The sequence below is a fragment of the Paludibacterium sp. B53371 genome, from assembly GCF_018802765.1.
GTDB lineage: Bacteria > Pseudomonadota > Gammaproteobacteria > Burkholderiales > Chromobacteriaceae > Paludibacterium.
The window spans coordinates 2502497-2616143 of the sequence record NZ_CP069163.1 but is presented as its reverse complement, the minus strand read 5'-3'; the positions used below and the strand labels follow the sequence as shown (position 1 = coordinate 2616143).

General features: G+C 60.8%; 104 protein-coding genes, 4 tRNA genes and 1 pseudogene (2 of these 109 cut by a window edge). 52 read left to right on the top strand and 57 right to left on the bottom strand.

The genetic code is table 11. The features are described 5' to 3' along the window. The 11 genes from JNO51_RS12505 to JNO51_RS12455 form a co-directional block, all read left to right on the top strand. A protein-coding gene (locus JNO51_RS12505) for an N-acetyltransferase (protein WP_215777712.1) crosses the window boundary here: on the top strand, positions 1 to 257 show its 3' portion. It extends 232 nt beyond the left edge of the window; only the last 257 of its 489 coding nucleotides appear in the window; the start codon falls outside the window, past its left edge; it ends in the stop codon at positions 255 to 257. Between the two features lie 69 nt (positions 258 to 326). Further along, positions 327 to 737, top strand: coding sequence for an NUDIX domain-containing protein (locus JNO51_RS12500; RefSeq protein ID WP_215777710.1), 411 nt, complete (start codon positions 327 to 329; stop codon positions 735 to 737). A 543-nt stretch (positions 738 to 1280) separates the two neighbouring features. Continuing rightward, complete coding sequence (locus JNO51_RS12495; protein WP_215777707.1) at positions 1281 to 2471, top strand: porin; 1191 nt, start codon at positions 1281 to 1283, stop codon at positions 2469 to 2471. Between the two features lie 254 nt (positions 2472 to 2725). After that, positions 2726 to 3259 (top strand): polymer-forming cytoskeletal protein, encoded by a 534-nt coding sequence (locus JNO51_RS12490; protein ID WP_215777705.1) that lies wholly within the window; start codon positions 2726 to 2728, stop codon positions 3257 to 3259. Further along, the gene (locus tag JNO51_RS12485; protein WP_215777703.1) at positions 3256 to 4533 is read left to right on the top strand and encodes a polymer-forming cytoskeletal protein; all 1278 of its coding nucleotides are present in this window, start codon (positions 3256 to 3258) and stop codon (positions 4531 to 4533) included. Before JNO51_RS12490 ends, JNO51_RS12485 begins: the two co-directional genes overlap by 4 nt. 95 nt (positions 4534 to 4628) lie before the next feature. After that, complete coding sequence (locus JNO51_RS12480; protein WP_215777701.1) at positions 4629 to 5411, top strand: ABC transporter substrate-binding protein; 783 nt, start codon at positions 4629 to 4631, stop codon at positions 5409 to 5411. 244 nt (positions 5412 to 5655) lie between these two features. Further along, entirely contained in the window at positions 5656 to 6267 is a 612-nt protein-coding gene (locus JNO51_RS12475; RefSeq protein WP_215777698.1) for a porin family protein, read from the top strand. Positions 6268 to 6608: 341 nt separating this feature from the next. Further along, positions 6609 to 8003, top strand: a complete 1395-nt coding sequence (locus JNO51_RS12470) for an amino acid permease (protein WP_215777696.1) — start codon at positions 6609 to 6611, stop codon at positions 8001 to 8003. A gap of 175 nt (positions 8004 to 8178) precedes the next feature. After that, on the top strand, positions 8179 to 8922 hold the full coding sequence (locus tag JNO51_RS12465) for an ABC transporter substrate-binding protein (RefSeq protein ID WP_215777693.1): 744 nt from the start codon (positions 8179 to 8181) through the stop codon (positions 8920 to 8922). A 340-nt stretch (positions 8923 to 9262) separates the two neighbouring features. After that, positions 9263 to 11140 (top strand): methyl-accepting chemotaxis protein, encoded by a 1878-nt coding sequence (locus JNO51_RS12460; protein ID WP_215777690.1) that lies wholly within the window; start codon positions 9263 to 9265, stop codon positions 11138 to 11140. Positions 11141 to 11255: 115 nt separating this feature from the next. Further along, a complete protein-coding gene (locus JNO51_RS12455) occupies positions 11256 to 12293 on the top strand; it encodes an aldo/keto reductase (RefSeq protein WP_215777687.1) in 1038 nt (345 codons plus the stop codon). Positions 12294 to 12300: 7 nt separating this feature from the next. Here JNO51_RS12455 and JNO51_RS12450 read toward each other — a convergent pair whose 3' ends face one another. The 8 genes from JNO51_RS12450 to JNO51_RS12415 are packed head-to-tail and all read right to left on the bottom strand — an operon-like array spanning position 12301 to position 19563. After that, a complete protein-coding gene (locus tag JNO51_RS12450; RefSeq protein WP_215777685.1) occupies positions 12301 to 12552 on the bottom strand; it encodes a hypothetical protein in 252 nt (83 codons plus the stop codon). Continuing rightward, positions 12549 to 13466 carry a polysaccharide deacetylase family protein gene (locus JNO51_RS12445; protein ID WP_215777683.1) on the bottom strand — a complete coding sequence of 306 codons (918 nt, stop codon included), beginning with the start codon at positions 13464 to 13466 and terminating at the stop codon, positions 12549 to 12551. Before JNO51_RS12445 ends, JNO51_RS12450 begins: the two co-directional genes overlap by 4 nt. After that, on the bottom strand, positions 13466 to 14512 hold the full coding sequence (locus JNO51_RS12440) for a bifunctional UDP-4-keto-pentose/UDP-xylose synthase (protein ID WP_215777681.1): 1047 nt from the start codon (positions 14510 to 14512) through the stop codon (positions 13466 to 13468). The genes JNO51_RS12445 and JNO51_RS12440 overlap by 1 nt, the downstream gene beginning before the upstream one ends. A gap of 21 nt (positions 14513 to 14533) precedes the next feature. Beyond that, positions 14534 to 15457 (bottom strand): formyltransferase, encoded by a 924-nt coding sequence (locus JNO51_RS12435; RefSeq protein WP_215777678.1) that lies wholly within the window; start codon positions 15455 to 15457, stop codon positions 14534 to 14536. Then, positions 15454 to 16395, bottom strand: coding sequence for a glycosyltransferase (locus tag JNO51_RS12430; RefSeq protein ID WP_215777676.1), 942 nt, complete (start codon positions 16393 to 16395; stop codon positions 15454 to 15456). The genes JNO51_RS12435 and JNO51_RS12430 overlap by 4 nt, the downstream gene beginning before the upstream one ends. A 6-nt stretch (positions 16396 to 16401) precedes the next feature. Next, the gene (locus tag JNO51_RS12425) at positions 16402 to 17526 is read right to left on the bottom strand and encodes a DegT/DnrJ/EryC1/StrS aminotransferase family protein (RefSeq protein ID WP_215777674.1); all 1125 of its coding nucleotides are present in this window, start codon (positions 17524 to 17526) and stop codon (positions 16402 to 16404) included. 13 nt (positions 17527 to 17539) lie between these two features. Then, complete coding sequence (locus tag JNO51_RS12420) at positions 17540 to 17911, bottom strand: SMR family transporter (RefSeq protein WP_215777671.1); 372 nt, start codon at positions 17909 to 17911, stop codon at positions 17540 to 17542. After that, a complete protein-coding gene (locus JNO51_RS12415; RefSeq protein ID WP_215777669.1) occupies positions 17908 to 19563 on the bottom strand; it encodes a glycosyltransferase family 39 protein in 1656 nt (551 codons plus the stop codon). Before JNO51_RS12415 ends, JNO51_RS12420 begins: the two co-directional genes overlap by 4 nt. A 121-nt stretch (positions 19564 to 19684) precedes the next feature. On the opposite strand from JNO51_RS12415, the gene JNO51_RS12410 reads away from it, so the two are divergent. Beyond that, on the top strand, positions 19685 to 20161 hold the full coding sequence (locus tag JNO51_RS12410; protein ID WP_215777667.1) for a WbuC family cupin fold metalloprotein: 477 nt from the start codon (positions 19685 to 19687) through the stop codon (positions 20159 to 20161). A 118-nt stretch (positions 20162 to 20279) separates the two neighbouring features. Beyond that, positions 20280 to 20726 carry a universal stress protein gene (locus JNO51_RS12405; RefSeq protein WP_215777664.1) on the top strand — a complete coding sequence of 149 codons (447 nt, stop codon included), beginning with the start codon at positions 20280 to 20282 and terminating at the stop codon, positions 20724 to 20726. A 104-nt stretch (positions 20727 to 20830) separates the two neighbouring features. Here the strand turns inward: JNO51_RS12405 and JNO51_RS12400 are convergent, their stop codons facing one another. Beyond that, on the bottom strand, positions 20831 to 22471 hold the full coding sequence (locus JNO51_RS12400; protein WP_215777662.1) for a methyl-accepting chemotaxis protein: 1641 nt from the start codon (positions 22469 to 22471) through the stop codon (positions 20831 to 20833). Positions 22472 to 22614: 143 nt separating this feature from the next. On the opposite strand from JNO51_RS12400, the gene JNO51_RS12395 reads away from it, so the two are divergent. Further along, positions 22615 to 23253 carry an alanyl-tRNA editing protein gene (locus tag JNO51_RS12395; RefSeq protein WP_215777659.1) on the top strand — a complete coding sequence of 213 codons (639 nt, stop codon included), beginning with the start codon at positions 22615 to 22617 and terminating at the stop codon, positions 23251 to 23253. 83 nt (positions 23254 to 23336) lie between these two features. On the opposite strand, the gene JNO51_RS12390 is transcribed toward JNO51_RS12395, so the two are convergent. Continuing rightward, complete coding sequence (locus tag JNO51_RS12390; protein WP_215777657.1) at positions 23337 to 24635, bottom strand: tetratricopeptide repeat protein; 1299 nt, start codon at positions 24633 to 24635, stop codon at positions 23337 to 23339. 344 nt (positions 24636 to 24979) lie between these two features. Between JNO51_RS12390 and JNO51_RS12385 the strand changes: the two genes are divergently transcribed. The 13 genes and pseudogenes from JNO51_RS12385 to greB all read left to right on the top strand — a co-directional run bounded on the left by JNO51_RS12385 (position 24980) and on the right by greB (position 37382). Continuing rightward, positions 24980 to 27697: a hypothetical protein gene (locus JNO51_RS12385; RefSeq protein ID WP_215777654.1), complete on the top strand. Its 2718-nt coding sequence runs from the start codon at positions 24980 to 24982 to the stop codon at positions 27695 to 27697. Between the two features lie 134 nt (positions 27698 to 27831). Beyond that, a complete protein-coding gene (locus JNO51_RS12380; protein WP_215777652.1) occupies positions 27832 to 28824 on the top strand; it encodes an asparaginase in 993 nt (330 codons plus the stop codon). Between the two features lie 592 nt (positions 28825 to 29416). Next, positions 29417 to 29818 (top strand): hypothetical protein, encoded by a 402-nt coding sequence (locus JNO51_RS12375; protein ID WP_215777649.1) that lies wholly within the window; start codon positions 29417 to 29419, stop codon positions 29816 to 29818. Between the two features lie 511 nt (positions 29819 to 30329). After that, the gene (locus JNO51_RS12370; protein ID WP_215777647.1) at positions 30330 to 30884 is read left to right on the top strand and encodes an AAA family ATPase; all 555 of its coding nucleotides are present in this window, start codon (positions 30330 to 30332) and stop codon (positions 30882 to 30884) included. Between the two features lie 199 nt (positions 30885 to 31083). Beyond that, positions 31084 to 31305 (top strand): RNA-binding S4 domain-containing protein, encoded by a 222-nt coding sequence (locus JNO51_RS12365; RefSeq protein WP_215777644.1) that lies wholly within the window; start codon positions 31084 to 31086, stop codon positions 31303 to 31305. After that, positions 31298 to 31483: an oxidoreductase-like domain-containing protein gene (locus tag JNO51_RS12360; RefSeq protein WP_215777641.1), complete on the top strand. Its 186-nt coding sequence runs from the start codon at positions 31298 to 31300 to the stop codon at positions 31481 to 31483. The genes JNO51_RS12365 and JNO51_RS12360 overlap by 8 nt, the downstream gene beginning before the upstream one ends. Continuing rightward, positions 31476 to 32330: a 3',5'-nucleoside bisphosphate phosphatase gene (locus JNO51_RS12355; protein WP_215777639.1), complete on the top strand. Its 855-nt coding sequence runs from the start codon at positions 31476 to 31478 to the stop codon at positions 32328 to 32330. The genes JNO51_RS12360 and JNO51_RS12355 overlap by 8 nt, the downstream gene beginning before the upstream one ends. 10 nt (positions 32331 to 32340) lie before the next feature. Next, positions 32341 to 32964 (top strand): L-threonylcarbamoyladenylate synthase, encoded by a 624-nt coding sequence (locus JNO51_RS12350; RefSeq protein WP_215777636.1) that lies wholly within the window; start codon positions 32341 to 32343, stop codon positions 32962 to 32964. Between the two features lie 71 nt (positions 32965 to 33035). Further along, positions 33036 to 33692: a site-2 protease family protein gene (locus JNO51_RS12345; protein WP_215777634.1), complete on the top strand. Its 657-nt coding sequence runs from the start codon at positions 33036 to 33038 to the stop codon at positions 33690 to 33692. Positions 33693 to 33695: 3 nt separating this feature from the next. After that, a complete protein-coding gene (locus tag JNO51_RS12340) occupies positions 33696 to 34517 on the top strand; it encodes a ScpA family protein (RefSeq protein ID WP_215777632.1) in 822 nt (273 codons plus the stop codon). A gap of 95 nt (positions 34518 to 34612) precedes the next feature. Then, the gene (gene scpB / locus JNO51_RS12335; protein ID WP_215777629.1) at positions 34613 to 35200 is read left to right on the top strand and encodes an SMC-Scp complex subunit ScpB; all 588 of its coding nucleotides are present in this window, start codon (positions 34613 to 34615) and stop codon (positions 35198 to 35200) included. A gap of 678 nt (positions 35201 to 35878) precedes the next feature. Beyond that, positions 35879 to 36748, top strand: a pseudogene (gene rluB / locus JNO51_RS17405) (23S rRNA pseudouridine(2605) synthase RluB); the annotation flags it as partial. A gap of 76 nt (positions 36749 to 36824) precedes the next feature. Beyond that, on the top strand, positions 36825 to 37382 hold the full coding sequence (greB, locus tag JNO51_RS12325; RefSeq protein WP_215777625.1) for a transcription elongation factor GreB: 558 nt from the start codon (positions 36825 to 36827) through the stop codon (positions 37380 to 37382). Between the two features lie 75 nt (positions 37383 to 37457). Here the strand turns inward: greB and JNO51_RS12320 are convergent, their stop codons facing one another. Genes JNO51_RS12320 through minC form a run of 4 tightly spaced genes read right to left on the bottom strand, consistent with a single transcriptional unit; the run spans position 37458 to position 40246 of the window. Further along, the gene (locus JNO51_RS12320) at positions 37458 to 38402 is read right to left on the bottom strand and encodes a LysR substrate-binding domain-containing protein (RefSeq protein WP_215777623.1); all 945 of its coding nucleotides are present in this window, start codon (positions 38400 to 38402) and stop codon (positions 37458 to 37460) included. A 5-nt stretch (positions 38403 to 38407) separates the two neighbouring features. Continuing rightward, entirely contained in the window at positions 38408 to 38674 is a 267-nt protein-coding gene (gene minE, locus JNO51_RS12315; RefSeq protein WP_215777620.1) for a cell division topological specificity factor MinE, read from the bottom strand. 3 nt (positions 38675 to 38677) lie between these two features. After that, positions 38678 to 39490 (bottom strand): septum site-determining protein MinD, encoded by an 813-nt coding sequence (minD, locus tag JNO51_RS12310; protein WP_215777618.1) that lies wholly within the window; start codon positions 39488 to 39490, stop codon positions 38678 to 38680. Between the two features lie 27 nt (positions 39491 to 39517). After that, the gene (gene minC, locus JNO51_RS12305; RefSeq protein WP_215777615.1) at positions 39518 to 40246 is read right to left on the bottom strand and encodes a septum site-determining protein MinC; all 729 of its coding nucleotides are present in this window, start codon (positions 40244 to 40246) and stop codon (positions 39518 to 39520) included. 346 nt (positions 40247 to 40592) lie between these two features. Here minC and JNO51_RS12300 point away from each other — a divergent pair, with 346 nt between their 5' ends. Continuing rightward, positions 40593 to 41168, top strand: coding sequence for a phasin family protein (locus JNO51_RS12300; RefSeq protein WP_215777613.1), 576 nt, complete (start codon positions 40593 to 40595; stop codon positions 41166 to 41168). 62 nt (positions 41169 to 41230) lie between these two features. Here JNO51_RS12300 and JNO51_RS12295 read toward each other — a convergent pair whose 3' ends face one another. Next, positions 41231 to 41980, bottom strand: coding sequence for a 6-phosphogluconate dehydrogenase (locus tag JNO51_RS12295; RefSeq protein ID WP_215777612.1), 750 nt, complete (start codon positions 41978 to 41980; stop codon positions 41231 to 41233). A 123-nt stretch (positions 41981 to 42103) separates the two neighbouring features. Next, on the bottom strand, positions 42104 to 42631 hold the full coding sequence (gene ppa / locus JNO51_RS12290; RefSeq protein ID WP_215777611.1) for an inorganic diphosphatase: 528 nt from the start codon (positions 42629 to 42631) through the stop codon (positions 42104 to 42106). Positions 42632 to 42781: 150 nt separating this feature from the next. On the opposite strand from ppa, the gene coq7 reads away from it, so the two are divergent. Next, positions 42782 to 43402 (top strand): 2-polyprenyl-3-methyl-6-methoxy-1,4-benzoquinone monooxygenase, encoded by a 621-nt coding sequence (coq7, locus tag JNO51_RS12285; protein ID WP_215777610.1) that lies wholly within the window; start codon positions 42782 to 42784, stop codon positions 43400 to 43402. Here coq7 and JNO51_RS12280 read toward each other — a convergent pair. From JNO51_RS12280 to JNO51_RS12255, 6 genes are all read right to left on the bottom strand, one after another. Then, a complete protein-coding gene (locus tag JNO51_RS12280) occupies positions 43374 to 44309 on the bottom strand; it encodes a LysR family transcriptional regulator (RefSeq protein WP_215777609.1) in 936 nt (311 codons plus the stop codon). The genes coq7 and JNO51_RS12280 overlap by 29 nt on opposite strands. Positions 44310 to 44362: 53 nt before the next feature. Continuing rightward, complete coding sequence (locus JNO51_RS12275; RefSeq protein ID WP_215777606.1) at positions 44363 to 45439, bottom strand: alanine/ornithine racemase family PLP-dependent enzyme; 1077 nt, start codon at positions 45437 to 45439, stop codon at positions 44363 to 44365. Between the two features lie 147 nt (positions 45440 to 45586). Continuing rightward, a tRNA-Glu gene (locus tag JNO51_RS12270) sits at positions 45587 to 45661 on the bottom strand. Positions 45662 to 45668: 7 nt separating this feature from the next. Further along, positions 45669 to 45745: transfer RNA gene (locus JNO51_RS12265), tRNA-Arg, on the bottom strand. A gap of 5 nt (positions 45746 to 45750) precedes the next feature. After that, positions 45751 to 45825 (bottom strand) — tRNA-Glu (locus JNO51_RS12260). Between the two features lie 10 nt (positions 45826 to 45835). Beyond that, a tRNA-Arg gene (locus JNO51_RS12255) sits at positions 45836 to 45912 on the bottom strand. Between the two features lie 143 nt (positions 45913 to 46055). Here JNO51_RS12255 and JNO51_RS12250 point away from each other — a divergent pair. Next, positions 46056 to 47450, top strand: a complete 1395-nt coding sequence (locus JNO51_RS12250) for an exonuclease domain-containing protein (RefSeq protein WP_215777604.1) — start codon at positions 46056 to 46058, stop codon at positions 47448 to 47450. Positions 47451 to 47498: 48 nt separating this feature from the next. On the opposite strand, the gene JNO51_RS12245 is transcribed toward JNO51_RS12250, so the two are convergent. From JNO51_RS12245 to flhB, 6 genes are read right to left on the bottom strand one after another with little or no spacing between them, the layout of a single operon-like run. Beyond that, positions 47499 to 48248, bottom strand: coding sequence for a flagellar motor protein (locus JNO51_RS12245; protein ID WP_215777603.1), 750 nt, complete (start codon positions 48246 to 48248; stop codon positions 47499 to 47501). Between the two features lie 59 nt (positions 48249 to 48307). Next, the gene (locus JNO51_RS12240) at positions 48308 to 49066 is read right to left on the bottom strand and encodes an RNA polymerase sigma factor FliA (protein WP_256444946.1); all 759 of its coding nucleotides are present in this window, start codon (positions 49064 to 49066) and stop codon (positions 48308 to 48310) included. Beyond that, on the bottom strand, positions 49066 to 49938 hold the full coding sequence (locus tag JNO51_RS12235) for a flagellar synthesis regulator FleN (RefSeq protein WP_215777601.1): 873 nt from the start codon (positions 49936 to 49938) through the stop codon (positions 49066 to 49068). Before JNO51_RS12235 ends, JNO51_RS12240 begins: the two co-directional genes overlap by 1 nt. Beyond that, positions 49935 to 51347: a flagellar biosynthesis protein FlhF gene (gene flhF, locus JNO51_RS12230; protein ID WP_215777599.1), complete on the bottom strand. Its 1413-nt coding sequence runs from the start codon at positions 51345 to 51347 to the stop codon at positions 49935 to 49937. The genes JNO51_RS12235 and flhF overlap by 4 nt, the downstream gene beginning before the upstream one ends. A 6-nt stretch (positions 51348 to 51353) precedes the next feature. Beyond that, on the bottom strand, positions 51354 to 53438 hold the full coding sequence (gene flhA, locus JNO51_RS12225) for a flagellar biosynthesis protein FlhA (protein ID WP_215777597.1): 2085 nt from the start codon (positions 53436 to 53438) through the stop codon (positions 51354 to 51356). Positions 53439 to 53444: 6 nt separating this feature from the next. Continuing rightward, the gene (gene flhB / locus JNO51_RS12220) at positions 53445 to 54611 is read right to left on the bottom strand and encodes a flagellar biosynthesis protein FlhB (protein WP_215777595.1); all 1167 of its coding nucleotides are present in this window, start codon (positions 54609 to 54611) and stop codon (positions 53445 to 53447) included. A gap of 175 nt (positions 54612 to 54786) precedes the next feature. Between flhB and JNO51_RS12215 the strand changes: the two genes are divergently transcribed. Together JNO51_RS12215 and JNO51_RS12210 are read left to right on the top strand one after the other, a co-directional pair. Beyond that, the gene (locus tag JNO51_RS12215) at positions 54787 to 55581 is read left to right on the top strand and encodes a thymidylate synthase (RefSeq protein WP_215777593.1); all 795 of its coding nucleotides are present in this window, start codon (positions 54787 to 54789) and stop codon (positions 55579 to 55581) included. After that, positions 55578 to 56072 (top strand): dihydrofolate reductase, encoded by a 495-nt coding sequence (locus tag JNO51_RS12210; RefSeq protein WP_215777591.1) that lies wholly within the window; start codon positions 55578 to 55580, stop codon positions 56070 to 56072. Before JNO51_RS12215 ends, JNO51_RS12210 begins: the two co-directional genes overlap by 4 nt. 57 nt (positions 56073 to 56129) lie before the next feature. Here the strand turns inward: JNO51_RS12210 and JNO51_RS12205 are convergent, their stop codons facing one another. The 3 genes from JNO51_RS12205 to JNO51_RS12195 all read right to left on the bottom strand — a co-directional run bounded on the left by JNO51_RS12205 (position 56130) and on the right by JNO51_RS12195 (position 59078). Beyond that, on the bottom strand, positions 56130 to 56804 hold the full coding sequence (locus tag JNO51_RS12205) for a GntR family transcriptional regulator (protein ID WP_215777589.1): 675 nt from the start codon (positions 56802 to 56804) through the stop codon (positions 56130 to 56132). A gap of 253 nt (positions 56805 to 57057) precedes the next feature. Further along, a complete protein-coding gene (ubiG, locus tag JNO51_RS12200; RefSeq protein WP_215777587.1) occupies positions 57058 to 57759 on the bottom strand; it encodes a bifunctional 2-polyprenyl-6-hydroxyphenol methylase/3-demethylubiquinol 3-O-methyltransferase UbiG in 702 nt (233 codons plus the stop codon). Continuing rightward, a complete protein-coding gene (locus tag JNO51_RS12195) occupies positions 57756 to 59078 on the bottom strand; it encodes a TRZ/ATZ family hydrolase (RefSeq protein WP_215777586.1) in 1323 nt (440 codons plus the stop codon). The genes ubiG and JNO51_RS12195 overlap by 4 nt, the downstream gene beginning before the upstream one ends. Before the next feature lie 249 nt (positions 59079 to 59327). On the opposite strand from JNO51_RS12195, the gene JNO51_RS12190 reads away from it, so the two are divergent. Next, positions 59328 to 62141, top strand: coding sequence for an EAL domain-containing protein (locus JNO51_RS12190; RefSeq protein ID WP_215777585.1), 2814 nt, complete (start codon positions 59328 to 59330; stop codon positions 62139 to 62141). Between the two features lie 13 nt (positions 62142 to 62154). Here JNO51_RS12190 and JNO51_RS12185 read toward each other — a convergent pair whose 3' ends face one another. The 4 genes from JNO51_RS12185 to arfB form a co-directional block, all read right to left on the bottom strand. Next, a complete protein-coding gene (locus JNO51_RS12185; RefSeq protein ID WP_215777584.1) occupies positions 62155 to 63450 on the bottom strand; it encodes a GGDEF domain-containing protein in 1296 nt (431 codons plus the stop codon). A gap of 112 nt (positions 63451 to 63562) precedes the next feature. Then, entirely contained in the window at positions 63563 to 67189 is a 3627-nt protein-coding gene (locus tag JNO51_RS12180) for an ATP-binding protein (RefSeq protein WP_215777583.1), read from the bottom strand. A gap of 120 nt (positions 67190 to 67309) precedes the next feature. Beyond that, positions 67310 to 68995, bottom strand: coding sequence for an acid phosphatase (locus JNO51_RS12175; RefSeq protein ID WP_215777581.1), 1686 nt, complete (start codon positions 68993 to 68995; stop codon positions 67310 to 67312). Between the two features lie 178 nt (positions 68996 to 69173). Next, positions 69174 to 69575 carry an alternative ribosome rescue aminoacyl-tRNA hydrolase ArfB gene (arfB, locus tag JNO51_RS12170; RefSeq protein WP_252346080.1) on the bottom strand — a complete coding sequence of 134 codons (402 nt, stop codon included), beginning with the start codon at positions 69573 to 69575 and terminating at the stop codon, positions 69174 to 69176. A 133-nt stretch (positions 69576 to 69708) separates the two neighbouring features. On the opposite strand from arfB, the gene JNO51_RS12165 reads away from it, so the two are divergent. After that, positions 69709 to 69921, top strand: coding sequence for a hypothetical protein (locus JNO51_RS12165; protein WP_215777576.1), 213 nt, complete (start codon positions 69709 to 69711; stop codon positions 69919 to 69921). A 74-nt stretch (positions 69922 to 69995) separates the two neighbouring features. On the opposite strand, the gene JNO51_RS12160 is transcribed toward JNO51_RS12165, so the two are convergent. The 4 genes from JNO51_RS12160 to JNO51_RS12145 form a co-directional block, all read right to left on the bottom strand. Continuing rightward, positions 69996 to 70562 carry an N-acetyltransferase gene (locus JNO51_RS12160; RefSeq protein WP_215777574.1) on the bottom strand — a complete coding sequence of 189 codons (567 nt, stop codon included), beginning with the start codon at positions 70560 to 70562 and terminating at the stop codon, positions 69996 to 69998. Positions 70563 to 70702: 140 nt separating this feature from the next. Continuing rightward, positions 70703 to 72205 carry a lysine--tRNA ligase gene (gene lysS / locus JNO51_RS12155; protein ID WP_215777572.1) on the bottom strand — a complete coding sequence of 501 codons (1503 nt, stop codon included), beginning with the start codon at positions 72203 to 72205 and terminating at the stop codon, positions 70703 to 70705. Between the two features lie 111 nt (positions 72206 to 72316). Beyond that, a protein-coding gene (prfB, locus tag JNO51_RS12150) for a peptide chain release factor 2 (protein ID WP_215782722.1) occupies positions 72317 to 73421 on the bottom strand; the annotation gives its coding sequence in 2 pieces (ribosomal slippage) (positions 72317 to 73339 and positions 73341 to 73421; 1104 coding nt in all). Positions 73422 to 73538: 117 nt separating this feature from the next. Beyond that, the gene (locus tag JNO51_RS12145) at positions 73539 to 74519 is read right to left on the bottom strand and encodes a malate dehydrogenase (protein ID WP_215777570.1); all 981 of its coding nucleotides are present in this window, start codon (positions 74517 to 74519) and stop codon (positions 73539 to 73541) included. 183 nt (positions 74520 to 74702) lie between these two features. Between JNO51_RS12145 and JNO51_RS12140 the strand changes: the two genes are divergently transcribed. The 12 genes from JNO51_RS12140 to sucD all read left to right on the top strand — a co-directional run bounded on the left by JNO51_RS12140 (position 74703) and on the right by sucD (position 88407). Then, positions 74703 to 75434 (top strand): GntR family transcriptional regulator, encoded by a 732-nt coding sequence (locus JNO51_RS12140; protein WP_215777568.1) that lies wholly within the window; start codon positions 74703 to 74705, stop codon positions 75432 to 75434. A gap of 173 nt (positions 75435 to 75607) precedes the next feature. Next, positions 75608 to 75982 (top strand): succinate dehydrogenase, cytochrome b556 subunit, encoded by a 375-nt coding sequence (sdhC, locus tag JNO51_RS12135; protein ID WP_215777565.1) that lies wholly within the window; start codon positions 75608 to 75610, stop codon positions 75980 to 75982. After that, complete coding sequence (gene sdhD / locus JNO51_RS12130) at positions 75976 to 76320, top strand: succinate dehydrogenase, hydrophobic membrane anchor protein (protein ID WP_215777563.1); 345 nt, start codon at positions 75976 to 75978, stop codon at positions 76318 to 76320. Before sdhC ends, sdhD begins: the two co-directional genes overlap by 7 nt. Beyond that, positions 76320 to 78086 carry a succinate dehydrogenase flavoprotein subunit gene (sdhA, locus tag JNO51_RS12125; RefSeq protein ID WP_215777560.1) on the top strand — a complete coding sequence of 589 codons (1767 nt, stop codon included), beginning with the start codon at positions 76320 to 76322 and terminating at the stop codon, positions 78084 to 78086. The genes sdhD and sdhA overlap by 1 nt, the downstream gene beginning before the upstream one ends. A gap of 14 nt (positions 78087 to 78100) precedes the next feature. Further along, positions 78101 to 78805 carry a succinate dehydrogenase iron-sulfur subunit gene (locus JNO51_RS12120; RefSeq protein WP_215777557.1) on the top strand — a complete coding sequence of 235 codons (705 nt, stop codon included), beginning with the start codon at positions 78101 to 78103 and terminating at the stop codon, positions 78803 to 78805. Then, positions 78802 to 79050 (top strand): succinate dehydrogenase assembly factor 2, encoded by a 249-nt coding sequence (locus JNO51_RS12115; protein ID WP_215777555.1) that lies wholly within the window; start codon positions 78802 to 78804, stop codon positions 79048 to 79050. The genes JNO51_RS12120 and JNO51_RS12115 overlap by 4 nt, the downstream gene beginning before the upstream one ends. 79 nt (positions 79051 to 79129) lie before the next feature. Further along, positions 79130 to 80419, top strand: a complete 1290-nt coding sequence (gene gltA, locus JNO51_RS12110) for a citrate synthase (RefSeq protein ID WP_215777553.1) — start codon at positions 79130 to 79132, stop codon at positions 80417 to 80419. Between the two features lie 136 nt (positions 80420 to 80555). Next, a complete protein-coding gene (locus JNO51_RS12105; protein WP_215777550.1) occupies positions 80556 to 83384 on the top strand; it encodes a 2-oxoglutarate dehydrogenase E1 component in 2829 nt (942 codons plus the stop codon). A gap of 52 nt (positions 83385 to 83436) precedes the next feature. Beyond that, positions 83437 to 84705: a 2-oxoglutarate dehydrogenase complex dihydrolipoyllysine-residue succinyltransferase gene (odhB, locus tag JNO51_RS12100; protein ID WP_215777548.1), complete on the top strand. Its 1269-nt coding sequence runs from the start codon at positions 83437 to 83439 to the stop codon at positions 84703 to 84705. An 88-nt stretch (positions 84706 to 84793) separates the two neighbouring features. Beyond that, complete coding sequence (gene lpdA / locus JNO51_RS12095; protein ID WP_215777545.1) at positions 84794 to 86221, top strand: dihydrolipoyl dehydrogenase; 1428 nt, start codon at positions 84794 to 84796, stop codon at positions 86219 to 86221. Positions 86222 to 86329: 108 nt separating this feature from the next. Beyond that, a complete protein-coding gene (gene sucC, locus JNO51_RS12090; protein WP_215777543.1) occupies positions 86330 to 87496 on the top strand; it encodes an ADP-forming succinate--CoA ligase subunit beta in 1167 nt (388 codons plus the stop codon). Positions 87497 to 87519: 23 nt separating this feature from the next. Then, on the top strand, positions 87520 to 88407 hold the full coding sequence (gene sucD / locus JNO51_RS12085; protein ID WP_215777540.1) for a succinate--CoA ligase subunit alpha: 888 nt from the start codon (positions 87520 to 87522) through the stop codon (positions 88405 to 88407). Between the two features lie 50 nt (positions 88408 to 88457). Here sucD and JNO51_RS12080 read toward each other — a convergent pair whose 3' ends face one another. From JNO51_RS12080 to cadR, 5 genes are all read right to left on the bottom strand, one after another. Further along, positions 88458 to 88919, bottom strand: coding sequence for an LEA type 2 family protein (locus JNO51_RS12080; protein ID WP_215777538.1), 462 nt, complete (start codon positions 88917 to 88919; stop codon positions 88458 to 88460). After that, on the bottom strand, positions 88916 to 89806 hold the full coding sequence (locus JNO51_RS12075) for a LysR family transcriptional regulator (protein WP_215777536.1): 891 nt from the start codon (positions 89804 to 89806) through the stop codon (positions 88916 to 88918). The genes JNO51_RS12080 and JNO51_RS12075 overlap by 4 nt, the downstream gene beginning before the upstream one ends. A gap of 475 nt (positions 89807 to 90281) precedes the next feature. Further along, entirely contained in the window at positions 90282 to 91826 is a 1545-nt protein-coding gene (locus tag JNO51_RS12070) for a SulP family inorganic anion transporter (protein ID WP_215777534.1), read from the bottom strand. Position 91827: 1 nt separating this feature from the next. Continuing rightward, positions 91828 to 92418, bottom strand: coding sequence for a carbonic anhydrase (locus JNO51_RS12065; RefSeq protein WP_215777532.1), 591 nt, complete (start codon positions 92416 to 92418; stop codon positions 91828 to 91830). A gap of 133 nt (positions 92419 to 92551) precedes the next feature. Next, on the bottom strand, positions 92552 to 92998 hold the full coding sequence (gene cadR, locus JNO51_RS12060) for a Cd(II)/Pb(II)-responsive transcriptional regulator (RefSeq protein WP_215777530.1): 447 nt from the start codon (positions 92996 to 92998) through the stop codon (positions 92552 to 92554). A gap of 88 nt (positions 92999 to 93086) precedes the next feature. Between cadR and JNO51_RS12055 the strand changes: the two genes are divergently transcribed. Further along, on the top strand, positions 93087 to 95372 hold the full coding sequence (locus tag JNO51_RS12055) for a cation-translocating P-type ATPase (protein WP_252346079.1): 2286 nt from the start codon (positions 93087 to 93089) through the stop codon (positions 95370 to 95372). Here the strand turns inward: JNO51_RS12055 and JNO51_RS12050 are convergent. Further along, positions 95363 to 95890, bottom strand: a complete 528-nt coding sequence (locus JNO51_RS12050) for a putative metalloprotease CJM1_0395 family protein (protein WP_215777526.1) — start codon at positions 95888 to 95890, stop codon at positions 95363 to 95365. The genes JNO51_RS12055 and JNO51_RS12050 overlap by 10 nt on opposite strands. A gap of 80 nt (positions 95891 to 95970) precedes the next feature. Between JNO51_RS12050 and JNO51_RS12045 the strand changes: the two genes are divergently transcribed. The 3 genes from JNO51_RS12045 to JNO51_RS12035 are packed head-to-tail and all read left to right on the top strand — an operon-like array spanning position 95971 to position 98156. After that, positions 95971 to 96441, top strand: coding sequence for an acyl-CoA thioesterase (locus tag JNO51_RS12045; RefSeq protein ID WP_371822837.1), 471 nt, complete (start codon positions 95971 to 95973; stop codon positions 96439 to 96441). Between the two features lie 51 nt (positions 96442 to 96492). Then, positions 96493 to 97476, top strand: a complete 984-nt coding sequence (locus tag JNO51_RS12040; RefSeq protein ID WP_215777521.1) for a Gfo/Idh/MocA family protein — start codon at positions 96493 to 96495, stop codon at positions 97474 to 97476. Between the two features lie 2 nt (positions 97477 to 97478). Continuing rightward, a complete protein-coding gene (locus JNO51_RS12035) occupies positions 97479 to 98156 on the top strand; it encodes a TIGR01621 family pseudouridine synthase (RefSeq protein WP_215777518.1) in 678 nt (225 codons plus the stop codon). Here JNO51_RS12035 and JNO51_RS12030 read toward each other — a convergent pair. The 6 genes from JNO51_RS12030 to JNO51_RS12005 all read right to left on the bottom strand — a co-directional run bounded on the left by JNO51_RS12030 (position 98153) and on the right by JNO51_RS12005 (position 103592). Continuing rightward, positions 98153 to 98938, bottom strand: a complete 786-nt coding sequence (locus JNO51_RS12030) for a ChbG/HpnK family deacetylase (protein ID WP_252346078.1) — start codon at positions 98936 to 98938, stop codon at positions 98153 to 98155. The genes JNO51_RS12035 and JNO51_RS12030 overlap by 4 nt on opposite strands. After that, positions 98938 to 99324, bottom strand: coding sequence for a GtrA family protein (locus JNO51_RS12025; protein WP_215777515.1), 387 nt, complete (start codon positions 99322 to 99324; stop codon positions 98938 to 98940). Before JNO51_RS12025 ends, JNO51_RS12030 begins: the two co-directional genes overlap by 1 nt. Further along, on the bottom strand, positions 99321 to 100328 hold the full coding sequence (locus tag JNO51_RS12020) for a glycosyltransferase family 2 protein (RefSeq protein ID WP_215777513.1): 1008 nt from the start codon (positions 100326 to 100328) through the stop codon (positions 99321 to 99323). Before JNO51_RS12020 ends, JNO51_RS12025 begins: the two co-directional genes overlap by 4 nt. Before the next feature lie 12 nt (positions 100329 to 100340). Further along, a complete protein-coding gene (locus tag JNO51_RS12015) occupies positions 100341 to 101780 on the bottom strand; it encodes a glycosyltransferase family 39 protein (protein ID WP_215777511.1) in 1440 nt (479 codons plus the stop codon). Between the two features lie 154 nt (positions 101781 to 101934). Next, the gene (locus tag JNO51_RS12010) at positions 101935 to 103311 is read right to left on the bottom strand and encodes a peptide MFS transporter (RefSeq protein WP_215777508.1); all 1377 of its coding nucleotides are present in this window, start codon (positions 103309 to 103311) and stop codon (positions 101935 to 101937) included. Further along, positions 103308 to 103592, bottom strand: coding sequence for a hypothetical protein (locus JNO51_RS12005; RefSeq protein WP_215777506.1), 285 nt, complete (start codon positions 103590 to 103592; stop codon positions 103308 to 103310). The genes JNO51_RS12010 and JNO51_RS12005 overlap by 4 nt, the downstream gene beginning before the upstream one ends. A gap of 297 nt (positions 103593 to 103889) precedes the next feature. On the opposite strand from JNO51_RS12005, the gene JNO51_RS12000 reads away from it, so the two are divergent. Continuing rightward, positions 103890 to 105278 carry a tryptophanase gene (locus JNO51_RS12000; RefSeq protein ID WP_215777504.1) on the top strand — a complete coding sequence of 463 codons (1389 nt, stop codon included), beginning with the start codon at positions 103890 to 103892 and terminating at the stop codon, positions 105276 to 105278. A 429-nt stretch (positions 105279 to 105707) separates the two neighbouring features. Then, positions 105708 to 108074: a hypothetical protein gene (locus JNO51_RS11995; RefSeq protein ID WP_215777501.1), complete on the top strand. Its 2367-nt coding sequence runs from the start codon at positions 105708 to 105710 to the stop codon at positions 108072 to 108074. A 33-nt stretch (positions 108075 to 108107) separates the two neighbouring features. Here the strand turns inward: JNO51_RS11995 and JNO51_RS11990 are convergent, their stop codons facing one another. The 6 genes from JNO51_RS11990 to ccoO form a co-directional block, all read right to left on the bottom strand. Further along, complete coding sequence (locus tag JNO51_RS11990; protein WP_215777498.1) at positions 108108 to 109772, bottom strand: methyl-accepting chemotaxis protein; 1665 nt, start codon at positions 109770 to 109772, stop codon at positions 108108 to 108110. Positions 109773 to 109873: 101 nt separating this feature from the next. After that, a complete protein-coding gene (locus tag JNO51_RS11985; protein ID WP_215777496.1) occupies positions 109874 to 110281 on the bottom strand; it encodes a YbaY family lipoprotein in 408 nt (135 codons plus the stop codon). A 105-nt stretch (positions 110282 to 110386) separates the two neighbouring features. Then, positions 110387 to 111814 (bottom strand): cytochrome c oxidase accessory protein CcoG, encoded by a 1428-nt coding sequence (ccoG, locus tag JNO51_RS11980; RefSeq protein WP_215777494.1) that lies wholly within the window; start codon positions 111812 to 111814, stop codon positions 110387 to 110389. A 144-nt stretch (positions 111815 to 111958) separates the two neighbouring features. After that, complete coding sequence (ccoP, locus tag JNO51_RS11975) at positions 111959 to 112885, bottom strand: cytochrome-c oxidase, cbb3-type subunit III (protein ID WP_215777491.1); 927 nt, start codon at positions 112883 to 112885, stop codon at positions 111959 to 111961. After that, the gene (locus JNO51_RS11970; protein ID WP_215777489.1) at positions 112885 to 113073 is read right to left on the bottom strand and encodes a cbb3-type cytochrome c oxidase subunit 3; all 189 of its coding nucleotides are present in this window, start codon (positions 113071 to 113073) and stop codon (positions 112885 to 112887) included. Before JNO51_RS11970 ends, ccoP begins: the two co-directional genes overlap by 1 nt. A gap of 3 nt (positions 113074 to 113076) precedes the next feature. Then, positions 113077 to 113647 carry the 3' portion of a cytochrome-c oxidase, cbb3-type subunit II gene (gene ccoO / locus JNO51_RS11965; RefSeq protein ID WP_215777486.1) on the bottom strand. 44 nt of this gene lie beyond the right edge of the window, so 571 of the gene's 615 nt are visible here — the last part of the coding sequence; its start codon lies beyond the right edge, outside the window; it ends in the stop codon at positions 113077 to 113079.

The window sequence follows — 113647 nt, the reverse complement described above, 5'->3', positions numbered from 1 at the left end:
GCATCGCTTCTCTGGTGGTTGATCCGGGCAGCCACCGTCAGGGGGTCGCACGGGCTCTGATGCAGTCCCTGCTGGCGGATTGCCCGCGGCAGACATTGCACGTCCAGACGGCGCTCGCCAATCAGCCCGCGCTGTCCCTGTATCAAGATTTCGGTTTTGTCGAGGTTCGCCGCTGGTGTGTCGGTGAGCCTCCTCTCTCTTTGGTGCGGCTGATTCGCCGTCACCCTGCCTCAAGTGATTCTCATCTTTTAGTGTAGTGTTCATTCCATTTGCATGGAGAGTGACACGATTGCTAACATGGCCGGCCTTTCTTGCCAGGAGCCATCATGACCATGCCCCATCAAGCCACCAGTGTGTTGATCCTGTGGCAGCAAGGTGAGCAGTACCTCTGGCAACGGCGTGCCTTCGATGATGCCGATTATCCTGGTTGCCTGGATTTTGCCGCGGGCGGTGGTGTGGAGCCCGGAGAATCCTTGTTGCAGGCCGCGCGAAGAGAGTTGCAGGAAGAACTGGGTGTGAAGGATTTGCCTCTGAGGCCCGGACCTGTCCTGCTGCTGGATGAGGAATACTGCGCTTTGTTCATTGCCGAAGGTGCGGCCCTTGTGCGACCAGGGCCGGAGGTGGCCGAGTTGTTGCCGTTGACCTTGACGGCGATCCGGCGCTGCGACCCTGGCCAGTTACATCCACAGCTTCATGCCTGGCTGGCCATGCCATCCGCCGATCCGGCAGCCCTCTGATCTGTTCGGCGGCAAGTGTGGCCGCTGTTTTTTTGTCGGACAGTTAGGCTGTTGTCATTTTTCTCGGACGTGAATTTGTATAACTTTACAGCATTGACTATGTGTGGATGACAATGTCAATACGCTGGCGTGATGCTCAAGAACTGTTGCAGAAAGAGAACACAAGCCACCCAAAGGTGTCTCATTAAAGAATGAAGAAATTTGTATTTCGTCCGTTGTATGGCTTTTTTACAACAAATATTGTCGCAATGTTGTAATGCAACAAAAAAATGTTCGATAAAAATCTCTTTTGTTTCCAAATGTTTAGCGCTGCATGAATTTCAAATGACTTTTGTGACAGCGGTTTTACGCCGATTGGGCGTCGAGCGACAGGGGTGGTTTGATGCGACTTCAACAATGTTAATTGACTCTAATATCGCTCGATTACAGAATCATACCCACCTGACATGAACAGGCGGCCATCACCGACCTGGCATGCAGACTCGGTCAGCGCAGTGCGTGATCCGTGCTGCGCCCTGAATATCAATGTGGAAAAACGAAAAAATGAAAAAACTCTCTCTCGTTATTGCAGTGGCAGCCGCTCTGCCTGTGTTGGCTCACGCAGATGTCACCATCTCCGGCAACCTGGCCGTTGGTATTGGCTCGACCAAGACCACTGAGAAGGGTGTTCGCCAGACTGGTGTCGATGACTACGGTTCCAAGATCCGTTTCACTGGTGAAGAAGATCTGGGCAATGGCCTGAAGGCGCTGTTCAAGGTTGAAAACGGTTTCAACACCGACGGCGTGCCGACCGGTGGCAGTGGTTCGGGTCTGTGGGCCAACCGCCAGACCTATATCGGCCTGAGCCACGATTCCTTCGGTGTACTGCGCATCGGCTATGTGAATGACATTCTGGGCGACAACGAAGCGGCCGATAATCTGGGTGGCGCCCGCGGTGACCGCGGCTATGCGACCGTACCGACCTATGATAACGGCTTGCTGCCTGCTCCGTTCTACGGTGCTTCGCCGGATGGCGGCACCAAGTTCTTTGCTGGCGACGGCCGTGCCAAGAATACCATCCGTTGGGATTCGCCGACCTGGGCTGGCATCAGCGCCAGCGTGCAATACGCCGCCGGTGAAAATGCTACTGCCAACACCAAGGCTCAGGACTACTGGGGTTATCGTATCGGCTATACCACGCCGGACAACAAATGGTTCGTCAATGGTCTGCAGTGGATCATGACCAGCCCGAAGAGCGCGATCAGCAACAGCTCCACCTCGCGTCTGGAAGCGGGTTTCAATGGCGATGCCCTGAGCTTTGCCGTGTCCTACAGCCTGGATTCCATGTACGGTGATACCACGGCGGCAAGCGGTGCTTGGGTGGATAGTGGTACTAGCAAGAACTACAACACCTTCTTCACCAACCACGGCATCTCCAACGTGAACTCCCACCTGACCGCGCGTCATCTGGCTGTTTACGCTTCCTACACCGTCGGTGCCTGGAAGACCCAGGCCGTGATCTCCCAGATGAAGAACTGGAAGGTTGATGGTCAGGAGCTGAATACCGGTGTTCGTCAGTTCGGTATTTCGGAAGTGTATCAAGCCAGCAAGCGAACCAGCTTCGAACTGGGCTATGGTCTGCAGAACGAGAACGCACAATATAGCGAAGCGATGCGTGCTCAGGCTGGTGACTCCACCAAGTTCCAGACTTCGAGCGGCAGCACCGTTTACCTGCAAGTTACGCACAAGTTCTGATTTGAGCCACGCGCTCTGACTTTCGATTTGATAGCCACCGTGCAAACGGTGGCTTTTTTCATTTCACTTTCCCGCCTTCTTCGCCTGTCAGCCAAATCTCCTATATCTGGCGTTCTTTAGGAAACGTCCGATTAATTCCTCATACACGATCCTCTTAGAATTCAACAAATGGATAAAACAACGAGTGGATACCGCGTTGTCATTGATTAACTTGTTGATATTTGATGGGATTTGATATGCAGGCATTGAGTTTTATGAAAGAAGTGATGGGCACCCTGAGCCGTCGTGAAGACAAGATTGCGCCGGTCAATGACACCCCGGTCATGGAGGCTGCCGAGGCGAACGAACCGGCCGTGCTGCCGCTCGCTGAGCCGCAGGAAGTCGCTGCGCGTACGGCATCGGTTCTGGCTTCGGATGCCCGAATTGAGGGAAATGTCGTGGCACAGGGCAGCCTGCAAATTCATGGCACCGTGGTCGGGAATGTACAAGTACCAGGCGGCCATGTGCGCATCATGCGTTCTGGCCGGATCGAAGGCGACATCATGGCGCAAAGCATTGTGATTGATGGCGAAGTCGAAGGTGTTTGCAGTGCCGCGGCGCTGGAAATCCTTGAACATGGCCGCCTGCAGGGCACCGCGCGTTCGCAGCGCTTTTCGATCCGCAAGGGCGGTCAGTTCAGCGGCAAGTCCGAGCAGGTGGAGGATATCGAGCAGTTGTTTGCCAGCAAAGAGCAAGGGCGTGGCCGGCAGGCCTACCGCAAGGTGGCTGCCGACACGCAAGGGCAATGAGTCAGCACCTCGCCGTGTCCATTCCTCTGGCGACGGCGCCCATTCGCATCGCCGGCCTGGTGCAGGGCGATGTGATTGCCGAAGACGCCCTGGTCTGGATCGAGGCGGGAGCCAGGGTCGAAGGCGAGGTGCGGGCGGCGAGTCTGTTTCTGGCCGGCGAGCTGGCCGGGAACTGCCGGGCGCAAAGTGTCTGGTTGCAAGCTAGTGCCAGCATGACGGGTTTGCTCGAATGTCTGTGGCTAGCCATGGACGAGGGCGCCCGCTTTGTCGGACAGACCGTCATGCCCGCTTCACCGCCCGTTGACCAGGTGCCGGTTTGGCCCTTGATGGAGTCCGCTTCGGGCCCTTCGGCCGCTACGGTGCCCGCCTCTGTCGGGACGCCGCCTGCGGCTATCGACTGGTCACGTGTCAGCAAGCCGGGAGTGATTGGTTTGGGCGTGGTCTGTGCACTGATGGGGGGCCTATCTCTGCTGCGCCCTGGTGCGATGCCGGCTATCCGGCCAAACGCGCCAGCCAGTACCTCCGATGTGGTGGCTGCGGCAATGGTTCATATGGCCGCGTCGTCCCCGGAAAAGTCGATACGGACGGCCTCGGCACCAGATAGCATCAGGGTCGCTGCCACACCCGCAACGCCTGCGCGGCCGGTTCCGTTGCACGCGTCTGACAAGCTGCCAGTGACGGCACCTGCGCCAGTTCCGGCGTCTGCTGCGCAGAAGGGCAAGACGCCGCCGCACACGCCTGTGGGCGCGATCCCTGCACCCAAAGAGGCCTTGCGGGCACCCCAGGCGGTAACACCATTGCCCGTCAATACCCCGGTGGCACCCACCAGGAGCGTGGCATCGGCTCCCCAGATGGCGACTCCTCTGGCGGCTGCCAAATCTTTGCCTGGTGTAGTCCTGCCGCCCAAGGCCAACGAGGCGCTGCCGGGGGATGTGGGGGAAGGTGAATTGTTGCAGCAGCTGGCCGCTTTACAGGGGAGCATGCTCAATGCTCTGGTGCTGGAGAGTGCCGGTGTGAAGGGCGAGGATCGATTGCCGGTCGTGGAGCGTATCCGCTCCGTGACGGCAACCTTGCAGCTGACGCGTAATCTCATGCGCAAGTATGCGCATGGCGATGGTGGCCGTGCCGCATATCGTGGTCTGCAGGGTAGTCAGGTCGGTCAATGGGAGCAGTATCGTCATCAGCTGAGCCGCCTGATCTCCACGGTGGATCCGGCGACTCTTCATGCCGATTCGCGTCAGTTGATGGCCAGTCTGGCCCATCTGCCTGCCTAGCCGGTATGCGTCGTGAACCATGACGATGGTATGGTATTATTTGCCATCGTCATGGGCTGATGCGGTTATCAGCCGATTTGTCCCGGGGTCTTGGCATGCGGTCTTGGCTGCACTCTTGCAGTGTATTTCATTGGGCCTTGTGCCTCTCCTTCCTGTTCTCGCTGCCTGCCCTGGCGGCCGTGCCGGTCGTACAGCGCTTTGTGACCGAAGAGTTTCCCCCCTATAGCCAATGGCATGACGGTCAGCTTGAAGGACCGATGGAGGCCATTCTGCAGCAGGTCTGTGTGCGTATGGGCTGGCGATGCCAGACGACCGTGATGCCCTGGCGACGTGCCTTGCGAATGATGGATCAGCATCTGGCCGATGGTATCTATGTGGTGATGGATATTCCGGCCCGGCGGGCTGCCATGCATGTGTCCTTGCCGGTGCTGCAAGGCCGTTACAGCCTGTATGGCCGCGAGGAGAGTCCCTGGCGCTATGCCGGCCCGGCCAGTCTGGCGGGGCTGCAGATCGCAGCGTATGGGCCTTCTGCCACGGAGTATGCGCTGGATCAGTTGTTGCGGGGTGTGCCGGCCCAGAAGCTCGAGGAGCTGGATAACCTGACCGCCATGAGTAAATTGGCCAGGCGGCGTTATGGCCGGGATGGCCTGGTGTTCATTAATGATGATGTCGCTGCCTGGCTGATCCGCCAGAATGCTTATTCCGGGCTGGTGCTCAAAGCCGCCATCCAGCCCATCCAGTACTGTTTTGGCCTGTCGCGCCGCTGGTCGGAGAACGAGGTCAGACGCTTCAATGCCACGCTGTCTCAACTGTGTGTCAGTGGCGACACCGAGCGTATCGCCAAGCGCTACGGGTTGCATGCCGCACCCTGCCACTGACGACAGGCCTTTCCGTCTTGCGCTGTTGCCAGCCCCCCTCCTGCTGGACAAGCTGCCCGGCCTGCCTTCACCCCCTGTTGGGTCATGCCGGACGGCAGGCTTGTGCGCGGACTGCAGGCAATAACAAAAATGCATTATATGTAATTATTTGTTATCTTTTCGTGTTTGATTTATAATCATCGGCCCTTTGTTCAGTGGGTTCGATGCATGTCTGCACGTGCCGGACCCTGCTTTGGAGAAAAAAATGCAAATGAAAACGATCCGGCTGGCCGTCCTGGCTTCGGTGCTGGTTTCTGCCGGTGCCTATGCCGCAGAGCCGTTTGTCGGCCCCACGGTTGGTCTGAGTGTCAGCAGCGTGCGCAGCACGGTGGATTTCGGTGGTTCGCTGAATATTCCGTCCATGTCGACGACCCGGACCACTTCGGATCTGAACGTCGGTTACGGTTTTGCCGTGGCACCGAAGGTGGTCGTCAATACCGGCATGAGCATCAATCTGGATCAGCCTTCGCTCGGCAGCTCGAGCTACCTCGGTGGCACCGAAACGGTGTCCGGCAAGATGAAGGATCGCTGGTCGCTGTCGGTGGCGCCGGGCTATCTGGTGACGCCCAAGCTGATGGCTTACGGCAAGGTGGCTTATCAATATGCCAATATCGAAGTCAATGACAGCTTCGTCGGCTCCGTCACCAAGCACTTCCATGGCTGGGGGTATGGCGTCGGTGTGGCCTATCAGCCGATGGCTCATGTAGAGACCAGTCTTGAGTGGCTCAAGACGGAATACAGTACTCAGCACGATGGCATGTCCACCGGTCGTCCGATGACGTCTGCCGTGACGCTGGGCGTGAATTACCGCTTCTGATATTGATGGCGGTTCAGGCGGGGGGCATTGCGCTCCCCGTTTTGTTTTTTGTAGGGCATTTACCCGTTCTGAAGATTGCTCTTCTTTGCTTTTCACGTTAAATCTTTGCTTGAACAGAGATTTCATCCGTTGCAATTTGGCAACCCGCATTACCCCATGACCAATGAATAAAAAATCCGTCAAAACCGATGGTTGTTGGATTTATCTTGATGTCATTGTCTTTGATGCGGCATGTTTTTTTGTCCCTGGTGTCACATACCGGCAATTTTCTTGACACATGTTTGGCACGGACTTACAAAGTCTGTGGACATTTTGATCACCAAACTGGGAAAAAACACATCATGAATGACAGCCCGGAAGAGAAAAAGCTGCATCGCGGCCTGGAGTCGCGACATATCGAACTGATTGCCCTGGGGGGCACCATCGGGGTCGGCCTGTTCATGGGCTCGGCCAGTACCCTGCATTGGGCAGGCCCCTCTGTGTTGCTGGCCTATGCCATTGCCGGCCTGTTCATCTTCTTTATCATGCGCATCATGGGCGAGATGCTCTATACCGAACCGGTCACCGGCTCGTTTGCCGTTTACGCCCACAAGTATCTTCATCCTTATTTCGGCTACCTCACCGCCTGGGGTTACTGGCTGATGTGGGTGGCGGTCGGCATTTCTGAAATCACCGCAGCCGGGGTCTACATGCAGTACTGGTTCCCCGGCCTGCCGCAATGGATCCCCGCCCTGGCCTTTGTCGGTATCCTGGCGGCTTCCAACCTGCTGGCCGTGCGTCTGTATGGTGAGTTCGAGTTCTGGTTCGGCCTGATCAAGATCTCCACCATCGTGGTCATGATCCTGGTGGGCCTGAAGCTGATTTTTGTCGGTAGCGGCAGCATGCCGGCCACCGGTTTTGCCAACCTGAGCGTACATGGCGGCTTCTTTGCCGGCGGCTGGCAAGGTTTCCTGTTTGCCCTCTGTCTGGTCGTCGCAGCCTATCAGGGGGTCGAACTGGTCGGGATTACTGCGGGTGAGGCCAAGAATCCGCAGGTGACGCTGAAGCGTGCGGTGAACAATATCGTATGGCGTATCCTGATCTTCTACATCGGCGCCATTTTCGTCATTGTCACCATCTACCCGTGGAACCTGATCGGCACCACCGGCAGTCCCTTTGTGCAGACCTTCTCCAAGATTGGTATCAGCACGGCGGCCGGCATCATCAACTTCGTGGTGCTGACGGCGGCACTGTCCGGCTGTAACAGCGGTATCTACAGCTGTGGCCGCATGCTGTTCACCTTGTCGCAGAACCGCCAGTTGCCGGCCTTCCTGTCGCGCGTGTCCCGTGGTGGTGTGCCGGTCAATGCCATCTGGGTCACCATCGCCTTCCTGTTGCTGGGCTCCGCACTGAACTACATCATTCCGAATCCTGAGCGCGTGTTTGTGTATGTCTACAGTGCCAGCGTGTTGCCGGGCATGGTGCCCTGGTTCGTGGTGCTGGTGTGCCAGGCCCGCTTCCGCCGTGCTCATGCGGAGGCGATGAAGGATCATCCCTTCAAGTCGGTGCTGTTCCCGCTGGCCAACTACCTGACCATCGCTTTCCTGATCTGTGTGCTGATCGGCATGCTGATCAATCCGGATACCCGGGTCTCGCTGATTGTCGGTACCTTGCTGCTGGCCGCCGTCTCGGTCTGCTACAAGGTGTTTGGTCTGGGGCACAAGCAGCGTGCTGCCGTGTCGGCCGAATCCGCCTGACCAATTCAGGCAGGTCCTTCCGGAAACCCGCTGCGGCGGGTTTTTGCATTTCATTCTCCATGCCTGGCGGCACCCCCGCAGACAGAGAACAGCTTGGCAGTAAAAAATGATATTGGCATGAATTTGTGGTAGGGTACGAACACAAACATTCATCGAGTCGACGGGAACGTAGGTGATGAGACGATCAGCAAGCTGCCTGGGGCCTGGTATGGTGGCCATTTGTCTGGCGCTGGCCTGTCTGTCCGGCAGGGCTGATTCTGTGCTGCAGCTGGTGACGGAAAATCAGCCTCCCTTGAACTACGAAGACAATGGTCATATTGCCGGTCTGTCCAGCGACGTCATCGCCGAGATGTTGCGACGGGCTCATCTGAGCGGTCAGTTCAGCGTACTGCCCTGGCCTCGTGCCTATGCCCTGGCTTTGCAATCTGCCAATACCTGTCTTTACTCCACGGTGCGTTCCGCCGAGCGTGAGCCTTTATTCCGTTGGGTGGGGCCGATCGCGGTCAATCAATGGGTGCTGTATGCGGGGCCGGGCTTCAAAGGCCGCATTGGCTCGCTGGATGATGCCCGCCCTTACCGCATCGGCGGTACCCTGCGCGATGCCAAATCCGATTTTCTGCGCGCCAAGGGCTTTACCCGCCTGGACCTGGTGAGTGATGAGGCGCTCAATGCCCGCAAGCTGATGGCGGGGCATATTGACCTGTGGCTGGCGGCGGCCGGTCGCGCCCAAACCCTGATTGCTCAGGATGCCTTTCATGGCATTCGCCCCTTGCTGGTCATCGGTCAGTCCGACCAGTATCTGGCCTGTCACCCGGCCACGACACCGGAAACACTGGCCGCGCTCGACCTGGCCCTGCAATCCATGCGCAAGGACGGCACGTTGCGTCGCCTGACCGGGATGTTCAGTCCCGTTCCCTGATGTCCTTTTTTGTCCAGACGCCCCTTTGCGCCGGATCCACCGGTCTGTCATGGCCTTTGCCTGCCCCCGTGGATCTCTCAACATAAAAGCAAATGCTTTATATTTGCAGGTTTAAATTAAACCGATAATCACAAATGCCGTCCGGGTGCAATCAGTATTTTTACTTGGGTTGGTGTCGCACCACACTCAGCAAAAATTCCGCTGCAATCTGTGTTCCGACAAGGTATCTTTGCGCAAAAAATGCTCATTGTTCCATGTGAGTGTAATAAAAAATGCCAAATGGATGACTCTTGCCGGTGGGGGAGTCGTTGGATGATGAACGAAACAGGAAAAGCCAATCATGCGTTCACTACGTGTCAAACTCATTGTGTTTGTTGCCATGCTGATGGCCTTCATCAGCCTGGTGATTGCCGTGCTGGTGTACAGCCAGATGCGAAGCGGCATGCTCGAGGGGGTGGATCATGAGTTGTCGGGAACGGCACATGGTTATGCCACCTTCGTAAAAGACTGGTACGACGGCAAGCTGACCAATGTCGTGGCCGCCGGTGGTCTGGCCGAGATGGCCGATCCGGTACCGGCCCTGGGCAAAATCAGCGAGGCCGGCGCCTTTAATAAATCGTATATCGGTTTTTCTGACAAACACATTGTCTATTCGGATGGCCATGCCGCCAAACCGGGCTACGATCCGACGGCCCGGCCGTGGTTCAAAATGGTGGCCGGCAGCGGCAAGCCCGGCGTGACGCCTCCTTATGCCGACTTCACTACCGGTCGCCTGACGGTGACCTTTGCGGCACCGGTCATGAGTGGCGGCAGTCTCAAGGCCGTGGCCGGTGGTGATGTGTTCATCGACGATCTGGTCAAGACCGTGTTGTCGGTCAAGTTGCGTGGTAACGGCTTTGCTTTCCTGGTCGGCAAGGACGGCAAGGTGCTGGCCCACCCGAATGCCCAGCTGACCCTCAAGCCCCTGAGCAATATCGCCCCGGAGCTGACGGCAGACCGGCTGGCCAGTGCGTCGGGCAGCGGCGAGACCCTGCAGGTGGCCATGGATGGCCAGTCGATGTATGTGCAGATCATTCCGGTGGCCGGGACGGACTGGCTGCTTGGCGTGGCCATGGACACTTCGGTGGTGACCGACCCGATGACCAAGGTCGTGATCACCATTGCGCTGACGGTTCTGGCGGCGCTGATCATTCTGGTGCCGATTGCCAGCCTGGTGCTGGCCGGCATGCTCAAGGGGCTGCAGCGACTCAAGCAGGCCATGCAGGAAATCTCGCAGGGTGAGGGCGATCTGACCCGCCGCATCGATGTTCCCGGCCAGGATGAAATTGCCGAAACCGCCAGTGCCTTCAATGTCTTCATCGGGCAGCTGCAAAATATGTTCCAGGGCGTGAAGCTGGAGGCAGACCGCCTGATCGAAGGCGTGCAGGGTGCAGGCCAGTCGATTGAGAAGGTGGTCAGTGACTCGCGTGAAATTTCTGATGTCTCCAGCGCCAATGCCGCGACGCTGGAGCAGATTACCGTCAGCATTTCGCATATCTCCGAGGCCGCCAATGAGGCGGATGGGCTGGTGGCGCAGACCGGTGTGGTATCGAGTGAAAGCGCCGGTGACATGGACAAGCTGTCGCAAGAGATGGGTGGCACGGTGACCGTGGTCAAGGGCCTGTCGGAAATGCTGTCCTCGCTGGATCAGCGTTCCCAGCAAATTTCCGGTATTACCGAGGTGATCAAAGATATTGCCGACCAGACCAATTTGCTGGCACTGAATGCGGCCATTGAGGCGGCGCGTGCCGGTGAGATGGGGCGCGGTTTCGCGGTGGTGGCCGATGAGGTTCGCAAGCTGGCTGAGCGTACCGGTGGTGCGACGCAGGAAATTGCCGGCATGGTCGAGCTGATTCGCAGCGAGACCGGTCAGGCAGTCAGCAATATGCAACTGACCGTGCAGTCGGTCGATGGCGGGGTCGGGCTGACGCAGAGTGCGGCCGAACGCATTGCCTCGATTCAGCAGTCCATGCGCCAGGTCGAAGCCAAAATGAACGAGATCGCCCTGTCCACCAGTGAGCAGCACAAAGCTACCACGGTGATTGCCCAGAGTACCGAGCGCATCAATGGTCGCATTATCGAGAATGATCACTCGCTGGGTCAGGTGCACCAGACCCTGTCGACCCTGAGTCAGGGGGCCTCGCGCATGCGCGAAATGTTCTCGCGCTTCAGAGTCTAGTTCGCAGGGAAGCGGATCTCGAGCAACCCGGCCGCGGCCGGGTTTTTCTTTATCCACGCTGCATGATGAAGGACTATGATGTGCGGATTGTCGCCAATGCGAGGGAGTGCAGAGCATGAAGTATCGTTTGTTGGGCCAGACCGGTCTGTATGTGTCGGAGTTGTGCCTGGGGACCATGACCTATGGCAGTGAAGGCTTCTGGAAGGTGATGGGCGGGCTGGAGCAGCAGGCCGTCAACGCACAGCTGCGCTATGCCTTCGATCACGGGATCAATTTCATCGATACCGCCAATGTCTATGCCCTGGGTCAGTCGGAGACCCGCGTTGGCCAGGCGCTGAAAGATCTCGGCCTGCCGCGTGACCAGCTGGTCATTGCCACCAAGGCGACCGGTATCATGAACGACAAGACGCCCAATGACCGCGGGCAGTCGCGCTACCACCTGATGAATCAGCTGGACGCCAGCCTGAAGCGCCTGCAAGTGGATCATATCGACCTGTACCAGCTGCATGGTTTTGATCCGCTGACGCCCTTCGAGGAGTCCCTGTCGGCGCTTGATGACATGGTGCGCAGCGGCAAGGTGCGCTACATCGGGGTCTGCAATATGGCGGCCTGGCAGATCATGAAAGCGCTCGGGGTGTCGGCAAGGCACGACTGGGCGCGCTTTGTCAGTCTGCAGGCGTATTACACGCTGGCCGGGCGTGATCTGGAGCGGGAGTTGCTGCCGCTGCTGCGTGACCAGGGCATGGGGCTGATGGTCTGGAGTCCGCTGGCCGGTGGCTTGCTGAGCGGCAAGTTCCAGCGCGATGGCAGCGGGCCGGCAGGCAGTCGGCGGGCAAGCTTTGACTTTCCGCTGGTCGACAAGGATCGGGCGTTTGACTGTATCGATGCCATGCGACCGATGGCCGAGGCGCGCGGGGTCTCTGTGGCGCAGATTGCGCTGGCCTGGCTACTGGCGCAGCAGACGGTCAGTTCAGTGATTATCGGTGCGCGCACCACCGAGCAGCTGCAGGACAATATCGCCGCCAGTCGCGTGCGCCTGCAGGATGACGAGCTGGCTTTGCTGGATCAGGTGAGTCGTCTGCCGGAAGAATATCCGGCCTGGATGATCGAGCGGCAGGGGCAGTACCGCAGCACCCCGCCAGGGCACGATTGAAAAACCGTCAGGCAAGCATGGCCGCGGTGACGACAAAGTCGTTGCCGTGGCGTTGCACCAGTTTCTCCAGCCGCAGGCTGAGCGTCGGCCAGGATTCCTGGAGCAGGGCCAGGGCAGCCTCCGGTGTACCGTCCGGCTGCTGCAGCCAGGCAAACAGCGCTTGCGGTTCGACATGGAAATAGGCCGGATAGCCATCCAGCCGGGTGTTGACCAGAATGCGCAGCGAGCGGTCAACGCGGGCGCCGAGCAGGGGCATCATGAAGACACCACCGCCGGGCCTTGCAGCGCCAGGGTACCGCTGCGTCCGGGAATCTCGCCCATCTCGACCTGACAGCGGGGCAGTTGGCCGACATCCAGTCCGGCAAACATTTCGGCGCAGGAAACCAGCTGATAGCCCTGTTGTTTCCAGCCACTCAGCAGCCGGTCCAGGGTGTCGAGCAGTCGCAGGCCTTCCAGCTCGGCGTGCAGGGTGTAGACATGCCCTGTCTGCGGAGGTGTGCTGGTCTGGTCCAGAATCACCTGATGCACGTTGTCGGCGGTCAGGCCATCCAGGCCGATCAGTTCATCCAGGGTCGGCAGGGTCGTTGGCAGCTGCGGCACACCCAGCACGCGGCCTTCGGCATCGACCGGCTGGAACGGACAGCGTCCGCGACCGTCGGAGGCGTAGTCGAGCTGCAGCGTGGCTTCATGGGCGTAGGCGGCCGTGTTCATTTGCCAGCCCGCCGCGCCATGGGTGCGCGGAGGCTGACCGAAGATCTGTTCAAAGCGCTGTGCGGCCTTGTTCATCTCGCGCTCGGTCCAGGCGGCGTCCTTGCCGGCCACAAAGTCCTGCCAGCGGATATGGTCCCAGGTGTGGATGCCGACCTCAAAGCCGGCATCTCGCACGCCCCGCATCAGCACCGCTTCGCGGCGGCCGATGTCCGGGCCGGGCAGCAGGGTGCCATACAGCAAGGTGCGGATACCATAGTGCTCGACCACCGAGGTGCGCGACACCTTCTGCAGGAAGCCGCGGCGGAAGACTCGCCGGATGGCGCGGCCGGTATGGTCCGGGCCGAGGCTGAACAAAAAGGTGGCGCCCGCCTGGTGGCGGGCAAAGAGTTCCACCAGGCGTGGCACACCGTCACGGGTGCCGCGCCAGGTGTCGACATCCACCTTGAGTGCCAGCTTGGTCATTACTGGTCGGCCAGGTCGCGCGCGGAGGCGGCTTGATCGCGGTAGAAGTCGAAGATGCCCTTCAGCGCGTCATCCATGGTAACCGTCGGTGCCCAGCCCAGATCGGCCATGGTGTTGGCGATCTTCGGCACGCGGTTCTGCACGTCCTGATAGCCCTTGCCGTAGTACTCGCCGGAAGTGGTTTCCAGCAGCTGCACCTTGGCGGCATGCTCGCGGTATTCCGGATAGGCGGCGGCCAGCGTCAGCATCATGTGGGCCAGTTCGCGGATCGAGAAGTTGTTCTTCGGGTTGCCGATGTTGTAGATCTGGCCCGAAGCCTTGCCGTCCTTGTTCTCGATGATCTTCATCAGCGCGCTGATGCCGTCGTCGATATAGGTGAAGGCACGCTTCTGCGCCCCGCCGTCCACCAGCTTGATCGGTTCGCCGCGCACGATGTGGCCGAGGAACTGGGTGATCACGCGGCTGGAGCCTTCCTTCGGGGTGTGGATGCTGTCCAGACCGGCGCCGATCCAGTTGAACGGACGGAACAGGGTGTAATCCAGACCCTCCTGCTGGCCGTAGGCGGCGATGACACGGTCCATCAGCTGCTTGGAGCAGGCATAGATCCAGCGCGGCTTGTTGATCGGGCCGTAGACCAGATCGGAATTTTCCGGATCGAACTCGGCATCGGTGCTCTTGCCGTAGACTTCCGAGGTCGACGGGAACACCACGCGCTTCTTGTACTTGGCGCACCACTTGATGATCGGCAGGTTGGCCTCGAAGTCCAGTTCGAACACGCGCAGCGGCGCCTGAACATAGGTGGCCGGGGTGGCGATGGCCACCAGCGGCAGCACCACGTCGCATTTCTTGACGTGGTATTCGATCCACTCGCGGTTGATGGTGATGTCACCTTCGAAGAAGTGGAAGCGCGGATGATCCTTCCACTCGAGGACGCGGTCGGCATGCATGTCCATGCCATACACTTCCCAGTCGGTGGTTTCGATGATGCGCTTGGTCAGGTGATGGCCGATAAAGCCGTTGACACCGAGGATGAGGACTTTTTTCATGTTGTCAGCTACCGTTTCGAATTAAATAGGGAGCGACGCGCGCTCACCGAAGCACGCGGCGAATCTTGCAGTATCCAGCGGGCTGCCGTCCAGATCTGCGTCAAGAATGCGTAAAACACCGCCATCGGCGCAGTCCAGTCGCAGGTGGGGACCATCGATACTCAGGCAGGCCCGATCGGCTTGTCGCCCGGCGACGTCCAGTCGGCGGGTTTTCCACAGTACCAGCCGGCCGGCCGGCGTATCGGCAAAGGCACCGGGGTAGGGATGAGACAGGGCGCGCACGAAGTTGTGCAGTGCCTGCGCCGATTGTCGACCATCCAGACGACCGTCTTCCGGGCCGCGCCCGCCAAAGTAGGCACCCAGGCTCAGATCCTGCTGCGTCAGTGTGGCCGTGCCGTCAATCAGCCGCGGCAGGCTGCGGGCCAGCACGATTTCGGCGGCAACCACCACCTTGTCGAATACTTCGGCAGCGGTATCGTCCGGCAGGATCGGCACGGCAAACTGATCCACCAGCGGACCATTGTCCGGCTTGACGTTCATCTGGTGCAGGGTGGCACCGGTTTCGGTTTCGCCGTGGATCACCGCCCAGTTGATCGGCACACGACCGCGATACTTCGGCAGCAGCGAGCCGTGCATGTTATAGGCACCGCGTGCCGCGCAGGCCAGCAACGGTGCCTTGAGCATCTTGCGGTAATAGAACGAGAACAGGAAGTCCGGCGCCAGGGCCCGGATCTGGGCCACGACAGTCTCGGCATTCGGATCTTCCGGCGTGATGACCGGGATGTCGAAGTCGGCGGCGACGCCCGCCACACTGTCAAACCAGATGTTCTCCGCGGGATTGTCCTCGTGCGTCACCACCAGCGCCACCTCGACGCCGGCGCCGATCAGCGTTTTGAGACAACGCACGCCGACGTCGTGATAGGCGAACACCACGGCCCGCGTCATTCTTTTTTCTCCAGCACGGCGCTGATCAGATAGCGCGGACGCTTGCGGACTTCCTGATAGATGCGGCCGATGTACTCGCCCAGCAAACCAATGCCGAACAGGGCAATACCGATCAGCAGGAAGGCAATCGCGAACAGGGTGAACAGCCCGCCTTCTTCCGGCCCGATGATCAGGCGCCGGGCGCCCATGTAGAGCACCAGCAGGGCCGACAGCATGGATACTGAAATGCCGAGGAAAGAGAACAGTTGCAGCGGCACCAGCGAGAATCCGGTCATCAGGTCGAAATTCAGCCGGATCAGCGAGTACAGCGAGTATTTGCTCTCGCCGGCGAAGCGCTCCTCATGGCCGACAACGACTTCGGTCGGCTTCTGGGCAAACTGGTAGGCCAGTGCCGGGATGAAGGTATGCAGCTCGTTGCACTGATTGATGGTATCGATGATGCGGCGGCTATAGGCTCGCATCATGCAGCCCTGATCGGTCATCTTGATGCGGGTGATGCGTTCGCGCAGGCGGTTCATGGCGCGCGACGCCAGGTGACGCCACATGCTGTCGTTGCGCTGGCGGCGGATTGAGCCGACGTAATCGTAGCCCTCGTCCATCTTGGCCAGCAGTACGCCGATATCTTCAGGCGGGTTCTGCAGGTCAGCATCCAGCGTCACGATCCGTTCGCCACGGCAGTGTTCGAAACCGGCCAGGATCGCGCGGTGCTGGCCGAAATTGCCATTGAACAGCACGACACGGGTCACCTCCGGGCGCAGATTGAACTGGTCGGCCAGCATGGCGGCCGATCGGTCACGGCTGCCATCGTTGATGAAAACGATTTCGTAGCGGATGGCCAGGGCGTCCAGTGCCGGATAGAGCCGGGCGAACAGGGCCTCCAGCACGGCTTCTTCGTTGTAGACCGGGATGACCACGGACAGATGGATAGTGTCAGTCATGTTGGTTCAATTTAGTACAGGTTGCATGACACGCAACAGCGCATCACAGACGCGATCAACATCGCTGTCCTGCATGGCAGGGAACAGCGGCAGGGTGATGGTACGATTGCCGATATCCTCTGCCACCGGGAAATCGCCGGCCTTGAAGCCGCGCGACTTGAACAGGGTGAACAGATGCATGGCGGGATAGTGCACGCCGATGCCGATGCCTTCTTGTTTCATGGCATCGATGAATTCCCCGCGCGACAGGCGCATGCGCGCCAGCGGCAGCAGCGGCTGAAACATGTGCCAGTTGCTGTTGGCAAAGTCGGCCGGCGGCAGTTCCAGGCCCAGCGCCGGATCCAGGCGATCGAAGTAGCGACGGGCCAGTTCGGCGCGACGGGCATTGAAGCTGTCCAGCCGTGCCAGCTGGCCCAGGCCGATGGCGGCGGCAATGTCGGTCAGGTTGGCCTTGCCCCCGAGGACATCGACGTCCATGGTGCCATCCGGCAGACGGGTGACACCCTGCAGGCGCAGCTTCTCGAACAGCCGGGCTTCTTCTTCGTTATTCATGACCAGGCAACCGCCTTCGCCACTGGTCATGTTCTTGTTCGGGTGGAAACTGAACGACACCAGATCGCCATCCTGGCCGATGCGGCGTCCGTTCCAGCTGGCTCCCATCGACTGGGCGGCATCTTCGACCACGCGCAGACCATGCTGACGGGCAAGCTGGTACAAGCGGTCACGATCCACGGCCAGACCACCCAGATCGACCGGAATCAGCGCCCGGGTACGCGGGGTAATGGCCTGCTCGATCAGGGACAGGTCGATATTGCGCGTGCGCGGATCCACATCGACAAACACCGGCGTGGCACCCAGCGCCAGAATGACATTGGCCGTGGCAATCCAGGACAGCGGCGTGGTGATCACTTCATCGCCGGGGCCGACGCCCGCAATCTGCAGCGCCATTTGCAGGGCGGCCGTGGCCGAGGTGACGACCCGTACCGGGCGTCCGCCAGTCCATTCCGACAGGCGTGCCTCGAACTCGCGGCAGCGCGGCCCGGTGGCGAGCCAGCCGGAGCGCAGTACCTCGGCGACCGAGGCGATGGTCGCTTCGTCGATATCCGGTCGGGTAAAAGGCAGAAAATCCATGACAATCCTCTCGTCAGCTGCGAGCAACCAGCACTACGCCAATGATGATCACGGCGATACCGGCCATGCGCTGGGCAGTGATCATTTCACCGAACAGCCACCAGGCAAGCAGGGCATTGACCACATAGCCGATCGAGAGCATCGGATAGGCCATGCTGACTTCGACGCGCGACAGGGCCAGGATCCACACCACCACGCTGACTACATAGCAGGACAGCCCGCCGAAAATCGGCAGATTGGTGGCCAGCTTCCAGCCGATCGGCAGGATGTTGGCGGGGGAGAAATCAAAATGCCCGATCTGGCGTACGCCGGCTTTCAGGCACAACTGGGCGGCTGCGTTGAGCAGCACGCCGAACAGGATCAGGGCAAACTCGATCAGTTTCATGGCTTGGCCACCACCAGGCGGCGCGGGTCACTGTAGACGACCCGCATCGGCACACCTTGTGCCTTGAGCAATTGATAGGTATCGGCGGACATCATGGCCAGTGCCCGATGACTGCCGTGCCAGCGCAGGACGAAGCCATCCAGCGTGGGAATCCACTTCGCCGGCTCGATCTTCTCGCCGAGCTCGAACTCGTCGACATAATCAACCAGCGTGACCGGGCGCTGCAGGTAGAAGGGCAGGGTCTGGTCATAGCTGCGCACCGAGAACACCTCGGTGTCGGGCGTCGGTTGCAGCCGCTGGACAATTTCCTTGCTGCTCTTCAGCTGCGCATAGGGGTTGTAGCCGATCATCGCCAGCGTCAGCGCCGACAGGCTGGCCAGCGACAGGGCGATGACCGCCGCCGTCTTGCGCTCCAGAACCAGAAAGCGCCAGGCGCAAGCCGTGCCCAGCACGAACACCAGGGCGCCGAGCGCAATATGGCGTGCCAGCGGCTGCAAGGCGCTCAGCGGCACATCCGCCTCTACCCAGCGGTGGCTGAAGAAGCTGGTGACCAGCAAGGCCAGCCAGAACAGCAGGGGAACCAGCAGGTGTTTCATCAGCACGGACGGCCGCTGACGCGACAGATAATGTCCCGCCAGCAGCGCCAGCGCCGGGAACATCGGCAGAATATACGAGGGCAGCTTGGAACCGGACAGGCTGAAAAACACGAAAATGAACAGGGCCCAGACCAGCAGCAGACGGTCCCGCTGCAGTGACTCGCGGCCCGCCCGCTGCATTCCCTGACGCAGAACGGCCGGCAGCAGGGTGACCCAGGGCATGAAACCGATCAGCAGGAAGGGCACGAAGTACCAGATCGGGCCGCTGCGGCGATGCTCTGTGGTCAGGAAGCGCTCGACATGCTCGTGAATGAAGAAAAACCGGGCGAAATCCGGGTTTTTCAGCGAGACCAGCACCAGCCACGGTGCCGTCAGCGCAAGCAGCAGGATGATCCCGGAGATCAGGTGCAGGCGGCGCCAGAAGGCAAACTGGCGGAACAGCAGACTGTAGAAAACCAGTACGGCGCCGGGGATGGCGATGCCGATCAGCCCCTTGCACAGGATGGCACCGGCCATGCCGGCCCAGCTCAGCCACATCCAGCCGCGACGCTCGCTGCGGCCTGCATCCTCGCGCTGAGCTAGCAGGAAGGCACACAGCGTCATGGTCAGGAAGCAGGTCAGACCAGTGTCCAGATTGAGAAAATGGCTGTTGAGCATCACCCAGCTGCTGCTGCCCATGATCATGGCCGCCAGATGGCCGGCATCGCTGCCCCACAGCCGGCGTGCCGTCAGGCCCACCATGCCGATGGAGAGGAAGCCGGCAAGCGCCGGCCAGAGGCGGGCGGCAAACTCGGTGATGCCGAACAGCTTGAAGCTGATGGCTCCCAGCCAGTAGGGCAGGGCCGGCTTCTCGAAATAGAGCAGGCCATTGAGGCGCGGCGACAGCCAGTCGCCACTTTGCAGCATGCCCAGCGACAGGGTGGCGTAACGCCCCTCGTCAGGGCTGATCAGGGTGTTGTGTCCGATCGAGCCGAACCAGATGACGGCAAAAACCAGCCAGGCGAACCAGGCATGTCGGGTCGGTGTCGCAGCGGTATCAAAGGTGTATGTGGTCATGGGTCGGCGGTGGACGCGGCGGGCTCGGGTGGACAAAGCGACGGGTGAATCGCCAAAGTCTGACATAATAACCATGCTGACTTGAAAGTACAAACATCCAATCCCCTTACCGAGGTCCTGCATGAAGAGCCTGAATCACGCCGATCTGGCTGCGCTGACAGCCAAGGCGGCGGTGGCGCCGCGTCAACGCGCCCATCAGAATTTTCACCCCGAACTGAGTGATCCGATCCAGCGTCTGGCCATTGCCATGGAGCCGGATACCTATGTGCGCCCGCATCGTCATCCACACAGTTTTGAACTGTTGATGCCCTTGAGCGGCTGTTTTGACCTGCTGCAATTTGATGACCAGGGTGTCGTGCTGGCACGCCATCGTCTGGGGGCAGATGGCCTGACCTTGTGCGAGCAGGACGCCGGAGTCTGGCACTCTGTCGTGTCGCTGGCTCCCGGCAGTGTGATCTTTGAAGTCAAGCATGGCCCCTATGTGCCGCCGTCTCCGGCGGATATGGCGGCCTGGTCGCCGGCCGAGGGCGAGCCGGCGGTTGCCGGCCTGATGGCCTTCATGCGCACGGCCAGGGTGGGCGATCGATTCGTGGCCTGAGCGCCCTCGCGCCCATGCCCGGCTAATCATTTGGCATCAGGCTTGCGCATGATCAATCCCTGCCGGTCATCCGGTCGCTACAGTGGCTGTATCGACGATGCATTGCAAGGAGCCTGTCATGCTGTACCAGCGCTTGTTTGTTCCGATTGATAACAGTACCCCTTCCGACCTGGCGCTGGATGAGGCCATCCGGTTGGGCAAGTCGCTCAAGGCCACGCTGATCATCGCGCATAGTGTCGATGCGCCGACCTTCGGCCGCGGGGCGCCGGAGTTGCTGGACAATGGCGATCTGGATAAACCGCTGGTCGATGCCGCACAGGATCTGCTGCAGACCGGGCTGGCCAAAGCCAGGGCTGCCGGCGTGACCGCTGAACTGCAGCTGGTGCACAACCGGGGCAAGCCGATTGCCCAGGTGTTGCTTGATGCTGCCCGGGACACGGCGGCCGATGTCATCATCATGGGGACCCATGGCCGCAGCGGCATCATGCATCTGCTGTTGGGCAGTGTGGCCGAAGGGGTGCTGCGCCAGGCGGACCTGCCGGTGCTGCTGGTACGCAGCGACTGAATGACAGACGTAGCAGAAGTATAAGAAGGGGTCAGGTCTTTCATTTTGCATTTCACGCAAAACGAAAGACCTGACCCCTTCTGCTGACCCCGTTTACGGACCGCTCAGAGACGGAAACGTGCCGTCAGCTCGGACAAGTCTTTCGACAGCGCCGACAACTGATTCGAGGTGGTGGCCAATTCTTCCACCGTGGCACTGTTGCCATCCGACATCTGTGTCATCTGCTCCATCCTTTGCGCCAGATCCGAACTGGCTTCGCGCTGTTCGCCCAGCGCCTCATTGATGGCGCCGATGGCCACGTTGACTTCCTGGCTGTGCGTCTCGATCTGATGCATGGTCTGCGCGGCCAGCTCGGCGCGCTCGCTCACCTGACGCACATCATGCAGATTGCCGTTCATCTGCGTCACCGCCTCCTGCACCCCCTGCTGGATGCTGTCGATCATCTGGGTGATTTCCTGCGCGGAGCTGCCCGTGCGCTCGGCCAGCTTGCGGACCTCGTCTGCCACCACCGCAAAGCCACGACCCGCCTCACCGGCGCGTGCTGCTTCAATGGCGGCATTGAGCGCCAGCAAATTAGTCTGGTCGGCCACTTCCTTGATGACCGTCACGATCGAATCGATATCGCGCACCTGCTGCGACAATGCATTCATCTGATTGCTGGTGGTCGATACCTCTTCGGCCACCACGCTGATCTGCTGCGCCGATTGTGCTGCCTCACCACCGCCCTGATGGGCCAGGGCACCTGCGTTGACCGCTCTTTGCGCGACTTCGCCGGCACTGTCGGCCACATGATTGATGCTCACCGTCAGCTGCTCGATGGTGGCGGCGGCAGAGCTGGTCGCCGCGGCCTGCTGTTGTGTGCTGCTGGACACATATTGCGCCATGCCCGACAACTCGTGCGCACTGTCGGAAACCTCGTGGGCACTGCGCTGGATGTGCGAGATCAGTTCATGCAGTCGTTCGCGCATTAACGCGAGGTGGCGGCGCAATTCGATGGCCTCGTCGCGGCTCGGTGCCTGCGGGGCCTCGTGCCCGGTCAGATCGCCCGCCTCGATGGTGTTGATCAGGTTCATGGCAGCGCGCAGCGGTTGCACCAGTCGCCCAGACAGGGCATAGGCCATGACCAGGGCCAGGGCCAGTGAAATGGCCAGCCAGATCGACAGCTCCACATAGGCGCGGGTGGCTGCCGATTCGGCATCGGTCTTGGCCTGCGCCATATTGTCGGCCTCGTGCTGGGCCCATTGCTCCATCACCTTCAACAGCGCACTGTTGGCCGGAATGAAGGTTTGGTCCAGATACAGGCGGGTGGCCTGTTGCGAGGCGATATCGTGCTGCGTCTGTACCAGTTTTTGCACCTGCAGGCTGCTTTGCTCGGTGGCTTCTCTGGCCTGACGGGCTGCTACCAGCAGGGTTTGTTCGCGCTCATCGCTCGCCAGCGGCGCCATTTGTGTCATGAGCTGCCCGATCTGCTGCCGGTCATCGCTGCTGCGGGCCAGCCATTGCTGACGCTCGGCACTGTCCTGCGCCAGCAGGGCACTGCGCAGCGCCAGTCCATTATCCAGTGTACGGTTGCCTAACTGATTGGCCAGCATGACTTTCGGGTAAGCTTGATCGGTCACGCGGGTGATTTGCTGCTGCAAATCATTGATTTTCAACAGCGCCATGCCGACGACAACGGCCATCATCAGGATGATGATGCCGAAACCACTCAGTATTTTCTGTCTGACTGATAGACCTGATTGCATGTTTTATCCACTCTTCCTTTGCGGGTTACGCCGGCGGTGCGCCGGATCAAGGGGGCTATTGTCAAAGGGAGCGGGCAATACAGCGCTTGCGACATATCAATCAGCGGGGCTTTAAAGAGATCTATTTTTTTGAAGGGGCTGGCATGACGTTCAAGCAATTCTGGGTTGACCCGCGGCAAACCGAGCTACAGACCACGCTGACCGCAGTGAACGGCCATGAGGTGCAGGTGGCACAGACCATCTTTTACGCCGAGAGCGGCGGGCAGGAGAGTGACCACGGCACGCTGGCCGGGCAGGCCGTGCTGCAGGCTCGCAAGCAGGGCATGGACATTATCTATACCCTGGCCAGTACCGATGGCCTGCAAGAGGGACAACGCGTGACCATGCAGATCGACTGGCCACGGCGCTGGGCGTTGATGCGCCTGCATTTTGCTGCCGAATTGATGCTGGAGCTGGTGTATCGCCGTTTTCCCGCCACGGAAAAGATTGGTGCCCATATCGCCGCCGACAAAGCGCGCATCGACTTCGTCATGGCCGAACCCATTACCCCCCATCTGCCGGCCCTGCAGCAGCAACTGACGCAGCTGGTCGCGGCAGATTTGCCCATTACCAGTGCGTTCAGCGATGAGGCGGCACAGCGGCGCTACTGGCAAATCGAGGGCTTCGCCCGTGTGCCCTGCGGCGGGACCCATCTGGCAAGAAGCAGCGAGGTCGGCGCGGTGCGACTCAAGCGCAAGAATATCGGGCAGGGCAAAGAAAGAATCGAAATTTATCTGCTCTGATACAGCAAAACCGGGGTCAGGTCTTTCATGTTGCAACCGAATGCAAAATGAAAGACCTGACCCCGGGTTGGCTGTCGCGGGATTTAGGGGCGACGGGCACTGACCAGCCAGCAGGCCAGCTCCGTGCCACCTTCCATACGCAGGGTTTCCGGGATGATGTCGATCTGGTCGAAGCCCATCCGCGCCAGCAGGTTGTCTGCATAAGCTTCGGCATGGCGGAAACGCCCATTGGGCTGGATCTCGAAGTCCTGAGTGCTGTCTTGCAGGGCCTCCAGGGTCAGGACCAGTCGGCCGCCCGGACGCAGCGCATGGTGTGCCTGCTGCAGGAAACCGGTCAGGTCACCGAAGTAGATCAGCAGGTCGGCGGCGGTGATCAGGTCGTACTGGGCAGAGTGCGAGGCCAGCCAGTCGATGATCTCGGCCTGCACCACCTGATGGTAATCTCCGCCCTCGCGGGCCAGGGTCAGCATTTTGTCGGACAAATCAACGCCGGTCAGGCTGACGCACTGCGGTTTGATCAGTTTGCCGACCAGGCCGCTGCCGCAGCCGGCATCGAGTGCGCGCAGGCCTTGACCGCAAGCGGTGGCCACGGCCTGAGCCACAATCTGTGCGCCACGATAACCGAGCGAAGCCTGATGGCTGTCGTAGGTGTCGGCATAGTCATCGTACTTGGCTTCGATATAGGCATTGGAGGCTCTGGCCGGTACGCTTTCTCGCAGGCAGGCCTGGTAAAGGTGCAAGGCGGTCGGATCCTGCGGGTGCAGGGCCAGGTGTTGCTGGTAGCAGGCGGCAGCTTCCTGCTGCCGGCCAAGCCGTGCCAGCGCCATGCCGCGCATGACCAGTGGCTGTCCTTCTGCCGGGGCCGCCACGAAGGCGCGCAGCACACACTCTGCCGCATCCTGCTCACGGCCCTGGGCCGTCAGCCAATTGGCGTAATTGGCCCAGGCCTCGACCAGGGAGTCGTCCAGGCTGACCGCCTGGGCATAAGCCTCTCCGGCCAGTTCGCTTTCACCCAGCTTCTCGCGCATTGAGCCCAGATTGTTCCAGATGCGGGCATTCTCCGGGTCAATCAGCAGCGCATGCTGGAAGAAGCGGACAGCCTGATCCGGTTGACCATGCGCAGCCAGCAGATTGCCCAGATCGTTGAGCCAGTCGGCACGAGTCGGGTCCAGTTCAATGGCGTGCATCATGCGCTCAATGGCACCCAGTACCTTGCCCTGGCGGAACAGCAGCAGACTGCCCAGATGCAGGGCAGGGGCATATTCCGGGTGCTCGGCCAGCAACTGCAGGCAGATGGCTTCCGCTTGAGGTATCTGACCCTGCTCAAGGGCTTTTCTGGCCTGAGCCAGCTCAGTATCCGCCTGTGGCTTTGATTGTTGCATGTGGTCTCCTTGCCCGGTCACCCGAATGGCAATATCAAGAGTATTTAGATTATATCCACCAATTATGCCACTGCTGCCGATTGCATCCAACGGCCATGCATGATCCGCGATGCAGCTGGTTCCGTCTGTGCTGGCGCTCACATGAAATCCTGAAAACAAGCGCTTCATTCCTGAATCATGCTGTCTCAAACGCAAATAACCTGCACTGGCGCACTGATTGGGATTGTTCCTGCTCTGTCGTATGTCGGCCTTTCTCAAACTGAGTCAGCCCTTTGCTGAAGGCAGTTTCTCAGCATGAGGCCCCATTCGTCCGATTTGTAACGCTCCTTTGATTAGAGGTCATCATGAGCAAACCAGGTTTCAAGCACAGTCTGATGCGCTGTGCGCTGGCTGCGCTGTTTGTCAGCCCCTGCGTCATGGCGCAGTCGCCTTTCGCTTTCGTCATTACCGGCGATACCCAATATGCCCGGACCACGGGCGGAGATTGTGGCACCAGCAACAGTAGCAGCGACAACGTATGCAAAAGCGATGCCAACTATATGGTAGACAGCTTTACCCATGCGGTGAATCACATCCCCGATGACTATCCGGGGACGAATCTGACCTCGCTGTGGGTCAATGGCTCCCAGACGGCACATGGTACGCAAAGCGAGCTGAACTTCGTTTCCTCCGCCTGGACGCAAGGGGTCAAGGTGTTCTTGCCCAATGTGTTCTTTGGCCTGGGGCCGCGTGACCTGGCAGGGGGGGCGACGATCAGTAACTGGGTGAACAGTCAGGTGAGTCACAAGGCAGCGGCCCCGGACAATGCCAATCTGATTTATGTGTATTCCCATAATCCGACGGATAACGCTTACAGCGTCAATATCGGCAAGGTGCATGTGGTACAGATGGTGGATATCAAGCTGTTGAGCAGTAGCCAGCAGCAGACCTTTCTGAGCGGGTTGCAAACTGACCTGAATATCGCCCGACAGGCTGGCCAGATCATTGTGGTGATGATGAACGATTCGACCGATGGTCCCGGCATGACGTCATTGGTCAATATGCTGCGCCAGTACCAGGTCTCCGCTGTGTTTGCCGCGAATGATGAAAACGAGGTGGGCCAGATCAGCCGCGATGCGGATGGCTCGCTGTGGGAAGGCATCAGCAAGTTCCAGATCGGCTCGGTCGTGGCCGGTACCGGCCTGATGGTTCAGGTGGATCCCGATCGGGCCTTCATGACCGTATCTGCCCTGCAGGTGCAAGCCACTGGCGGCACTTACAGCCTGGAAAAGGTCGGAGACTACTTATTGACCAGTGGGCCGAATACGCTGCCTTACCATGTAGATTTCTACTCCGGCAATAATCAGGGCGGGGTCGGTCTGTGCTCTATTTCGGACGTGCCCGGGCTGAACACCGCATTCGACATCAAGGACTCGGCCGCGCCGTGTAAAAACGACGCGATCCGTTCCGGCTTTGTGTGGAATGCGGTGGCCGGCAGCGAGATCAAGGTGTTTGACAGTCCGTCTTATTCGACCTCGGACGATTACACCGTGATCCATTTCAAGCAGGATCTGCCGTTCCCGATGCCGTTGAATACCTTCGAACAGTCTTTTGAGAACGAGTATGTGAAGGTCCAGCTGCACTACAAAAACGGACTGGATGGCAAGATTTCCGCGATTAATGGCAGCTTCCCACTGCGCGATGATCTGGTGCAGTACGATTTCAATCTGTATCACCAGACGGCATGGCGCTTTGATAAGTACACCTTTGGTGGTGTTGGCGGGCAGGCCAGTCTGTCCTGCAATTTCAACTCGCTAAACAACGCTCAACATGCCCAGGCAATGGGGAGTGGCGCGATATGTAGTGCAGATGTAGAGGCCGCCGTGCTCCGGCGAATGCCGCAAGGTGCTTCCGTCCGGTTCTTGAGTGGCTTCTCATATAATGGCACCCCTCAGAGTTATCATTACACCAATGGGGTGCAGCTGAGCGCTCAGGCAAACGCTTCTTTGGTTGGTGTGCCGGAAATCGGGGCGTTTGGCAGTGGTCAGTCTGTGCTGACGACCTTGCCCGAGGGAGTACATTGGTCGTTTATCGGCTCTCTGTCTAATTCATTTCCTATCACGGCTGATGGCCTGGTGTATGACGCTATCCCCGGCATCACACGCGATGTCTCGCTGGACGGAGCGGGTTCGGACTGTAACTTCTGGATGCACCAGCGTTACTTCGCCAGTGATTTCCAGACGGATACTGCCAATATTTGTCGCAACAACGCAGCCAGGACGGTGACGGTACGCGCTGCCGAGGCGGGGGACACCCTGGTGCTGTACGACTACCCGAACCAGGACAAGAGCCATGATTACACCGAGGTGTATTTCAAGACGCCGTTGCGCAGTCAACGCCAGCTGACCGATCTGGACAATGATTACGAAGATGACGACATCAAGATCACCCATGTGGGCGATCATGTGATGGATGGGGTGGACTCGATCGAAATCTACAATCATCAGACGATCACGCAAGAAGAGCTGGCCAACGCTTCCTCGCGAGATCTGCAGATCGGCGGCGGCAACGGGCCCATCGATTGTGATGGCACGTCGCAGTCATTTGACAATGGCACGGCACCCTCAGGTTTCGCGCAGCGTAATGCCCCGGCACGTGTCAACGTCGGGCGTCCGCAGTGTGATGTGCCGCAGTCGTCTGCGACGCCGGTATTGAAGCTTTATACCGGCAATGGCGCCGCTTCCGCATCGTCTGTCCCTGCCTGTGTGGTGCCGATCACCGGTGGCTTGCAGGAGGGGACATTGGGGAGCGGAGAGTTCGCCAGCTGCCCGACCAGCAATATTGCCTCGGTACGGGTCGAGCATGCCAAAGCCGGCGAGCAGATCAGTTTCTTCCCGACGGAGGTGCCCAAGCCGGGTAGCGCGCTGGGCAGTTCTTACACGGGAATGCTGATCAAGCAAGACCTGACCGCCCCGGTGGTGCTCGACTCACTGAATGGCAATGTTGACGTTGAGGCGTACAGTGTCGCCCACTTTGGCAAAGCCATGAGCGAGATCAAATCGCTGTCCCTGTCCGGCAACTAGTCTCACGCTGGGGTTGTACTCACGCCACCCGCGCTTTGCGCCGGGTGGCTTTTTTATCGATTGTCGGGGCCGGATCAATTCGGGGGGAGTGGGGGTGCGTTATCATTCCTGCATTATTTCCGGAGAATGACTGCATGCCTCGCATTTTGATGTTGTATACCGGTGGCACCATCGGCATGAATGACACCCCCGAAGGCCTGGCGCCTGAAGCCGGCCTGTTGCCACGGCTGATCGAGCGTCTGCGCGACGGACGCTGCGAGCTGGAACTGATCGAATACCCGCAGTTGATCGACTCCTCGGCCATCACCCCGGCGCACTGGCAGCAGATGGTGACGGACATTGCCTCGCGGCGGGAGCAGTACGATGGCTTTATCGTGGTGCATGGTACCGACACCATGGCCTATACCGCCTCGGTGCTGGCCTTTGCCCTGCAGGGGCTGGGGCGACCGGTGGTGGTCACCGGCTCTCAACTGCCGCTGATCCGGCCACGCAGCGATGGCTGGAGCAATCTGGCCGATGCGATTGAGGCAGCCTGCCAGCCGGATCTGCATGAGGTGGTGATTGTGTTCGACCGCGTGATGTTGCGCGGCTGCCGGGCGCGCAAGGTGGATGCAGCGGGCTTTCATGGCTTTGACAGTCCGAATTGTCCGCCGCTGGCCGAATTCGGCATTGCCGCGCATTGGCACAAGTCGCGCTGGCTTGCCGCGGACAAGTCGGCACCGCTGTCCGACGCGGCACTGGATGGCCGGGTGGCGGCCTTTTTCCTCACGCCGGGTGCAGGGGCCGCGCTGATTGGCTCGACTCTGGCGGAGGTTGCTCTGGATGGGGCGCTGCTGATGAGTTACGGCAATGGCAATGCCCCGGAGGATGATGCATTACTGGCTGGTGTGGCCGCAGCCACGGCGCGCGGTACGCTGGTACTGAATCTGACCCAGGCTGTTCGTGGTGCAGTCGAGCCGGGTGCTTATGCGGCCAGTCAGCCGCTGGTGCGTGCAGGAGCCGTACCGGGCAGCGATCTGACCCCGGAAGCGGCACTGGCCAAAATGTTGTGGCTAAGTGGCTTGCCCGTCGCCATGGAAGAAAAGCGCCGATTGTTGGGGCTGTCGCTGATCGGCGAGTCTTCCTGATTTGGTCATGACGGAAGAGTGGGATGGATACAGCCTGTAACGGTTGTCCGGTGAGGCTGTATCTGTTTCAGATTCTTTCGGAAAAGTGGCCGTGATTTTTATTTGATTTAAATTGCGGTTTATATGTTTTGTGTTGTTGTCTTGTCTTTTTATTAAGTTAATTCTGAGAGTTTTTCTTCATTATGCTCGCTAAAGTCGTGGTTCATTTTCAACCATGAGTTGAGTGAATCAATGATTATCAAGAAAAAATGCTGACAGCTTTTGTGCTCGGGTTGGCAGCTTTGACTGTCAGTGATGCGGCGGTCGCAGGTAAAAATCCAACGGTGATGGCTTAACGTCCAGCCTGGACTGGCTGGAGAATGACCTGGCCAATGCGAGAGCACAAAATTATGAGGCACCAGCCGATTCTCTGCTGACCTTCTATGGCTGGGGCGACAACAAGCAGTATGGACATTGGGCGACCGTGCATCTCACCAAGGATGTCAGCAATCTGTCCTTGCCCGATCTGGATGTCGCCCGTACAGACGCGAATCGGGGCATGATCCAGAAAGTATCCGGTGATTAACTGGGTGGTCTGGACGCCTTTTCTCTCTTGCGCGGCGCTTCGTCCTATCAGGTTGAACTGACCGGTAGCAATGGTCGTCACTATTGCTCGGCCAATCTCTGGCCCGGCGATCATTATTCGGTCAATTTCAAAAATGGCCGCGTACCGTCCATAGATGGCACCGAGAGCTGTTCAAATGATGATGTGTATTTCTTCAATATCAAGTCGGCTTTGGCGGGGACGCATTTCGCGCTCTATGACAGTCCGGATGCCAGTACCGGTGATGACTGGGTTGAGGTCAACGTCAAGCGGGATATTATCGATCAAACGGGGCCAATCTCGGTGGAGTCGAATGTCGATAATGATGATTACCAGGTGGTGTTTCACCACAAGAATGGCCTGAAGGGCAAGATCTCGGCCATGCAGGTCACGGTCGGCAATCCTTCCTGAGTGTTGTTCTGAGAGCGTGGTTCACGGTCGTGGTCAGGTCGTGAACCACGCCCTGAAGGGGCTCGATGTGCCTGTTTTTTAGGCAGGGATGATTTCTTCATGTCGTATCAAACACTTGTTTGTCTTGTCCACAGCCCGCCCACAGCCCCTTCCCCAGGTGGCGTGGAAAAACCTGCGGTCATGCCTGTTTTTTGATCAGTGATAAAACTTGCCGCTGCATCATGGACTTGCCTGTGCTATCCACAACTGGCACACAGTGCTGTCCCCGGGGGGTGGGGAAAACCGACATCCGCCGGGCCGTTCCTCTGGGGAAAAGTCTCCGTGATCAGCATTTTCCCCCTGTTCGGCAGCGGGTGATTAAATTTTAATCAGTGATTAAAAGCGGCTTTTGCTTCAGCCAGTTGCCATGATTGTCCACAAGCCTTGCACAGCCCTGTCCCCGCCAATTGTGAGAATTTACCCAGCAGCGGTGGCTAGTCATATAATGTTTAACTTTGGTATCGATTTGTCCATGCATACTGTCTTGTGCAAGGTGGCGATTGTCGGACCGGAGTCTTGTGGCAAGACGACGCTGGCCATGGCCTTGCAGCAAAAACTGCAGACTGCCGGCATGGAGACGGCCGTGGTCGCGGAATATGCCCGGGCCTATTATGCCGAGCGAGCCTATGTGCCGACGCCCGGGGATGTGCTGGCCATCGCCCGCGGGCAATTGGCAGCCGAGGCAGAGGCGGCCGCCGGGGGGGCACGGATCCTGCTGTGCGACAGCACGGTGCTGACCTGTCTGATCTGGGCCAGAGTGGCCTTCGGGACGGTCGAGCCGGCACTGGCCCGGCTGTACGATGCACGCGACTATGCCTTGACCCTGCTGCCGCGCCCGGACATTCCCTGGACGCCCGATCCGCTGCGCTCGCATCCGCAGCAACGGGAGATGTTGCTGGGGCTGTATCGTGAGGCCTTGCGGTTCTCTCCGGCCCCCGTGGTGGAAATTGCCGGGGAAGGGCCTCAGCGCATTGATTTGGCCTGGCAGGCCTTGCGGCAAATTTGTCCGGACCTGCCTAAATTTTAATCGTTTGGAAAAAGTCCAGCCCGCTCAGGGGCTTGATGCGGTTTTCCACAATCGGCTCACAAGGCTGTCCCGTTTCGTCGTGGATAGCCGGGCTGCGGTGCCCAAAAAATGGGCAGTCATGAATTATCCTGAAGCGTGAAGGACTTGCAGTGCTTATCCACTGCCCGCCCACAGCACTATTCAGTATGGATGTGAAGAAATGCAAACAACTTTCGAATTGCGCAGTGAATATATCGCCTTGTGCGATTTGTTGAAGATCTGTGGTGTGGCGGACAGCGGTGGCGCGGCCAAGCATCTGGTGGCCGAAGGGGGTATCAGCGTGGATGGTCAGCAGGAGCTGCGCAAAACCTGCAAGATCCGCCCGGGCAGTCGTGTCAGCGGCGCTGGCTTCGTCATCGAGGTGGTGGCAGTACATGGCTGAAGAAGCCTTGGATCAGGCCCCGGTTGAGCCGGTGCCGCCCGAGGACAGCATGTGCTGTGGCAGTGGTTGCGAGTTTTGTGTCTGGACCGTGTATTTTGCCGAGCTGGCGGCTTATCGCCAGGCACTGGCTGACTGGCAGCGCCGTCAGTCCGGTCAGGCGGGGAGTCTGAATGGCTAGTATCGATCTGCATTTTCATTCCTGTGCATCGGATGGTGCCCTGGCACCGGCCGAGGTGATTCGTCGCGCCCATGAGCGCGAGGCAACGCTGGTAGCCCTGACCGACCATGATTGTCTGGCCGGTCTGGATGAGGCACGCAGCACGGCGGCGGCGCTGGGACTGCCGTTTCTCAACGGGGTGGAAGCCTCAGTCAGCTGGGGCAGCAAGGCGCAGACGGTGCATATCGTCGGCCTGGGGTTTGATGCCGGCAATGCGGCCTTGCGCGCCGGGCTGGACAGTGTGCGCCGTGGTCGTATCGATCGTGCCCATGAGATGGCGGCCCAGCTGGCGCGTGTGGGGATCGACGGCGCCTTCGAAGGGGCCATGGCATTTTGCGCCAATCCGGATCAGATCAGCCGTACCCACTTTGCCCGCTTCCTGGTGGAGAGCGGTCGGGTCAAGGATGTGCGTACGGTGTTTCGCAAGTATCTGACGCCGGGCAAGCCGGGCTATGTGCCGCATCACTGGGCTGCGCTGGCCGATGCCGTGGGCTGGATTGTCGGCGCCGGCGGCGTGGCGGTGATCGCCCATCCCGGTCGCTATGACATGGGGCGGACGCTGACCGAGCGTCTGATCAACGAATTCAAGGATGCCGGCGGCGAGGCCATTGAAGTGGCCAGCGGCAGTCATAGCCTGGACGACATGCACAAATATGCGCTGATCGCCCAGCGCTTTGAGCTGTGGAGCAGTGCCGGCAGCGATTTTCATGCGCCAGGGGAAGGTTGCCGCGATGTCGGCCGTACCGATGACCTGCCGCCAATCTGCCGACCGGTGTGGGAACGCCTGGCCGACCACATTCTGGTTTGATGGAGTAGCCATGGCACAGTTTTTTGTGATTCATCCGGATAATCCGCAGCAGCGACTGATTCGCGAAGCGGTGAAGATCCTGCAGGAAGGCGGGGTGATTGTTTATCCGACCGACTCCTGTTATGCCCTGGGCTGCAAGCTGGGCGACAAGCAGGCGATGGAGCGTATCCTGAGCATCCGCCAGGTCGATCTCAAGCATCACCTGACCCTGGTCTGCAACAATCTGTCCGAGCTGGCCAATTACGCCAAGGTGGACAATGCCCAGTTCCGCTTGCTCAAGGCGGCCACACCGGGCAGTTTCACCTTCATTTTGCAGGCGACGCGCGAAGTGCCGCGCCGCACCCTGCATCCCAAGCGTTCGACCATTGGGCTGCGCGTCCCGGATCACAAGGTGGCGCTGGCGCTGCTGCAGGAGCTGGGCGAGCCGATTCTGTCCTCGACCCTGATGTTGCCGGGCGATGAAGAACCGCTGTGCGACCCTTACGACATCCGCGACCGGCTGGAGCATCAGGTGGATCTGATCCTCGATGGTGGTTGGTGCGGCAGTGATCCGACCACGGTGATCGATCTGACTGAAGGTGCCGAACTGATCCGGCGCGGCAAGGGTGATCCGGCGCTGTTTGGTCTGGCCTGAGCCGCCGTCACGAACGTTTTGCGTCAGACAAGTTCCAATCATTCTGACCGGTTTTCTGATCAAGAGAGTTCATGGATACACTCACGCTACTGCAAAAAATTTCGGTTTATGCCCTGCCGGTGCTGCTGGCCATCACCGTGCACGAGGCGGCCCATGCTTATGCGGCCAAGCGTTTCGGCGATCCGACTGCCTTCGTGCTCGGCCGCATGACGCTCAACCCGCTCAGGCACATTGACCCGTTCGGTACCATCCTGCTGCCGCTGCTGTGCCTGTCGGTCGGTGGATTTATTTTTGGCTGGGCCAAGCCGGTGCCAGTCAATTTCGGCGCACTGCGCAATCCGCGCGTCGGTGGTCGCTGGGTGGCGGCGGCCGGTCCGGCGGCCAATCTGGCGATGGCGCTGATCTGGACCCTGCTGCTCAAGTGTGCGCTGTGGATGGACAACAGTTACAGCGAGCCGCTGGCGCTGATGAGCCAGGCCGGCATGATGATCAATGTCATGCTGTTTGCCTTCAACCTGCTGCCCATCCTGCCGCTGGACGGTGGTCGCGTGCTGGAAAGTCTGCTGCCGCGCCGGCTGGCCTGGCAGTACTCGCGCAGCGAGCCCTATGGCATGTACATCCTGATCGGTCTGCTGATCCTGGGGCAGGTGGGGGGCATTCATATCCTGTCCTTGCTGCTGTCGCCGCTGGTTCAGCTGGTGTACGGCCTGATGGGCATGCTGCTGTAAGCGATGAGTCAGCCCGTGGAGGACGGATTCGTTCTGGAAGCGCCGGCCCTGCCTGCCGGGCTGCCGCTGGCGCACGTGTTTGGCGAGCCGGTGCTGGAACTGCCGCAGGATCTGTTTATCCCGCCGGATGCCCTCAAGGTCATCCTGGAGAGTTTCGAAGGTCCGCTGGATCTTCTGCTCTACCTGATCCGCAAGCAGAACCTCAATGTGCTCGATATCCCGATGGCACCGATCACCGCCCAGTACATGGCCTATATCGACGCCATGCAGCACGAGCGGCTGGAGCTGGCTGCCGAATACCTGCTGATGGCCGCTCTGCTGATCGAGATCAAGTCGCGTCTGCTGCTGCCGCGTCCGCCACGCGAGGATGAGTCGGAGCCGGAGGACCCGCGCGCCGAACTGGCCCGTCGTCTGCTGGAATACGAGCAGATGAAGCTGGCGGGGCTCGCGCTGGACCAGCTGCCGCAGGCGGAGCGTGATTTCGTCTGGCTGGCGGTGCTGCTGGAGCAGAGCGCCGAAGCGCAATTGCCGGATGTTTCGCCGGTGGATCTGCGTCAGGCCTGGCTGGCCATCCTGTCGCGTGCTGCGCGCAATCAGCATCATCAGGTGACCACCGACGAGCTGTCGGTGCGCGAGCAGATGAGCTGGATCCTGCGCCAGGTGGACGGTCGCGATTATGTCGCCTTCGAGGAGCTGTTCGAGGCTGCCCTGGGCGTGTCCTATCTGGTGGTCAATTTCATCGCCATTCTCGAGCTGGTGAAGGAGGGGCTGCTGGTGGTCAGTCAGGATGCGCCCTATCAGCCGATTTACGTGCGCCGTGCCTGAGCGGTGTCTTGTCTTTCGTCTTGCGGCGATTTCTCCCCTCTGATCAGAATTTTCGTGTAAAATCCGCAGCTTCCTGCATTTTCTGCACCTGATCCATGTCCATGACGGGCGACTTGACTCTCTACAAGACTGTTTTGGAAACCGCGCTGTTGACGGCGACCGAGCCATTGTCTGTCGGGCAGCTGAAAAAGCTGTTTGTGGAAGCGCTGTCGGCCGCCACGATCAATGACCTGCTGGACGAGATCCAGCGGGACTGGTTGGGGCGTGGTGTCGAGCTGGTCAGGTTGTCGTCGGGCTGGCGCTTTCGTGCCCGCACCGAACTGACCCCCTATCTGTCGCGGCTCAATCCGGAAAAACCACCGCGTTATTCGCGGGCGGTGATGGAAACCCTGGCGATTATTGCCTATAAGCAACCTGTCACCCGCGGCGATATCGAGTCGATCCGCGGTGTGTCGGTGTCTACCGGGGTGATGCAGACTTTGCTGGAACGTGCCTGGATCGAAGTGATCGGGCACAGGGAAGTGCCGGGCCGGCCTGGCTTGTATGCCACCACGCGCAAGTTCCTCGATGATCTGGGACTGAACTCGCTGCGTGATTTGCCGCCCCTGGCTGAACTGGGCACCCTGGTGGTGCCGGGCCTTGAACCGGCTGACGAGCCGGAGGATCGACCCCTGACGCATTGATGGGGGCATGGGCGTGGGGACACGCTCCAATGAACAGGAATCAACATGTCTAAAGGACAAAACAACCACGCCCGCCAGCCGGTGGCGCGTGTCAAAGGCCGCGAGACGAGCCAGCCGCGCAATCCGGCTGGCAGCGGCAAGCCGGGAGGCTCGTCATTCATCAAGTCCAAACCGGCGCAATTGCCGCCGGGGTCGGGCAAACAGCATCCCGCAGGCAAGAAGCCGGTGTTTGGCCGCAGTGCTTCGGCGCCCCAGGGCAAGGCACCCTTCAGCCGCGAGCCGCGCCAGGACGAGCGTGCACCATACAGCCGTGACCGCCGCCAGGAAGAACGCGCCCCGTACAGCCGCGAGCCGCGTCAGGACGAACGTGCCCCGTACAGCCGTGACCGCCGCCAGGAAGAACGCGCCCCATACAGCCGTGATCGCCGCCAGGACGAACGCGCCCCATACAGCCGTGATCGCCGCCAGGACGAACGTGCCCCGTACAGCCGAGAGCCGCGTCAGGACGAGCGCACACCGTACAGCCGTGACCGCCGCCAGGACGAACGTGCCCCGTACAGCCGTGACCGCCGCCAGGACGAACGTACCCCATATAGCCGCGAGCCGCGTCAGGACGAGCGTGCACCGTTCAACCGCGAGCCGCGTCAGGAAGTGCGTGCGCCGCGTGATGAGCGAGGTGCCGCGCCCAAGGTGCAACGTGCCAAGAAGCTGGTCGTGCGTGAGCAGGGGCAGAAAATGCAGGAGCGGGCGCGCAAGCTGCGCGAAACCCGGGTCGATTACGACAATCTGGAGCCGGTACGGCTGCAGAAGGCGCTGGCCCAATCCGGTGTGGGTTCGCGCCGCGAGATGGAAGAGTGGATCGAGGCAGGTCTGGTGCTGGTCAATGGCCAGAAGGCTACGCTGGGTGACAAGGTGGTGCCGCATGACCGCGTGACGGTCAAGGGTAACCCGATCAAGCTGAAGTGGGCTGACCGCCTGCCGCGCGTGATCCTGTACCACAAGCAGGAAGGGGAAATCGTCACCCGTGATGACCCGCAGGGCCGGGTGACGGTATTTGACCGTCTGCCGCAGGCCAAGACCAGCCGCTGGGTGGCCATCGGCCGTCTGGACATCAATACCAGCGGCCTGATCATCCTGACCACCAGTGGTGAACTGGCCAACAACATGATGCACCCGAGCTTCGAAGTGGAGCGTGAGTACGCCGTGCGCGTCCTGGGTGAGCTGACCGACGAGCAGCGTCGCGAAATGTGCCAGGAAATCGAGCTGGAAGATGGCCCGGCCCGGTTCGAACGGATTATCGATCAGGGCGGCGAAGGGGTGAACCACTGGTACCGTGTGATCATCAAGGAAGGCCGCAACCGTGAGGTGCGCCGCATGTTTGAGCACTTCGGGTTGCAGGTCAGCCGTCTGATGCGCGTGCGTTTTGGCCAGATCGGCCTGCCGCCGCGCCTCAAGCGTGGCCAGTTCTACGAGCTCAACGAGGTCGAGGTCGCCGCAGTGATGAAGTGGGCACACCTGACGATGACGGGTGGCAAGCAGCGCCGTTAATGCGCTGACGCTTGAAATCGAACCTCCGGATACCTACCTTTGTGTCTTCGGAGGTTTTTTATTTGCAGGGCGGAAGATGAACAAGGCTTTTACCAAAGAGCGCGATGACGATGCAGAGGACGATCTGCCCGCCGAGCAGCGCCTGCCAGCCAGCAGCAAGAATTATCTGACACCGGGTGGCTGGCGCCGACTGAAAGAGGAGCTGTATCACCTGGTGCATCGGGAACGACCCGAGATGGTCCAGGTGGTGAACTGGGCGGCCAGCAATGGTGACCGCTCGGAAAATGGCGATTACATCTATGGCAAGCGCAGGCTGCGCGAGATCGACCGGCGCATCCGTTTTCTCACCAAGCGGCTGGAGATTGCCGAGGTGGTGGATCCGGAGACGCGGCCGCCGACCGATCAGATCTTTTTCGGGGCCACCGTACTCATCGAACGTGGCAATGGCGAGGCGCAGTTGTTGCGCATCGTCGGCGTGGATGAGACTGATCTGAGCAAGCACCACATCAGCTGGGTATCTCCCATTGCCCGTAGCCTGCTCAAGGCGCGCGAGGGCGATACCGTGCTGTTTCGCGGTCCGGACGGCGACGAGGATATCGAGGTGCTGGAAGTGCGCTACGAGAAGATCGACTAATATGACGTAATAAGACGGGGTCAGGTCTTGTATTTTGCATCAATGCAAAATACAAGACCTGACCCCGGGTTTGCATCAGGCGCCGATGGGTTCGGCTTGGTCTTCCAGCATGCAGACGGTTGGCAGTCCGGAGCGGAACACGGCCTGTTGCAGCGTTTCGATTGCCTTGCGCCGGAAAAACTGCTTGCGGGTGACCAGCAGGACTCGCCGCTGTGGCACGGGCGCCTTGAACGGACGTACGGACAGCAGGGGCTCGTCGGCGGCACTGACCGAGGTGGCCGGCATGACGGTAATGCCGGTGCCGCTGGCGACCATGTGGCGGATGGTGTTGAGCGAGCTGCCCTGCAGCATGCTGGCCAGACCATGTCCCTGATTCTGGCGGCTGGCCAGTTCGCTGCAGGCCTGCAATACCTGATCACGGAAGCAGTTGCCCTGTGTCAGCAGCAGAACGCTTTGTTGCGACAGCTGGCTGGCATCGATTTGTTCGAGCTTTTCCCAGGGGTGGCCCTTGGGGGTGGCGACGACGAAGGGTTCGTCATACAGCGGCCAGGCAATGGTGCCTGGTTCATCGAACGGATCGGCGACGATCACCGCATCGACTTCACCACGTTTGAGCATTTCTGCCAGTCGCGCCGTGTAGTTTTCCTCGATGATCAGCGGCATGTCGGGTGCCAGTTCGCGCAGCGCCGGGATCAGGCGCGGCAACAGGTAGGGGCCGATGGTGAAGATCACCCCGAGCTTGAGCGGGCCGACCAGTTCGTTCTGGTGCTCGCCCGCCAGGCGCTTGATGGTATCGGCTTCTTCCAGTACCCGCTGCGCCTGCTCTACCACCCGCTCGCCGATTTCGGTCACGCTGACTTCCTGGCCACCACGCTCGAACAGCGTGATGCCCAGTTCGTCTTCCAGCTTCTTGATGGCAATCGACAAAGTCGGCTGGCTGACAAAGCAGCCCTGCGCGGCGCGGCCAAAATGCCTTTCGCGTGCCACGGCAACGATGTAGCGCAGTTCGGTTAGCGTCATGAGTGTCAGCGATTCTTTTCCGGCAGGACGATGTTGACCTCCAGGACTTCAAAGTTGTCCTGGCGTTCCAGTTGGACCTTGATGTCATCCTGGTTGATCGACACGTACTTGGAGATCACTTCGACCAGTTCGCGCTGCAGCGCCGGCAGGTAGTCCGGCGTGGTGCCGGCACCGCGTCCGCTGCGCTCGTGCGCCAGAATGATCTGCAGGCGTTCACGGGCGATATCGGCCGACTTCTGGCGTTTACCAAAGATTCTTTCAATGAGCGTCATGCCTTAGCCCCCAAACAAGCGCTTGAGGAGACCGGCCTTCGGTGCATCGAGGAAGCGCATCGGGCAGTCTCTGCCCAGGAAACGGGACACCACGTCGGCATAAGCATCGGCGACATCGGTGCCTTTCATGTGGATGGCCGGATTGCCGGCGTTCGACGCCTGCAGGACCACTTGCGATTCGGGGATGACGCCGATCAGCGGCACGCGCAGGATTTCCTTCACGTCGTCGACCGACAGCATTTCACCCTTTTCAACCCGAGCGGGGGAGTAGCGGGTCAGCAGCAGGTGCTCCTTGACCGGCTCGCGACCTTCCAGCGCACGCTTGGACTTGGCCGACAGAATGCCGAGGATACGGTCAGAGTCACGTACCGAGGAGACTTCCGGGTTGGTGACGATCAGTGCCTCGTCGGCATAGTACAGCGCCAGCAGGGCACCCTTTTCGATACCGGCCGGGGAGTCGCAGACGATGTACTCGAAGTTCATCTCGGCCAGTTCTTTCAGAACCTGTTCGACGCCTTCTTCGGTAAGGGCATCCTTGTCCCGCGTTTGCGAGGCCGGCAGGATGTACAGATTGTCGCAGTTCTTGTCCTTGATCAGCGCCTGGTTCAAGGTGGCTTCTTTGTTGACCACGTTGATCAGGTCATAAACCACGCGTCGCTCGCAGCCCATGATCAGGTCGAGGTTGCGCAGACCGACGTCGAAGTCGATCACGGCCGTTTTGTGGCCGTTGAGAGCCAGGCCGGAGGCAAAGCTGGCGCTGGTGGTCGTCTTGCCGACGCCGCCCTTGCCCGAAGTCACGACAATGATTTTTGCCACAATGATTCCCTATTCAATGTCAGTCGGTTATTCGCCGAGCGCGGTCATGACCAGGCGCTCGTTCTCCAGGAAAATCTGTGTTGCCTTGGCCCGGATGCTGTCGGGCAGGGCTTGTTCGATGGTGCGATAAACACCGGCAATCGATACCAGTTCGGCTTCCATGCTGCGCACGAAGATGCGGGCGGCGGTGTTGCCGCGTGCACCCGCCAGGGCGCGGCCACGCAAGGGAGCGTACACATGGATGTCGCCGTCGGCGATGATTTCGGCACCGGCGCTGACCATGGCCAGCACCACCAGATTGGCGCCCTTGGCATAGATCTGCTGCCCGGCACGCACCGGGCGTTCGATCAGCATGGTCGGCGTGACCACGGGTTCCGGGGCACTGGCGGCGATCGCGCGTGGTGCTTCGCTGACCGGGGCGGCGGCAACCGGTTTTTCGCTGCGCGCCAGTTCGCCCAGGTAGGGCAACTGGTGCCGGGTGGCCAGTTCGGCCAGGGCCGGGTCCGGATGGCGCAGGCCAACCACGCGCAGGCCATGCTGGCTGAGCAGGGGCAGCAGGCGGGCCAGGTCGAGCTGTTGCGGTTGCTCGATGCCCTCCAGGTCGAGAATGAAGGCTTCGTCGCGCGCCCCCTGCTGGCCGAAGCGTTGGGCCAGTGCCTGGCCGAGGGCTTCCAGATCGGCGGTGCGCGGAATCAGCGCCAGCACATCCAGGCTGGCAGACTTGATGTCGAATGTATTGTTTGCTGCTTGGCTCATGATGCCTTTGGATAGATTTCTTTTATGGGGGCAGTGTACTGCCTTGCCGGATGCCTTTCAATCAATCTGCAGGATTTGTCTGTCAATTATTGGTGGGTTTTCGGTCGGTGTGCTGCAGGGCAGCAGTCTTGCAATGTCGTTGGCATGGCGTCATATGATTTTCACTTAATGATGTTTGAATGCGAGTGTCGCAAAAATGATGCGAAATTAGTGGCTTGGTGGATTGTGCGCTGCAATATGTTATTGACGTCAGGTTGCCGTGCGCGTAATGTTGGATTGTGCGGTGCAACAATCGCCGGCTCGATGTTCTCGCTGCTGAACTGTCTATCTTACGTAGGAGCTATCCATGTCGTTCAACACTCAGGAATTCTCTGCTATTGGGCAAGCGCAGTTTGACAAAGCTGTGCGCCTGTCCTCCATCGTACTGACCGGCGCCGAGCGCCTGGCTACCCTGCAACTGGATCTGACCCGCAAGCTGCTGGCGGATCAGGCGCAGACTTTCAAGGCCCTGGCCGAAGTGAAAGACCCGAAGGGTCTGGTGGAACTGCAGTCCTCGCTGGCGCAGCCGACCATCGACCAGGCTTTTGCTGTTGCCCGCAATGTCTATGACGCTGCCGTAGCAACCCAGAATGAACTGTCGGCCTTCCTGGAAGAGCAGGTTGCCGAAAACAACAAGACGCTGATCAGCTCGCTGGATCGCCTGGCCAAGAATGCGCCGGCAGGTTCCGATATCGCTGTCAGCGCCCTGAAGACGCTGGTCAACCAGTCCAGCGCTGCGTTCGACAGCGTCTCCAAGACCGCCAAGAAGGTTGGTGCCGAGATCGCCGAAGCCAGCGTTCAGGCTGCGACCAACTCGGCCAAGGCTGCTTCTGCTGCCGTGGCTCGCAATACCAAGAAGCCGGCTGCCTCTGCCGGTGCCTGATCGTCCGCCTGCCGGATAAAAAAACCGCCTTCGGGCGGTTTTTTGTTGTCTGGAACCAGGGTTCAGCCGGCGCCCGGCATCAGTCTGGTGAAAATGGCCTGTTGTGCCTCGCGCTGGGAAAGTGCCAGCACGATCAGTCGTGCCAGGTTGGCGGAGAAGTGTTCCTGTTCGCGCGGCGGATGGCTGAAATGCGCCAATTGTTGCCAGGGGTCTTGCGATTCGGCACCGGTTTCGTCCGGGAATAGTGAGAGATAGTGCTGTGATAGTGCCAGCAGTTTGTCCGCCAGTTGCTGCTGCTGCAGGAAGAATGCCCCCCAGTCCGGGGTGTGCGGCAGCTGGCCGGGCTGTGACCAGCCGGCCTGGCAGGCCAGGGCACATGCCATGGACAGCGCATCGAAGACCTGGGCGGCGAAGCGGGCGCTGGCAGCCGGTCCGGCCGGCAGCCAGGCACCGGCCTGAGGCGCGAGCGCATCCAGCAGTGGCGTCAGTGCATCGCGAGTATCCGGGTCGGTACCGACAAACAGCGCAAAGCCGAACGGTACGCCCAGTGCCTGCCATTGCCCCGCCAGCTCGGCATAGCCCAGACCGGCTTCGCTGCAGTGCGCGGCCATGCGATGGCGTGCCTCGATACTGCCCGGGCCGGTGTCGATCAGCACACTATCCGCCAGCAGTCCGGGGCCTGCCTGCGCCCCGGCAAGGTGGGTGAACGGGTGCTCGCTTTGATGTGCCATGGATACGGCGAAGCCACGGGCTTGCAGTCGGCGGGCGAACCACTGATCATGTTCGGCATTCCCCAGAACGGTGATTTTCACGGTGCACTCACAGGGACAGGGTAGAAGGGGGGCTCGTCCTCCAGCGTAGCAGATAATTGTTCCCCGGGTAGCCGGGGATAAAAAAAACCGGCCAGGGGCCGGTTTCTTTTGCGACGGGGCGGATCAGCCCTTGTAGTTGGCAACGCCGTTCTTGAGTTCGGCGGTGGCATCGTCCAGCGTGCCCCAGCCCTGAACCTTGACCCACTTGCCCTTTTCCAGATCCTTGTAGTGCTCGAAGAAATGCACCATCTGGTTGCGCAGCAGTTCCGGCAGGTCTTCCAGCTTCTGTACGGCCTTGTACATCGGGCACAGCTTCTCGACCGGAACGGCCACGACCTTGGCGTCGATGCCGGATTCATCTTCCATCTTGATCAGGCCCAGGGCGCGACAGCGCACGACCACGCCCGGCGGCAGCGGGAACGGGGTCACGACCAGCACGTCGACCGGGTCGCCATCACCGGACAGGGTGTTCGGTACAAAGCCATAGTTGGCCGGGTAGAACATCGAGGTACCCATGAAGCGGTCGACAAAGATGGCGCCGGAATCCTTGTCCAGTTCGTATTTGATCGGTGCGCCATTGGCGGAGATTTCGATCACGACATTGAAATCGTTCGGCATGTCCTTGCCGGCGGGGATGTGCTTCAGGTCCATCGTCTTCAATCCTTTAGTATTCAACGTTGCTCACGGAAACGATCCCCAGATTATAACCAAGCTTTTCCCTGCTGGGCGAAGCATGCGGCCAAAAACTGCGATCCGCTGAGGTATACTTCGCACATTGTTGCCGGAAAGGACTGACTCCACATGTTCGACAAGCTGATTACCGAATTCGATCAGGGATTGCGTACCCTGTTTGCGCCTGCCCGCAGCGTGCGTCCCCATCCGGATGCCTGCGTGGAGGAGGTCGAGTTGTCGGCGGAGGAAAAGCGCCATGCGCTCGGGCTGATGCGCGTCAATCACTGTGGCGAGATCTGCGCCCAGGCGCTGTATCAGGGCCAGGCGCTGACGGCACGTGACCCGGCTGCGCGGCAGGCCTTGCGCCAGGCCGCGCAGGAAGAAGAAGAACATCTGGCCTGGACCGCGCAGCGTGTCCAGGAGCTCGGCGGCCGGGTCAGTCTGTTCAATCCGCTGTGGTATGGCGGTTCGCTGGCCATCGGCGTGGTGGCCGGTGTGCTGGGGGACAAATGGAATCTCGGTTTTCTCGAGGAAACCGAGCATCAGGTGACGGCCCATCTGGAAGGGCATCTGGCCCAGTTGCCGCCACAGGATGGCAAGAGTCGCGCCATTGTGGCGCAGATGCGGGATGATGAGCGCCGTCATGCCGAGATGGCGCATGATTTCGGTGCGGCACGCCTGCCTTTGCCCGTCCGTCAGGCCATGAAACTCAGCTCGAAGGTCATGACCTCGCTGAGCTATCGCTTCTGAATCCGTGTCCCTCTGCGGCTTGCTGGCTTGCCAGGATTTCGGCGATCAGTAGTTCGCTGGCCTGCGAGTGCGCGGCAAAGCGTGCCTGCAGCAGATGAAATTCGGCCACATAGTCCAGCTCCGGGGTGGGCAGGCGTTTCAGAATGCCGCGCGCCACCCAGTCCTGCGCGTAGTGATCAGGCAGATAGCCGATGAAGGCTTGCGACAGCAGCAGGTGCAGCGTGCCTTCCATATGGGTTGATGCCGCCTGGGCCTGCAAGCCCATGCTCTGGCACAGCGGCGTGACCGGATGGGATTTGCCGCGTCCCGCGATGGGAAAGGCCAGAATGTCGCGTGCACAGGGCTTCTCCAGCCCGAATACCGGATGGCCTGCCGCGGCGTACAATTGCTGGGTTTCGCTGAACAGGGGCTGGTAACTCAGCCCGGGCAGATGCTTTTCACTCGAGGCCACCCCGATATCCAGTTCGCCCTGCAGCAGCAGGGTTTCGATGCGGGTGGCGTCACAGACTTCCAGGGTCAGCGTGACCTTGGGGCATTGCTGGCAGAAGCGGCGCAAGGCGTCGTGCAGCTTGCAGCCCGGGTGCGTGGCGATGTTGTCCGACAGGCCGATGCGGACATGACCGAACGCCACCCGGCGCATTTCGCCCACTTCCTCTTCATAGTGTTCAATGCGCTTGAGCAGATCCAGCGTCGCCTCATAGACCTGCTGTCCCTCGGTCGTCAGCTGAAACCCCTTGCGTCCGCGCAGGCACAGGGTCAGGCCGAGGCGGGTTTCCAGATCGTTCATCTTGGTGCTGATCGCCGACTGGCTCAGACCGAGCTTGGGCTGGGCGGCCGAGAAGCCGCCACAGTCGACGATGCAGACAAACAGACGCAGAAGCCGGATATCGAAATTGTCTAGGCGCATGATGCCGATCTTGGCCCGGGCGCGAGCCAGAATGAGGTCTTGATAAAGCGAATTTAGTGCAAGTATACCTTCTGGATGTCGTCAGAAGTCATGCACTGCAAAGTGCCGGCATAACTGAGCGAGAAGCCCACGCTGTCGCCCACCCGGTAAGGATGGCTGGCATCGCTGACGTCCAGGATCAGGTGGTCACTACTGCCGCCGATGATACGGATGCCGGGGTCCAGCGGGGTGATTTCGCTGAATGACACATCCTGCTTGCCCAGGGCACATAGTGCGCGCTGGCGGATGCCGCGATCTTCAAACACCGGCCTGTGGCCGAAGGCGTCCAGCGCGGTGCTGTTGAGCGGCACCGAGGGCTTGGCTCGGCACTCGATGATTTCGGCTTGCAGCCGCATGGCATCCTGCACCAGGCCGGGAATCGGCAGATCATTCAGGCCAATCCCCATCAGCAGGGAGGCGCCCAGCCGCAACTGATTGATGCCGGACGGCAGCGTGTGGTCCAGCAGCATGAAACTGGCCGCCGAGTTGCAGCCGGAAACGACCGGGCACTCGCACTGCAGTGTTTCGCGAATATGCTGTGCCAGACGAACCAGGCGTTGCTGGTTGTCGACCGACGGGGCGACCCCGCCGTAACAGGCCAGATTGGCGCCAATGCCCGCCAGGCGCAGCCCGGGCAGCTGGCAGGTCAGGCGTGCCAGCTGCAGGGTCTCTTCTTCGTCCCAGCACCCTTCACGCAGATCGCCCAGATCCTGCATGACGATCACCTGATGTTCGCGACGCAGACGGCAGGCGGCCTCGGACAGGGCCTGCAAGGTGACGGCTTCGCTGTTGAGCGAGATCTCGCTGTGCATCACCACCTCGTCGACCTGGTGCAGGGAGGGCAGCCGCAGCAGCAGGCGCGGCAGACCGCTGTCGGCCAGACGCTGCAGGTTGGACAGGCGCGAATCAGCCAGCAGGTCCACGCCGGATTCGCGCAATGCCCGCGCCACTTGGGGGGCTCCACGCATCAGCTTGACCACCGCGGCCAGCTGGATGCCGGCTTCGTGGCAGTGCTGCGCCATCAGGCGGGTGTTATGGCGGATTTTGTCCAGATCGACGCACAGGCAGGGCAGGGAGGTGTGGGGGCTCATGATGGTTTTCCGCTATGCAATGGCAGCAGGTTACGCCGGCCCCCCGGCGGGATAAATTTCGATTTGCGGACTGATACATCATGAAATAATGATGTATTGGCAGAAATGCAAAAAGCTTCTGCCGCAGCAGAAGCTTCTTGTTGAATCTGGCGTCCCCACGGGGAATCGAACCCCGGCCGCCGCCGTGAAAGGGCAGTGTTCTAACCGCTAAACTATAGGGACTGAATTGTGGCGCACCCGGAGCGATTCGAACGCCCGACCCTCTGGTTCGTAGCCAGATACTCTATCCAACTGAGCTACGGGTGCAAAACTGGCGTCCCCACGGGGAATCGAACCCCGGCCGCCGCCGTGAAAGGGCAGTGTTCTAACCGCTAAACTATAGGGACTAAGTCTTAGTGGCGCACCCGGAGCGATTCGAACGCCCGACCCTCTGGTTCGTAGCCAGATACTCTATCCAACTGAGCTACGGGTGCGCTGTAAGAGCAAAGAATTCTAGCGTGATGTAATATCCATGTCAACAAATATAGGATTTTTCTCGATACGGCAGTAAAATGAACCACTTGCGTGCACTGGCACGCGTTTTTTCTGCTGCAGGCCGTTATTTTCCGGAAGACCGATGCCATTTCCCCGCCCATTTGCCATTGTTGACCTCGAAACCACCGGGGGTCATTTGTCGCGTGACCGCATTACCGAGATCGGGATCATCCTGGTCGACGGGGAGCAGGTCGAGCGGTTTTCTTCGCTGGTGAATCCCGGTCAGCCGATTCCGGCTTTTATCCAGAACATGACCGGCATCAGCGATGCCATGGTGGCGCAGGCCCCGGACTTTGCCGATCTGGCGCAGGCCGTGCATCAGCGTCTGTCCGGCAGGCTGCTGATCGCGCATAACGTGCGTTTCGACTATGGCGTGCTGAAAAACGAGTTCAAGCGCCTCGGCATGCGCCTGCAGAATGAGACCCTGTGCACCGTCAAGCTGTCGCGCAAACTCTATCCCGGTCACTACAAGCATAATCTGGATGCCGTCATGGCGCGCCATGGCATTACGCTGCCCGAGCGGCATCGCGCCCTGGCTGATGCCGAGGCGGTTTTCCGCTTCTTGCAGGCCGCCAGTACCGAACAGGGGCGGGACTGTGTCCTGGCCGCGGCCGAAGCGCTGATGGCGCAGAGTGCCCCGCCGGCCGGCATGGATGCCGATACCTTCGATGCCTTGCCGGATGTTCCCGGCGTGTATTGCATTCATGACCGGCATGGCCTGCCACTGTATGTCGGGCAGGATGGCAATATCCGGCGTGGCGTACTGGCACATTACACCCCGGGCAATGGCAAGGTGCTGCAGCTGGGGGAGGAGGCTGGCCGTATTGAGTGGACGGAAACGCTGGGCGAGTTTGGCACGGCGCTGGAATATCTGCTGCAGCTCAAGACCCGCCGTCCGCGTCTGAACCCCAAGGGGCGCATGGCCAGCGAGGTGTGTACCCTGAGCCTGCAGGCGGCGGAAGACGGCTTTGTCCGCGCGGAGATCGTGTCCGGCGCGGCTTTGCTGCCGGACGGTCAGATGCGCCGCTACGGCTTGTTCCGCTCTGCGCGCGAAGCCCGAAAGGCACTGAAGGATCTGGCCGAATCCCAGGGCTTGTGTCAGTGGGTACTGGGAGTCGAGCGGGTCACCAGCCGCAAGGGCCAGCCCTGCGACGGTCGCGGCAAGGGGCGTTGTCAGGGCGCCTGTATTGGCCTTGAGGCTGCTTCAGCGCACAACGCCCGTCTGGTCAAGGCGCTGGAGCGTCTGACGCAGCGCGACTGGCCGCATGCCGGAGCCATTGCCATCGTCGAGCGCGATGAGGTCAGCGGCAAGGCACTTGAGCATCATTTCGATCACTGGTGTTATCTGGGCAGTCGCGAGGCGGGCAGGGGCGGGCCGCTGAGCGGACCGGTGCTGCTCGATCCGGATGTGGTGAAGCTGTTGACGGCATATTTCAGAAGCCCGGCTGCGGGGACGCATGTCGTGGCGCTGGCCTGATGCCGGTCCGGCCGCCGATCAGGTCGACGGCCAGTGCCCGGCAAGGATTTATTCGTGCATGGCGAGGAAGCCGCGCAGACGGGTTTCGATGATGCGCGGGTTTTCCCCGTTGGCGATGGCCACGATGCCTTCCACCACCAGCTCTTTCATCGCCACTTCTCCGGAGATGATGTTCTTCAGCTTGTTGCCGATCGGCAGGAACAGCAGGTTGGCCGAGCCGACCCCATAGACGGTGGCCACGAAGGCCACCGCAATCCCCGCGCCCAGCTTGGACGGGTCAGTCAGGTTTTCCATCACGTGGATCAGGCCGAGTACCGCACCCAGAATCCCCATGGTGGGGGAGTAGCCACCGGCCGACTCCCAGATCTTGGCCGCCTGGCGCCGGGCATGTTCGAACATGGTGATTTCCACTTCCATCACCCCGCGCAGGGTATCCGGCTCACCGCCGTCGACCAGCATCTGCAGGGCCTTGCGTGTAAACGGGTCGCGCTGCATGTTGACGAAGCCTTCCAGCGACAGCAAGCCGCCGCGGCGGGCGCTCTGGCTCCAGTTGATGATCTCGCGGATCATGCTTTCGTGATTGAATGCCGGGGGCGAGATGATCCAGCGCAGCATGCGCAGGCCTGTCATGAACTGCTTGGGAGTACTTTGCAGCATCACGGCACTGAGCGTGCCGCCGATGACGATCATGAAGGCCGTCAGTTGCAGCAGCGAGCCGACGCTGCCGCCCTCCATGGCCTGGCCGGCGATGATGGCGGTGAAACCGCCGATGATGGCGATAATGCTGATCTTGTCCACGAGCCTGATCCGATATTGTTAGTTTTGCTGACTGACCGTGATATTACTGTTATTTACCGTTAAATCCAGTCTTTCAACTTGCTGCGCAGGCGAACGATGGCCTGACTGTGCAACTGGCTGACCCGGGATTCCGATACCCCCAGCACGGCACCGATTTCCTTCAGGTTCAGCTCCTGCTCATAGTAGAGCGCCATCAACAGCTGATCGCGCTCCGGCAACAGGGTAATCGCCTCGATCAGCGACTGGCGGAAATTGACGTCCGACAGGGTCGCCAGCGGGTCGGGGCTGCTGCTGTCCACCAGCGTCGAGATGGCGCCGAGGGCATCCCCGTCCTCGTCGGTAAAGTCTTCGTAGTGCAGCAGGGACAAGCCCTTGCACTCGCCGAGCAGTTCCTGATAGTCAGCCAGCGACAGCGACATTTCCTCGGCGATTTCCGATTCGAGCGGGCTGCGTCCCAGCCGTTGCTCCAGCACGGAGACCGCTTCTTCAATCTGCTTGGCGTGACGCCGTGTCTGGCGTGGCATCCAGTCCTCGCGTCGCAGCTCATCCAGCATGGCGCCGCGTACCCGTTGACTGGCGAAGGTTTCGAATTGCACGCCCTGACCGGGATCAAACTGGCGGGCCGCATCGATCAGGCCGATGATGCCGACCTGAATCAGGTCATCCAGTTCGATGGAGGCCGGCAGGCGCGAGATCAGGATGCCGGCAATCTTCTTCACCATCGGGGCATACTGGGTGATGTCCAGGATCAGATCGCCACCATGTGCGCTGGGGTGATAGCCCGCCGCCACCTTAGACGGCATCGGGTTATTGCTCATCAGACGGCTCCCTCGCTTTCTGCCCAGTCACGCGATGCGGCGATTAGCATATCCATGTAACCAGTACCACTGTGTGTACTGTCTGTTGTATGCCATTGTGGCAGCACTGCAGCCAATTGGGCAAAGGCAATACTGGATTCGCTTTGCGGGAAGGCCTCGATGGAGGGGCGGTGCAGGGCGAGACTGCGGCGAATGGCACTGTCTTCCGGTACGAATCCGACCCAGCGCAAGGCGACGGTGAGAAACTCGCTGGCCACGGCAGACAGGCGGGTAAACAGCTCGCGGGCCTCTTCCAGATGACGGGCCCGATTGACCAGCACGTTGAAACAGGTACGGCCATATTGGCTGGCCAGGCGCTTGATGGTGGCGTAGGCCATGGTCAGCGACTCGGCCTGCGGGGTGAGAATCAGCACCAGATTGTCGGCCACGCATGCCGGTACCGGATCGATGGCCGGATTCGGCGCGTCGATCAGCAGCATCGAGGCATCGCGCTCCATGGCGGCAAACTCGCCGCCAAGGCGCAGCCAGAGCTGGGAAGAAAACAGGGCACGCTCTTCAGGCCGGGCATAGAGATTGACCAGGGTTACCCCCTGGCGCGAGCGCGCCGTCATTTCCTCCAGGCCTCCCATGCTGATGACCTGGGTTTCCAGCGTTGCGGTGGTCGGTACGCCGAGATGGCGGGCGATATGCTGCCCGCTACAGCAATCGATGATCACAGGCTGGCCGCCGGCAAAAGCGGCACCCACGGCCAGCTCGGTGACCAGGGTACTGGTACCGGTGCCTTCCGGACCGAGAAAGGCAAAGCTGGGTGCCCGCTGAGGCTGGGCGTTGAGGCGGCGCAGGCTGGCGGCCTGATCCTGTGGCAGATTCATAGCCAACCTGCCTGTGCGGCGTTGAGGATCTGCATTTCGTCATGCTGCATGGCGAAAGGCGAGTTGCTGTGGGGGGCCTTCAGCGCCCGATCGACCAGGAAGTTGCCGTGTGCGCTGTGCAGGTCTTCCGGAACCCGCTGTCCGTTGGTGACATAGCATACCTTGAGACGGTTGCGGATCACGATGTCCAGGCAGGCGCCCAGCGACACGCTCTCGTCGATCTTGGAGAGAATGCAGCCCGACAGGCCACCCTGGCCCTGATAGTTGCGTACGACATCTTCCAGCGTGTGGCCGTCGGCATTGGCGGCCATCACCAGCACCCGTTCCACCGGGCGGTCCATGGCGGCAAACATGCCGGTCTGTGCGGCGACCCGGGCATCGCGCTGTCCCATGCCGACGGTGTCGATGAAGATGATGTGGCGGGTGGCCAGATCGGCCAGCGTGAGCTGCAGATCGCCTTCGTTCTGGATCGAGAACACCGGAACGCCAAGAATCTTGCCATAGATGCGCAACTGATCCTGTGCGCCGATCCGGTAACTGTCGGTGGTGATCAGTGCGACGTGCTGCGGGCCGAACTTCATCGTGGCGCGCGCGGCCAGCTTGGCGACCGTGGTGGTCTTGCCGACGCCGGTCGGACCGACCAGAGCGAAAATGCCGCCACGATCCATGATCTCGCTGTCGGCATCAATGCAGCGCAGATTGTGCAGCAGGGCGGAGCGCGCCCATTTCAGCGCGGTTTCACCACTGTACTGAGCCGGCAGCTTCTCGATCAGCTGGCGGATCAGTGTCGAAGACAGGCCGGTGGCCAGCAACTGCTTGAACAACTCGATGCGGTTGGGGGCACGGCCCTCCAGATCGGACCAGGCGAAGCTGGCCAGCTGGCTTTGCAGCAGGCTGCGCAGCAGCTTGATTTCGTCGCCGATTTCCTTCAGGTCATTGGCCATGACTGCGGACTCTGCCGCGGCCTCGGCGCTCTGGGCTGGACGGGCGGCCGGCGGTGTGGCCCGCGGTGCGGGAGACGCTGGCGGCGGCGTCGGGGTGGCGAATGTCGGTGCGGGGGCGGCAGCCGGGCGCATCACGGCCGGCTCAGGGCTGACGGCACGCACTTCCGGGCGAGGCGGCGGCGGTGCCGTCATCGGTTCGACCGGCATGGCATAGGTGCGCGCCAGGGCCCGATTGACGGCGGTGCCATGCGTCGGGCTCGGTGCATTGCGTGGCGGGTGCTTGCTCGACGAGGTCGACAGCGTCGTGGCCAGATTGGCGACGTCGGCGTCCGCCACGGCCATGATTTCCACGCCACCGCCCTGTGTCGGGCGATTCGACAGGATCAGGGCATCGGCACCCAGTTCTTCACGAACTTGCCGGAGTGCGTCTCGTGTGGTTTTTCCGAAGTACTTTTTGACCACCATTATTGATTAGCCCTTGCTGCCCCCAATTACGGCAATTATACGAATTGATTTATTATCTGGTATCTCATTATGCGAAATTACTCGCAACTGTGGCAGGGGGCGACGTAAAAAACGTGCCAACAGCGGTCTGAGCGCCGGGGGCGTCAACAGCACCGGGTTGAAGCCCTGTACCTCTGCCTGTTCCGACTCCTGGGCCGCGCTGGCCAGCAGATTCTCTGCCAGCCCGGGCTCCAGCCCGCCTCCCGCCTTGGACTGCACCGCCTGCATCAGGACATTTTCCAGTGCCGGATCCAGTGTCAGCAACGGCAATTCGGTCTCGCCCGGGAACAGTTGCTGCACGATCACCCGTCCCAGTGCCGTCCGCACCGCCGCCGCCAGTTCGTCGATATCCTGTGTCACGGCAATATTGTCGGCCAGCGCTTCCACCACCGAACGCATGTCGCGGATGTGGATGCCGTCGATCAGCAGCTGCTGCAGAACCTTCTGCAGGGTGCCGATCGGTACCACCTTGGGCACCAGATCCTCCACCAGCTTGGGCGAGTCCTTGGCCAGATGATTGACCAGCGCCTGAACTTCCTCGCGGCCGAGCAGCTCGGCGGCATGGGTGTGCAGCAGATTCGAAATGTGGGTGGCGACCACCGTGCTGGTGTCGACCACGGTATAGCCCAGCGCCTGGGCCTCCTCGCGTTTGGCGCTGTCGATCCAGACCGCCGGCAGGCCGAAGGCCGGGTCGGTGGTGGCCAGGCCCTGCATTTCGCCCAGCACCTTACCCGGGTTGATGGCCAGCATCTGGTGGATGAAGGCCTCGCCGCGGCCGATTTCCACGCCTTTGAGCAGGATGCGGTAAGCGTTGGGCTTGATCTCCAGATTGTCGCGGATATGTACGGCCGGAACCAGGAAACCCAGCTCCTGGGCGATCTTCTTGCGTATGCCGCGAATGCGCCGCAGCAGCTCGCCATCCTGATTGCGGTCCACCAGCGGAATCAGCCGGTAACCGACCTCCAGCCCCAGCTGGTCGACATGCTGGACATCGTTCCAGCTGACTTCGGCCACCGGCTGCTCCCGCGCCACACGGCTGGCGGCTTCGGCACGCTGCTCGGCCTGCTGGGTCTGTACCTGACGCTTGCTCATCAGGCGAGACAAGCCGGCCAGCATGGCGGCGATCAGCAGGAAGGCCAGGTGCGGCATATTGGGAATCAGGCCGATCATGCCGATGACCCCGGCCGTAATGTTCAGCACCCGCGGGGTGGAGAACAACTGGCCAAGCAGCATTTCCGACAGATCCTTCTCCGTGCCGACGCGCGACACCACGATACCGGCGGCGGTCGAGATGATCAGGGCCGGAATCTGGGCGACCAGACCGTCACCGATGGTCAGCAGGGTATAGGTATTGGCCGCTTCGCCCGCGGCCAGGTCGTGCTGCACCACCCCGACGATCAGGCCGCCGATGATGTTGATCAGGATGATCATGATGCCGGCGGTGGCATCGCCGCGCACGAACTTGGAGGCACCATCCATGGCGCCGAAGAAATTGGCTTCCTCGGCAATGATGGCGCGGCGCTTGCGTGCTTCGTCTTCACCGATCAGGCCGGCATTCAGGTCGGCGTCGATGGCCATCTGCTTGCCGGGCATGGCGTCCAGGGTAAAGCGGGCACTCACTTCGGCAATCCGGCCAGCACCCTTGGTAATCACCACGAAGTTGATGATGGTGATGATGATGAACACCACGATACCAATGGCCACGTTGCCGCCGACCAGGAAGCGGGCAAACGATTCGATCACCTGGCCGGCGGCATCCGGACCGGTATGGCCATTGAGCAGAATGACCCGGGCCGAGGCGACGTTGAGCGACAGCCGCAACAGCGTGGTGACCAACAGGACGGCAGGGAAGGCCGAGAAGTCCAGCGGTTTGCGCACATTGATGCCGACGAGCAGCACGATGACCGAAACCGCGATGTTGAACGTGAAGAAGATGTCGAGCATCAACGGTGGCAGCGGCAGCACCATCATCGTCAGAATCAGGATGATGAGTACCGGCCCGGCCAGCGAGGCGTAGTTAAAACGTTTTAGTAAATCCAGGAAATTATCCATGCCTGATTATTCGCTCGCACCAGGCGCCGCATGATGGGCACGTTTGCTTTGCGGGTCAAGATCTTCGGGAACCTCGATCTTGTCCGGATAGGCCGGCGCCAGCCCGCCATTGATCTCGTAAAGACGCAGTTGATGCACGTAAGCCAGGACCTGAGCGGCGGCGGCATAGAGCCGGGTCGGAATTTCATCGCCCGGTTCGGTGTTGAAGTACAGGGCGCGGGCAAAGCTGGGTACACGCATGATGGCCACCCGGTTTTCCTTGGCCAGATCAATGATCTTTTCCGCCAGCAGCAGCGACCCCTTGGCCACCACCTGCGGGGCTCTCATTCCTTCTTCGTAAAGCAGAGCAACGGCATAGTGTGTCGGGTTGGTCAGAATCACATTGGCCTTGGGGACGGCCTGCATCATGCGGCGGCGAGCTGCCTCGCGCTGCATCTGTCGCTGCTTGCCCTTGACCTCGGCCGGCAGGTCCTGTTCCTTGAACTCGCGCTTGACCTCTTCCTTGGTCATGCGCAGCTTCTTGTTGTAGCTCCAGATCTGGTAGGGCACATCAATGGCCACCAGCAGCACCATCGCACCGGCGATGATGAGAAAGTTATGCAACATCATGCTGACCAGCTTGGCCAGTCCGGCCTCCAGCGGCATCTGGCCGATGCCGATAATCTCGCTCTTTTGCTTCCACAGGACATTGGTGGCCACCCCGCCGATCAGGATCGACTTGAGAATCGCCTTGAAGGCCTCGGTGAGCGAGTTCATCGACACCATGCGCATCAGGCCGGGCAGCGGGTTGAGCTTGTTGAACTTCGGCTCCAGTGCCTCGGTGGTGAAATTCCATCCGCCAACCAGCATCGGGGCGAACAGGGCGACCAGGAACAGCGCTGCCAGCATTGGCAGCATGGCCCAGATCGCACCGAAGATGGCCTCGCGAAAGTGCAGCATTATCGGGTCGGTGCCGTTGAGCGTGGCATGGTCGAAGGTGAACAGCCGGCGGAACAGCTCGCGCATGAAGGCGTACAGATGCCCGCCCTCGACCATCAGCATGGCAACGCCGGTCATGGTCAGGGCAAAGGTCGTCAGCTCGCGTGAACGCGGAATATTGCCTTGTCCACGCGCCTGTTCCAGCCGTTTACTGGTCGCTGGTTCTGTGCGTTCGAGGTCTGATTCTTCGGCCATCGTCTCGGTTCAAGGCAATCATGAGGATTTTCAACCGGATGTTAGCGTATTTAAGCTATTGGAAGCTACCTGAATAGCCTATGCGCAACCGCCTTCCCGCGACGCTTTCAGTTACAATCAGTGTCATTGCAACCTGTACGGCCTCCTGCCGCCGTGCCCGGACTTTCGAGAAAACATGAAACAGTATCTGGATTTGATGCAGCACGTACTGGCTCACGGTCAGGACAAGTCCGACCGGACCGGTACCGGCACCCGGTCAGTCTTCGGTTATCAGATGCGCTTTGACCTGGCGGAGGGCTTTCCGCTGGTGACCACCAAGAAGCTGCACCTGAAGTCGATCATTCATGAATTGCTGTGGTTCCTGTCCGGCGACACCAATATCCGCTATCTCAAGGAAAACGGGGTGTCGATCTGGGATGAATGGGCCGACGAACAGGGCAATCTGGGCCCGGTTTATGGCTATCAGTGGCGCAGCTGGCCTACCCCGGACGGGGGGGGCATCGATCAGATTGCCAATGTGGTGCGCATGATCCGCGAGACGCCGGATTCGCGCCGCCTGATTGTCTCTGCCTGGAACCCGGCGCTGGTCGACCAGATGGCGCTGCCTCCCTGCCATTCTCTGTTCCAGTTCTATGTGGCCGACGGCAAGCTGTCCTGCCAGCTGTACCAGCGTTCGGCCGACATCTTTCTCGGCGTGCCGTTCAATATTGCCAGTTATGCCCTGCTGACCATGATGGTGGCCCAGGTGTGTGGTCTGCAGCCGGGGGATTTCGTGCACACCCTGGGCGATGCCCACCTCTACAGCAATCATTTCGAGCAGGCGCGTGAACAGTTGTCGCGTACGCCACGGCCCTTGCCGACCATGCGTATCAATCCGGCGGTAACGGATCTGTTTGCCTTCCGCTTCGAGGATTTCACGCTGGAGGGCTATGATCCGCATCCCCACATCAAGGCGCCGGTGGCGGTATGAGCCAGCCGCAACTGACCATGGTGGCCGCGATGGCGGCGGGCCGCGTGATCGGCATCGAGAATCGCCTGCCCTGGCACCTGCCCGAGGATCTCCGGCATTTCAAGGCGCTGACCCTGGGCAAGCCGGTGATCATGGGACGCAAGACCTATGAGTCGATCGGTCGGCCACTGCCTGGGCGGCGCAATATCGTGGTGACCCGCCAGGCTGACTGGCAGGCGCAGGGCGTGGAAGTGGCACATGGCATCGAGCAGGCGCTTGCCCTGGCCGGTGCGGTGCCGGAAGTGTGTCTGATCGGCGGTGCCGAGCTTTATGCCCAGGCTTTACCCTGGGCGGATTGCCTGCAACTGACGGAGATTGAGCTGGAGATCAGCGGGGACGCCTGTTTTCCCGAGTTTCTGTCCCAGGGCTGGCGCGAGGTGCGACGCGAGCCGCAGGTCAGTGCCGATGGCCTGCATTTCGCCTTTGTCGAATACCGCAAATCATCGCGATAAAGCCAACAGCCCGACAGGTTGGCACCTGCCGGGCTGTTGATTGGCTGTTACAGCGTTTCAGCGTGCCACGCGGCCTTGCAGGGCTTCCGCCGAGGCCTGGGCCAGCTGGCTGTAGCTGGTGCCGAATTCGAACACCATGCGGTGCAGGCGGGTGACATCGCGCTCGATGATGATTTTCAGCAGGTCTTCCAGGAAGCGGTAAGTGCGTGCGATCTGAGTCTGACCGGCGCGCAGGATGGCAAACAGGCAGCGCTGGGTCAGCGGGAACAGGTCGTCCAGTGCATCCGTCAGATAGCGATTGTCGGCGTACTGATACATGGCGCGCAGGAAGTCCATGCCATGTTGATAGAAGCCCTGCAGGTCGCCCTTGCGCTGGCACTGATCCATCTGCGTCATCAGCTCGAAGAAGCCCGCCAGATCGTCGTTTTTCCAGTTTTGCGCCAGGTTGCAGACGACGCGGTCGAACAGCAACAGCCACAGCTCGAAGAAATCCTTCACGTCGCGTGCGGTGATGCTGGCCACGACGGCGCCACGGCGCGGGTAGATTTCCACCAGATGTCGCCGCTGCAAAATCAGCAGCGCTTCACGTACCGAACCCCGGCTGACTTCCAGCTCGGCGGCGATGCGTAATTCCTGAATGCGTTCACTGGGTTTCATTTCCCCCAGGATGATGCGTTGTTCCAGATACTGTGCAATTTGTTCGGTCAGGGAATCATTGGCCTTGAATGACATGTGCGGCTCCTGCATGAGCGGGTACGTCCTGTGATGCGAAATATTTATAGTATATGAAATAAAATTATATTGTTTGGCTGTCAAACAATGGGCATTGATTCTACTCGCATCAAACCCCATTTGGGGCATTATTTGGCAGCAGGAGGTTAAAAGCGGCGGCTTTGTCCTGAAGATGCCGCCAGTTGACGCGGGCGGCGGGGAGACATGTCCGGAAGGGGCGGGGAAAAGAAAAACGGGGCCGTCGCCCCGTGATTCAATCGGTGCGGCGTGTCGCCACCAGATAATTGACATCCGTGCCGTCGCCGAGCGAATAGACCTTGCTCAGCGGGTTGTAGTGCATGCCGGTCAGCGATACCAGACTCAGCCCGGCCGGTCGCAACATGCGCGACAGTTCCGAGGGCTTGAGGAAGCGCTGATAGTCGTGGGTGCCGCGCGGTAACATGCCCAGCAGGTACTCGGCGCCGATGATGGCCTGCAGGTAGGCCTTGGCATTGCGGTTCAGGGTCGAGAAGAATACCCAGCCTCCCGGCTTGACCAGCTGGCCACAACTGGCGATGACACTGGCCGGATCCGGGACATGCTCGAGCATTTCCATGCAGGTGACCACGTCGTAACTGCCGGCTTCGGCTGCGGCGAGTTCCTCGACCGGCACACAGCGGTAGTCGACGGCCACACCCGATTCCAGGCTATGCAGCTGGGCCACCTTGAGCGACTTCTTTGCCAGGTCGATACCGGTGACGCTGGCACCGCGACTGGCCATGCTCTCGGCCAGAATGCCGCCGCCACACCCCACATCCAGTACCTTCTTGCCGGGCAGCGAGGCATGCTGGTCGATAAAACCCAGACGCAGGGGATTGATCTCGTGCAGCGGTTTGAATTCGCTTTCCTGATCCCACCATTTGTGTGCCAGCTCGCTGAATTTGGCCAGCTCGCTCTGATCGACGTTGATGCTCATCGGGCACTCACAATCCGGTGACGCCAGTCTTCGGCACGCGCCTTGAGTGCCGATTCATCCAGCGTTTGCAACTGACGCTCGTTCATCAGGTTCTGGCCCTTGACCCAGACATGGCTGACCTGCTCGCGACCGGCGGCATAGACGACGTGCGAGATCGGGTCAAAGGTCGGGGCGGTTTCCAGCGCCGACAGATCGATGGCAATCATGTCGGCCTGCTTGCCGGTCTTCAGGCTGCCGGTGCGATCCTCGATGCCCAGTGCCCGGGCACCGTGCAGCGTGGCCATGCGCAGTGCGGTGGCGGCGGGCACGGCAGTCGGGTCGAGCGAGCCGACCTTGGCCAGCAGGGCGGCCAGACGGGTTTCGGCCAGCATATCCAGTTTGTTGTTCGAGGCGGCGCCATCGGTACCGATGCCGACATTGACCCCGGCGGCCAGCAGTTGCGGAATCGGGGCAATGCCCGAGGCCAGCTTCATGTTGGAGGAGGGGTTGTGCGCAATGGAAAGCCCGTGGCTGGCAGCCAGTTCGATTTCTTCCGGCGACAGATGCACCATATGGGCGGCGATCAGCCGTGGCGACAGCATGCCCAAAGCCTTCAGGCGTGCCAGCGGGCGCTGATGATGTTCCTTGATGCCGTTTTCCACTTCGCCGGCGGTTTCGTGGATGTGGCAGTGAATCAGCATGTCTTCCTGTTCGGCGATGGTGACCACCTTGCGGAAGGTTTCGTCGCCCACGGTGTAGGGGGCATGCGGTGCCAGCGTGAAGGTCACCAGCTCTTCGCCGAGGAATTCGCGCCGCTCTGCCAGGCTCTTGCTGATATAGTCATCGGCATTGACGGCGTAGTTGGTCGGAAATTCCAGAATCGAACAGCCGACGAAGGTACGCATGCCGGCAGCCAGCCCGGCGCGGGCCATGGCGCCGTGGAAGAAGTACATGTCATTGATGGTGGTGGTGCCGCTGCGGATCATTTCCGCCATCGCCAGCATGGCGCCGTCAAAGACGAAGTCATCGCGCACATGCTTGCCTTCGGCCGGCCAGATGTGGCCGGTGAGCCAGTCCATCAGGGCCAGGTCGTCGGCCATGCCGCGCAGCAGCGTCATGGCAGAGTGGCCGTGCAGGTTGATCAGGCCCGGCATCAGGACATGGCTGTCCAGCTTGACGTGGCGGTCGGCGGGCAGCGATGCCGCCTGGGCGGCCGGCAGAATCGCCTCGATGACGCCGTTGCGGATAGCCAGCGCATGGTTTTCCAGTACTTCGCCGTCATTTTCTACGGTGATCATCCAGCGTGCGGTCACCACCAAGTCATAGCGCGTGTCAGCCATGTTATCGATCCTGAATGAGAAATGGATCGATTGTAGGCACTCGCCAATCGCAAAGCAATCAGCATGGCCAGCGGAGCCGGATGCAGGGGGGGTGGAAAACGGAATCGATGGCAAAAGAGAAAAAAACATAACATCTGAGTGTGGGAATCCCTAGAAATAATGATGTACGTGTATACTTTACCGAATAGATGATCGACCTTAATTCAACCATCCAGGCTATTCCTGAGGATTTGGACGGACTGAGATCGCATGACGATGTCGAACGCTAAAACCGGCCTTGCCGCCGTACTGTCGTTGCGCACTGTATTTCTGATTGCAGTCCTGCTTGGGGTGCTGATCCCTGCCACGCTGATTGGGGCACTGACGCTCAATCTGCAAAGGGAGACGGTGACCAGTGATCTGTCTTCCGATCAGAAGCGAGTGCTGGACATTCTGGCGCTGGGGATGCAGGAACCGCTGTGGAACCTGAGCCGGCAATCCGGCGCACCGCTGATCGAGTCCGTGATGGACGATCAGCGCGTGGTGTCGATCCGCGTAACGGATACGCAGTCCAATACCGTCTTCCTTTCCGCCCTGCGCAGCGAGCGCCGTATCGGCTCGGTGTCCATTCTGCAAAAACCGGTGATCTACCGTGGGGAAGAAATCGGTCAGGTCACCATTGAATTCGATACCGAGCATCTGGCCAACCGGCTGAAAAGCGATTTGCAGCGCATGGTGATGACCCTGCTGGCGCAGATCGTGCTCTCCATGCTGCTGATCATGGCCATCCTGCATTCGCGCTTCCTGCGTCCGATCCGTCAGTTGACCGATCAGGCCACACAGCTGGCGGAACTCAAGCTGGATGGCCGGTTCCATTGGGAGCGGGGTGACGAGATCGGGCGCCTGGGCCGCCATCTCGAGTGGACACGCTCTGAGCTCAAGCGGTTGTTTGACGAGTTGCGCGCCAAGACCATGGCCCTGGAGGCAGACATTGCCCGTCGGCGCGAGATGGAGGATGCGCTGCGGCGTTCGGAAAACAAATATCGCGAGCTGTTCTGGTCCAATCTGGACGGCATCGTCATCAGCTCGCTCGATGGCCAGGTGATTGACGCCAATCCGGCCTTTCTCAATCTGATGTGCTATAACCTCGACCAGCTCAAGCTGCAGAATTTCTGGTCGCTGGTGTCGACCGAGAGCGAAGCACTGGAGCATTTCAATCTCGACAACAAGGTGCTGCGTTTCGGCTATTGCGACGAATTCGAGGCGACCTATCTCAACCGCTTCGGCAATCCGGTCCCGGTCAGCGTCAAGACGGTCGCCATGCGCGACCCGATGGGCCGCATCAATGCCGTCTGGCGCATGGTGCGTGACATCTCCGAACGGCGCAGTGCGGAAGAGCGTATGCAACTGGCAGCCAAGGTGTTCGAGAACACCACCGAAGGCATCATGATCACCGATGCCGATCTGCGCATCCGCATCGTCAACCGGGCCTTCAGCGATATTACCGGCTACAGCCAGCAGGAAGTGCTGGGGCAGAAACCGAGCATTCTGTCCTCCGGTCGTCATGACGAAGGCTTCTATGTCCAGATGTGGCAGCAGTTGACCGCGCAGGGCTTCTGGCAGGGCGAGGTATGGAACCGGCGCAAGAATGGCGAGATCTATCCGGAGTGGCTGGCGATCAATGTGGTCAAGAGCGCCCTGGGCGAGGTCACCCACTACGTGGCCATCTTCAGCGATCAGTCGGAACGGCGTGCCGCCGATGAGCGCATCCAGTTCCTGGCGCATTTCGATGTGCTGACCAGTCTGCCCAACCGGGCGCAGATGCAGGATCGTACCGAGCTGGCCATCACGGCGGCCGCACGCGACAACCTGCACCTGGCCCTGCTGCTGCTCGATCTGGATCGGTTCAAGACCATCAACGAATCCCTGGGGCATTCGGCGGGCGATACCCTGTTGCAGGTGGCTGCCGATCGCATCAAGTCGGTGCTGGCGCCCGGTCAGATGGTGGCGCGCCAGGGGGGCGACGAGTTCATCATCCTGCTGCCCGCCATCCAGGATCCGGGCGAGGCCGCCATGCTGGCCGAACGCATTATCCATGCCTTTGCCCCGGCCGTGGATCTGCAAAACCATTCGATCAGCATTACTCCGTCTATCGGCATCAGCGTGTATCCGGAGGACGGGCGCGATTTCGACATGCTGGTGCGCAATGCCGATGCGGCGATGTATCACGCCAAGTCTTTCGGTCGCAACAGCTTCAAGTTCTATACTGCCGACCTCAATGCCCGTGCCCACGAGATCCTGGCGATTGAAAGCCAGTTGCGTTTTGCCCTCGACCGCAACGAGTTTGTGCTGCACTACCAGCCCCAGGTGGACATGCGCACCGGACGCATTGTCGGCGCCGAAGCGCTGATCCGCTGGAACCATCCGGCACTGGGCTTGCTGGGTCCCAACCGCTTTATTGATGTGGCCGAGGAGCGTGGCTTCATCGTTCAGCTCGGCAACTGGGTCATCCGCGAGGCCTGCCGCCAGCTGGCTGCCTGGAATGCAGGCGGGTTGCCCGAAATTTCGCTGGCGATCAACCTGTCGGCGCTACAGTTCCGCCAGGCCGATCTGGTGCCGACGCTGGAGCGAGCCATGTCGGCCAACGGCCTGCCGGGCCGGGTGCTGGATATCGAGGTGACCGAGAGCGTGGTGATGGAGGATGTCGAAGCCACCGTGCAGACCATCGATGCCATCAAGCGCATGGGCATGCAGCTGTCGATCGATGATTTCGGCACCGGCTATTCCAGTCTGTCCTATCTGAAACGCTTCAAGGCCGACAAGCTGAAAATCGACCGCTCTTTCGTGCAGGACATTCCGCACGACAGCGACGACAGCGAGATTGCCAAGGCGGTGATCAATATTGCCCAGACCCTGAACATGAAGGTGGTGGCCGAGGGGGTGGAAACCATCGAGCAGTGGCACTTCCTGCTCGGCGAGGGCTGTGATCTGGTTCAGGGCTATCTGCTGGCCCGGCCACTGCCTGCGACCGAGTTTGCCCAATTGCTGAGTCTCGGGACCTTGTTGCCGGCCGAGAGCGCCTGAGCCCCTTGCCGGCTTACAGGCACTCGATGCGGTTTCTGCCCAGATCCTTGGCGCGATACAAGGCTTCGTCGGTGCGGGCCAGCACCTGATCCGGCGAGGTATCTTCTGCCCGCATTTCAGTTATCCCCAGACTGATGCTGAAGTGAATTTGCTGCTCCCCCTGCTGCAGGGGATGCTGTGTCACCCAGTGACGCAGCTGCTCCCCCAGCTCCCGCGCGCCTGCCAGATCGGTATTCGGCATCAGGATGGCAAACTCCTCTCCCCCCAGTCGCCCCAGCAGGTCGGTTGCACGCAGCCGCTGCTGGCAGACCTGGCTGAAATATTGCAGGACGGCGTCGCCGCCACTATGGCCCCAGCGGTCATTGATCCGCTTGAAGTGATCGAAATCCAGCATCAGGCAGCAACTGTGGACGCCATAGCGCCGTACCCGTGCCAGCTCATGCTGCATGCGTTCCAGGAAAGGACGACGATTGGCGACGCCGGTCAGCGGGTCGGTATTGGCCAGACGCTTCAGTTCGGCCTCAATACGCAGGGTTTCGGTCACATTGTTGATATGGGAGACAAAGTAGAGAGGCTGTCCCTGGCTGTCGCGGATCAGTGAGGTGGCAATCCGGCAGAACAGCACCGAGCCATCCTTGTGCAGATAACGCTTCTCGATTTCGGCATGCGGCAGGTTGCTGGCCAGGGCCTTGCGGATCAGGGCCATGGAGCGGGTCCGGTCTTGCGGATGGGTGATGCTGTTGATGTGCCGGCCTTCCAGCTCGTGTTGCTGATAGCCGAGCAACTGACTGCCAAACGGATTGATGCGCAGGATCATGCCGTTGATGTCGACCATGGTCATGCCGACTGTGGCCTGCTCGAATGCCAGTCGGAAACGCTCCTCACTGGCCCATAATTGCTGCTCCGCGGCCTTGCGCTCGGTAATGTCGGTGGCGATCAGGCCGGTGGCATACATCTGGCCCAGCGCATTGTGAATCGGGAACTTGACCGACAGGAAGTGGCGCGGCTGCCCTTCGACCAGGGCAATCTCCTCCACCGTCAGCGCGGCGTTCTGCTGCTGGACGCGCAGGTCATTGTTGCGAAATTGCGTGGCAATCTCTGGAGGAAACAACTCGCTGTCGGTGTGTCCGTAATAGCGCTCCGCCGGCTGGTGAAACAGACGGATGTATTGCTGGTTGACATACAGGTAGCGTCCGTCGAGGTCCTTGACGCTGATGACGTTGTCAGAGTGGTCCGTGATGGCCCGAAACAGCGAGCTGTGCTCTGCCAGAAGCTTTGCGGCATCGATCGGGTCTGAGGGCTTCGTCATACTGGCCGTCCTGACCGGGTGGCGGTGATTTAGCCAGTATAGGAAACTTTTCCATCGTCCCGTTTAACAAGTCCTCTCCCCGGTGATCGTCCCAAGGGCTGACATCCGGCCCTCAGAGGGTTTCCAGGCGCTGCCGGATATCGGTCAGCGTGTCTTCCAGCCGGCCGATCAGCGCTTCGGTCAGTTCAGACTGATCCGGCGCCTGGGCTTTCGCTGCCTGCTCCACATGCTGGCTCAGCGCCAGCAAGTCACGCGCCACGATGCTGCCAGCCATGCCTTTCAGCCCATGCGCCAGACCGGCCAGCGCATGGCTGTCCTGGCGGCCCAGTGCCTGACGCAGTTGCTGTGGCAGGCCGGCATTGCTGTTGAGAAAAACCGTCAGTAGTTGCCGGATGAAAGCCGGATTGCGGGCATAGCGGGTTTCCAGTTCTGCCCACTGTATGCGGTAGTCTCCCGGCGGGGGTGTTTCCGCGCGAAGGGGGGGGGCGGTTGCGCCGGACGGCGCCAGGCTGTCCGGACGGCAGTGACGCATGATGCAATCTACCAGCTGCTCCAGATCAATCGGCTTGGCCACATGATCGACCATCCCCACCGCCAGGCATTTGGCCCGGTCTTCGCTCATGGCATGTGCCGTCTGACCGATGATCGGCAGTGCCGGAGCGATGGTGCTCAGTTGACGGGTGGCCTCATACCCGTCCATCACCGGCATCTGAATGTCCATCAGAACCAGGTGGTAATGCCGGGGTGGTGCCTGGCGGATGCGCTCGACCGCTTCCTGGCCATTGGCCACCAGGTCGATGCAGGCCCCCTCGGCGAGCAGCATTTCCTCCAGCACCATCTGATTGACCCGACTGTCTTCCGCTACCAGAATGCGCAGCCCCGCCAGTCGCTGTGCGGCAGCGAGGGGGGGCTGCCTGCCTTGCGTGTCAGGCAGCTCGGCGGCCAGATAAGGCAGCCGCACTTCAAACAGGCTGCCCTTACCCTGCTGGCTCTCGACACGGATCTCGCCGCTCATCAGCTCAATCAGGCGCCGGGTGATGGCCAGCCCCAGCCCGGTGCCGCCATATTGGCGTGTGGTGGAGCTGTTGGCCTGCTGGAAGGCGTCGAACATGCTTTCAACCTGCTCTGCCGCGATGCCGATCCCGGTGTCTCTGACCCGGAAAACCAGCCAGGGTGCTTCCAGTGCCACGAGCAGCGTCACGCTGCCGTGTTCGGTGAACTTGATGGCATTGGCCAGCAGGTTCATCAGGATCTGTTTCAGACGGAGTGGATCCAGTGCGCAGGCATGAGGCAAGGAGGGGGCTTTGTGCAGGGCCAGTTGCAGTTGCTTGTCCTGGGCCGGTTGCTGCATCAGGACGAACAGATCATCCAGCAGACGGTGCAGATCCACCGGCACACTTTCGATGGCCATTTTGCCGGCCTCGATCTTGGAGAAGTCCAGAATGTCATTGATGACACCGGAGAGCAGATGGCCGGAGTCGAGAATACGACCGAAGATGGCCCTGGCCCGCTCTTCATGTGTGTCGCGGTGGCCGATCTGCGCCATGCCGAGAATCCCGTTCAAGGGGGTACGGATTTCATGGCTCATGTTGGCGAGGAATTCGCTCTTGGCCTCGGTGAGCTGCTCGGCTTGCTGACGTGCCTTGACCAGTTCGTTTGTGCGTACGGCGACTTCGGCTTCCAGCTGGGTTTTGTGGCTCTCCAGTTCTCGCTGTGCCTGCATTTGCGGTGTGATGTCGCTGAGGATGCCCAGTAAATGAGGCTGCCCGCCGATGTCGATTTGTCGCGCCGTCAGGCGAACCTCCAGCACGGTGCCATTCTTGTGGCGCAGCCTGGTCAGCCTGTCTTGAACCAGGCCAGTCCGGGCCAGTTGCTGCAGAACTTCGCTGCGACTTTCCGGCTGGGCCCACAGGCCGATCTGGAGCCCGCTGTGACCGATGAGTTCAGCTCGTTCGTATCCCAGCATTTTCAGCATGGCTTCATTGGCATCGACAAACAGGTTATCGCTCAGCCGGGTGAGACAAATACCCTCCGGACAGGCATGGAAGATGCTGGAAAAGCGGGCTTCGCTGGCAAACAGTGTCGTGCGGACCCGTTGGCGTTCAGCCAGGGCATTGCTGACCCTGGCCAGCAGTTCTTCCAGCGGGAAGGGCTTGCTGATGAAGCCATGGATGCCCAGTCGCAGCAGCTGAATACCATACTGGCGATCGCTGCGGTTGGTCAGCGCGATGATGGGTACATCCGCCAGCTCATGGTGCTTCTTCAGCTCGCGGATCAGTGTCTCGCCGGGGATGTCCTGAATGGCGGCGTCACCGAGAATCAGATCCGGTTGCTGTGCCAGCGCCTGTTCCAGTCCTTCGGCACCGGAGAGGGCGCTCACCACCCGGTAATGCTGGCCGAGCGCTTCGGCAATATAGCGATTCATGTCGCTGTGCGGCTCGATCAGCAAGATGCGTGGTGCAAGCTGCGGTGTCTCACTGCCGTCCGGCAGGGGCAAGTGGTGGGCCTGGCGTTCATCCTGTGCCTGGCGTGACAGGATCGGATCCAGCGCCTCCGGCTTGTCTGTCATGCTGCTGCCGGGGGGCGCGAGACATGGCAGTGTCAGCCGGAACAGGTTGCCTCCCGCCGTGACCGGCAGACAGACCACATTGCCATGATGCAGCATGGCGAACTCCCGCACGATGGAGAGGCCGAGTCCCATGCCTGATTGTCTTTTGCGCCCGGGCAGGGCGACAGGGCGCAGGTGGTCGAAGATGTCCTCGCGCATCTCGGGTGGCAGCGTCGGGCCGCTGTCGCGGATATCCAGCCGCAGGTGCTCGCCCTGTCGGCTCAGTTCAATGTCGACGTGGCCCCCCGCTGGGGTGTGCTGCAGGCAATGTGTCAGCAGGTTGAGCACCATGCGCTGCACTTTGGCCTCATCGGCCTCCAGCAACAGGGTTTCCGGGGTTTGTATCTGGTAGGCAATCTTTTGTTGGCGGGCCTCGGCATCAAACTGGGCGCAGAGTATGCGCAGGCTGGCGGCGACATCAAAGCGGCCATAATGCAGCCCCATGCGCCGGGCCGCCAGCCGTGACAGATCCATCAGGTCATTGACCAGCCGATAAAGGTAGCGTCCATTGCGTGCCACCATTTCCAGCCGGCGTTTGTTGCTGTCACTGAGGTCGGATTGCGTCAGCAACAGCTCGATGGGGCCCAGCACCAGGGTCAGCGGGGTGCGCAGCTCATGACTGATGCGCGTCAGGAAGCGGCTTTTCAGCTCGTCCAGCTCCAGGGTTTTCTGGTAGAGCTGGTTGAGCGCCTCATACCCCTGCGGCCACTCTGGCGAGGGGGAAGGCGAAAGCGGGCTGTCTGGCTGAGCGTACCGGGGGATCAGGCTCAATAGCAGCCAGGAGAGATGTCCGTGCTCATCGGGAATGGCCTGCAGACGAGGCTCGCAGGCGACAGGCTGTGCCGTCTGCTCGTCCAGCACGAGCCGCCACGGCTGAGCCGCCCCCTGTGCGTCAGGCGAGTCCTGTTGCCATTGTGCCAGCAGCTGGGCCAGCTCGCGGCGGTCGGTCTCCGGGGTATGCCTTTTCGCCAGCGTGAGGATGGATTGTCCGGATAATTGTGCTTGGGTGAGACCCAATGCCCGGCAGCAGGCGTTGGTCGCCGCCAGGATGGTGCCATCGGCCTGCAAGGCCAGACAAAGGCCGGGCATCGCCTCGAACAGGGCACGCCAGTCGGGTGCGGGACTTGCCATGAGCGACCGATCCTGGAAAATGAACCAGATTGAATATTAGGTCGTATTACCCTTTTGTCATTATGGCTTAGCATAAAAAAACCCGGCCAGAGCCGGGTTTTGTGCTGGGCAGGGCGGGAATCAGGCAAAGGCCAGTGCGCCGGTCAGGTCGCCAGGACCCTGGGTGCCTTGCGCCGCAAAGGCTTCGTCGCGCATCTTGATGCCTTCCAGCTTGGGCAGGTCAAACACGCGGGTGATCAGGCGCAGGATCGAGGTCGTGTCGTAGAAGGTGTGGTCGACATGTCCCTTGCGGGCAAACGGCGAAATGACGATGGCCGGAATGCGCGAGCCCGGGCCGAAGCGGTCGCCCTTGGGCGGGGCCACGTGATCCCACCAGCCACCGTTTTCGTCATAGGTCACCACGACCACCATGTTCTTCCATTGCGGGCTCTTGCGCAGGTAGGCCAGGACGTTGGCCACGTGACGGTCGCCCGACTCGACATCCGAGTAGCCGGCGTGCAGGTTCAGGTTGCCTTGCGGCTTGTAGAAGCTCACTGCAGGCAGCTTGCCGGCTTCGATATCTGCCAGGAAGTGGTTGGACACCGGGCTGTCGCCCAGGCCGGCATCGCGCAGGTGCTTGGCGCGTGCCGCGGTGCCCGGGGCATAGCGTTCGAAGTAGTTGAACGGCTGGTGGTGGTACTGGAAGTTCGGCTGGTCCGGACCGCCTTTGCCATCCAGCGCCGCTTGCCAGGCACCGCTGTACCAGGCCCAGCTGACACCCTTGGCCGACAGCAGGTCGCCGATGGTGTCATGCTTCTGCGGTGGCAGGGTATTGGGGTTGTTCGGATCGGCCAGTGCCGGATCGCCACCGCTGGCCGGCGGGATGTAGCTCGGCTGGTAGGGTGGGGCCATGGTGTTGATGGCATAGCCATCCGGCGAAATGGCACCATTATTGACGAATTTCGGCACGCCACCGAGCGCCGAGGCCGGGCTGTCGGCCGCCAATTTGAGGCGGGTGCCGGTCGGACCGTCTTCCAGCACGGCAATCTTGCCCTTGGCCGGGCTGTTGGCAGCGTTCGGGTAGAACGGGGCTCGGGCACAGGCCAGGAACTGGTGGTTCAGGAAGGAGCCGCCAAAGGCCGCCATGAAGAAGTTGTCGCACAGGGTGTATTCCTGGGCGATTTTCCACTGGTTGAGGTTCTTGGCAGTTTCGCTGTAATAACCCATCACCAGGCCGCCGGAATCTGCCCAGGCCGCAAAGCCGTCATTCTTGCCGCCGTTGATCTGCATCTGGTTCTGGTAGAACAGGTGCCAAAGGTCACGGGTGATGACCGCCTCGGGCAATAGTTTGCCTTCGGCATCCTTGAGCGGGAACGGGGCATTGGGCAAACCGGTGATCTTGTCTTCACCGATCATGTAGTACTTGCCGGCAACAGTCTGGCCCTTTTGCACCAGTCCGCCCCAGATTTTTGGCAAGGTGGCCAGGGTGGTGCGGCCATCCCGGTCCTTCTGCTGGTAGGCTTCGGCCGGAACTGCCGACAGCGGGTAGCGTACGCCGGGGAAATTACCGAACAGATTGTTGAAGCTGCGGTTTTCCAGATAGATCACCACGATGTTCTTGACGTGACTCTTCAGCTTTTTATCCAGTGCCCCACCGGTCAGAACCATGGGTGCCGCGTGGCTGGCGGCGGCTTCGGCCCCTTGTGACCACACGGTCGGCATGACGGTGGCGACACTCAATGCCGCGGCCGTCTCGAACAGTTTGCGACGTGATGGGTCTGCGGGCTGATTGTCGGTCTGGATTTGATCTTCTGGCTTCGATGTCATATGCATGGACTCCGGATTTGCCTGGGTTGGCGATGGGTAGATTATGTCACTTAAGTAGAAGTGACCTCTACGAATGGTCAGTGTTATTTATCCGGAATAGTGTAATTTGCTTTGATTACAGCAATATGCAAGTGTCCATGCCTGTGGTATTTCAGCCAATGCTAAACAAGCCTGCTTCTCAGTCCTGGATCTTGCCGCGCAGTGCCTTGATCTCGCCGCGGCGACTTTTACCTTCCAGCCGGCGCTTTCTGGCGCCTAGCGTCGGGCGTGTGGCATGGCGGGTCTTGGGGGTGGTGGCAACGGACTCGATCAGTTCGATCAGGCGCTGGCGCGCTTCCAGCTTGTTCTGCTCCAGGCTGCGTGATTGCTGGGCCTTGATGATGATGGTGCCGTCACGGCTGATGCGCTGGTCTGACAGGGCCAGCAACCGTTCTTTCAGGATGGCGGGCAACTGGGCGGCGTGGATGTCGTAGCGCAGGTGGACGGCATTCGAGACTTTATTGACGTTCTGGCCGCCCGCGCCCTGGGCACGGATGGCGCTGTACTGCAGGTCGTTGTCGTCGAGGGTAAAGCGGATCATGGTGGGTTCCGGCATTGGCTGACCGCATGATAGCACTGTCGGGTGAGCGCTGGTTTTATGCGTTTTTTATCTGCTCTTCCCTAAGATGGGCAGGTCGCTGCAACAGTGCGGCATGACAGGATCGGAGAGGACCATGGGTCTTTACATGCATTTATTGAATCAGACCAAGCCGCGGGAGGTGTCCCGTTCACAGGCCGATGCGCTGATTGCGCCATGGGCGCGTCGGCAGCGCATGTTGCTCGGGCGCTATCTGGCCCTGACCCGACCACGTCGTGGTCGCCTGATGAGCTGGTGGCGTCGACGATCCGGTTGTGCGGCGGCTGGTGCGCAGAGACCGGCCAAATGAGCGATAGCCTTCCTGGCTGTCTGCAGATAAAGCCCCCATCGGGGGCTTTGGCATTTGGGACAGACATGTCGTGTTCAGAGAGGCATTGATGGGGAGGCGCCATTGTCCAGCGAGAAGGCCCAGCGCTGGGTGCGGCGCGTATGGGGGCGCGGTCGGCTCAGGAGGGTTTTCTCCAGCCGGTACAGCCCGATCCCGCTGCGCGTGTCCTGCGGATGTTCGCTGCATGGCCGGTAGCCCTGGCCAAGAAACCATTGCAGTGCCCTGATATTGTCGGCGGTGATGTCAACGGTCAGGTGCGGTCGTTGCAGAATGTGTGCCGCTTGCTCGGCGGCTTGCAGCAGGCCGGAGGCGACGCCACTGCGCTGCCAGGAGGGGTGGACCGTCAGGTTGAAGATGCGGCTGCGACGGCTGTCGCGGCGAAACAGGAGCAGGATATAGCCGCGGATCTTGCCATGGAATTCATCGACCAGCGTCAGGGCATGACCCTGGGTCAGCAGATGACGCAACTGGTTGCGGGCCAGGCGTTGATGGGGCTGGCGGGTCCATTCCAGCGCCAGCAGCGGGGCGATGTCAGCCGGCAGGGCCGGCCGGATGCAGGCTTGTTCGGTGATGTTGGCGGGCAGATTGGCGTCGGCGATCACGATCTTGCGCTCCCTTGGGTGTCAGTGATGTCAAGGTAGCCGAGCACATATCAAAAAGGTGTAAAAAGCCTAGCGGACATGAAAAAACCCGCGCAAGCGAACTTGCGCGGGTCGTGACAGTACTTGCCTTGCGGTACGGCTTATTCCGGACGCAGGTGCGGGAACAGAACCACGTCGCGGATCGAGGCCGAGTCGGTCAGCAGCATGACCAGACGGTCGATACCGATACCGCAGCCACCGGTCGGGGAGAGGCCATACTCCAGCGCACGCACGTAGTCGGCGTCGTAGTGCATGGCTTCGTCGTCGCCGGCATCCAGCTGCTTGACCTGCTCCATGAAGCGGGCTGCCTGGTCTTCCGGGTCATTCAACTCGGAGTAACCGTTGGCCAGTTCGCGACCGGTGCAGAACAGCTCGAAGCGTTCGGTGATGCCTTCGAACTTGTCGGAGGCTCGTGCCAGCGGGGAGACCTCGACCGGATAGTCGATGATGAAGGTCGGGTTCCACAGCTGGCCTTCCGCACATTCTTCGAACAGGGTCAGTTGCAGGCTGCCCAGACCTTGCGCACCCGGCAACTTGCCGCCCAGGCGCTTGATCTCGGCCGCTACCCATTCCGGATCATTCAGCTGGGCATCGGTGTATTGCGGGTTGTACTTCTTGATCGCCTGTACCGTGGTCAGACGCTCGAAGGTCGACAGGTCGACGGTCTTGCCCTGATACGGAATCTGCAGCGTGCCGTACAACTTCATGGCGCAGTCCTGGATGATCTTCTCGGTCATTTCCATCATGCGATGGTAATCCGAGTAGGCCTCGTAGAACTCCATCATGGTGAACTCGGGGTTGTGACGGGTACTGATCCCCTCGTTACGGAAGTTGCGGTTGATTTCGAACACGCGTTCGAAGCCACCGACGACCAGACGCTTCAGATACAGTTCCGGCGAAATGCGCAGGAACATCGGCATGTCGAGCGCGTTGTGGTGCGTCTTGAACGGCTTGGCCAGTGCGCCACCCGGGATCGGGTGCAGCATCGGGGTTTCCACTTCGAGGTAGCGTTCGCCAATCATGATCGAGCGGATGTTTTGCACGATCTGCGAGCGCTTGAAGAACACGTCGCGCGACTCCTGGTTCATCACCAGGTCAACATAGCGTTGACGGTACTTCTGCTCCTGGTCGGTCAGGCCGTGGAACTTGTCCGGCAGCGGACGGATGGCCTTCGACAGCAGGCGCACCTCGCTGGCACGCACCGTCAGCTCACCGGTCTTGGTGATGAACAGCGAACCCTTTACCCCGAGGATGTCACCGATGTCCCAACGCTTGAAATCTTCGTAGGACTCGGCCGGCACGTCGTCGCTGGCGACGAAGATCTGGATCGTGCCGGTGAAGTCCTGCAGCGTGGCGAACGAAGCCTTGCCCATGACACGTTTGAGCATCATGCGACCAACGACGGCGACCTCGATCTTTTCGGCTTCCAGCGCATCACCCGGTTTACCAGCGTGTTTCTCCTGCAGATCTTTGGCAAACGCATTGCGTTTGAAATCGTTCGGATAGGCGACGCCTTTTTCGCGGATTGCTTTCAGCTTCAGGCGGCGCTCCGCCATGATTTGGTTTTCGTCCTGAATCGCAGATGTTTGTTCGTGTTCAGACATAAAAGCTCCATTAGCTACTTGATGAGGAAGCCGCAATCGATGCACCAGGGGGTAGATGTGCGTCGGGAGGTGGGCTTCCCTTGCTGCCAGCCGGGGACCATCCCCGGCTTTTTAAACGCCTTGCTTCAGGCTGGCCTGGATGAAGTCATCCAGATCGCCATCCATCACGGCTTTGATGTTGCCAACCTCGTGACCGGTGCGCAGGTCTTTGATGCGCGACTGGTCGAAGACGTAGGAACGAATTTGATGTCCCCAGCCTACGTCGGTCTTGGTGTCCTCCAGCGCCTGCTTGGCGGCATTGCGCTTTTTTAGCTCAAGCTCATACAGCTTGGCACGCAGCATCTGCATGGCTTCGTCGCGGTTGCGATGCTGCGATCTATCGTTCTGACACTGTACCACAATGCCAGTGGGGTTGTGGGTAATGCGCACAGCCGAATCGGTTTTGTTGATGTGCTGACCGCCCGCACCGGATGCGCGGTAGGTATCCACCCGGAGATCCGCCGGATTGATCTCGATCTCGATCGAGTCGTCGACTTCCGGATAGACGAAGACTGAGGAGAAGGAGGTGTGGCGACGGGCGTTCGAATCAAAGGGGGACACCCGTACCAGGCGATGTACGCCGACTTCGGTGCGCAGCAGGCCGTAGGCATACTCGCCCTCGATCTTCAGGGTGGCGCTGGTGATCCCGGCGACTTCGCCTTCGGATTCTTCCAGCACATCGACCTTGAAGCCCTTGCGTTCGGCAAAGCGGGTATACATGCGCAGCAGCATGCCGGCCCAGTCCTGGGCCTCGGTGCCGCCGGCGCCGGCCTGAATGTCGAGGAAGCAGGGGCGCGGGTCCATCGGGTCGCTGAACATGCGGCGGAATTCCAGCTCGGCCAGACGGCTCTCGATGCCCTCCAGGTCAGCCTGGACCGCCAGGATGGTGTCGTCGTCGCCTTCTTCGCGTGCCATGTCGAACAGGTCGCGGCTGTCGCTCACGCCGGCGTCGAGGGTTTCCAGCGTCAGAACCACGTCTTCGAGCTGCTTGCGCTCACGGCCCAGGTCCTGGGCCTTTTTCGGGTCGTTCCAGATATCCGGATCTTCGGTCAGGCGTACGACTTCTTCCAGCCGGTCTTTTTTGCCAGCGTAGTCAAAGATACCCCCGGATATCAATCAACCGGGTAGCCAGATCTTCCATCTTGGCCGCGATCTGGTTCAGAACTTCTGCTTCGATCATGCTCAACCACTCCAAATAAATATCCAGAAACTCTAATGATAGGGCATCAAATGCAAAGCGCACCCCGGGGGTGCGCCTTGATCGACTGCCGGTCAGGCCGGCGGACGGTGCGGATCAGCCAAGCAGCGGCAGGATGGCTGCGCGCTCTTCTTCCAGTTCGGTCTGGGTGATGGTCATCCGTTCGCGGCTGAATTCGTCGATTTCAAGACCTTGCACGATCTTGTAGTCGCCATTTTCGCATACAACAGGGAAGCCGTACATCAGGCCTTCCGGAATGCCGTAGGAACCATCGGACGGGATGCCCATGGTGACCCATTCGCCGTTGGTGCCGAGCCACCAGTCACGGATGTGATCGATGGCGGCATTGGCGGCCGAGGCGGCGGAAGACAGGCCGCGTGCCTCGATGATGGCTGCGCCGCGCTTGCCGACGGTCGGCAGGAAGACGTCACGGTTCCACTCGTGGTCGTTGATCAGTGCCTTGACGCTCTGGCCATCGATGGTGGCAAAGCGGTAGTCGGCGTACATGGTCGGCGAGTGGTTGCCCCACACTGCCAGCTTGCGGATCGACGACACCGGCTTGCCGGTCTTGCCTGCCAGTTGCGACAGGGCACGGTTGTGGTCAAGACGCAACATGGCGGTGAATTGGCGCGGATTCAGATCCGGTGCGCTCTTCATGGCGATGTAGGCGTTGGTGTTGGCCGGGTTGCCGACGACCAGCACCTTGACGTTGCGGTCTGCGTGATCGTTCAGCGCCTTGCCCTGCACGGTGAAGATGGCGCCGTTGGCTTCCAGCAGGTCCTTGCGTTCCATGCCTTTCGAGCGCGGGCGGGCACCGACCAGGATGGCCACTTGCGCATCCTTGAAGGCGACGTTCGGGTCGTCGGTGGCGACCATGCCGGCCAGCAGCGGGAAGGCACAGTCTTCCAGCTCCATCATCACGCCCTTGACGGCGGTCTGGGCTTGCGGGAGGTCGAGCAGTTGCAGGATGACCGGTTGGTCCTTGCCGAGCATTTCGCCGCTGGCGATGCGGAACAGCAGGCTGTAACCAATCTGGCCGGCGGCGCCGGTGACGGCTACGCGTACGGGGGCTTTCATATGACTGACTCTCCTTTGTGTGTCCGTTTTTGGTGCTGCATTTCGTCAGATGCCTGAGTGTAGCACGCAGAATTGGCCATGTGTTCGGAAATGTCCTATTGTTGCAAATGTCTTGGCCTGAAACTTATGTCTTATATAAGACTTCTCTTTACGCTTGATTTGTTTGGTGATAAAAAGACGGGGATGATGAGAAACACGCTGCGGCGCCTGCCGCTTTATGCACAAATCAAGTCGGTTTTGATCCGGCGCATCGGCGAAGGCGAATGGCAGGCCAACCAGGCACTGCCCAGCGAGTGGGAACTCGCCGCGCAGCTGGATGTGAGTCAGGGGACCGTTCGCAAGGCGCTGGGTGAACTGGTGGCACAGGGCATCCTGTATCGCCGCCAGGGGCGCGGTACCTTTGTCGCCGATGTTGCCAGCGATTGGGGCGAGGGCTGTCTGGTCACGCCGGGTCTGCTGGACGAGAAGCCGGATGAGCTGGGGCTGGAACTGCTGGGCTGTTCGCGCGGCAATGCACCGGAAGAGGTGGCGCGTCTGCTGGGGTTGCGGCGCGGTGCCCCGGTGATCCGGGTGCGGCAACTGTGGCGCCTGCGTGGTCTGGCCGTGGCACTGGACGATGTCTATCTGCCGGCCGAGCCGTTTGACGGCCTGGATGCGCGCTGGATCCGTCAGTGCGGTGGCGGTGTGTATGTGGCCCTGCAGCGTCGTTTCGGCGTGCGTCCGCGGGTAACTGCCGCTCAGCTGCGCGCCGTGATGCTTGGCCGCGAAGACGCGGCCCTGCTGGGGGTGGAGCCTGAGCAGCCGGTGTTGTCCATGCTGCGTGTGTCGGCCTCGATGGAGGGTGAGCCGCTGGAGTGGCGGCAGCGAATCTGTCTGACCAGCGCTTTGGCTTATACCACAGGGCGGGGTGTGTAATCCGGGCGTCAAGCGTCCGCATTTGCTAGAATTCATCGGTCATATTGCCGACGGCTGTCGGCGATGGACCTGAAGTGGAGTCTCAGCCGACCGTTGCACAAGAGTTGGCGGACTCGGGCGGCCCCCGGCTACGGGGCCTGTCGAAACAATTGCTCAACAAAGTGGAAAACCAAATGCAGAAGCAAAGACCCAAGCATCTGGATGTGGGCAAGATCAGGCTGCCGGTTCCCGGCATCGTCTCGATCCTGCATCGGGTCAGCGGCGCGGCGCTGTTCCTGTTCTTGCCGGTCCTGATCTACCTCCTCCAGGGCTCGCTGAGCTCGGCTGAATCGTTCGATTCCTTCCGTTCCCTGATTGCCTTCCCTCTGGTCAAGCTGGTGCTGATCGGCCTGTTGTGGGCCTTCCTGCATCATGCCATCGCCGGCATCCGTTTCCTGTTTCTGGATATCCATAAGGGTGTCGAACTGGCTACGGCGCGCGCAACCGCCAAGACCGTGCTGGTTGTCAGCCTGGCCCTGACTGTGATTCTGGGGGTGGCAGTATGGTAAATCGCATTGTTGTCGGTGCCCGCTACGGGCTGCGCGACTGGCTGATGCAGCGCATTACCGCGGTGGTGATGCTGGCTTACACGCTGGCGCTGGTGCTGTTCCTGCTGGTGATGCCGTCCGGCTTCGAGGGCTGGAAATCGCTGTTCACGCATGGCTGGGTGCGTCTGCTGACCCAGGTGACCCTGCTGGCACTGGCATTGCATGCCTGGGTGGGCGTGCGTGATATCTGGATGGACTACGTCAAACCGGTCGGCCTGCGCCTGACGCTGCATGCGCTGACCATTCTTTGGCTCGTGTCCTGTTTCATCTATTCCGTCAAGGTAGTCTGGGGGCTGTAATGGGCGTACCCGTTCGTCGATTTGATGCAGTGATTGTTGGCGGCGGTGGCGCCGGTTTGCGTGCCGCGCTGCAACTGTCCGAGGCAGGTCTCAAGACTGCCGTTCTCTCCAAGGTCTTCCCGACCCGTTCGCACACTGTGGCGGCACAGGGCGGGATTTCCGCTTCGCTGGGCAATGTTCAGGAAGACCACTGGCAATGGCATATGTACGACACCGTCAAGGGGTCGGACTGGCTGGGCGACCAGGATGCCATCGAATTCATGTGCCGTACCGCGCCGGATGCGGTGGTCGAGCTGGAACACTTCGGCATGCCGTTCGACCGGCTGGAAAACGGCAAGATCTACCAGCGGCCGTTTGGCGGCCACACCCAGCACAACGGCAAGACCCCGGTGCAGCGCGCCTGTGCGGCCGCCGACCGTACCGGTCATGCCATGCTGCATACGCTGTATCAGCGCAATGTGCGTGCCAATACCCAGTTCTTCGTCGAGTGGATGGCGCTGGACCTGATCCGTGATGCCGAGGGCGATGTGGTTGGTGTCACGGCGCTGGAAATGGAAACCGGCGAGATCTTCATCCTGCACGCCAAGGCGGTGCTGTTCGCCACCGGCGGTGCCGGTCGTATCTATGCCGCGTCCACCAATGCCTTCATCAACACCGGTGATGGCCTGGGTATGTGCGTGCGTGCCGGCCTGCCGCTGGAAGACATGGAATTCTGGCAATTCCACCCGACCGGCGTCGCCGGTGCCGGCGTGCTGATCACCGAAGGGGTGCGCGGCGAGGGCGGCATTCTGCTCAACGCCAATGGCGAACGCTTCATGGAACGCTACGCGCCGAACCTGAAGGACCTGGCACCGCGTGACTTCGTGTCGCGCTCGATGGAGCTGGAAGTGCTGGAAGGCCGTGGTTGCGGTCCGCACAAGGATCACGTGCTGCTCAAGCTCGATCACCTCGGTCCGGACATCATCAACCAGCGTCTGCCGGGCATCCGCGAGATTGCCATCAAGTTCGCCGGCGTCGATCCGATCAAGGAGCCGATCCCGGTCATCCCGACCTGCCATTACATGATGGGTGGCATTCCGACCAACTATCGCGGTGAAGTGGTGGCGCCCAAGGGCGACAATCCGGAAGCGCGCGTCAACGGTTTCTATGCCGCCGGTGAGTGTGCCTGTGCCTCGGTACACGGTGCCAACCGTCTGGGAACCAACTCGCTGCTTGACCTGGTGGTGTTCGGCAAGTCGGCGGGCGACAGCATGATCAAGTACATCCGCGAAGAAATGCCGACCTGGAAGGATCTGCCGGCTGATGCCGCCGATCTGTCGCTGGCACGCGTGGCGCGTCTGGACAGTCAGACCGGGGGCGAGGAAGTGGCCGAAGTGCGTACCGCCATGCAGCGTACCGTCCAGTCGCGCGCCGGTGTGTTCCGCAATGACGCCAACCTCAAGCTGGGCGTGGATGAAATCGCCCAGGTGGCGGATCGTGCCCGTGTCCTGCAGATCAAGGACAAGTCCAAGGTCTTCAACACCGCGCGCGTTGAGGCGCTGGAACTGGAGAACCTGGTCGAAGTGGCCGTGGCCACGCTGGTGTCTGCCGAGGCGCGCAAGGAGTCGCGTGGTGCCCATGCCCATGACGACTACCCGCACCGCGACGATGAAAACTGGATGAAGCACTCGCTGTACTTCGGTTCCGACCGCAGCCTGAGCTACAAGCCGGTCCATACCAAGCCGCTGTCGGTGGATTACATTCCGCCGAAAGAACGGACGTTCTGACCCGGAGCCCAGACATGAAGAAAATGCGTTTCTCGATCTACCGCTACAACCCGGAGACCGATGCCAAGCCTTACATGCAGGACTACGAGGTGGAAATCGGTCCGAAGGACATCAAGCTGCTTGACGTGCTGGTCAAGATGAAGGCCATGGACGACACCCTGTCGTTCCGCCGTTCCTGCCGCGAAGGCATCTGCGGTTCGGACGGCATGAACATCAACGGCAAGAACGGCCTGGCTTGTCTGACCGACGTGGCCAGCCTGTCCGAGCCGGTGACGCTGCGTCCGCTGCCCGGCCTGCCGGTCATTCGCGACCTGATCGTCGACATGGCCCAGTTCTTCAAGCAATACCATTCCATCAAGCCCTATGTGGTGAACAACACGCCGGCACCGGAACGCGAACGTCTGCAGTCGCCGGAAGACCGCAAGGAGCTCGATGGCCTGTACGAGTGCATCCTGTGCGCCTGCTGTTCCACGTCCTGCCCGTCGTTCTGGTGGAATCCGGACAAGTTTGTCGGCCCGGCCGGCCTGCTGGCGGCTTACCGCTTCATCGCCGACACCCGTGACGAGATGACCAGCGAGCGTCTGGACAATCTGGAAGACCCGTACCGGCTGTTCCGTTGCCATACCATCATGAATTGCGTCGATGTCTGTCCGAAGCATCTGAACCCGACCAAGGCGATCGGCAAGATCAAGGACCTGATGGTGAAGCGCGCGGTATGAACCAGATCGATGCCACCGAAAAGAAACGGATTCGCTGGCGCTCGCGCCGGGGACTGCTCGAACTCGACATCGTGCTCGAGCGGTTTCTCGCCCGCGGGTTTGACGATCTGACGCAGGCGCAGCTGGCGGACTATCGCCGCCTGCTGGAGCTGGACGACAACGATTTTCTGGATGTCGTGAACGGCAAGGCCGATCTGGACGATGCCGCGCTGATGGCCATCGTGCATCAGCTGCGCGCTGTCTGACCGCGTAGGGGAAGGCCGTCCCTGCGGGGCGGTCGAAGGGCTGCAAACAAAATCATCATAACAACTGGGAGTAATAGCTGTGGAAACCAACCGCAAAGTGACGCTCACGTACAGTGAAGGCAAAGACAATCTGGAGCTGCCGGTTCTGGCCGGTTCGCTGGGGCCGGATGTCGTCGACATCCGCAATTTTGCCAAGACCGGCATGTTTACCTTTGACCCGGGCTTCCTGGCGACGGCCAGCTGCGAATCCAAAATCACCTTCATTGACGGCGATCTGGGCCAGCTGTACTACCGTGGTTACCCGATCGAACAACTGGCCGAGCACTCCGACTACCTGGAGTGCTGCTATCTGCTGATGAACGGCGAACTGCCGACCGCCGAGCAGCGCGCCGAATTCAACAACACCATCATGCACCACACCATGGTGCACGAGCAGCTGTCCAGCTTCTTCAAGGGTTTCCGTCGCGACTCGCACCCGATGGCCATGATGGTCGGTGTGGTCGGTGCCCTGTCGGCGTTCTACCAGGACAGCCTGGACATCTCCAATCCCGAACACCGCAAGGTGGCCAAGTTCCGTCTGATCTCCAAGATCCCGACGATCGCTGCCATGTGCTTCCGCTATTCGATCGGTGCGCCGTTCATGTACCCGCGCAACAACCTGTCGTACAGCGCCAACTTCCTGCACATGATGTTCGCCACCCCGTGCGAGCCGTATGAGCCGAACCCGGTGCTGGTGCAGGCGCTGGATCGCATCCTGATCCTGCATGCCGACCACGAGCAGAACGCCTCGACCTCGACCGTGCGTCTCGCCGGTTCGAGCGGTGCCAACCCGTTTGCGTGTATCGCCGCCGGTATCGCCTGCCTGTGGGGCCCGGCGCACGGTGGTGCCAACGAGGCGGTGCTGAAGATGCTCGACGAGATCGGTACCGAAGACAACATCGAAGAATTCATCCAGGGCGTGAAGGACAAGCGTTACCGCCTGATGGGCTTCGGTCACCGCGTGTACAAGAACATGGACCCGCGCGCCAGCATCATGCGCGAAACCTGCCATGACGTCCTGAACGAGCTGGGCCTGCATGACGATCCGAAGTTCAAGCTGGCGATGAAGCTGGAACAGATCGCGCTGAACGACCCGTACTTCGTCGAGCGCAAGCTGTACCCGAACGTCGACTTCTACTCCGGCATTGTGCTGGCTGCGCTGAATATTCCGGTATCGATGTTCACCGTGATCTTCGCCCTGGCCCGTACCGTGGGCTGGATCAGCCACTGGGACGAAATGCTGTCCGATCCGCAACAGAAGATTGGTCGTCCTCGCCAGCTGTATACCGGTGCACCGCGCCGCGACTACGTGCCGGTCGACAAGCGCTAAACGCAGGCAGGGAGCCGGTGTCGTTACCGGCTCCTTTTGTCGCAGAGAGCCTTACGGTCATGGCGTGCGTCTGACGCCCGCCATACCCCTAAAGCTTTTACCACGCTGCACTCAAGACAAAACAAAGGGCAGAACCATGATGCAAAGCATGTACAGTCATTCCTACCTGTTCGGTGGGAATGCACCGTTCATCGAGGAGCTGTACGAACAGTACCTGGCGGATCCGAACGGTATCGATGAACAGTGGCGTGCCTACTTCGACAAGCTCGCCCAGGCGCCGGGCGCCAGCGAGCGCGATGTACCGCACCTGCCGATCCAGGAGTCGTTCATCCAGCTCGCCAAGCAGCCGATGAGCCCGAAGGGCAAGAGTGCTGTCGCCGAGTGGGAGTCGATGCAGAAGCAGGTTGGTGTGCTGAAGCTGATCTCGGCCTATCGCGTGTTGGGGGCACGCCAGGCCAATCTGGATCCGCTGCAGCGCATGGATCAGCATCCGGTACCGGAACTCGACCTGGCCAGCCACGGCCTGGGCGATGCCGACATGGCCGTTCAGTTCAACGTCGGTTCGCTGGTCGGCCCGCAGCGCCTGCCGCTGTCCGAGATTGTCTCGCGCCTGAAGCAGACCTACTGCGGCAATATCGGCTTCGAGTACATGCACATCACCGATTCGGCGGAAAAGCACTGGCTGCAACAGCGCTTTGAGGCCGATCTGTCGACGCCGCGTTTCGACGTGGCCAAAAAGCAGCGCATCCTCAAGCAGATCACTGCCGCCGAGACGCTGGAGCGTTATCTGCATACCAAATACGTCGGCCAGAAGCGTTTCTCGCTGGAAGGCGGCGAAAGCGCCATTGCCGCGCTGGACCACCTGATTCAGACCGCCGGCCAGCATGGCACGCAGGAGCTGATCATCGGCATGGCCCACCGTGGCCGCCTGAACGTGCTGGTCAACACCCTGGGCAAGCTGCCGCGCGACCTGTTCGCCGAGTTCGAAGGCAAGAAGACCACCGATCTGGCGTCGGGCGACGTCAAGTATCACATGGGCTTCTCCAGTGACATCCCGACCCCGCATGGCCCGATGCATGTCTCGCTGGCCTTCAACCCCTCGCACCTGGAAATCGTCAACCCGGTGGTGGAAGGTTCGGTGCGCGCGCGCCAGGAACACCGCAACGACAGCGAACGCAAGCAGGTGGTGCCGGTGCTGATTCACGGCGACTCGGCCTTTGCCGGCCTGGGCGTCAACCAGGGCACCTTCAACCTGTCGCAGACCCGTGGCTACGGCACCGGCGGTACCATCCACCTGGTGATCAACAACCAGGTCGGTTTTACCACCTCCGATACGCGCGACATGCGCTCCACCATGTACTGTACCGACGTGGCCAAGATGGTCGAAGCGCCGATCTTCCACGTCAACGGTGATGATCCGGAAGCCGTCTGCTACGTGACCCAGCTGGCGCTGGACTACCGCATGGCCTTCAAGAAGGATGTGGTCATCGACATGGTCTGCTACCGCAAGCTGGGCCATAACGAGGGCGATGACCCCTTCCTGACCCAGCCGATGATGTACAAGCGCATTGCCAAGCACGAAGGCGTGCGTGCCATGTATGCCAACCGTCTGGTGGCGGATGGCGTGCTGAGCAAGGACGCCGCCGATGGCCTGATCAAGGCCTACCGCGATGCGCTCGACAAGGGCGAGCATGTCGAACAGACCGTGCTGTCCAACTACAAGCGCGAACATGCCAACGACTGGAGCCGCTTCATCGGCACCCACTGGGCGCATCCGACCGATACCGGTCTGCCGCTGGCCGATCTGCAGCGTCTGGCAGACAAGTTCACCACCATACCGGAAGGCTTCAAGCTGCACCCGACGGTCGAGAAGGTCATGAATGCCCGCCGTGCCATGGCCGAAGGCAAGCAGGACATCGACTGGGGCATGGCTGAAACCCTGGCCTATGCTTCGCTGGTCACCAACGGCTACTCGGTCCGCCTGTCCGGCGAAGACTCCGGCCGCGGCACCTTTGCCCACCGTCACGCTGTGCTGCACGACCAGAATCGCGAACGCTGGGATCAGGGTGCCTATGTCCCCCTGCGCAATATGGCCGAAGGGCAGGGCGACTTCCTGGTGATCGACTCGATCCTCAACGAAGAAGCCGTGCTGGCCTATGAATACGGCTATGCCTGCTCGTCGCCGAACGAGCTGGTGATCTGGGAAGCGCAGTTCGGCGACTTCGCCAACGGCGCCCAGGTCGCCATCGACCAGTTCATCTCCTCGGGCGAAACCAAGTGGGGTCGTCTGTGCGGTCTGGGTGTGATCCTGCCGCACGGTTATGACGGGCAGGGGCCGGAGCACTCTTCCGCCCGCCTGGAGCGCTGGCTGCAACTGTGCGCCGAGCACAATATCCAGGTCATCATGCCGTCGGAAGCCGGTCAGATGTTCCATCTGCTGCGCCGCCAGATCCTGCGTCCGTACCGCAAGCCGCTGATCATCTTCCTGTCCAAGCGCCTGCTGCGCTACAAGGACTCCATGAGCCCGATCGAGTCGCTGACCAGCGGCAGCTTCCGCCCGGTCATCGGTGACAGCACCGTGGCCGATGCCAAGAAGGTCAAGCGCGTGCTGCTGTGTGCCGGCCAGGTCTACTACGACCTGTTCAATGCCCGTCGTGACCGCGGTCTGGAAAAGGACATCGCGATTGTGCGCATCGAGCAGCTCTATCCGTTCCCGACCGAGCAGGTCGCGGCCGAGCTGGCGCGTTATACCGCGGCCAAGGAAGTGCTGTGGGTGCAGGAAGAGCCGCGCAACCAGGGGGCCTGGTACCAGATCCGCCACCGTCTGGAAGGCCTGTTGATCGGCAAGCAGACGCTGGCCTTTGCCGGTCGTCCGTCCTCCGCCTCGCCGGCCGTCGGCTATATGAGCAAGCACGTTGCCCAGCTCAAGGCCTTTATCGACGAAGCCATGACCCTTGCCAAGTAAGGCAGCAGACAAGAATAACCGCGGGGCCGGCGCCCCGCGAAACGGAGAAGATATGCAGATCGAAGTCAAAGTCCCGCAACTGCCGGAATCGGTTTCCGAAGCCACGCTGATGACCTGGCACAAGAAAGTGGGCGAATTCGTCAACCGCGACGAAAACCTGATTGACCTGGAAACCGACAAGGTCGTGCTGGAACTGCCTTCGCCGCAGGCCGGGGTGATCGTCAAGCTGGTCGAAGCCGATGGGGCGACCGTGGTTTCCGGCCAGTTGCTGGCGGTGATCGATACCGAAGCCGCCGCCGGCAGCGTCAGTGCCGCCGCGCCGGCCGCCGCCGCAGCGGTGGCCGAACCGGCTGCCGCCACGAGCGCCGCACCGGGCGGGGCCGCCATGCCTTCGGCCGCCAAGCTGGCAGCCGAAGCCGGGGTCGACTTGTCGAAGGTCTCCGGCAGTGGCCGTGATGGCCGCATCCTGAAGGAAGACGTGCAGGCAGCCGCCAAGGCGCCGGCCGCCCCGGTGGCAGCCCCGTCGCAGGCCGGCCCGGTGCTGGCCAAGACGGCCCCCGCCGGTGGTGCGGCCCTGGCCTCGACGCCGGATGCCGTCAATGTCGCCAGCCTGCTGGCCGACCGTCCGGAACAGCGTGTGCCGATGAGCCGCCTGCGCCAGCGTGTCGCCGAGCGCCTGCTGATGTCGCAGCAGACCAATGCCATCCTGACCACCTTCAACGAAGTCAACATGAAGCCGGTCATGGATCTGCGCAACAAGTACAAGGAGAAGTTCGAGAAGGAGCACGGCGTCAAGCTGGGCTTCATGTCCTTCTTCGTCAAGGCTGCCGTGGCCGCACTGAAGAAATTCCCGGTGGTGAATGCCTCGGTCGATGGCAACGACATCATCTATCACGGCTACTTTGATATCGGTATCGCCGTGGGCAGCCCGCGTGGTCTGGTGGTGCCGATCCTGCGCAATGCCGACCAGATGTCGATTGCCGAAATCGAGCGCCAGATCGCCGATTTCGCCGTCAAGGCCCGCGATGGCAAGCTGTCGCTGGAAGATCTGACCGGGGGCACCTTCTCGGTGACCAACGGCGGTACCTTCGGCTCGATGATGTCGACCCCGATCATCAACCCGCCGCAGTCGGCCATTCTCGGCATGCATGCCACCAAGGAGCGTGCCGTGGTGGAAAACGGCCAGGTGGTGGTGCGTCCGATGATGTATCTGGCGTTGTCCTATGACCACCGCATCATCGACGGCCGCGAAGCCGTGCTGACGCTGGTGACCATCAAGGACCTGCTGGAAGATCCGGCCCGCCTGATTCTGGATCTGTAACCGATGACCAAAGGGATCCGGCTTGCCCGCCATGACGGCGGAGCCGGGTCCCGTTTCACGCATTGCGTTTCACCATCAAGGAAGACTTATGAGTCAGGAATTTGATGTTGTAGTGATCGGTGCCGGCCCCGGCGGTTACATTGCCGCCATCCGCGCCGCGCAACTCGGTTTCAAGACCGCATGTATCGATGCTTTCAAAGGTCCCGATGGCCAGCCGGCACTGGGGGGCACCTGCCTGAACGTCGGCTGCATCCCGTCCAAGGCCCTGCTGCAATCGTCCGAGCATTTCCACACCCTGAACCACGGTTTCGCTGAGCACGGCATTACCGTCAAGGGCGCCAGCTTCGACCCGGCCCAGATGATCGCCCGCAAGGACGGCATCGTGCAGAAGCTCACCAGCGGCGTGGCCTTCCTGTTCAAGAAGAACAAAGTCACCAGCCTCCACGGTCTGGGCAGCCTCAAGGGCCGCGACAGCGAAAAGTGGCAGCTGGAAGTCCGTGATGGCGACAAGGTCGACACCGTGACCGCCACCCACGTCATCGTGGCCACCGGTTCGCGGCCGCGCCCGCTGCCGGGTGTCGAGATCGACAACAAGAACGTGCTGGACAACACCGGGGCCCTGGCGCTGACCAGCACGCCCAAGCGCCTTGGCGTGATCGGCGCCGGCGTGATCGGCCTGGAAATGGGCTCGGTCTGGGCCCGTCTGGGCAGCGAAGTGACCATTCTGGAAGCGCTGCCGAATTTCCTCGGCGCCGCCGATGGCCAGATCGCCCGCGAAGCGCTGCGCACCCTGACCAAGGATACCGGTCTGAACATCCAGACCGGCGTCAAGATTGGTGCCATCAAGACCGGCAAGACCATCAGCGTCGACTATGAGAAGGACGGCAAGGCCGAGACCCTGACCGTCGACAAGCTGATCGTGGCGGTCGGCCGCGTGCCGAACACGGATGGCCTGAATGGCGCTGCGGTCAATCTGCAGATGGATGAGCGTGGCTTTATCGTGGTGGATGACAGCTGCCATACCAACTTGCCGAATGTCTGGGCCATTGGCGACGTGGTGCGCGGTCCGATGCTGGCACACAAGGCGATGGAAGAGGGCGTCGCCGTGGCCGAGCGTATCGCCGGTCAGAAGCCGCATGTGGATTTCGCCTCGATTCCGTGGGTGATCTACACTTCGCCGGAGATCGCCTGGGTCGGCAAGACCGAAGAGCAGCTGAAAGCTGCCGGTATCGCCTACAAGAAGGGCACGGCCACCTTCGCCGCCAACGGTCGTGCCCTGGGCATGGGCCAGGCGCAAGGCACGGTCAAGCTGCTGGCCGATGCCGAAACCGACCGCATCCTCGGCATGCACGTGATCGGGCCGATGGCTTCCGAGCTGATCACCGAAGGCGTGCTGTCGTTGGAGTTCAAGGCCGCGAGCGAAGACCTCGCCCGTATCGTGCATGCGCATCCGAGTCTGTCGGAAGCGGTGCATGAAGCTGCGCTGGCCTGCGACAAGCGTGCCCTGCACGGATAACAAGTAAAACCCCGGGACGGGCGCAAGCCCGTCCATGAAGAAGCTGCAAATCAGCCACCATCGGGCGCGGCGGACCTGGTCCGCCACCCAGTGAAAAGGAAACCATAGATGAACCTCCACGAATACCAAGCGAAAGCGCTGCTGGCCAAGTACGGTCTGCCGGTGCAGCAGGGTGTACTGGCCGCTTCGCCGGAAGAAGCTGCGGCCGCGTTCGACAAGCTCGGCGGCAAGTTCGCCGTGATCAAGGCCCAGGTGCATGCCGGTGGCCGCGGCAAGGCCGGTGGCGTCAAAGTGGTCAAGAGCCGCGAAGAAGCCGCCGACGTGACCCGCTCGCTGATCGGCACCCGCCTGGTGACCTACCAGACGGATGCGCTGGGTCAGCCGGTGCACTCGGTGCTGGTCTGCGAAGACATGTACCCGGTCGAACGCGAGCTGTACCTGGGCGCTGTGGTCGATCGTGGCAGCCGTCGCGTGACCTTCATGGCCTCCACCGAAGGCGGTGTGGAAATCGAGAAGGTGGCGGAAGAAACCCCGGAAAAGATCATCAAGGTGACGGTGGACCCGCTGGTCGGCATGCAGCCGTGCCAGGCACGTGAAGTGGCCTTCGCCCTCAACCTGAAGGGTGAGCAGATCGCCGCCTTCACCAAGCTGATGCTGGGCGCCTACCAGGCCTTCATCGACAACGATTTCGCCCTGTTCGAAATCAACCCGCTGGCCGTACGTGCCAACGGCGCACTGGCTTGCGTGGATGCCAAGATCGGTCTGGACAGCAATGCCCTGTACCGTCATCCGGATCTGCTGGTGCAACGCGACAAGAGCCAGGAAAACGAACGCGAGCTGAAGGCTTCCGAGTTCGACCTGAACTACGTGGCGCTGGAAGGCAATATCGGCTGCATGGTGAATGGTGCCGGTCTGGCCATGGCCACCATGGACATCATCAAGCTGTACGGCGGCCAGCCGGCCAACTTCCTCGACGTGGGTGGCGGTGCCACCAAGGAGCGCGTCATCGAGGCGTTCAAGCTGATCCTGGCCGATCCGTCGGTCGAGGGCGTGCTGATCAACATCTTCGGTGGCATCGTGCGTTGCGACATGATCGCCGAAGCGATCATCGCTGCCGTCAAGGAAGTGAAAGTGACCGTACCGGTGGTGGTGCGTCTGGAAGGCAACAATGCCGAACTGGGCGCCAAGCTGCTGTCCGAGTCCGGCCTGCAACTGACCCCGGCCGATGGCCTCGCCGACGCTGCCGCCAAGATCGTGGCTGCCGTCAAGGCCTAACCCAGCACACAAAGGATTGAAGAATGAGCGTACTCGTAAATAAAGACACCAAGGTGCTGGTGCAGGGCTTTACCGGCAAGAACGGCACCTTCCACGCCGAGCAGTGCATGGCCTACGGCACCCAGATCGTCGGCGGTGTAACCCCGGGCAAGGGCGGTGCGAGCCACCTGGGCCGTCCGGTGTTCAACACCATGAACGAAGCGGTGCGTGAAACCGGCGCCAATGCCTCGGTCATCTTCGTGCCGGCGCCGTTCGTGCTCGACTCCATCGTCGAAGCCGTGGATTCCGGCATCGAACTGATCGTCTGCATTACTGAAGGCGTGCCGACGCTGGACATGCTCAAGGCCAAGCGCTACATCGAAACCGTCGGCGGCGTGACCCTGATCGGTCCGAACTGCCCGGGCATCATCACGCCGGGGGAGTGCAAGATCGGCATTATGCCGGGACACATCCACCGTCGCGGCAAGATCGGCATCATCTCGCGTTCCGGCACCCTGACCTACGAAGCCGTGGCGCAGACCACCAAGCTGGGCCTGGGGCAGACCACCTGCATCGGCATTGGCGGCGACCCGATCCCGGGCCTGAACCATGTCGGTGCCCTGAAGCTGTTCCAGGACGATCCGGAAACCGAAGCCATCGTGATGATCGGTGAAATCGGCGGTACCGCCGAAGAAGAAGCGGCCGAGTTCATCCAGTCCGAGGTGAACAAGCCGGTCGTCGGCTACATCGCCGGTGTGACGGCGCCCAAGGGCAAGCGCATGGGCCACGCCGGTGCCATCATCTCCGGCGGCAAGGGCACGGCCGAAGAGAAGTTCCGCGCCTTTGAAAAGGCTGGCATGGCCTATACCCGCAGCCCGGCGGAAATCGGCAGCACCATGCTGGAGCTGCTGAAGAGCAAGGGCATGGCGTAAGTGTCCTCTAAGTCGTAGCTGAAATGGCGCCGTGCAGACGGCGCCATTTTTTATTTTGGCAACTGCCACTCGCCGCTGCGGGTGAACGGAATGCGCCCCCAGCCGTTCAGCCCGTCCAGATAACCATTGATCTGGTAGTTGAGGCTGGTTTTGCCCTGCTGCATGGCGGCGCCGGCCAGTTGCAGCCAGTCGATGAGCGAGGTGTGCACCGTCAGCGGCACCAGGCTCTCGCCCATGGCCGGCACAGAGATCGGCTGGTTGCTCAGCCCGTTGGCCACCTTCTTGCCATTGGCCATCAGTTCGAACGACAGCCCCTGGGCATTCAGTGCCGTCTCGTTGGGGTTCTGCACCCGCAGGGTCACGGTGAAGTCCTGCGAGAGCAGGGTGGTCTTGCCGGTTTCAATATTGGCGACCTGTACATCGGGTTTCTTCAGGGCCAGATTGCTGCAGCCGACCAGCAAGGCCAGCAGCATGGCCATCAGGCCCCATTTGAGGTGTTGCATCCATTTCATGGCATTTTTCCCAAAACATCCTGCGTGACCTGAATCCAGGCGCGCGCAGCGTGTGACAGATAGACATCCTTTTGCCAGATCAGTCCGAGGCTCCAGACAATCTGGTCTTCATCCAGCTGGACCACATCGAACGGCCAGCTTTCCAGGCGGTCGGCGACCGAGCGCGGCAGCAGCGCAATGCCCAGATTGGCGTTGACCATGGCGACAATGAAGTCCCAGTGGGCACTGCGTCCGGCAATGCGGATGGGTTTGCCCAGCTGGGCAAATCCATCGAGGATGCGGCGACTGAGGGTAAAGTCTTCCGGATAGAACACGATGGGCCAGTCTGCCACATCTGCCAGCTTGACGGATTGTTTCCCTTGCCAGGGTGAACCGGCCGGCGCCACCACGCACAGCGGATCACGCACAAAGCCGAATTGTTCGAAGGTTTGAGAATCGACCGGCAAGACCGCTGCACCGATTTCCAGCTGTCCGGTCCGTACGCTGTTCTCGATGGCCAGTGCGCCATCCTCCACCATTTTGAGTTCGATATTCGGATATTGTTCACGGAATGCACTGACGACCGGGGCCAGAAACGCCCCACCGGACATCGGTGGCAGGCCGACCACCAGCTCGCCGCGCTCCAGCGACACCAGGTCCGCCATTTCAGCTTTCATGCGGTTCATCGCCGCCATGACATCCTGGCCGCGATCAAAGGCCACCCGGCCTGCGTCGGTCAGGCGAAAGCTGCGGCCTTCGCGAATGAACAGGGGCATGCCCAGTTCATCCTCCAGGTGCTTCATCATCTTGCTGATGGTCGGCTGGGTGACAAACAACTTCTCGGCAGCGCGGGTAAAGCTTTGTTGCCGAACTACTTCTGTGAAATAACGCAGGGCGCGAATGTCCATCTATAACATTCCATATTGGAATCGATTTTATAATATTAATTCATTTTTAGAATGTTAGCAGCCTGCCTATACTAGCGACTCTCCCTGTGTTGTGTTGTGTTGTGTTCTCAATCGCAAGATTGAGTAGTCAGTTCCTGCCAGTGGTGCCAGCCGAAGTGCTGGGGGTGTACCCGGGACTCGGGGCGCTCTGGCCGGAATGACGATTTGCCGGCAGCGGGGGGAAGGTGGTTCAGGCAGGATTGCCGCGCCAGAAGATTTCAGCAGGTTGCGCCCAGTGCGCAACCGGCAGGCAGGCTACCAGAAGGTAGTCAAAGCCGAAGGGGAAAAAGAACAAGACGACCCCGGATAAACAGATTGTTGTTGTACCAGTTCCCTGTGTGCTGTGTGGGCACCATCGCGGAAGTTTTTCTCCGTATGTCCCATAACGAGCGTTGATTCGGGCCGGCTAATCGCCGGCCCTTTTTTTTTGCCCGCACTACACCGGATCTCCGCCCTCAGGCTGGCGGCAGTGTACCGGCCAATGGCGCAGTTCGATGCTCACGCCTCGCGCACGCAGGTTGCGCAACTCATTTTCCAGCACGTCCAGAGCATCCAGATCAATGGTATCCATATGCTCTGCATCAATCACCAGCGCCGCCCGGTCCGGGACACAGGCCAATCGCTGTTTGAGCAGCGGACGGTTCATGAAGGACACATCCTGATTGAGGACCAGCAGGTAGTCATCGCCCGCAATGGTCATGTGCAGGTTGTTCTTCAGTTGTCGCCACAGCATGAAGCCGATGCTGGTCAGCACCCCAAGCACAATACCGCTGAGGAGGTCCAGCATCATCGCTCCCAGCAACGTGACCACGAAGGGCAGTGATTCCTGTCGGGGTCGGTGCAGCATGGATCGCAACAGAACAGGATTGGCCAGCTTCCAGCCGGTGAGCAACAGGATGGCCGCCAGACTGGCCAGCGGTACCAGACGAATCAGCGGGATCAGCCAGGCCACGCTGAGAAGCAGCAACAAGCCATGCAGGATGGTGGACCAGCGGGTGCGTGCTCCGGCCTGAATATTGGCCGAGCTGCGAACGATCACGGCCGTCAGTGGCAGACTGCCCAGCAACCCGGCCAGCAAATTGCCTGTCCCCTGCGCCAGTAACTCTCTTTTCAGCGGGGCGGGTGGCAGGCTGGGGCGCAGCTGTTGCATGGCCTCCAGACTGAGCAAGGTCTCCAGGCTGGCAATGAGCGCGAGTTCCAGCGCGATTTGCCAGAGCACCGGATGCGTCAGCCAGGACCAGTCAGGCGTTGGCAGCCACTGTGCCCATTCGGACCAGCCGGGGAGTGGTGGCAAGTTGACAAATGCGCTGGCGGGGAGAGACAGGCTGGGGAAAAACCGGGGCAAAGCCCAGGCGAGCATGGCCGATGCGATGACCGCCAGGATGGGCACGGGCAGGCGCCTGAGCCTGGCCGGCCAGGCGATCAGCAAACACAAGGTGAGCAGCCCGGCCAGCAGTGGCGCGGGCAACCAGACGCCGAAACCGGTATCAAGATGCCACAGTCCCAGTGCCTCCTGCTGGACGGCGGTATGGCGGGCAATCAGTGCATCGGTGTCGTGCAGACCGGGCAAGCGGCCCATTCCCAGCAGTACCGGTAGCTGGCGCAGCACCAGCGTCGCGCCAATGGCGGCCAGCATCCCCTTGATGACCGCGGCAGGAATGAAGCCCATCAGCCGGTGAAACCCGGTCAGCCCCAGCAGCCATTGCATGACGCCGGCGAGCGAGGTTGCCACCAGCAAACCGGGAAAACCAATCTGGCCGATGGCATTGACCACAATGAGAATCAACCCGGCCGCCGGCCCGCTGACGCTGACCTGAGAGCCGCTGCCGAGCCCGATGACGATGCCGCCGAGGATGCCGGCCATGATGCCTGCCTGAGGCGGCACGCCACAGGCACTGGCGATGCCCAGGCAGAGGGGCAGGGCGACCAGATAAACCACCAGTGCGGCGCCGACTTCGCGAGTGATGTCATTCAGCTGCATATCACGCTCCCGGATGGGGCAGGCGCCGCAGGCGGCCGCTGCCCAGATCAAACATCAGGCCATGCAGGACCGGGCGGCGCCGGGCTTGCCGGATCAAAGGCAGTTGCGCCAGTTGTTCGAGTTGGGTCATGACGCTCAACTGCGCCAGACAATCGATCCGTTCGGCCTCTTGCCCGAAGGCCTGCAGATCGCTGGCATGACGCCGGGCCAACTGTACCAGTGGTTGCAAATGACGCCCCAGTGAAGAGTCTTCTGCAAAGCTGCCCTCGAGTGCCGCTCGCACACCACCGCAACCACTATGGGCGCAGATCACGATATGCGGGACTTGCAGCACCTCGACCGCGTACTCCAGGGCGCTCATGGCGGTGCCATGCTGATCGAGCAGCAAGTTGGCGATATGGCGATAAACAAAGAGTTCGCCGGGTGCGGCGTTGGTCAGTCGCTCGGCAGGTACCCGGCTGTCGGCACAGCCGACCCAGAAGACCGATGGCCGTTGCCCGCGGCTCAGGTGCAGAAACGCCTCCGGGTCGCGGGCCCGGCAGCGTTCTGCCCAGGCCTGATTGGCGATGAGTAATCGATTGACAGTTTCCATGGCTCTCTATTTTTCTATAGCTGTTGTAAATATTCGGATGTGTGATTACATCCGGATAAAAAATAGAGATCGTGCCAGCGATGGACTACTGATCTTTGGTATCAAGCCCGTGTAAAGGACGAGGGGGCAGGGTTCAATTCGCCGTCTGCGACGGGAGGGCGCCATGACAGGCACAGGGCTCACCTTCGGCGGCCTGTACCAGCGTCTGCAGAATCCCGCAATGAGCGGCATCACTGCTGTGCTGGCAACGCTGGCGCAAGGTCAGCAGTTGCTGCTCCAGCAGTCGCAGCGACTCCAGTTGCTGGTGCACACTCTTGATATGCTGGTCGATCAACTGGTTGATCTCTTCGCAGGCCAGTGAAGGGTCGGCGCGGAAATTGGCCAGCTGACGGATTTCGGCCAGGGAAATGCCCAGCGAACGACAGTGCAGGATGAAGTTCAGCTCACCCAGGTGGTCGCTGCGATAATGGCGATAGCCCGAGGCGCTGCGCTCGGGCGCCGACAGCAGTTTTTCCTTCTCGTAGAAGCGGATGGTTTCCACCTCACAGCCTGCCAGTTTGGCCAGTTCTCCAATCAGCATCAAGACTCTCGCAAAAAAGTGCTTGACCCTATAGTAGCTTCAGGGTGTGGAATTCGCTACAACAGTAATGCACGGCAAGGATAGCGTGATGAGCGAGTCGATTTTCCGGAAGCAGGGCTGCGGTTGCCAGGGACATGCCTGCGAGCCGAAGCATGAGCATGAGCATGAGCATGAGCACCAGCATGAGCACCAGCATGAGCATGCCGCGGGTGGCTGCTGCGGCAGTCAGGCCGCCTTGCAAAGCCGTCTGAGCGAACAGACTGGCGCGCTGCGGACGTCGCTGCGTATCCAGGCCATGGACTGTCCGACCGAAGCGCGGCTGATTGAAAAAGCACTGGCCCAGGTGCCGGGTGTGACCGGGCTGCATTTTGACTTCTTCGAACGCATCCTGACCATCGAGCACCATCAGCTCGACATCGACCAGGTCATCCGTGCCATCGGCCATGTCGGCATGCAGGCCGAGCCTCTGCAGGCAGTGGACGCGCCGGTGGCTACGGCCCGTCATCCCCTGCGTGAAACCGGTTTCCTCCTTTCCGGCCTGGCTGCGGTGGCCGCCGAAGGCGTGGCCTGGGTGTCGACCGATCATCATCCGCTGGTGATCGCCCTGGTGTTGATCTCGATTGCCTGCGGCGGTCTGCCGACGCTGAGAAAGGGCTGGATTGCCCTGCGTTCACGGGTGATGAACATCCATTTCCTCATGGCCCTGGCGGTCACCGGGGCGCTGATCATCGGTCAGTGGCCGGAAGCGGCCATGGTGCTGTTCCTGTTCAGTCTGGCGGAAAAACTCGAGGCCATGTCGCTGGCCCGGGTCGGACAGGCCGTGCGTGAATTGATGAGCCTGGCTCCGGCCACGGCCTGGCTGGCCGATGCCCGGTCCGGCTGGCGCGAGGTGCCGGTGGCCGAGGTGGCTGTCGGCAGCCGACTGCGGGTGCGTCCGGGCGAACGCGTGCCGCTGGATGGCGAGATCATCGCGGGCGAAAGCAGCTTCAATGAGGCACCGATTACCGGCGAGAGTCTGCCGCGCGACAAGGGGGTAGGGGGCACTGTCTTTGCCGGCAGCATCAATGGCCAGGGCCTGATCGAAATGGTCAGCCATGCCGCCGCGGACGGCTCGGTGCTGGCGCGCATCATCGACAGCGTCCGCGATGCCCAGGCCTCGCGTGCGCCGACTCAGCGCTTCATCGACCGGTTTGCGCTGATTTACACGCCGGTCGTGGTACTGCTGGCCGTGGCGGCGGCAATCCTGCTGCCCTGGTTCGGACTGATGCCGGCACGTGAAGCGTTCTATCAGTCGCTGGTGCTGCTGGTGATTGCCTGCCCTTGCGCCATGGTGATTGCCACGCCGGTGACGCTGGTCAGTGCGCTGGCTTCTGCCGCGCGGCAGGGATTGTTGATCAAGGGTGGCGAGGCGCTGGAAACTGCCGCCCGCGTCAAGGCCGTGGCCTTCGACAAGACCGGTACCCTGACCACCGGGCAGACCGAGGTGGTGGGGATCCAGCCCTTTGATGCGCAGAGCGAAGAAGCCGTCCTGACGCTGGCCGCCGCCCTGGATGCCCATTCCACACACCCCCTGGCGCGCGCCCTGCAGCGCGCGGCCAGTGAGCGGGCCCTGAGCTTGCCCGTGGCCGAAGGCCTGAGCGAACAGGCTGGTCTGGGAGTGCAGGGACGCATCGATGGGCGCCTGTATGCCATGGGCAGCCGGCGCATGGCCGAACAGGCCGGTGCCTTGAATGATGCGCTGTTGCAGGCTCTGGATCATGTCGAGGCCAAGGGGCAGGCCGCCCTGGTGCTGATGGCTGAGCAGCAGGTGCTGGCACTGATCGCCGTGGCGGACAAGCCACGTCATGACGCGGCCGACAGCGTGTCACGCCTCGCGGCACTGGGGGTGCACAGCGTCATTCTGTCCGGCGATAACCAGCGCGTCGTGGACAGCCTGGCCCAGGTGGCCGGCATCGAGGAGGCGCACGGTGCCCTGTTGCCACAGGACAAGCTGCAGCAGATCGAAGCGCTGCAGCGCCGTTACGGTGTCGTGGCCATGGTTGGCGACGGGGTGAATGATGCGCCGGCGCTGGCACGGGCCGATCTGGGTATCGCCATGGGCGCGGCCTCGGATACGGCGCTGGAAACCGCCTCGGTCGCCCTGATGGAGGATCGCCTGAGCAAGCTGCCGCCAATGTTTGCCCTGGCACGCCGTACCATGCGGGTACTGTATTTCAATCTGGGGCTGGCACTGGCGATCAAACTGGTGTTCTTTGCCCTGGCGCTGGCAGGTCATGCTTCTTTGTGGATGGCGGTGTTTGCCGATGTGGGCGCCAGTCTGATGGTGGTCGGCAATGGCTTGCGGCTGGCAGGTCAGCGCGGAGATCAGGCGTAGGTGTTGATCAGGCTGCCGCTCGTGGCGGTAGCACTTTCGGTGGTACCACTGGCCGAGTAGGTGGGGCTGGCAGCTTGATCCGGGCTGCCAGCCTGTTGTTTTTGCATCTGTTGCTCGCGCAGTTGCGCCTCCGCCCTGGCGATCATCTGCTGGGCGCTGGCAGCCACCTTGCGATCCTGCGGCGAGGGATCAGCCGGTGCCAGCGCCGCCTTTTCCATTTGGCGTGCCAGGGCAATGGTTTGCTGCGGCGAACTGCCGGTGGAAATGGCGATCGGCACCTCGCCGGCAATGGCATACTGCTTGCCATCCGGTCCGGTCTGATAGGTAAAGCTGGCGCCACCGGTCGCCAGACCGCCGGCGGCCGCCATGTGTGCCTGTTCATGGGCACGCACGTCGCGGTCGGCGGCCTGCAAATCGGCCACCTGCTTTTGCTGCGCCGGTGTCAGCGGCTGGCCATTGCTGCCCGTCGGTGCAGGGAAGCCACTGTAGCTGCTGGCAGATATGCTTGATATCGACATGGAATCAACACCTTGTGATTCTTTATCATAGCACCACATGACGGATGGCATCATGGTGCTTGTTTACTCAGGAGACGCGAATGGCTGAGCGAGAGCTGGTGATGTCGGTGCTGATGACACCCGACATGGCGAATTTTTCCGGTAACGTTCACGGTGGCGTGCTGCTCAAGCTGCTGGATCAGGTGGCCTATGCCTGTGCCAGTCGCTATGCCGGCAGTTATGTGGTGACGCTGTCGGTCGACCAGGTGCTGTTCAAGCAGCCGATCCACGTCGGAGAGCTGGTGACCTTTCTGGCCTGCGTCAATCACGCCGGCCGCACCTCGATGGAGGTCGGGATCAAGGTGGTGGCGGAGAACATCCAGCAGCGCATGGTTCGTCATACCAACAGTTGTTACTTCACCATGGTCGCCCTGCAAGAGGGCAAGCCGGTTGCCGTGCCTCCTCTGACACTGGAAACCGACGAGCAGAAAAAGCGTTTTCGCCAGGCGGAAATCCGCCGCAAGATGCGCATCGAGGCCGAAGCGCGCATGCGCGAGCTGGCAGACGATTGATCCGGCCCGGGGCGGCAGGCACAATGCTTGCCCTGTTCTGATGGAGTCACCATGTCCGACTTTTCACGCCCGCCAGTGCGTTTTGGCATCATCGGTGCCGGCAGCATTGCGCGCCGCTTTGTCGATTCGCTGCAGGCGGTGCCCGAGGCCTGCCTGACCCATGTCTGGGCACGCCGTCCCGAGGCTGCCGCCGACTTGGCGGCACGGGGGCAGGCCCAGGTCTGCGCCGGGCTGGCGGACCTGCTGGCCAGCGAGGTGGAGGCGATCTACATCGCCACCCTGCACGACAGTCATGCCGACTATGCCTGCCAGGCGCTGGCCGCCGGCAAGGCCGTGCTGTGCGAAAAACCTGCCGCCCTCAATGCCCGTCAGCTGGAGCAGGTGCTGCAAGGTGCCAGACAGCATGGCCGGCTCTTCATGGAGGCCATGAAGCCACCATTTTTCCCCCTCTATCAGCGTCTGCGCCAGCAGCTTGCCAAAGACCCGATCGGTCCGGTCCGGCTGGTGCGCGCCGGCTTTGCCAGTGCCGGCCTGCCGGCCGGTCATAGTGTCTTTCGTCATGAGCAGGCGGGTGGTGGCTTGCTGGACGTTGGCATCTACGGTGCGTTTCTGGCCGTGGACTGGTTGGGTGAGGCGCGTACAGTGCAGACCCTGGGTCGCCTGAGCGGCGAGGGCATTGATCTGTTTGCCAGCCTGAATGTCGGTTTTGACGACGGCTTTGCCCAGCTGTATAGCGGGCTGGATGTCTGCGGCAAGGGGGACGCCCTGCTCGCCGGGACGCGCGGGCATGTCACCCTGCACGACAAGTGGTGGAATCCGGCCCGGGCCACCATTCAGTACCAGGATGGCCGCGTGGTCGAACTGGATGAACCGGTCAGCGGTGGCGGCCTGAATTATGAAACCGCGCATTTCTGCCAGTTGCTGCGGGCCGGCGGACTGGAAAGCCCGATTCTGAGCCACACGCACTCGCGGCGCATGATTGCCCTGCTGGATCAGGCGCGCAGTGCGCTGGGCGTGCGCTACCGGGGAGAATAGCCTTGTTCCGTCTTGTGCATGAAGATCCGCGCTTTTTCCTGATCGACAAGCAGGCGGGAGTCAGCTTTCACCATCAGGGGGAAGAAACCGGGCTGGTGGAGGCAGTGCGCGCCGGGCTGGGGGAGGTCTGGCCGGTTCACCGCCTGGATCGCATGACCTCGGGCTTGCTGTTGCTGGCACGTTCACCCGACGTGGCGCGGGCATTGTCGCAACAACTGGCTGAGCGGCAGATGGACAAGCTCTATCTGGCGCTGTCGGATCGCAAGCCGGGCAAGAAACAGGGACTGATCAGCGGTGACATGCTCAAGGGAAGGGGCGGGGCCTGGCGGCTGACGAGTGCGCAGCACCAGCCGGCGCGCACCCGCTTCCTCAGTACGTCGCTGCAGCCGGGCATCCGGCTGTTCTTTCTCAAGCCGCTGACCGGCAAGACCCACCAGCTGCGGGTGGCCATGAAGAGTCTGGGGGCACCGATTCTGGGCGATCCGCTCTATCATCCGGCCAGCCAGCCGCCGGTCGATCGCGGCTATCTGCATGCCTGGTCGCTGCGCTTTCGTCTGGGGGAAGAGGTCTTTGATTTCGAATGTCCGCCAACCGAGGGCGAATGGTTTCGTCTGCCGGCCCTGCATGCCCTGCTGACGCAGGCAGACTGGCGTCCGGCGAACCTGCGCGACCGGCTTTAGACCGGCGTGTAGCGGCTCAGGGTCACCCCGGCGCTGGCCATGTCGTCCGCAAAGCCGTCACCGGCCAGCCAGGCCCACTCCAGCGGGCGCGTGGCCGAGATCGGGTCCGGGCGCTCATCGGGGTCTCCGGGATGGCACATGATCAGTCCGCCATCCGGCATGGTCTGCAGCCAGTGACGCATCAGACCGGCAAAGTCGGCCGCCGGCGTCAGCGAGTACAGGCCGGCAAACCAGTCCGGCCCTTGCAGGCCATGTTGTTGCAAGTGGCCCGAGAAACCGGCGCAACATCCCCGCAGTACCCGTCCCTTGAACGCGCTGTCACCGGCATCAGCCAGTCGGTCCGGGCGCCGGATATAAGGCTTGTCCGCGGCTGGCCAGCGCAGGGCGATGGCATCGGTCATGGCGTTGCGTACCACCGGCAGGGCATGCACGTGCTGATGGCCATCGAGATAATCCGGCAAGCGCCCCAGCTTGTCGGCGAAGGCATCGATCTGCTGCAGCCATTGATGGCACAGCTGCTGCCGGGACAGGGTCCGCAGCTGGCTCATCAGCAGCCAGTAGCCCAGTCCGCGCACCGGCTGGCCGAGTGCTTCGGTCAGGTTGAAATGCAGGCCGACATCCACGGCACGGTCTGATAGTTCCGGGGCCAGTTCAGGCCAGCAATCCGACAAGGAAAACACACTGGTGGCCGACAACCTGCCCGCATCGATCAGTGCCAGAATGCCGCGGCTGATGGCGGGGGACTGGGCAAAATCATCGGCGCAGAGAATCAGGCGGCGCATCAGGCGGCACTCCGGCTGCGAAAGGCCCACAGTTTGCTCAGCACAAATGTCAGGGCAGCGACCGTGAACAACACGATCAGCAAAGCGACGCGGTAATCCAGCGGGGTATAGCGCAACAGCAGCGCATACAGGCTTTCATTGACGGCAAAACTCAGGCAGGCAATGCCGAAAAAGCGCGGCAAAGCCTGGTGGTGCGGTACCGAGACCTGGCCGAAAGTCAGCTGGCGGTGTCCCCAGTAGCTGACCTGAAAGGCCACCAGAAAGCCGACGATATTCGCCAGCAGCGGGGCCAGCCCCAGCGGCGTCAAAAAAACTGTCACCACCACGAAGTGCACGATCAGTGCGCTGATGCCGACCACGCCGAACCAGAACAGCTGTTGCTTCACTCGCGGCCCTCGGCACTGCCGGTCAGATGGGTGATCCGGCTGACAAAATAGGCCGGACGCAGCTTGACCTCGGTGAAGATGCGGCCGATGTACTCGCCCAGCACACCGATGGACAGCAACTGCACGCCGCCGAGGAACATGATGCCGACCGTCAGGGTCGGCCAGCCGTGCTGGTCATTGCCAAACAGCAGGGTTTCCACCAGCACGAACAGGGCATAGGCGATCGAGGCCAGCGAGATGCAGCTGCCGATCAGGGTCCAGACGCGCAGGGGGACATTGGAGAAGGCCGTCAGGCCGGTGAGCCCGAGGCCGAGCAGACGATACAGGTTGAAGCTGCTCTTGCCGCCGCGGCGGTCGTTGGTGTGGGTTTCCACCCCCAGCCGGGTAAAGCCCACCCAGTTGTACAGCCCCTTCATGAAACGGTTGCGCTCAGGCATCTGGCGCAGGGCATGCAGAATGCAGCGGTCCAGCACACGGAAATCCTGGGTGTTTTCCGGAATCTTCAGCTGGGCGCCGGTATTGAGCAGGGCATAGAACACACGGGTAAACCAGCGCTTGGCCAGGGTTTCGCCGTCACGACTGGCGCGCACGCTGTAGACCATGTCATAGCCCTTGCGCCAGTTGGCCAGGAAGGCCGGAATCATCTCGGGCGGATGCTGGAAGTCACCGTCGATCAGCACGGCCACATCACCACGCGCCAGGTCGATACCGGCGGTCAGTGCCAGCTCCTTGCCGAAGTTGCGTGACAGTTGCACCAGCGTGACCGGCAGGTGCTCCTTGATCCCCAGTACCCGCTCCACCGTGGCGTCGCGGCTGCCGTCATCCACCACGATCAGCTCATGACGCAGGCCTTCTGCCTGCAGGATCTGATGCAGGGTCTGCAGCAGGGGGACAATATTGTCGGCCTCGTTGAATGCGGGGACGATGCAGCTGACCAGCGGGTCGGCTGGCCGCTCGGATGCACGCAATTGCAAAAGATATTCTGGAACGAAATCGTCGGTCATGACAGATCCTGGTCAGGCAGCGCCGTGTTTTTTACGTAACAGCAGGGTGACTTCACCCGGGTTGTGAAAGCGTCCGATTTCTTCAAAAGCGTCCTTCACCGCCTGGGGCAGGGTCGGATAATCGCTGAGTGAAGTGGCAATGTAATCCACCGTATTGTCGTCCAGCAGCGCCAGCGCTGCCTGCGGCTCGATACTGGTGTGGACCCGTCCCTGCGAATAGAACTCTGCCGAGAATTCGCGACGGGTATCCCAATACAGCAAATGGCTGTAGGGCGCGGGATGATCCGCCTGCCAGGCGCGTACCAGCGACACCTGGGAACGACCAACCTTGCCAGGCCAGAGCTGGAAGGCCAGTGTGGCCGCCAGCGTCAGTACACCGGCCGACAGCCCCAGCCCGATGACCAGACCGGCCCCGGCCCGGCGGCGGCGCCACAGTTCGGCGAACAGCAGCGCAAATCCCGCCACCATCGGCAGCGGATAGGGAAAAATGATGTTGCCGGACAAGGTGAAGAAAGCCAGAGTCATCAGCGACCACAAGCCAATATAGGACATCCAGCCATCATTCGGCTCGCCCGGCAGGGCCGGACGACGGCGCAGCAGCCAGAAAATTGCCAGCGGCGACCAGGGCAGCAGCCCGGCAAAAGCGAATGGCCAGATCATGCCGTGCGGCGTGGCATGGGCAAAACCATATCGATCCCCCTTCCAGCCCGGGTCCAGGAAGCGGTGAACGTGCTCGCCCATGATGAAGTAGTTGAGGAAGCCCGGCGTGCGGATTTCGGCCAGGATGTACCAGGGCACCCCGATGGCCAGCAGCAGCAACAGACCACCGAACCACGGCAGTCCACGCCACATGGTCATCCATTCGCGCCGCAGACACAGCCAGATGAAGATCGGCATGCCGACCAGCACGATGGTCAGCGGCCCCTTGGCCAGCAGGCCCAGCCCCAGGGCGGCAAAAAACAGATAGCCCCACAGCCGGCTGTTCTCGCGCAGGGCAAACCAGAAGGCCACCTGGGCCAGCGTCACGCAGAACAGCAGCGACGGGTCGGTCATCACCGTACCGGCGCACAGATAGAACAGCACGCCGCCGGCCAGGGCCAGCACGGCAATCCAGGCCGCTTCCTCACCCTGACGGCGACGCGCCAGCAGAAAGGTCAGCCAGCCGGTCGCGATCCCCAGCAGCAGCGCCGGCAGACGCACGGCGAAAGCATTCACGCCAAACAGCCCCATCGAGGCAGCGGACAGCCAGGTCGACAGGGGTGGCTTGGCCCAGAACGGCACACCATAGTCGTGCAGCGGAGTCACCCAGTTGCCGGTCTCAAGCATCTTGCGGGCGATTTCCGCGTAGCGCGCTTCCGTGGTGTCGTTGAGCGGGATGAAAAACATCGCCAGCAGCCGGATTGTCAGCAGCGCCAGCAACACCATCACCACGCGCCGTTTGGTCTTGTCCATGTCAATTCCTGCCAGCCGTGTTTATAGCAACCTGCGATTTTATACCAGCAAGGCTTAATATGCTTTTAAAGCTGACGCTTTCCTACAAAAAAACCGCATAAAAAAAGCCACAGCAGCCGCTGTGGCTTGATTGAAGCGTCCGGTTCCGTGTCGGTCAGGCTTCGATATGCATCATCTTCTGCAGCTTGCGCGACAGCAGGAACAGAATCAGCGAGGCAAAGCCGGCCATCACGACAAACAGCATGAAGAAGTCATGCAGGTTGGTGATGGTGTAGCCGAGGAAAACCGGCGGGGCCATTTTCGGATCCGGATACAGACCGGACAGCACACCGGCAAACTTGTTGGCGGCAAAGTTGGACAGGAACCAGATCCCCATCATCAGGCTGGTAAAGCGGGCTGGCGACAGTTTGACCACCAGCGACAGGCCGACCGGCGACAGGCACAGTTCACCAAAGGTGTGCAGCATGTACAGGCTGACCAGCCACATCATGCTGACCTTGACGCCCGGTTGCCGGCCATCGACACCGAACGCAATCACCAGATAACCGACGGCCAGCAGGAACAGGCCGATGGCCATCTTGGTCGGCGAGGCCGGCTCCATGCCGCGCTGACCCAGCTTGCCCCACAGCCAGGCAAACACCGGGGCGAACAGCACGATACCCACCGGGTTGATCGACTGGAAGTACGAAGCCGGCACCACAAAGCCCAGCAGGTTGCGGTTGGTCTGCTCGTCGGCGAAGAACGTCAGCGACGCCCCGGCCTGCTCGAAGGCGGACCAGAAGAAGATCACGAACAGCGACACGATCAGGATGACCGCCAGGCGTTCATAGTCCTTGCGCGTCAGCGGCTCATGGCTGACCGCACTCTGACCGTCGGCATCGCGTGCCGGCTTGAGACCGATGGCACGACCCTCCGGGGTCACCAGCAGGGCATTCTTCAGCGTGACAAAAATGGCAAGGCTGAACAGCATGCCGCAGCCTGCTGCCAGGAAGCCCCACTTGAAGTCATGCGGATTGCCAGTGTCCCCCAGCGTGCCGCAGACCAGCGGTGCAATCAGTGCACCGGCATTGATGCCCATGTAGAAGATGGTGAATGCCGCATCGACGCGCTTGTCGCCGGCCGGGTACAGCTGCCCCACCATGGAGGAGATGTTCGGCTTGAACAGGCCGTTGCCGGCAATCAGAACCCCGAGACCGATGTACATCAGGGTGGTGGCCGAAGCGATCGACTGGCTGAACACCGAGCCGGAGAAGAACAGCAGGAACTGGCCTGCTGCCATCAGCAGCCCGCCGGCAATGATCGAGCGGCGATTACCCCAGAAACGGTCGGCGATGTAGCCACCGGCCAGCGGGGTCAGATAGACCAGGCTGGTAAAGGTGCCATAGACGCTGGAGGCATGTGCCTTGTCCAGCATCAGGGCCTTGACCATGAAAAGTACGAAAATGGCGCGCATGCCGTAGTAGCTGAAACGTTCCCACATTTCAGTCACGAAGAGCAGGTACAGCCCCTTGGGATGTGATTGTTTGATCATGAAAAGATTTCCTTGTCCGCGAACTTGAGAAGACCAACGACATTATGTTTTTTTGTTATGTCCCATTCATTTGACGCTTCGATGGGGTTTTGCATCATAGCGATATTCTTATTTTCATTGGTAATATTTCCATAAAAATGTAATGACAAGAGGATTGTTTCCTGATTTTTTGATATAAGTCTGTGGATTTTTACTAATCGGTTGACATAAATGGCCAATGTGGGCATAGCGTTTTGACGATTGATGCTGAATGAGGCGTGTTTGCGTCTGAGCAAACTCATGGAATATTTTTTTCTTGTATGAGAAATGGGTGATGGAGTAGTCTGAGATAGTGCTGACAAAAAGCACACTTGTCCTAACCCACTGATTTCGAGTTGAAGATGGATGCTCACACGTATCGGGCCGTGATCCCGAACTGGTATACGGTCGACATCGTCCTGACCTACGACTTTCCTCGCGTCTGATTCCCTTGCGCGCTTGCGCAGCCCGTTTTTTCCAAAAATTCAGATTTCGCTAATGTGTGGCCAACATGCCATTGCCAATGCAGGCAGGCCTCGTTGCGCCCAGGGAGAGTAAACATGGCTCGTCGTATTCCTGAACCGTTCCGTATCAAGATGGTTGAACCCATTCACCAGACCACCCCGGAGTACCGCCGCCAGGCCTTGGCCGAGGCCGGCTGGAACCCGTTCCTGCTGCATGGCGATGATGTCTACATTGATTTGCTGACGGACAGCGGAACCGGCGCCATGAGCGACCGGCAATGGGCTGGCCTGATGATGGGCGACGAATCCTATGCCGGCAGCCGCAACTTCTACCATCTGGAACAGACGGTACGCGAAGTGTTCGGTTACCAGCACGTGATGCCGACCCACCAGGGTCGTGGTGCGGAACAGATCCTGTTCCCGGAGCTGGTCAAGCGCAAAGCCGGCAAGTCGCCGGTGTTCCTGTCCAACTACCATTTCGACACCACCAAGGCCCACGTCGAAATGGCCGGCGCCCGCGCACTCAATGTTCTGACACCTGCCGCACTGGATACCCAGAAAGCCTATGACTGGAAGGGCGACTTCGACCTGGAAGGCCTGAAAACCGCGATCAGCACCCATGGCGTGGACAACGTCGCCGGTGTGATCGTGACGGTGACGTGTAATAGTGCCGGTGGTCAGCCTGTCTCGATGGGCAACATTCGTGCCGTCAGCCAGCTGGCCCGCCAGCATGGTATTCCGGTCATTCTGGATGCCGCCCGTTTCTCGGAAAACGCCTGGTTCATCAAGCACCGTGACCGCGATTACGCTGACAGCCCGATCCAGGACATCGTGCGTGAAATGTTCAGCTATGGCGATATCTTTACCATGTCTGCCAAGAAAGACGGCCTGGTGAATATCGGTGGTCTGTGCTGCTTCCGCGACGACCTGGATCTGTTCCGTGCGGTACAGGTGCGCTGCGTGGCCATGGAAGGCTTCGTCACCTATGGTGGCCTGGCCGGTCGCGATATGGAAGCGCTGGCCATCGGTCTGAAAGAGGGCATGAATCACGACTACCTCAGCTATCGTATTGCCCAGGTGGCCTATCTGGGTGAGCGTCTGGCCGAGGGAGGGGTGCCGGTGCAGACCCCGACCGGCGGACATGCCGTGTTTGTCGATGCCAAGCTGATGCTGCCGCATATCCCGGCGCACCAGTTCCCGGCCCATTCGCTGGCCTGCGAACTGTATCTGGAAGGCGGGATTCGTGGTGTGGAAATCGGTTCGCTGCTGCTGGGACGCAATCCGGCCACGGGTGAACAAGAGCCCTCTTCCTTCGAACTGCTGCGGCTGACCATTCCGCGTCGTGTCTACACCAATGACCACATGGACTACATCGCCGATTGCCTGATCGACCTGAACGCACGTGCCAAGAGCATTCGTGGTCTGACCTTCGAATACGAACCGCCGATCCTGCGTCACTTCACCGCCCGCCTCAAGCCAGTCTGAGTCCTGCTGTCCGGCTGGAGATCAAGGCGCCCTCGGGCGCCTTTTTTCATGCTGACAGCCAGGGGTGTCAATCAGGCAAAACCGCAAAACCGCGGTGCTTTCACCAAAGACCGCCGGCAGGGATGGTCGAAGAATGCGCGTGCATGCCCAGTCCATCCCGATGGACGCCTCTTATCCGATGACTCTAAGTGAAAGGATGTCATGCTAGCCATTTCTCCCAGGGCAGATTTTTATACTTGTCTGGCGGCCAATGCGAGCCCTGCCGCTAGCGCTGTTCATGGACCCAGTGCGCCACCGGCGAAGGATCTGCCGGGTGGAGATCGCCCGCGTCATTATTTTCATTCTGCCAGCGGCATGAGCTGGTCTGAGTTCATAAAGACCCGGGAGGGTCAGTGCTGCCTGGCGGAGTTCAAGGACGGAATCAGACAGTTGAAGGAGGCCGCCAGCCAGGCGATCGGGACAGAGAACACGAGCCATCGCTGCCAGCAGCATTTGCAGGGGCTGATCGACAGAATCGTGACTGCCAGCTACAGCCAGCATGACATGGAGAGCTTGCTGGGTCAGGGCAAGCAATATCTGGAATTGCTGTGTTCACTGCTTGCCAAAGGCGGCATCCCGCAAGATGAGCGGGCCCGCCTGCTGATTGATCTGGGGGACAATGTACAGGCTTGCGGTCCTGGCGCCTTCAGTGCCCTGTATCGGACTTGCGAGGCCTTGAGCCTGCGGCTCTCGGGGCTCCCCGGCGAGGTGCAGAAGATCAAGGAGCAAATCACCGACCAGTGCTGCCAGGTCTTTGCCGAACGCTATTTCGGACACCTGGACGCCTATCCATATAATGAAGTGCATATCGTGAACGCGCTGAAAAACCGCCTGGCACCCAGTATTGGCCTGAGCATCTGCGGCGAGGTCTTCAGCAATGTCTGGCAGGCGCAATTGAATGATGAGCTCATTAACGAGTGTCTGGAGGCATTGCTGACCAGGCTGCATCCGGGGGCGGTGGCCTGGCAACTGGCCGGCCAGGTGCAGGAAAAGCTGAAGGCCGCGCTGACGCCAGCCCATGCGGGCTGTCTGGACGAGGAGCAACTGGCGGCGATCCGCCAGGAGACCTCGATTGATCTGGAGATGTCCGATGTCACCCGCCTGGACGAAGACTACATGCCAGCCGGCGTGCCGCCGGATCCGAGCCTGATTACCCGCCGTATCCTCCGGCAGATGGCAGGCAACTGCTTTCCGGCAGAGGCCTATCCCGAAGTGCATCTCGTCAAATGGTCGCAGAATCAGGCGTCCACCACCCTGGTCGCCCAGGCCGACGTATTCTGGTGTCAAGATGCGCTATCGGGGGATGCCAGGAATAGCCAACCCCGTCCGCTGCAAGTCGCAGACCTCAACCAGCTGGTACAGGCACTGGATGCCGGGCGGGAGCATCCGTTGCACAGCGCGCTGCGCCGCTACCTGCCCCAGATGGTCGATCAACTGATCGAGCACGCTCCGCCCGATGACTTGCTGGCCATGCCGGCTGCCTTGCTGAGGGATCCGGCATGTCTGACGCGTTTTCTGTGCCGGCTGGGACCTGAACGGGCGCATCAGTATCTGCAGCGTCAGCCCGGGAGCGAGCTGACCTATGTCGAGGATGGCCAGCGCTATTTGCCCGCCTTGCTGGCCGTGCTGAAGTCAGGCAGGCATGCCGGGCTGGAGGACACCTGTCTGAACCTATACCGTCAGCTGGCCGAGGCGGGAGAGGGGGGCTGGCTGCAATCGCACTGCCATTCCCTGATGGCCAGCCAAGTGACGCTCTATGCCAAGTTCATGGATATGCTGCAACAGGCTGAGGCCAGTCACGCGTCATGGGTGGCGCCTTGTCTGGTCTATCCCGGGCTGAGCCTGCTGCAACCCCGACTGCTGGGCTGCTGGCAGGCACCCAAGACCCCACAGGAAACGGCCCTGCTGCAGCTATATGCCCAGTTCTGCGCACAGCTCTGCCAGATGGGCCGTCTGAACCAGAAAAGTTTGACGTCCTATCTGCTGCCTACGGCGGATGATGCATGGCCCATCGCGACGCGGGCTCAGGCTCGCCTGCATGCTGCCTGGGTGAGGCAGAAACTGCAGCTCATTGTGCCGGATGTCGCCAAGGCATTGCCTCCCGTGCGGCTGAACGCTGAACAGTGGCAGAGCCTGCTCTCCGAGAGCCAGCCGCGGCTCGCGCGTGAAGTCGCCGAGGTTCTGGTCGATATGAAACGCCGTTCTGAACTGGATGTGCCTAGGCTGACAAGCTGGCTGGCGCAGGGGGTGCGTCAGTTGCTGACCAGCAGCCTGCCTCAGGATTTTTCTCACTATGCCGATTTGCTGACGACGCTGCTGCACGACAAGGTGCTGCGACCGGATCAATTGTGTGCGCTGATCGGCGCGACGGAGCGACCGTTGCTGCTGGAGGACTTGTTGTTCCGGAATTCCTTCCCCGGGAATATCAAACGCTTTGGCGAGCTGCTGCGCCAGTTGTCGAGCCGCGGATTGCTGGCAGACGAGCAGGTTGCGAAGGCTCTGCAGCTGGATGTGGCGTACTGTCGCGCCTTGCGCAATGGTCCGTCAGCCAGGCTGGTTGAGTATTGCCAGGTTTTGCTGGCCATTGACACGGAACCGGCCCAAGCGTTGCTCAAAGGGGTTCTGGAACCATGGCGCGATGGGTCGAACCCCCGTGTCAGGGCCCTGCAGACAGGTGACATCGGCGTGATGGATCTGTATCGGAAAATGGAGAGGAAGGAAGCTGAACAGCGGCAGGCGGCAGGGTTGCTCAGGTAAGCGGTGTACCCGGGCAACCCCGAAGAAGCGCGGTCAGAGGGTGTAACTCTTCAGAATGCGAATTTGCTCCTTGGCCAGCTCGTCGAGTTCATCGGACAGTCGGGCGGTTTCCTCCGATGCCTGGCTGGCTTCCACGGCCATGCCGGCCACTTGCTCCACCCGGGCAGCGATGGTCTGGCTGGCCGCACCTTGTTCGCTGATGGCCTGACTGATTTCACCGACCTGCTCGGAGGCCAGGCGCGTGGCCTCGCCGATTTCGCGGATCGACTTGTCGGCCAGGTCGGCACGTTGCTCACCGGTCTGGACCAGGTTCTCCACATTTGACATCTGATTGGTGGCGCTGTGGGCGTAATCACGCATCTTGGTGATGGTGGCGCCAATTTCCAGCGTCGATTGCGCCGTGCGCTCCGCCAGCTTGCGCACTTCGTCGGCGACCACGGCAAAACCGCGTCCCTGTTCGCCGGCACGGGCTGCCTCGATGGCGGCATTGAGCGCCAGCAGATTGGTCTGGTCGGCGATGTCACGGATGATCTGGATGACGTTGGCCACCTGGGTGCTTTCTTCGTCCAGCTTGCGGATGCTCTCTGCCGCCTCCTCCACCACGTCGGCGATATTGTGGATATCGCTGATGGTTTCACTGATCGAAGCCGCCCCCTGCTTGGCCTTCTCTCCGGCGTTTTGCGCGCCGTCACGGGTATCGCTGGCACGATCAGCCACATGGGTGATGCTGACGGTCATCTGCTCGATGGAGGCTGCCATGGCCGAGGAGGCCTCGCTCTGCACATTGGCACTCTGCGAGACTTTATTGGAGGCCTGTGTCACCGAGTTGGCCAGCAGCGCCACGCGGTCCGCCCCCTGCAGGATGGTGCGCAGATTGTCCTGCAGCCGCTCCAGCAGCTCGTTGAAGTTGGCCGATGTTTCGCCGATTTCGTCCCGGCGCAGAACCGGTGCTCGCTGGGTCAGGTTCAGACTTTCCCGGACATTTTTCATGGTGTCCTTCAGTGCCAGCAGGCTGCTGCGCATATTGCGCACCATACGAATGCCGAACAGGGCCGACAGGGCGCCGGAGATAACGATCAGGCCGAGCATGAAATTGCGTGCCAGCTCATAGTTGGCCTTGTTGGCATCCGACACGTCCACACCGAGGTCGTAATTCATCTTGAGGTGGCTGGCGAAGGCCTTGGTCAGATTGTCGCTGGCCTGGGCAAAGCCGGTGTAGCTGGCCTGCATGGCGGCCTGGTCATTGGCATGTACCGCCTTGACGAAGATATCGCGCTCGGCACGCCAGGCTTTGAGCGCGGCCACATCCTCTTTGAACAGGGTCGGGTCCTGTGCCGAGTAATAATCGACCTTGGCCTGACCGATGGCTCGCACGTCCTCATCGGTATAGCTCGAGACGTACTGCGACATGGTCTTGTCCATGGAGGCATCGATGTCGGCCATTTTTTTCTCGATGTCCGGGCGGGCTGCCGGGGTGGCGATCGGTAGCAGCAGCGCGTTGATGCGCAACTGATCCGAGGCGGCGGCCAGGTCGCTCATCTGCTGGATGGCCGGGATGACATATTTCATGCTGTAGTCAAAGCGGTCCTGCGATTGCGACAACTTGAGCATGCCGATGAGTCCGACCAGCAGCAGGGCAAAAAAGCCCAGGGCCAGCGTGGCCGTCAGTTGCTGGGTCAGCGAAAACTGGCGTTTCATGTGATTCCCCCCTTGCGCCGGCCGGTCGTGCCGCGCCGGCCAGATGTTTGTTCCTTGATTATAGATATTCTTCTGTCAATGCCGGTTGTACAGGTTCTGCTTTATTGGCCCACAGGCTGTGCCTGGACATCTGCGGTGGCCGGCAGGCCATCGCTGCCTGCCGTCAGTGCCTGGGTGGCATGCGCACGCAGCTCACCGCCGGCATAGACCTGAGTATCAATTTCGTAATGACCCCCGCTGTGGATAGCCTGGCGGTCATAGGGCAGGGCATAGACCAGCGGGTTTTTCTGCGGGCGGTTGATAAACTGCTCGCTCAGCACGCTGGCGGCACCCCCGCTGCCGCTGACATCCAGTAGGCGTTGCCGCACCATGAGCTCTTTGGCTGTCATCAGGCTGGCCGGCAACTGAATGTTGCCGTTCAGGCTGGCCGGCTGGTAGGGCGTGCTGGCGCAGGCAGCGAGCAACAGGGCGCAGGACAGGGCGGTCAACAGTGGTTTGACGGACAACATGGTGTTTCTCCTGTTTGGCAAACGAAAGCGGCATTGGACGTCATTTGCCGCGCGGATGCAATAACGCCGTCGCTGACGACGGCGTTGTGTGGACCGGGAATCGGCTTACTCGCCGATGAAGCTCGATTTTTCCCGGGTCTTCAGCGACGGATCATCCGCCCGACTGATGGTGAAGTGAATTTCGTGGCTACCCTTGGTGGCTACTTCCGGCTGTGCCTGAACACGCACACCGACCAAGCGGTTATCGCCCGGGCGAACCAGTATTTCCTTCTCATCGGCCTGCAGTCGCAGATCCGGCATGCCGTCAACGGTCAGCGTGAAGCGCTGCGGCTGGTCGGTGACGTTCATGATGCGGATGCTGTAGCTGTTTTCCAGCCAGCCATCATCGGTTTCCCGTACCAGAGAAGCGCGGTCGCGGATGATGTCTACCTTGAAGGGCAGGCGCAGGAAGAATGCCGTCGCCGCCGTGGTGATGACCACCAGCAAAACCAGCGAATACATGATGACGCGCGGTCGCAGGATGCGCTGCTTGATCTGGTCCCGCGTGAACTTGCCTTCCTGCACATTTTCGGTGGTGTAGCTGATCAGGCCGCGCGGGTAGCCCATTTTGTCCATGACTTCGTCACAGGCATCAATACAGGCGGCACAGCCGATGCATTCATATTGCAGACCGTCACGGATGTCGATGCCCACCGGGCAGACCTGGACACAGATACCGCAGTTGATGCAACTGCCCAGTCCGGCATCCTTCGGGTCGATCCCTTTCTTGCGTGCTCCGCGTGGTTCGCCGCGGGCTTCGTCGTAAGAAATGATCAGCGTGTCGCGGTCGAACATCACACTCTGGAAGCGGGCGTAGGGACACATGTACTTACAGACCTGCTCGCGCATATGGGCGGCAAACAGATAGGTAAAGCCGGCGTAGAAGAAGATCCAGAAGGTTTCCCAGGGACCGTAGTTGAAGGTCGGGGCGGCCGCCACCAGATCGCGGATTGGCGTGTAGTAGCCGACCAGAGTAAAGCCGGTCCACAGCGAGAACACGATCATGATGCCGTGCTTGATGGTCTTGGTGACGAACTTGCGTCCGTTCATGGCCTGCTTGTCCAGCTTTTGCCGCTTGATGTGGTCGCCTTCCACCAGGCGTTCGATCCACAGCATGACCTCGGTGTAGACGGTTTGCGGACAGGCGTAGCCACACCACAGACGTCCGGCGATGGTGGTCCACAGGAACAGGCCGAAGGCACAGCACATCAGCAGGGCGGACAGATAGACGAAGTCCTGCGGCCAGATGGTCAGGCCGAACAGGTAGAACTTGCGGTTGACCAGATCGAACAGCAATGCCTGGCGTCCGTTCCAGGTGACCCAGGGCATGCCGAGGTAGAACAATTGGGTGCCGAACAGGAACAGCAGGCGCCATTTGGCGAAGATCCCGCGCACGTCGCGCGGGTAGAGCTTGCGAGATTTTTCGTACAACGAAATGGATTGCTCTTTCGGGCTTTCCACCTTGGCCTTGATGTCCTTCAGTGAATCCGACATGGTCGTTTCCCCTAGGAGAATGATCTAAAGTTCACTTTTATGAATTTTACATCATTCTTATGGTTCTAAGGTTATAACCTTAGAATGATTTGTTATGTTGAAACGCCACAGCCCGCTTGCGCGGGCTGTGGCGATCAACCGGAATTACTGAGCCGGTTGTTGCGGCAGATTGGACAGACCCCAGACATAGGCGGCCAGCAGGTGCACCTTGCCTTCACCCAGGAAGTCCTTCCAGGCCGGCATCTGGTTGTTGCGGCCGTTGGTGATGGTTTCGATGATGGTCTTCTCGGTACCACCATACAGCCATACACCACTCGGGTGCGTCAGGTTCGGCGCACCAAGCTGCTGGTTGCCATGGCCATCCGGTCCGTGGCAGGTGGCGCAGATGGTCTTGAAGGTCGACTCGCCACGGGCGGCACGGTCGGCATCATGCTTCTTGCCGGCGATGGACAGCACGTAGTTGGCCACATCCTTGACCTTCTCTTCACCCAGTACCGAACCCCAGGCCGGCATCTGGCCATGACGGCCACCGAGGATGGTGGTCTTGATGGTTTGCGGATCCCCGCCATACTGCCAGTCGTGGTGAACCAGGTTCGGGAAGCCCTTGGCACCGCGGGCATCCGAGCCATGGCACTGGATGCAATAGGTCTGGAACAGACGCTGCCCCATTTCATGTGCCTGCGGATCGGCGGCGACAGCCTTCAGGTCCATCGACAGGTACTTGTTGTACATCGGCAGGTACTTGGCTTCGGCCTGGGCACGCTCTTCATTGTACTGACCGACCGACGTCCAGTTGCGCAAGCCCTTGAACGTGCCGAGACCGGGGTACAGCACCAGGTACACGGCGCCGAAGGCCAGGGTCAGATAAAACAGCATCATCCACCAGCGCGGCAGGGGATTGTTGTACTCCTGCAGGTCCCCGTCCCACACATGGCCCATGGTTTCGGCCTGCTCACCCGGCTTGACCGTTGTTTTCGACTGGGTAATCAACAGCGCGGCCATGCCGATAAAGCCGACGATCACGATTACCGTGATGTAGATCCCCCAAAAACCGCTGACAAAATCACTCATCATCTCGCTCCATTGCCGGATTGTTGTTCACCGTTATCTCGCGGCGTGTCATCGTCGTCGATGATCATCTTCGCAACGTCGTTGTAGCGTTTCTTCGAGCGCTTGCTGTAAGCCACCCAGGCAAACACCAGAAACGATGCAAAGCAGAAAACGGTAAACAGCTCACGGGCAAAATTGGTCCAGTCCATGGCTTAACGCACGTTCTTCAGTGCAAGGCCGAGGCTTTGCAGGTAGGCGATCAGCGCATCCATTTCGGACTTGCCCTCGACTTCCGACTTGGCATTGGCGATGTCCTGATCGGTGTACGGAACACCGACCATGCGCAGGGCACGCATCTTGGCCTGAACGTCATCCGAATCCGCCAGATTCTTGGCCAGCCACGGGAATGCCGGCATGTTCGATTCCGGCACGACATCACGCGGATTCATCAGGTGGACACGATGCCATTCGTCGGAGTAGCGGCCACCAACGCGGGCCAGATCCGGGCCGTTACGCTTGGAGCCCCACTGGAACGGATGGTCGTACACCGATTCGCCGGCGACGGAGTAGTGACCGTAACGCTCGGTTTCGGCGCGGAACGGACGGATCATCTGCGAGTGGCAGACATAGCAGCCTTCGCGGATATAGATGTCACGACCGGTCAGCTCCAGCGCGCTGTACGGCTTGAGACCGGCGATCGGCTGGGTCGTGGATTTCTGGAAGGCCAGCGGAACAATTTCCACCAGGCCGGCAATACTGATCACGATCAGGGTGAACACGATC

What these genes read in the sequence shown, in the direction of transcription:
- JNO51_RS12500 (WP_215777710.1), top strand. Translation starts at nt 327, where the DNA reads ATGACCATGCCCCATCAAGCCACCAGTGTGTTGATCCTGTGGCAGCAA.
- JNO51_RS12495 (WP_215777707.1), top strand. Translation starts at nt 1,281, where the DNA reads ATGAAAAAACTCTCTCTCGTTATTGCAGTGGCAGCCGCTCTGCCTGTG.
- JNO51_RS12490 (WP_215777705.1), top strand. Translation starts at nt 2,726, where the DNA reads ATGAAAGAAGTGATGGGCACCCTGAGCCGTCGTGAAGACAAGATTGCG.
- JNO51_RS12485 (WP_215777703.1), top strand. Translation starts at nt 3,256, where the DNA reads ATGAGTCAGCACCTCGCCGTGTCCATTCCTCTGGCGACGGCGCCCATT.
- JNO51_RS12480 (WP_215777701.1), top strand. Translation starts at nt 4,629, where the DNA reads ATGCGGTCTTGGCTGCACTCTTGCAGTGTATTTCATTGGGCCTTGTGC.
- JNO51_RS12475 (WP_215777698.1), top strand. Translation starts at nt 5,656, where the DNA reads ATGCAAATGAAAACGATCCGGCTGGCCGTCCTGGCTTCGGTGCTGGTT.
- JNO51_RS12470 (WP_215777696.1), top strand. Translation starts at nt 6,609, where the DNA reads ATGAATGACAGCCCGGAAGAGAAAAAGCTGCATCGCGGCCTGGAGTCG.
- JNO51_RS12465 (WP_215777693.1), top strand. Translation starts at nt 8,179, where the DNA reads ATGAGACGATCAGCAAGCTGCCTGGGGCCTGGTATGGTGGCCATTTGT.
- JNO51_RS12460 (WP_215777690.1), top strand. Translation starts at nt 9,263, where the DNA reads ATGCGTTCACTACGTGTCAAACTCATTGTGTTTGTTGCCATGCTGATG.
- JNO51_RS12455 (WP_215777687.1), top strand. Translation starts at nt 11,256, where the DNA reads ATGAAGTATCGTTTGTTGGGCCAGACCGGTCTGTATGTGTCGGAGTTG.
- JNO51_RS12450 (WP_215777685.1), bottom strand. Translation starts at nt 12,552, where the DNA reads ATGATGCCCCTGCTCGGCGCCCGCGTTGACCGCTCGCTGCGCATTCTG.
- JNO51_RS12445 (WP_215777683.1), bottom strand. Translation starts at nt 13,466, where the DNA reads ATGACCAAGCTGGCACTCAAGGTGGATGTCGACACCTGGCGCGGCACC.
- JNO51_RS12440 (WP_215777681.1), bottom strand. Translation starts at nt 14,512, where the DNA reads ATGAAAAAAGTCCTCATCCTCGGTGTCAACGGCTTTATCGGCCATCAC.
- JNO51_RS12435 (WP_215777678.1), bottom strand. Translation starts at nt 15,457, where the DNA reads ATGACGCGGGCCGTGGTGTTCGCCTATCACGACGTCGGCGTGCGTTGT.
- JNO51_RS12430 (WP_215777676.1), bottom strand. Translation starts at nt 16,395, where the DNA reads ATGACTGACACTATCCATCTGTCCGTGGTCATCCCGGTCTACAACGAA.
- JNO51_RS12425 (WP_215777674.1), bottom strand. Translation starts at nt 17,526, where the DNA reads ATGGATTTTCTGCCTTTTACCCGACCGGATATCGACGAAGCGACCATC.
- JNO51_RS12420 (WP_215777671.1), bottom strand. Translation starts at nt 17,911, where the DNA reads ATGAAACTGATCGAGTTTGCCCTGATCCTGTTCGGCGTGCTGCTCAAC.
- JNO51_RS12415 (WP_215777669.1), bottom strand. Translation starts at nt 19,563, where the DNA reads ATGACCACATACACCTTTGATACCGCTGCGACACCGACCCGACATGCC.
- JNO51_RS12410 (WP_215777667.1), top strand. Translation starts at nt 19,685, where the DNA reads ATGAAGAGCCTGAATCACGCCGATCTGGCTGCGCTGACAGCCAAGGCG.
- JNO51_RS12405 (WP_215777664.1), top strand. Translation starts at nt 20,280, where the DNA reads ATGCTGTACCAGCGCTTGTTTGTTCCGATTGATAACAGTACCCCTTCC.
- JNO51_RS12400 (WP_215777662.1), bottom strand. Translation starts at nt 22,471, where the DNA reads ATGCAATCAGGTCTATCAGTCAGACAGAAAATACTGAGTGGTTTCGGC.
- JNO51_RS12395 (WP_215777659.1), top strand. Translation starts at nt 22,615, where the DNA reads ATGACGTTCAAGCAATTCTGGGTTGACCCGCGGCAAACCGAGCTACAG.
- JNO51_RS12390 (WP_215777657.1), bottom strand. Translation starts at nt 24,635, where the DNA reads ATGCAACAATCAAAGCCACAGGCGGATACTGAGCTGGCTCAGGCCAGA.
- JNO51_RS12385 (WP_215777654.1), top strand. Translation starts at nt 24,980, where the DNA reads ATGAGCAAACCAGGTTTCAAGCACAGTCTGATGCGCTGTGCGCTGGCT.
- JNO51_RS12380 (WP_215777652.1), top strand. Translation starts at nt 27,832, where the DNA reads ATGCCTCGCATTTTGATGTTGTATACCGGTGGCACCATCGGCATGAAT.
- JNO51_RS12370 (WP_215777647.1), top strand. Translation starts at nt 30,330, where the DNA reads ATGCATACTGTCTTGTGCAAGGTGGCGATTGTCGGACCGGAGTCTTGT.
- JNO51_RS12365 (WP_215777644.1), top strand. Translation starts at nt 31,084, where the DNA reads ATGCAAACAACTTTCGAATTGCGCAGTGAATATATCGCCTTGTGCGAT.
- JNO51_RS12360 (WP_215777641.1), top strand. Translation starts at nt 31,298, where the DNA reads ATGGCTGAAGAAGCCTTGGATCAGGCCCCGGTTGAGCCGGTGCCGCCC.
- JNO51_RS12355 (WP_215777639.1), top strand. Translation starts at nt 31,476, where the DNA reads ATGGCTAGTATCGATCTGCATTTTCATTCCTGTGCATCGGATGGTGCC.
- JNO51_RS12350 (WP_215777636.1), top strand. Translation starts at nt 32,341, where the DNA reads ATGGCACAGTTTTTTGTGATTCATCCGGATAATCCGCAGCAGCGACTG.
- JNO51_RS12345 (WP_215777634.1), top strand. Translation starts at nt 33,036, where the DNA reads ATGGATACACTCACGCTACTGCAAAAAATTTCGGTTTATGCCCTGCCG.
- JNO51_RS12340 (WP_215777632.1), top strand. Translation starts at nt 33,696, where the DNA reads ATGAGTCAGCCCGTGGAGGACGGATTCGTTCTGGAAGCGCCGGCCCTG.
- scpB (WP_215777629.1), top strand. Translation starts at nt 34,613, where the DNA reads ATGTCCATGACGGGCGACTTGACTCTCTACAAGACTGTTTTGGAAACC.
- greB (WP_215777625.1), top strand. Translation starts at nt 36,825, where the DNA reads ATGAACAAGGCTTTTACCAAAGAGCGCGATGACGATGCAGAGGACGAT.
- JNO51_RS12320 (WP_215777623.1), bottom strand. Translation starts at nt 38,402, where the DNA reads ATGACGCTAACCGAACTGCGCTACATCGTTGCCGTGGCACGCGAAAGG.
- minE (WP_215777620.1), bottom strand. Translation starts at nt 38,674, where the DNA reads ATGACGCTCATTGAAAGAATCTTTGGTAAACGCCAGAAGTCGGCCGAT.
- minC (WP_215777615.1), bottom strand. Translation starts at nt 40,246, where the DNA reads ATGAGCCAAGCAGCAAACAATACATTCGACATCAAGTCTGCCAGCCTG.
- JNO51_RS12300 (WP_215777613.1), top strand. Translation starts at nt 40,593, where the DNA reads ATGTCGTTCAACACTCAGGAATTCTCTGCTATTGGGCAAGCGCAGTTT.
- ppa (WP_215777611.1), bottom strand. Translation starts at nt 42,631, where the DNA reads ATGGACCTGAAGCACATCCCCGCCGGCAAGGACATGCCGAACGATTTC.
- coq7 (WP_215777610.1), top strand. Translation starts at nt 42,782, where the DNA reads ATGTTCGACAAGCTGATTACCGAATTCGATCAGGGATTGCGTACCCTG.
- JNO51_RS12280 (WP_215777609.1), bottom strand. Translation starts at nt 44,309, where the DNA reads ATGCGCCTAGACAATTTCGATATCCGGCTTCTGCGTCTGTTTGTCTGC.
- JNO51_RS12275 (WP_215777606.1), bottom strand. Translation starts at nt 45,439, where the DNA reads ATGAGCCCCCACACCTCCCTGCCCTGCCTGTGCGTCGATCTGGACAAA.
- JNO51_RS12250 (WP_215777604.1), top strand. Translation starts at nt 46,056, where the DNA reads ATGCCATTTCCCCGCCCATTTGCCATTGTTGACCTCGAAACCACCGGG.
- JNO51_RS12240 (WP_256444946.1), bottom strand. Translation starts at nt 49,066, where the DNA reads ATGAGCAATAACCCGATGCCGTCTAAGGTGGCGGCGGGCTATCACCCC.
- JNO51_RS12235 (WP_215777601.1), bottom strand. Translation starts at nt 49,938, where the DNA reads ATGAATCTGCCACAGGATCAGGCCGCCAGCCTGCGCCGCCTCAACGCC.
- flhF (WP_215777599.1), bottom strand. Translation starts at nt 51,347, where the DNA reads ATGGTGGTCAAAAAGTACTTCGGAAAAACCACACGAGACGCACTCCGG.
- flhA (WP_215777597.1), bottom strand. Translation starts at nt 53,438, where the DNA reads ATGGATAATTTCCTGGATTTACTAAAACGTTTTAACTACGCCTCGCTG.
- flhB (WP_215777595.1), bottom strand. Translation starts at nt 54,611, where the DNA reads ATGGCCGAAGAATCAGACCTCGAACGCACAGAACCAGCGACCAGTAAA.
- JNO51_RS12215 (WP_215777593.1), top strand. Translation starts at nt 54,787, where the DNA reads ATGAAACAGTATCTGGATTTGATGCAGCACGTACTGGCTCACGGTCAG.
- JNO51_RS12210 (WP_215777591.1), top strand. Translation starts at nt 55,578, where the DNA reads ATGAGCCAGCCGCAACTGACCATGGTGGCCGCGATGGCGGCGGGCCGC.
- JNO51_RS12205 (WP_215777589.1), bottom strand. Translation starts at nt 56,804, where the DNA reads ATGTCATTCAAGGCCAATGATTCCCTGACCGAACAAATTGCACAGTAT.
- ubiG (WP_215777587.1), bottom strand. Translation starts at nt 57,759, where the DNA reads ATGAGCATCAACGTCGATCAGAGCGAGCTGGCCAAATTCAGCGAGCTG.
- JNO51_RS12195 (WP_215777586.1), bottom strand. Translation starts at nt 59,078, where the DNA reads ATGGCTGACACGCGCTATGACTTGGTGGTGACCGCACGCTGGATGATC.
- JNO51_RS12190 (WP_215777585.1), top strand. Translation starts at nt 59,328, where the DNA reads ATGACGATGTCGAACGCTAAAACCGGCCTTGCCGCCGTACTGTCGTTG.
- JNO51_RS12185 (WP_215777584.1), bottom strand. Translation starts at nt 63,450, where the DNA reads ATGACGAAGCCCTCAGACCCGATCGATGCCGCAAAGCTTCTGGCAGAG.
- JNO51_RS12180 (WP_215777583.1), bottom strand. Translation starts at nt 67,189, where the DNA reads ATGGCAAGTCCCGCACCCGACTGGCGTGCCCTGTTCGAGGCGATGCCC.
- JNO51_RS12175 (WP_215777581.1), bottom strand. Translation starts at nt 68,995, where the DNA reads ATGACATCGAAGCCAGAAGATCAAATCCAGACCGACAATCAGCCCGCA.
- arfB (WP_252346080.1), bottom strand. Translation starts at nt 69,575, where the DNA reads ATGATCCGCTTTACCCTCGACGACAACGACCTGCAGTACAGCGCCATC.
- JNO51_RS12165 (WP_215777576.1), top strand. Translation starts at nt 69,709, where the DNA reads ATGGGTCTTTACATGCATTTATTGAATCAGACCAAGCCGCGGGAGGTG.
- lysS (WP_215777572.1), bottom strand. Translation starts at nt 72,205, where the DNA reads ATGTCTGAACACGAACAAACATCTGCGATTCAGGACGAAAACCAAATC.
- JNO51_RS12145 (WP_215777570.1), bottom strand. Translation starts at nt 74,519, where the DNA reads ATGAAAGCCCCCGTACGCGTAGCCGTCACCGGCGCCGCCGGCCAGATT.
- JNO51_RS12140 (WP_215777568.1), top strand. Translation starts at nt 74,703, where the DNA reads ATGATGAGAAACACGCTGCGGCGCCTGCCGCTTTATGCACAAATCAAG.
- sdhC (WP_215777565.1), top strand. Translation starts at nt 75,608, where the DNA reads ATGCAGAAGCAAAGACCCAAGCATCTGGATGTGGGCAAGATCAGGCTG.
- sdhD (WP_215777563.1), top strand. Translation starts at nt 75,976, where the DNA reads ATGGTAAATCGCATTGTTGTCGGTGCCCGCTACGGGCTGCGCGACTGG.
- sdhA (WP_215777560.1), top strand. Translation starts at nt 76,320, where the DNA reads ATGGGCGTACCCGTTCGTCGATTTGATGCAGTGATTGTTGGCGGCGGT.
- JNO51_RS12120 (WP_215777557.1), top strand. Translation starts at nt 78,101, where the DNA reads ATGAAGAAAATGCGTTTCTCGATCTACCGCTACAACCCGGAGACCGAT.
- JNO51_RS12115 (WP_215777555.1), top strand. Translation starts at nt 78,802, where the DNA reads ATGAACCAGATCGATGCCACCGAAAAGAAACGGATTCGCTGGCGCTCG.
- JNO51_RS12105 (WP_215777550.1), top strand. Translation starts at nt 80,556, where the DNA reads ATGATGCAAAGCATGTACAGTCATTCCTACCTGTTCGGTGGGAATGCA.
- odhB (WP_215777548.1), top strand. Translation starts at nt 83,437, where the DNA reads ATGCAGATCGAAGTCAAAGTCCCGCAACTGCCGGAATCGGTTTCCGAA.
- lpdA (WP_215777545.1), top strand. Translation starts at nt 84,794, where the DNA reads ATGAGTCAGGAATTTGATGTTGTAGTGATCGGTGCCGGCCCCGGCGGT.
- sucC (WP_215777543.1), top strand. Translation starts at nt 86,330, where the DNA reads ATGAACCTCCACGAATACCAAGCGAAAGCGCTGCTGGCCAAGTACGGT.
- sucD (WP_215777540.1), top strand. Translation starts at nt 87,520, where the DNA reads ATGAGCGTACTCGTAAATAAAGACACCAAGGTGCTGGTGCAGGGCTTT.
- JNO51_RS12080 (WP_215777538.1), bottom strand. Translation starts at nt 88,919, where the DNA reads ATGAAATGGATGCAACACCTCAAATGGGGCCTGATGGCCATGCTGCTG.
- JNO51_RS12075 (WP_215777536.1), bottom strand. Translation starts at nt 89,806, where the DNA reads ATGGACATTCGCGCCCTGCGTTATTTCACAGAAGTAGTTCGGCAACAA.
- JNO51_RS12070 (WP_215777534.1), bottom strand. Translation starts at nt 91,826, where the DNA reads ATGCAGCTGAATGACATCACTCGCGAAGTCGGCGCCGCACTGGTGGTT.
- JNO51_RS12065 (WP_215777532.1), bottom strand. Translation starts at nt 92,418, where the DNA reads ATGGAAACTGTCAATCGATTACTCATCGCCAATCAGGCCTGGGCAGAA.
- cadR (WP_215777530.1), bottom strand. Translation starts at nt 92,998, where the DNA reads ATGCTGATTGGAGAACTGGCCAAACTGGCAGGCTGTGAGGTGGAAACC.
- JNO51_RS12055 (WP_252346079.1), top strand. Translation starts at nt 93,087, where the DNA reads ATGAGCGAGTCGATTTTCCGGAAGCAGGGCTGCGGTTGCCAGGGACAT.
- JNO51_RS12050 (WP_215777526.1), bottom strand. Translation starts at nt 95,890, where the DNA reads ATGTCGATATCAAGCATATCTGCCAGCAGCTACAGTGGCTTCCCTGCA.
- JNO51_RS12045 (WP_371822837.1), top strand. Translation starts at nt 95,971, where the DNA reads ATGGCTGAGCGAGAGCTGGTGATGTCGGTGCTGATGACACCCGACATG.
- JNO51_RS12040 (WP_215777521.1), top strand. Translation starts at nt 96,493, where the DNA reads ATGTCCGACTTTTCACGCCCGCCAGTGCGTTTTGGCATCATCGGTGCC.
- JNO51_RS12030 (WP_252346078.1), bottom strand. Translation starts at nt 98,938, where the DNA reads ATGCGCCGCCTGATTCTCTGCGCCGATGATTTTGCCCAGTCCCCCGCC.
- JNO51_RS12020 (WP_215777513.1), bottom strand. Translation starts at nt 100,328, where the DNA reads ATGACCGACGATTTCGTTCCAGAATATCTTTTGCAATTGCGTGCATCC.
- JNO51_RS12015 (WP_215777511.1), bottom strand. Translation starts at nt 101,780, where the DNA reads ATGGACAAGACCAAACGGCGCGTGGTGATGGTGTTGCTGGCGCTGCTG.
- JNO51_RS12010 (WP_215777508.1), bottom strand. Translation starts at nt 103,311, where the DNA reads ATGATCAAACAATCACATCCCAAGGGGCTGTACCTGCTCTTCGTGACT.
- JNO51_RS12005 (WP_215777506.1), bottom strand. Translation starts at nt 103,592, where the DNA reads ATGAGTTTGCTCAGACGCAAACACGCCTCATTCAGCATCAATCGTCAA.
- JNO51_RS12000 (WP_215777504.1), top strand. Translation starts at nt 103,890, where the DNA reads ATGGCTCGTCGTATTCCTGAACCGTTCCGTATCAAGATGGTTGAACCC.
- JNO51_RS11990 (WP_215777498.1), bottom strand. Translation starts at nt 109,772, where the DNA reads ATGAAACGCCAGTTTTCGCTGACCCAGCAACTGACGGCCACGCTGGCC.
- JNO51_RS11985 (WP_215777496.1), bottom strand. Translation starts at nt 110,281, where the DNA reads ATGTTGTCCGTCAAACCACTGTTGACCGCCCTGTCCTGCGCCCTGTTG.
- ccoG (WP_215777494.1), bottom strand. Translation starts at nt 111,814, where the DNA reads ATGTCGGATTCACTGAAGGACATCAAGGCCAAGGTGGAAAGCCCGAAA.
- ccoP (WP_215777491.1), bottom strand. Translation starts at nt 112,885, where the DNA reads ATGAGTGATTTTGTCAGCGGTTTTTGGGGGATCTACATCACGGTAATC.
- JNO51_RS11970 (WP_215777489.1), bottom strand. Translation starts at nt 113,073, where the DNA reads ATGGACTGGACCAATTTTGCCCGTGAGCTGTTTACCGTTTTCTGCTTT.